106 protein-coding genes, 2 tRNA genes and 1 pseudogene (1 of these 109 running past the window's edge) are annotated in these 115,343 nt (G+C 61.6%); 70 read left to right on the top strand and 39 right to left on the bottom strand.

Annotation, left to right across the window (positions count from 1 at the left end; translation table 11 throughout):
- A tRNA-Pro gene (locus WH87_RS00530) sits at positions 1-54 on the bottom strand (it extends 23 nt beyond the left edge of the window).
- 171 nt (positions 55-225) lie between these two features.
- On the opposite strand from WH87_RS00530, the gene WH87_RS00525 reads away from it, so the two are divergent.
- Positions 226-300: transfer RNA gene (locus tag WH87_RS00525), tRNA-Gln, on the top strand.
- Positions 301-379: 79 nt separating this feature from the next.
- On the opposite strand, the gene WH87_RS00520 is transcribed toward WH87_RS00525, so the two are convergent.
- The 4 genes from WH87_RS00520 to WH87_RS00505 form a co-directional block, all read right to left on the bottom strand.
- Positions 380-1,750 (bottom strand): NtaA/DmoA family FMN-dependent monooxygenase, encoded by a 1,371-nt coding sequence (locus WH87_RS00520; protein WP_046137763.1) that lies wholly within the window; start codon positions 1,748-1,750, stop codon positions 380-382.
- A gap of 78 nt (positions 1,751-1,828) precedes the next feature.
- Positions 1,829-2,746, bottom strand: a complete 918-nt coding sequence (locus tag WH87_RS00515) for a transporter substrate-binding domain-containing protein (RefSeq protein ID WP_046137764.1) — start codon at positions 2,744-2,746, stop codon at positions 1,829-1,831.
- Between the two features lie 59 nt (positions 2,747-2,805).
- Positions 2,806-3,621, bottom strand: a complete 816-nt coding sequence (locus WH87_RS00510) for an amino acid ABC transporter ATP-binding protein (RefSeq protein WP_082092420.1) — start codon at positions 3,619-3,621, stop codon at positions 2,806-2,808.
- On the bottom strand, positions 3,618-4,505 hold the full coding sequence (locus WH87_RS00505) for an amino acid ABC transporter permease (RefSeq protein WP_052726224.1): 888 nt from the start codon (positions 4,503-4,505) through the stop codon (positions 3,618-3,620). The genes WH87_RS00510 and WH87_RS00505 overlap by 4 nt, the downstream gene beginning before the upstream one ends.
- Before the next feature lie 286 nt (positions 4,506-4,791).
- On the opposite strand from WH87_RS00505, the gene WH87_RS00500 reads away from it, so the two are divergent.
- Positions 4,792-5,280, top strand: a complete 489-nt coding sequence (locus WH87_RS00500; protein ID WP_046137765.1) for a DMT family transporter — start codon at positions 4,792-4,794, stop codon at positions 5,278-5,280.
- A complete protein-coding gene (locus WH87_RS00495; protein ID WP_046137766.1) occupies positions 5,277-5,696 on the top strand; it encodes a DMT family transporter in 420 nt (139 codons plus the stop codon). The genes WH87_RS00500 and WH87_RS00495 overlap by 4 nt, the downstream gene beginning before the upstream one ends.
- A 45-nt stretch (positions 5,697-5,741) precedes the next feature.
- Here WH87_RS00495 and WH87_RS00490 read toward each other — a convergent pair whose 3' ends face one another.
- From WH87_RS00490 to WH87_RS00480, 3 genes are all read right to left on the bottom strand, one after another.
- Entirely contained in the window at positions 5,742-8,288 is a 2,547-nt protein-coding gene (locus WH87_RS00490) for an ABC transporter permease (RefSeq protein WP_046137767.1), read from the bottom strand.
- Positions 8,288-9,010: an ABC transporter ATP-binding protein gene (locus WH87_RS00485; RefSeq protein WP_046137768.1), complete on the bottom strand. Its 723-nt coding sequence runs from the start codon at positions 9,008-9,010 to the stop codon at positions 8,288-8,290. Before WH87_RS00485 ends, WH87_RS00490 begins: the two co-directional genes overlap by 1 nt.
- A 103-nt stretch (positions 9,011-9,113) precedes the next feature.
- Entirely contained in the window at positions 9,114-9,635 is a 522-nt protein-coding gene (locus tag WH87_RS00480; protein WP_046137769.1) for a heme-binding beta-barrel domain-containing protein, read from the bottom strand.
- Between the two features lie 157 nt (positions 9,636-9,792).
- Between WH87_RS00480 and WH87_RS00475 the strand changes: the two genes are divergently transcribed.
- Together WH87_RS00475 and WH87_RS00470 are read left to right on the top strand one after the other, a co-directional pair.
- On the top strand, positions 9,793-10,299 hold the full coding sequence (locus WH87_RS00475) for a pyridoxamine 5'-phosphate oxidase family protein (protein WP_046137770.1): 507 nt from the start codon (positions 9,793-9,795) through the stop codon (positions 10,297-10,299).
- A gap of 155 nt (positions 10,300-10,454) precedes the next feature.
- A complete protein-coding gene (locus tag WH87_RS00470) occupies positions 10,455-10,763 on the top strand; it encodes a TM2 domain-containing protein (protein ID WP_046137771.1) in 309 nt (102 codons plus the stop codon).
- Between the two features lie 5 nt (positions 10,764-10,768).
- Here the strand turns inward: WH87_RS00470 and WH87_RS00465 are convergent, their stop codons facing one another.
- Positions 10,769-12,409, bottom strand: coding sequence for a Na/Pi cotransporter family protein (locus tag WH87_RS00465; RefSeq protein WP_046137772.1), 1,641 nt, complete (start codon positions 12,407-12,409; stop codon positions 10,769-10,771).
- 477 nt (positions 12,410-12,886) lie between these two features.
- Between WH87_RS00465 and WH87_RS00460 the strand changes: the two genes are divergently transcribed.
- Genes WH87_RS00460 through WH87_RS00450 form a run of 3 tightly spaced genes read left to right on the top strand, consistent with a single transcriptional unit; the run spans position 12,887 to position 17,706 of the window.
- Positions 12,887-13,354 (top strand): GbsR/MarR family transcriptional regulator, encoded by a 468-nt coding sequence (locus tag WH87_RS00460; RefSeq protein WP_046137773.1) that lies wholly within the window; start codon positions 12,887-12,889, stop codon positions 13,352-13,354.
- Entirely contained in the window at positions 13,351-14,547 is a 1,197-nt protein-coding gene (locus tag WH87_RS00455; RefSeq protein ID WP_046137774.1) for an efflux RND transporter periplasmic adaptor subunit, read from the top strand. Before WH87_RS00460 ends, WH87_RS00455 begins: the two co-directional genes overlap by 4 nt.
- Before the next feature lie 3 nt (positions 14,548-14,550).
- Positions 14,551-17,706, top strand: coding sequence for an efflux RND transporter permease subunit (locus tag WH87_RS00450; RefSeq protein WP_046137775.1), 3,156 nt, complete (start codon positions 14,551-14,553; stop codon positions 17,704-17,706).
- Between the two features lie 44 nt (positions 17,707-17,750).
- On the opposite strand, the gene WH87_RS00445 is transcribed toward WH87_RS00450, so the two are convergent.
- Positions 17,751-18,515: an SDR family NAD(P)-dependent oxidoreductase gene (locus WH87_RS00445; protein WP_046137776.1), complete on the bottom strand. Its 765-nt coding sequence runs from the start codon at positions 18,513-18,515 to the stop codon at positions 17,751-17,753.
- Positions 18,516-18,526: 11 nt separating this feature from the next.
- A complete protein-coding gene (locus WH87_RS00440) occupies positions 18,527-19,417 on the bottom strand; it encodes an aldose 1-epimerase (RefSeq protein WP_046137777.1) in 891 nt (296 codons plus the stop codon).
- A gap of 133 nt (positions 19,418-19,550) precedes the next feature.
- Here WH87_RS00440 and WH87_RS00435 point away from each other — a divergent pair, with 133 nt between their 5' ends.
- The 13 genes from WH87_RS00435 (at position 19,551) to WH87_RS00375 (ending at position 34,684) form a co-directional block, all read left to right on the top strand.
- The gene (locus WH87_RS00435; RefSeq protein WP_052726226.1) at positions 19,551-21,641 is read left to right on the top strand and encodes an alpha-galactosidase; all 2,091 of its coding nucleotides are present in this window, start codon (positions 19,551-19,553) and stop codon (positions 21,639-21,641) included.
- A 111-nt stretch (positions 21,642-21,752) separates the two neighbouring features.
- Positions 21,753-23,663: an ABC transporter substrate-binding protein gene (locus WH87_RS00430; protein WP_082092418.1), complete on the top strand. Its 1,911-nt coding sequence runs from the start codon at positions 21,753-21,755 to the stop codon at positions 23,661-23,663.
- Positions 23,664-23,723: 60 nt separating this feature from the next.
- Positions 23,724-24,707, top strand: coding sequence for an ABC transporter permease (locus tag WH87_RS00425; protein ID WP_046137858.1), 984 nt, complete (start codon positions 23,724-23,726; stop codon positions 24,705-24,707).
- Positions 24,700-25,836 carry an ABC transporter permease gene (locus WH87_RS00420; protein WP_046137779.1) on the top strand — a complete coding sequence of 379 codons (1,137 nt, stop codon included), beginning with the start codon at positions 24,700-24,702 and terminating at the stop codon, positions 25,834-25,836. Before WH87_RS00425 ends, WH87_RS00420 begins: the two co-directional genes overlap by 8 nt.
- Positions 25,837-25,847: 11 nt before the next feature.
- A complete protein-coding gene (locus WH87_RS00415) occupies positions 25,848-26,864 on the top strand; it encodes an ABC transporter ATP-binding protein (protein WP_245622275.1) in 1,017 nt (338 codons plus the stop codon).
- Positions 26,861-27,916 carry an ABC transporter ATP-binding protein gene (locus WH87_RS00410; RefSeq protein ID WP_046137781.1) on the top strand — a complete coding sequence of 352 codons (1,056 nt, stop codon included), beginning with the start codon at positions 26,861-26,863 and terminating at the stop codon, positions 27,914-27,916. The genes WH87_RS00415 and WH87_RS00410 overlap by 4 nt, the downstream gene beginning before the upstream one ends.
- A complete protein-coding gene (locus tag WH87_RS00405) occupies positions 27,913-29,085 on the top strand; it encodes an enolase C-terminal domain-like protein (protein WP_046137782.1) in 1,173 nt (390 codons plus the stop codon). The genes WH87_RS00410 and WH87_RS00405 overlap by 4 nt, the downstream gene beginning before the upstream one ends.
- Positions 29,086-29,089: 4 nt before the next feature.
- Positions 29,090-29,866: an SDR family oxidoreductase gene (locus tag WH87_RS00400; protein ID WP_046137783.1), complete on the top strand. Its 777-nt coding sequence runs from the start codon at positions 29,090-29,092 to the stop codon at positions 29,864-29,866.
- A 65-nt stretch (positions 29,867-29,931) separates the two neighbouring features.
- Complete coding sequence (locus WH87_RS00395) at positions 29,932-30,687, top strand: FadR/GntR family transcriptional regulator (protein ID WP_046137784.1); 756 nt, start codon at positions 29,932-29,934, stop codon at positions 30,685-30,687.
- 59 nt (positions 30,688-30,746) lie between these two features.
- Positions 30,747-32,201 (top strand): NAD-dependent succinate-semialdehyde dehydrogenase, encoded by a 1,455-nt coding sequence (locus WH87_RS00390; RefSeq protein WP_046137785.1) that lies wholly within the window; start codon positions 30,747-30,749, stop codon positions 32,199-32,201.
- A 209-nt stretch (positions 32,202-32,410) separates the two neighbouring features.
- Positions 32,411-33,781, top strand: a complete 1,371-nt coding sequence (locus WH87_RS00385; RefSeq protein WP_046137786.1) for an MATE family efflux transporter — start codon at positions 32,411-32,413, stop codon at positions 33,779-33,781.
- Between the two features lie 141 nt (positions 33,782-33,922).
- On the top strand, positions 33,923-34,177 hold the full coding sequence (locus WH87_RS00380; RefSeq protein WP_046137787.1) for a GlsB/YeaQ/YmgE family stress response membrane protein: 255 nt from the start codon (positions 33,923-33,925) through the stop codon (positions 34,175-34,177).
- Positions 34,178-34,198: 21 nt separating this feature from the next.
- Positions 34,199-34,684, top strand: coding sequence for a YidB family protein (locus tag WH87_RS00375; RefSeq protein ID WP_046137788.1), 486 nt, complete (start codon positions 34,199-34,201; stop codon positions 34,682-34,684).
- 62 nt (positions 34,685-34,746) lie between these two features.
- Here the strand turns inward: WH87_RS00375 and WH87_RS00370 are convergent, their stop codons facing one another.
- From WH87_RS00370 to WH87_RS00355, 4 genes and pseudogenes are all read right to left on the bottom strand, one after another.
- Complete coding sequence (locus tag WH87_RS00370; protein WP_046137789.1) at positions 34,747-35,934, bottom strand: enolase C-terminal domain-like protein; 1,188 nt, start codon at positions 35,932-35,934, stop codon at positions 34,747-34,749.
- Positions 35,935-35,951: 17 nt separating this feature from the next.
- Positions 35,952-37,226 (bottom strand): annotated as a pseudogene (locus WH87_RS19920) (TRAP transporter large permease).
- Entirely contained in the window at positions 37,226-37,702 is a 477-nt protein-coding gene (locus tag WH87_RS00360) for a TRAP transporter small permease (protein ID WP_082092415.1), read from the bottom strand. Before WH87_RS00360 ends, WH87_RS19920 begins: the two are co-directional and overlap by 1 nt.
- Positions 37,703-37,756: 54 nt before the next feature.
- Positions 37,757-38,764, bottom strand: coding sequence for a TRAP transporter substrate-binding protein (locus tag WH87_RS00355; protein ID WP_046137791.1), 1,008 nt, complete (start codon positions 38,762-38,764; stop codon positions 37,757-37,759).
- 144 nt (positions 38,765-38,908) lie between these two features.
- On the opposite strand from WH87_RS00355, the gene WH87_RS00350 reads away from it, so the two are divergent.
- Positions 38,909-39,655: an IclR family transcriptional regulator gene (locus WH87_RS00350; protein WP_046137792.1), complete on the top strand. Its 747-nt coding sequence runs from the start codon at positions 38,909-38,911 to the stop codon at positions 39,653-39,655.
- 12 nt (positions 39,656-39,667) lie between these two features.
- On the opposite strand, the gene WH87_RS00345 is transcribed toward WH87_RS00350, so the two are convergent.
- Positions 39,668-40,486, bottom strand: a complete 819-nt coding sequence (locus WH87_RS00345) for an AraC family transcriptional regulator (RefSeq protein ID WP_046137859.1) — start codon at positions 40,484-40,486, stop codon at positions 39,668-39,670.
- Between the two features lie 93 nt (positions 40,487-40,579).
- On the opposite strand from WH87_RS00345, the gene WH87_RS00340 reads away from it, so the two are divergent.
- The 3 genes from WH87_RS00340 (at position 40,580) to phnN (ending at position 43,643) form a co-directional block, all read left to right on the top strand.
- Positions 40,580-41,803: an MFS transporter gene (locus WH87_RS00340; protein ID WP_281175148.1), complete on the top strand. Its 1,224-nt coding sequence runs from the start codon at positions 40,580-40,582 to the stop codon at positions 41,801-41,803.
- A 131-nt stretch (positions 41,804-41,934) separates the two neighbouring features.
- Entirely contained in the window at positions 41,935-43,083 is a 1,149-nt protein-coding gene (locus WH87_RS00335; RefSeq protein ID WP_046137793.1) for an alpha-D-ribose 1-methylphosphonate 5-triphosphate diphosphatase, read from the top strand.
- Positions 43,080-43,643: a phosphonate metabolism protein/1,5-bisphosphokinase (PRPP-forming) PhnN gene (gene phnN, locus WH87_RS00330; RefSeq protein ID WP_245622274.1), complete on the top strand. Its 564-nt coding sequence runs from the start codon at positions 43,080-43,082 to the stop codon at positions 43,641-43,643. The genes WH87_RS00335 and phnN overlap by 4 nt, the downstream gene beginning before the upstream one ends.
- Before the next feature lie 136 nt (positions 43,644-43,779).
- On the opposite strand, the gene phnF is transcribed toward phnN, so the two are convergent.
- The gene (gene phnF, locus WH87_RS00325; protein WP_046137795.1) at positions 43,780-44,505 is read right to left on the bottom strand and encodes a phosphonate metabolism transcriptional regulator PhnF; all 726 of its coding nucleotides are present in this window, start codon (positions 44,503-44,505) and stop codon (positions 43,780-43,782) included.
- A gap of 76 nt (positions 44,506-44,581) precedes the next feature.
- On the opposite strand from phnF, the gene phnG reads away from it, so the two are divergent.
- From phnG to WH87_RS18665, 13 genes are all read left to right on the top strand, one after another.
- On the top strand, positions 44,582-45,037 hold the full coding sequence (phnG, locus tag WH87_RS00320; protein ID WP_046137796.1) for a phosphonate C-P lyase system protein PhnG: 456 nt from the start codon (positions 44,582-44,584) through the stop codon (positions 45,035-45,037).
- 2 nt (positions 45,038-45,039) lie between these two features.
- Positions 45,040-45,636 (top strand): phosphonate C-P lyase system protein PhnH, encoded by a 597-nt coding sequence (phnH, locus tag WH87_RS00315; protein WP_046137797.1) that lies wholly within the window; start codon positions 45,040-45,042, stop codon positions 45,634-45,636.
- A 1-nt stretch (position 45,637) separates the two neighbouring features.
- Positions 45,638-46,735: a carbon-phosphorus lyase complex subunit PhnI gene (locus WH87_RS00310; protein WP_046137798.1), complete on the top strand. Its 1,098-nt coding sequence runs from the start codon at positions 45,638-45,640 to the stop codon at positions 46,733-46,735.
- Between the two features lie 277 nt (positions 46,736-47,012).
- The gene (locus WH87_RS00305; protein WP_046137799.1) at positions 47,013-47,891 is read left to right on the top strand and encodes an alpha-D-ribose 1-methylphosphonate 5-phosphate C-P-lyase PhnJ; all 879 of its coding nucleotides are present in this window, start codon (positions 47,013-47,015) and stop codon (positions 47,889-47,891) included.
- Positions 47,892-48,019: 128 nt separating this feature from the next.
- Positions 48,020-48,157 carry a hypothetical protein gene (locus tag WH87_RS19460; RefSeq protein ID WP_156167848.1) on the top strand — a complete coding sequence of 46 codons (138 nt, stop codon included), beginning with the start codon at positions 48,020-48,022 and terminating at the stop codon, positions 48,155-48,157.
- Positions 48,150-48,923: a phosphonate C-P lyase system protein PhnK gene (gene phnK / locus WH87_RS00295; protein WP_046137800.1), complete on the top strand. Its 774-nt coding sequence runs from the start codon at positions 48,150-48,152 to the stop codon at positions 48,921-48,923. The genes WH87_RS19460 and phnK overlap by 8 nt, the downstream gene beginning before the upstream one ends.
- Entirely contained in the window at positions 48,923-49,627 is a 705-nt protein-coding gene (gene phnL, locus WH87_RS00290) for a phosphonate C-P lyase system protein PhnL (RefSeq protein ID WP_046137861.1), read from the top strand. The genes phnK and phnL overlap by 1 nt, the downstream gene beginning before the upstream one ends.
- The gene (locus WH87_RS00285) at positions 49,624-50,238 is read left to right on the top strand and encodes a DapH/DapD/GlmU-related protein (RefSeq protein WP_046137801.1); all 615 of its coding nucleotides are present in this window, start codon (positions 49,624-49,626) and stop codon (positions 50,236-50,238) included. The genes phnL and WH87_RS00285 overlap by 4 nt, the downstream gene beginning before the upstream one ends.
- 259 nt (positions 50,239-50,497) lie before the next feature.
- A complete protein-coding gene (gene phnC / locus WH87_RS00280) occupies positions 50,498-51,316 on the top strand; it encodes a phosphonate ABC transporter ATP-binding protein (protein ID WP_046137802.1) in 819 nt (272 codons plus the stop codon).
- Between the two features lie 61 nt (positions 51,317-51,377).
- Positions 51,378-52,286, top strand: a complete 909-nt coding sequence (gene phnD, locus WH87_RS00275; RefSeq protein ID WP_046137803.1) for a phosphonate ABC transporter substrate-binding protein — start codon at positions 51,378-51,380, stop codon at positions 52,284-52,286.
- Positions 52,287-52,619: 333 nt separating this feature from the next.
- Positions 52,620-53,594: a phosphonate ABC transporter, permease protein PhnE gene (phnE, locus tag WH87_RS00270; protein ID WP_046137804.1), complete on the top strand. Its 975-nt coding sequence runs from the start codon at positions 52,620-52,622 to the stop codon at positions 53,592-53,594.
- A complete protein-coding gene (gene phnE / locus WH87_RS00265; protein ID WP_046137805.1) occupies positions 53,594-54,925 on the top strand; it encodes a phosphonate ABC transporter, permease protein PhnE in 1,332 nt (443 codons plus the stop codon). Before phnE (WH87_RS00270) ends, phnE (WH87_RS00265) begins: the two co-directional genes overlap by 1 nt.
- A gap of 203 nt (positions 54,926-55,128) precedes the next feature.
- Positions 55,129-57,366 (top strand): methyl-accepting chemotaxis protein, encoded by a 2,238-nt coding sequence (locus tag WH87_RS18665; RefSeq protein WP_052726230.1) that lies wholly within the window; start codon positions 55,129-55,131, stop codon positions 57,364-57,366.
- Here WH87_RS18665 and rsgA read toward each other — a convergent pair.
- Positions 57,363-58,370, bottom strand: coding sequence for a ribosome small subunit-dependent GTPase A (gene rsgA, locus WH87_RS00255; protein WP_046137863.1), 1,008 nt, complete (start codon positions 58,368-58,370; stop codon positions 57,363-57,365). The two genes, WH87_RS18665 and rsgA, sit on opposite strands and share 4 nt — an antisense overlap.
- A 352-nt stretch (positions 58,371-58,722) precedes the next feature.
- On the opposite strand from rsgA, the gene WH87_RS18660 reads away from it, so the two are divergent.
- The 4 genes from WH87_RS18660 to WH87_RS00235 all read left to right on the top strand — a co-directional run bounded on the left by WH87_RS18660 (position 58,723) and on the right by WH87_RS00235 (position 63,661).
- A complete protein-coding gene (locus tag WH87_RS18660; RefSeq protein ID WP_082092412.1) occupies positions 58,723-59,676 on the top strand; it encodes an ABC transporter substrate-binding protein in 954 nt (317 codons plus the stop codon).
- Between the two features lie 8 nt (positions 59,677-59,684).
- Positions 59,685-61,445 (top strand): siderophore-interacting protein, encoded by a 1,761-nt coding sequence (locus WH87_RS00245; RefSeq protein ID WP_046137806.1) that lies wholly within the window; start codon positions 59,685-59,687, stop codon positions 61,443-61,445.
- A 17-nt stretch (positions 61,446-61,462) separates the two neighbouring features.
- Positions 61,463-62,440, top strand: coding sequence for an iron-siderophore ABC transporter substrate-binding protein (locus tag WH87_RS00240; protein ID WP_082092411.1), 978 nt, complete (start codon positions 61,463-61,465; stop codon positions 62,438-62,440).
- 132 nt (positions 62,441-62,572) lie between these two features.
- Positions 62,573-63,661, top strand: a complete 1,089-nt coding sequence (locus WH87_RS00235; protein ID WP_046137807.1) for a hypothetical protein — start codon at positions 62,573-62,575, stop codon at positions 63,659-63,661.
- A 23-nt stretch (positions 63,662-63,684) separates the two neighbouring features.
- Here the strand turns inward: WH87_RS00235 and WH87_RS00230 are convergent, their stop codons facing one another.
- On the bottom strand, positions 63,685-64,713 hold the full coding sequence (locus WH87_RS00230; RefSeq protein WP_046137808.1) for a hypothetical protein: 1,029 nt from the start codon (positions 64,711-64,713) through the stop codon (positions 63,685-63,687).
- A 9-nt stretch (positions 64,714-64,722) separates the two neighbouring features.
- Complete coding sequence (locus WH87_RS00225; protein WP_197410693.1) at positions 64,723-65,958, bottom strand: HlyD family secretion protein; 1,236 nt, start codon at positions 65,956-65,958, stop codon at positions 64,723-64,725.
- Between the two features lie 137 nt (positions 65,959-66,095).
- Between WH87_RS00225 and WH87_RS18655 the strand changes: the two genes are divergently transcribed.
- From WH87_RS18655 to WH87_RS00185, 9 genes are all read left to right on the top strand, one after another.
- On the top strand, positions 66,096-66,527 hold the full coding sequence (locus tag WH87_RS18655) for a MarR family winged helix-turn-helix transcriptional regulator (RefSeq protein ID WP_082092410.1): 432 nt from the start codon (positions 66,096-66,098) through the stop codon (positions 66,525-66,527).
- 146 nt (positions 66,528-66,673) lie between these two features.
- The gene (locus WH87_RS00215; protein WP_046137809.1) at positions 66,674-68,296 is read left to right on the top strand and encodes an ABC-F family ATP-binding cassette domain-containing protein; all 1,623 of its coding nucleotides are present in this window, start codon (positions 66,674-66,676) and stop codon (positions 68,294-68,296) included.
- A gap of 242 nt (positions 68,297-68,538) precedes the next feature.
- Entirely contained in the window at positions 68,539-69,810 is a 1,272-nt protein-coding gene (locus WH87_RS00210; RefSeq protein WP_046137810.1) for a porin, read from the top strand.
- A gap of 64 nt (positions 69,811-69,874) precedes the next feature.
- On the top strand, positions 69,875-70,192 hold the full coding sequence (locus WH87_RS00205; RefSeq protein ID WP_046137811.1) for a hypothetical protein: 318 nt from the start codon (positions 69,875-69,877) through the stop codon (positions 70,190-70,192).
- A 33-nt stretch (positions 70,193-70,225) separates the two neighbouring features.
- The gene (locus WH87_RS00200; RefSeq protein WP_046137812.1) at positions 70,226-71,953 is read left to right on the top strand and encodes an ABC transporter ATP-binding protein; all 1,728 of its coding nucleotides are present in this window, start codon (positions 70,226-70,228) and stop codon (positions 71,951-71,953) included.
- 226 nt (positions 71,954-72,179) lie between these two features.
- Positions 72,180-73,778: a glucan biosynthesis protein gene (locus WH87_RS00195; RefSeq protein ID WP_046137868.1), complete on the top strand. Its 1,599-nt coding sequence runs from the start codon at positions 72,180-72,182 to the stop codon at positions 73,776-73,778.
- Entirely contained in the window at positions 73,775-73,915 is a 141-nt protein-coding gene (locus tag WH87_RS19455) for a hypothetical protein (RefSeq protein WP_156167845.1), read from the top strand. Before WH87_RS00195 ends, WH87_RS19455 begins: the two co-directional genes overlap by 4 nt.
- 21 nt (positions 73,916-73,936) lie before the next feature.
- The gene (gene mdoH / locus WH87_RS00190; protein WP_046137813.1) at positions 73,937-75,694 is read left to right on the top strand and encodes a glucans biosynthesis glucosyltransferase MdoH; all 1,758 of its coding nucleotides are present in this window, start codon (positions 73,937-73,939) and stop codon (positions 75,692-75,694) included.
- Positions 75,681-76,898, top strand: a complete 1,218-nt coding sequence (locus WH87_RS00185; protein WP_197410692.1) for an OpgC family protein — start codon at positions 75,681-75,683, stop codon at positions 76,896-76,898. Before mdoH ends, WH87_RS00185 begins: the two co-directional genes overlap by 14 nt.
- On the opposite strand, the gene cobM is transcribed toward WH87_RS00185, so the two are convergent.
- The 8 genes from cobM to WH87_RS00145 are packed head-to-tail and all read right to left on the bottom strand — an operon-like array spanning position 76,895 to position 83,300.
- A complete protein-coding gene (gene cobM, locus WH87_RS00180; RefSeq protein WP_046137870.1) occupies positions 76,895-77,653 on the bottom strand; it encodes a precorrin-4 C(11)-methyltransferase in 759 nt (252 codons plus the stop codon). The two genes, WH87_RS00185 and cobM, sit on opposite strands and share 4 nt — an antisense overlap.
- Positions 77,650-78,855 (bottom strand): bifunctional cobalt-precorrin-7 (C(5))-methyltransferase/cobalt-precorrin-6B (C(15))-methyltransferase, encoded by a 1,206-nt coding sequence (locus WH87_RS00175; protein ID WP_046137814.1) that lies wholly within the window; start codon positions 78,853-78,855, stop codon positions 77,650-77,652. Before WH87_RS00175 ends, cobM begins: the two co-directional genes overlap by 4 nt.
- On the bottom strand, positions 78,852-79,613 hold the full coding sequence (locus WH87_RS00170; protein ID WP_046137815.1) for a precorrin-3B C(17)-methyltransferase: 762 nt from the start codon (positions 79,611-79,613) through the stop codon (positions 78,852-78,854). The genes WH87_RS00175 and WH87_RS00170 overlap by 4 nt, the downstream gene beginning before the upstream one ends.
- Complete coding sequence (locus WH87_RS00165) at positions 79,610-80,332, bottom strand: precorrin-2 C(20)-methyltransferase (RefSeq protein ID WP_046137816.1); 723 nt, start codon at positions 80,330-80,332, stop codon at positions 79,610-79,612. Before WH87_RS00165 ends, WH87_RS00170 begins: the two co-directional genes overlap by 4 nt.
- Positions 80,329-80,961 carry a precorrin-8X methylmutase gene (locus tag WH87_RS00160; RefSeq protein WP_046137871.1) on the bottom strand — a complete coding sequence of 211 codons (633 nt, stop codon included), beginning with the start codon at positions 80,959-80,961 and terminating at the stop codon, positions 80,329-80,331. The genes WH87_RS00165 and WH87_RS00160 overlap by 4 nt, the downstream gene beginning before the upstream one ends.
- 2 nt (positions 80,962-80,963) lie before the next feature.
- Positions 80,964-82,118, bottom strand: a complete 1,155-nt coding sequence (locus tag WH87_RS00155; RefSeq protein WP_052726234.1) for a hypothetical protein — start codon at positions 82,116-82,118, stop codon at positions 80,964-80,966.
- 43 nt (positions 82,119-82,161) lie between these two features.
- Positions 82,162-82,902: a precorrin-6A synthase (deacetylating) gene (gene cobF / locus WH87_RS00150; RefSeq protein ID WP_046137817.1), complete on the bottom strand. Its 741-nt coding sequence runs from the start codon at positions 82,900-82,902 to the stop codon at positions 82,162-82,164.
- Positions 82,903-82,916: 14 nt separating this feature from the next.
- Positions 82,917-83,300 carry an ArsR/SmtB family transcription factor gene (locus WH87_RS00145; protein ID WP_342667158.1) on the bottom strand — a complete coding sequence of 128 codons (384 nt, stop codon included), beginning with the start codon at positions 83,298-83,300 and terminating at the stop codon, positions 82,917-82,919.
- Between the two features lie 2 nt (positions 83,301-83,302).
- On the opposite strand from WH87_RS00145, the gene copM reads away from it, so the two are divergent.
- Positions 83,303-83,653 (top strand): CopM family metallochaperone, encoded by a 351-nt coding sequence (gene copM / locus WH87_RS00140; protein ID WP_046137818.1) that lies wholly within the window; start codon positions 83,303-83,305, stop codon positions 83,651-83,653.
- On the opposite strand, the gene WH87_RS00135 is transcribed toward copM, so the two are convergent.
- Positions 83,650-84,675, bottom strand: coding sequence for a LacI family DNA-binding transcriptional regulator (locus WH87_RS00135; protein WP_046137819.1), 1,026 nt, complete (start codon positions 84,673-84,675; stop codon positions 83,650-83,652). The genes copM and WH87_RS00135 overlap by 4 nt on opposite strands.
- 196 nt (positions 84,676-84,871) lie before the next feature.
- On the opposite strand from WH87_RS00135, the gene WH87_RS00130 reads away from it, so the two are divergent.
- The 4 genes from WH87_RS00130 to WH87_RS00115 all read left to right on the top strand — a co-directional run bounded on the left by WH87_RS00130 (position 84,872) and on the right by WH87_RS00115 (position 89,277).
- Entirely contained in the window at positions 84,872-86,413 is a 1,542-nt protein-coding gene (locus WH87_RS00130; RefSeq protein ID WP_046137820.1) for a sugar ABC transporter ATP-binding protein, read from the top strand.
- Positions 86,394-87,398, top strand: coding sequence for an ABC transporter permease (locus WH87_RS00125; RefSeq protein WP_046137821.1), 1,005 nt, complete (start codon positions 86,394-86,396; stop codon positions 87,396-87,398). The genes WH87_RS00130 and WH87_RS00125 overlap by 20 nt, the downstream gene beginning before the upstream one ends.
- 49 nt (positions 87,399-87,447) lie before the next feature.
- Positions 87,448-88,398, top strand: a complete 951-nt coding sequence (locus WH87_RS00120; protein ID WP_046137822.1) for a substrate-binding domain-containing protein — start codon at positions 87,448-87,450, stop codon at positions 88,396-88,398.
- Positions 88,399-88,563: 165 nt separating this feature from the next.
- On the top strand, positions 88,564-89,277 hold the full coding sequence (locus WH87_RS00115) for a DUF1428 domain-containing protein (protein WP_046137823.1): 714 nt from the start codon (positions 88,564-88,566) through the stop codon (positions 89,275-89,277).
- 136 nt (positions 89,278-89,413) lie between these two features.
- On the opposite strand, the gene WH87_RS00110 is transcribed toward WH87_RS00115, so the two are convergent.
- Genes WH87_RS00110 through WH87_RS00100 form a run of 3 tightly spaced genes read right to left on the bottom strand, consistent with a single transcriptional unit; the run spans position 89,414 to position 92,279 of the window.
- Positions 89,414-89,614, bottom strand: coding sequence for a heavy-metal-associated domain-containing protein (locus WH87_RS00110; RefSeq protein ID WP_046137824.1), 201 nt, complete (start codon positions 89,612-89,614; stop codon positions 89,414-89,416).
- 2 nt (positions 89,615-89,616) lie between these two features.
- Positions 89,617-90,024: a Cu(I)-responsive transcriptional regulator gene (gene cueR, locus WH87_RS00105; RefSeq protein ID WP_046137825.1), complete on the bottom strand. Its 408-nt coding sequence runs from the start codon at positions 90,022-90,024 to the stop codon at positions 89,617-89,619.
- Positions 90,021-92,279, bottom strand: coding sequence for a heavy metal translocating P-type ATPase (locus WH87_RS00100; protein WP_052726235.1), 2,259 nt, complete (start codon positions 92,277-92,279; stop codon positions 90,021-90,023). Before WH87_RS00100 ends, cueR begins: the two co-directional genes overlap by 4 nt.
- A 165-nt stretch (positions 92,280-92,444) precedes the next feature.
- Here WH87_RS00100 and WH87_RS00095 point away from each other — a divergent pair, with 165 nt between their 5' ends.
- On the top strand, positions 92,445-93,164 hold the full coding sequence (locus WH87_RS00095; protein ID WP_046137826.1) for a Crp/Fnr family transcriptional regulator: 720 nt from the start codon (positions 92,445-92,447) through the stop codon (positions 93,162-93,164).
- On the opposite strand, the gene cydC is transcribed toward WH87_RS00095, so the two are convergent.
- Positions 93,161-94,813 carry a thiol reductant ABC exporter subunit CydC gene (gene cydC, locus WH87_RS00090; RefSeq protein ID WP_046137827.1) on the bottom strand — a complete coding sequence of 551 codons (1,653 nt, stop codon included), beginning with the start codon at positions 94,811-94,813 and terminating at the stop codon, positions 93,161-93,163. The two genes, WH87_RS00095 and cydC, sit on opposite strands and share 4 nt — an antisense overlap.
- A complete protein-coding gene (gene cydD / locus WH87_RS00085) occupies positions 94,810-96,549 on the bottom strand; it encodes a thiol reductant ABC exporter subunit CydD (RefSeq protein WP_046137828.1) in 1,740 nt (579 codons plus the stop codon). Before cydD ends, cydC begins: the two co-directional genes overlap by 4 nt.
- 158 nt (positions 96,550-96,707) lie before the next feature.
- On the opposite strand from cydD, the gene WH87_RS00080 reads away from it, so the two are divergent.
- The 4 genes from WH87_RS00080 (at position 96,708) to WH87_RS19225 (ending at position 100,003) form a co-directional block, all read left to right on the top strand.
- A complete protein-coding gene (locus WH87_RS00080) occupies positions 96,708-98,309 on the top strand; it encodes a cytochrome ubiquinol oxidase subunit I (protein ID WP_197410695.1) in 1,602 nt (533 codons plus the stop codon).
- Positions 98,306-99,454, top strand: a complete 1,149-nt coding sequence (cydB, locus tag WH87_RS00075; protein WP_046137829.1) for a cytochrome d ubiquinol oxidase subunit II — start codon at positions 98,306-98,308, stop codon at positions 99,452-99,454. Before WH87_RS00080 ends, cydB begins: the two co-directional genes overlap by 4 nt.
- A gap of 10 nt (positions 99,455-99,464) precedes the next feature.
- On the top strand, positions 99,465-99,596 hold the full coding sequence (gene cydX, locus WH87_RS19230) for a cytochrome bd-I oxidase subunit CydX (protein ID WP_082092408.1): 132 nt from the start codon (positions 99,465-99,467) through the stop codon (positions 99,594-99,596).
- Positions 99,597-99,859: 263 nt separating this feature from the next.
- Positions 99,860-100,003, top strand: coding sequence for a DUF1127 domain-containing protein (locus WH87_RS19225; protein ID WP_082092407.1), 144 nt, complete (start codon positions 99,860-99,862; stop codon positions 100,001-100,003).
- Positions 100,004-100,076: 73 nt separating this feature from the next.
- On the opposite strand, the gene ybaK is transcribed toward WH87_RS19225, so the two are convergent.
- On the bottom strand, positions 100,077-100,550 hold the full coding sequence (ybaK, locus tag WH87_RS00070; RefSeq protein WP_046137830.1) for a Cys-tRNA(Pro) deacylase: 474 nt from the start codon (positions 100,548-100,550) through the stop codon (positions 100,077-100,079).
- Positions 100,551-101,090: 540 nt separating this feature from the next.
- On the bottom strand, positions 101,091-101,270 hold the full coding sequence (locus tag WH87_RS00065; protein WP_156167842.1) for a hypothetical protein: 180 nt from the start codon (positions 101,268-101,270) through the stop codon (positions 101,091-101,093).
- 118 nt (positions 101,271-101,388) lie between these two features.
- On the opposite strand from WH87_RS00065, the gene WH87_RS00060 reads away from it, so the two are divergent.
- The gene (locus WH87_RS00060; protein ID WP_046137832.1) at positions 101,389-102,288 is read left to right on the top strand and encodes a LysR substrate-binding domain-containing protein; all 900 of its coding nucleotides are present in this window, start codon (positions 101,389-101,391) and stop codon (positions 102,286-102,288) included.
- On the opposite strand, the gene WH87_RS00055 is transcribed toward WH87_RS00060, so the two are convergent.
- A complete protein-coding gene (locus WH87_RS00055) occupies positions 102,285-103,160 on the bottom strand; it encodes a LysR family transcriptional regulator (RefSeq protein WP_046137833.1) in 876 nt (291 codons plus the stop codon). The two genes, WH87_RS00060 and WH87_RS00055, sit on opposite strands and share 4 nt — an antisense overlap.
- Before the next feature lie 242 nt (positions 103,161-103,402).
- On the opposite strand from WH87_RS00055, the gene WH87_RS00050 reads away from it, so the two are divergent.
- A complete protein-coding gene (locus WH87_RS00050) occupies positions 103,403-104,899 on the top strand; it encodes a CoA-acylating methylmalonate-semialdehyde dehydrogenase (protein WP_046137834.1) in 1,497 nt (498 codons plus the stop codon).
- Positions 104,900-105,174: 275 nt separating this feature from the next.
- Here the strand turns inward: WH87_RS00050 and rhaI are convergent, their stop codons facing one another.
- Positions 105,175-106,464: an L-rhamnose catabolism isomerase gene (rhaI, locus tag WH87_RS00045; protein WP_046137835.1), complete on the bottom strand. Its 1,290-nt coding sequence runs from the start codon at positions 106,462-106,464 to the stop codon at positions 105,175-105,177.
- Positions 106,465-106,609: 145 nt separating this feature from the next.
- Positions 106,610-108,709, bottom strand: a complete 2,100-nt coding sequence (locus WH87_RS00040; RefSeq protein WP_046137836.1) for a bifunctional rhamnulose-1-phosphate aldolase/short-chain dehydrogenase — start codon at positions 108,707-108,709, stop codon at positions 106,610-106,612.
- Between the two features lie 185 nt (positions 108,710-108,894).
- Between WH87_RS00040 and WH87_RS00035 the strand changes: the two genes are divergently transcribed.
- The 7 genes from WH87_RS00035 (at position 108,895) to rhaM (ending at position 115,250) form a co-directional block, all read left to right on the top strand.
- Positions 108,895-109,701 (top strand): DeoR/GlpR family DNA-binding transcription regulator, encoded by an 807-nt coding sequence (locus WH87_RS00035; protein ID WP_046137837.1) that lies wholly within the window; start codon positions 108,895-108,897, stop codon positions 109,699-109,701.
- A 41-nt stretch (positions 109,702-109,742) separates the two neighbouring features.
- Positions 109,743-110,726 carry a rhamnose ABC transporter substrate-binding protein gene (gene rhaS / locus WH87_RS00030; RefSeq protein ID WP_046137838.1) on the top strand — a complete coding sequence of 328 codons (984 nt, stop codon included), beginning with the start codon at positions 109,743-109,745 and terminating at the stop codon, positions 110,724-110,726.
- Positions 110,727-110,881: 155 nt separating this feature from the next.
- Complete coding sequence (locus WH87_RS00025; RefSeq protein WP_046137839.1) at positions 110,882-112,387, top strand: sugar ABC transporter ATP-binding protein; 1,506 nt, start codon at positions 110,882-110,884, stop codon at positions 112,385-112,387.
- Positions 112,384-113,361, top strand: a complete 978-nt coding sequence (locus WH87_RS00020; RefSeq protein ID WP_046137840.1) for an ABC transporter permease — start codon at positions 112,384-112,386, stop codon at positions 113,359-113,361. Before WH87_RS00025 ends, WH87_RS00020 begins: the two co-directional genes overlap by 4 nt.
- A gap of 170 nt (positions 113,362-113,531) precedes the next feature.
- Complete coding sequence (locus WH87_RS19220) at positions 113,532-113,933, top strand: endonuclease domain-containing protein (RefSeq protein ID WP_197410691.1); 402 nt, start codon at positions 113,532-113,534, stop codon at positions 113,931-113,933.
- Positions 113,926-114,921 (top strand): ABC transporter permease, encoded by a 996-nt coding sequence (locus WH87_RS00010; RefSeq protein ID WP_046137841.1) that lies wholly within the window; start codon positions 113,926-113,928, stop codon positions 114,919-114,921. Before WH87_RS19220 ends, WH87_RS00010 begins: the two co-directional genes overlap by 8 nt.
- Positions 114,918-115,250, top strand: a complete 333-nt coding sequence (gene rhaM, locus WH87_RS00005; protein WP_046137842.1) for an L-rhamnose mutarotase — start codon at positions 114,918-114,920, stop codon at positions 115,248-115,250. The genes WH87_RS00010 and rhaM overlap by 4 nt, the downstream gene beginning before the upstream one ends.
- The last annotated feature ends 93 nt before the right edge of the window (positions 115,251-115,343 follow it).

Here is a 115,343-nt window from a genome sequence, read left to right as displayed (position 1 = left end):
CACTCGACCCCCTGCTCCCGAAGCAGGTGCGCTACCAGGCTGCGCTATACTCCGTCAGGATCGCGATGCTGATTTTGTCCTAGCAAAGGCAGCGTAGGCCGCCAATCGCGTCTCGACGCGTTATATCGGCCAGCGGGACCTCGTTCAAGCAGTGCGATATGGGTTTTTGTTCGTCGTACAGCGTGTTGCGAAGCAGTATTAAACCGTGTAGGAACCGGCTCCAGTTGGGGTATCGCCAAGCGGTAAGGCACCGGTTTTTGGTACCGGCATTCCTAGGTTCGAATCCTAGTACCCCAGCCATTTCCTTTATTTGTGACGCCTGATCGGAAGTCGTAAGATTACGGCTGGGTTTGATTTTGCCACGGGTGTCAGCGGCGCATTACTGCGCCGCTCGTACTTCGGTTTGGCTCCATGTGCCGCGGGCGGGGATATCGAGGCCGAGGTGGGAGCGTAGGGTGGTGCCTTCGTAGTCTTTGCGGAAGAGGCCGCGGTCCTGAAGGATTGGAACGACTTCGGAAAAGAACAGGCCTGAGCCTTCGGGGTGGAAGGTGGGCATGACAACGAAGCCGTCGCAGGCGTCGGCAAGGAAGCGGTCGGCCATCTGGTCGGCGATCTGCTCGGGGCTGCCGGTGACGGTCCAGTGCCCATCCGAGCGGCCAGTGAGCTTGATGAGCTCGCGCAGCGTCCAACCATCGTTGAGGGTGAGGTCCGCGAAGATCTTGTAACGGCTCTGGCGCCCCTGAACAGCGGAAACATCCGGCAGGATGTCGCGTGGAATGGGCTTGTCGAGATCGAGCGGCGTCAGATCGACGCCGGGCATGTAACTGTTGAGCTTGCGGCGCGAGGCCGCGATGTCGATGAACTCGCCAAGCTCGCGTTCGACGGCCTTGGCCTCGGCTTCGGTGGCGCCGATGATAGGCGTGATGCCGAGAAGGATTTTGACGCGGCGAGCGTCGCGCCCGGCTGCGGCGACGCGAGCGCGCATGTCGTGGGCGAAATCGAGACTGTCTTCGAGCGTCTGCTGCGCCGTGAAAATGCCTTCGGCGGTTTCAGCGGCAAAGGCGCGACCGATCGGCGAAGCGCCGGCCTGGAACAGCACCGGCCATCCCTGCGGTGGGCGCTGGATGTTGAGAGGGCCAGCCACGTCGAAGAACTTACCGTGGAAGTCGGTGGCGCGGACGTCATTATTGTTGGCAAATTCACCGGTAGCGCGGTTGATGCGCAGGGTCTGCTCATCCCAGCTATCCCAGAGCCGCTTGGTGATTTCGACGAACTCGGCCGCTTGCGCGTAGCGCACATCCTGATCGGGCAGCGGGGCGCTGCCATAGTTCTTTTCGCCTGTGGCGGAGGTCACGATGTTCCAGCCAGCACGGCCTCCGGAGGCGCGGTCGAGCGAGGCGAACTGGCGGGCAATGGTGTAGGGCTCGGAAAAGCTGGTCGAGACGCTTGAGACAAGGCCGATATGGCTGGTGAGGGCCGCAAGGTAGGAGGTCAGCACCAGTGGCTCGAAGGCATTGAGCACGGGGCCGCTCGCCAGCGCCTTGGGCGCCAGGCTCGGAATATCGGCAAAAAAGATTGCGTCGATCTTGGCGGCCTCAGCAGCCTTGACGAAATCGACGTAGAACCCCGGCGTGTTGGCGGCTTCGATATTGCTGCCCGCGCGGCGCCAGGCGCCCTGGTGATTGCCACCACCCGAAACGAGGACGGCGATGTTCATCTTGTCGAGGTCGGCGGGGCGGGCGTTTGGCATGGTCTTGGTACCGATTGAAATGTCAGCGGGCGCCGGCCGAAGCCGACGCCCTGTTGTCGTGGTCGCGAAGCTGAGCGCTTAGCTCTTTGGCTTTGGCTGAACCCAATTGGAGGCGTTCTGGCCAATGTTCACACCGGGCGCGTCGAGGTTGAGATCCGAGATGTTGTAAGTGGCCAGGATTTCCGCGTAGCGACCGTTTTCGAACAGGATCTTGAGGGCCGCTTCAATGGCGTTGGCCAGCTCGGTGTTGCCCTTGTCGACGATGAAGCCGATGTAGAGATCGCCCAGTTCTGGCGCTGGGATCAGGATCTGGCCGGGGTTGAGGCCCGCGGCTTCGCGGTAGCGGCCGACGGCGGTGGCCGAAATGTCGGCGCGCGGCAGGCGGCCGGACTGGATGGCCTGATCTTTCGCGGTTGCATCGGGGAATTCGATGAAGTTGGCTGGCTTCAGGCCCTTGGTTTCACACTGCGCCAGTGCCTTGAAGATGATGTTGGTGGTGCCCTGAACGATACCGAGGTCGCGACCGCACAGGTCGAACACGGTTTTGATATTGTCCTTCTCGGCATCATCGATCAGCAGCTGGAAGGTCAGGCGGGTGTGGTCGATGAAATCGACTTCCTGGCGGCGCAGGTCGTTGTCACCAAGGTCGCCCAATGAGACGTCCGAACGGCCCGACTTCACGCCAGCGATCAGCTGCTGGAACGGCGCTTCGGTGTAGTTTGGCTTAAGGCCGAGGATGGCGCTGACTTCGTTGAACAGGTCGATTTCGTAGCCGGTGAAATCGGTGGTGCCTTCTTTGAAGAAGGAGTGCGGCGCGTAAACCGTCGAGGCGCCAACATTGAGCGCGCCCGCATCGCGGATCTTTGCAGGGAGCAGGGCGCGGGCAGCGTCGCTTGCCGCGTCAGCAAAAGCTGGGGCAGCAAACAGAGCAGTGCCCAGGGCGAGCGTCAGGCCGGCAGCGCGCAGGGTGTTGGTGATAAGCGAGAACTTGGTCACGTCAGGGGCTTTCTTGGCAAGATGGGGACAATTCCCCATGCAGGTGCTGGTATTGCCGGCTAGGCGGTGCGGAAGCCGGAATGGTCTTTGAGGAAATCCACGGTGCGCTGGTGGCGCGGGCGCGAGAACACGTCGCTGGCGGTGCCGTCTTCGATGATCCGACCGGCCTCCATCACCGCCACGGTGTCGCCCACCTCTTCGGCAAAGCGCATTTCGTGGGTGACGACGACCATGGTCATGCCGTCGCTGGCCAAAGCCTGCATGACGCCGAGGACTTCTGCGACAAGCTCGGGGTCGAGCGCGCTGGTGGCCTCGTCGAACAGCATGACCTTTGGGTCCATGGCGAGCGCGCGGGCGATCGCCGCGCGCTGCTGCTGGCCGCCCGAAAGCTGGCTCGGATAGCTGTCGTGTTTGTCGGCAAGGCCGACGCGGGCAAGCAGATCGCTGGCGGCGCGCACCGCTACGGCGCGCGACGTGCCGAGAACCTGAACCGGACCTTCGATGACGTTTTCGAGCACGGTGCGATGCGAAAACAGGTTCACGTGTTGCGAGACGAGCCCGACCCGACGGCGGAAATTGGCGGCCTCGCGCCCGGTCCATGGCTTGAGCACCGAACCGCGCTCAGTGTAGCCGATGCGGGTATCATCGAGGACGATGGCGCCGCTGTCGAAATCGGTCAGCGCATTGAGGCAGCGGAGCAGGGTGCTTTTGCCGGAACCGGATGGCCCGATGATGCAGCGTACCTCGCCCTTGCGGATGTCCAGGCTCACATCGTCCAACACGCGGTTTGTCCCAAAGGACTTCGACACGTTTCGGACGCGGATCAGGGCGGGCACGGCGGAAGCGTTGCGGAATTCGGGTGTTGCAAAGTTCATCGTGCCACTCCTGCAGCAAAGCGGCGTTCGAGCAGGCCTTGCGCCAGCGTGATGACGATGGTCAGTAGCAGATACCAAATGCTCGCCACGATCAGCAGCGGGATGACCTGGTAATTGCTGGCGTAGATGCCCTGCGCGCGGGTCATCAGATCGCCAACGCCGACGACCGACACCAGAGAAGTGGCCTTGAGCAGATTGATCAGATCATTGCCGAGCGGGGGAATGATGGACTTGGCGGCTTGTGGAGCAACGACACGGCGGAAGGCCTTGGCGCGGGTCATGCCCAAAGCAATCGCTGCCTCGATCTGGCCCTGCTGCACGGAAAGCAGGCCGCCACGAATGATCTCGCCCATATAGGCTGCCTGATTGAGCGCGAGCGCAACGAGGCAGGCGACAAAGGGGCTAAGGATAACGTTGGTATCGCCGTAAAGCCCAATTCCGGTGAATGGAATGCCAATGCCCAGCTGCGGGAGGAACGTTCCCAAATTGTACCAAATCAGAATTTGCACCAGCAGCGGCACGGCGCGGAACAGGCCGAGATAGCCGATGGCCAGTGTGCGGATCAGCGGATTGGACGACATGCGCATCAGTGCAATGACAAGGCCACCCGCCAGCCCAACGACTGCGGCGGCCGCGGCGATCACGATGGTGGTGAGCAAGCCCTGCAGAATGATCGGCGCTGTCAGAAAGCGCGCGATGGAATCCCAGCGCATGGCGGAATTGGTGGCGATGCCCCAGACGGCATAGGCCGCCAACAGGCCCGCGAGCAGCCACACGCTGCCCTCGCGAAGCACGCGCTGGAGACCCGCAGCGGGGCGCTCGACCGGGCGATCCTCCAGCGGAAGAGCCTGAAAATCAACGATATTGGAGGAGGCTTCGGCCAAAACTTGATCCACGCAGAAGGGGCGCGGATCACACGGTGCAATACGCGTCGTTAAGTCGATCAAATTAGTAGGGTATGGGGCCGTCGGGAGTCGAGAAACCGCCATATTGTCCGATACGCGCGCCGCAAAAAATCATGCTCCAAAACGCTGGCTTGGGAGTTTGGTGCTCACGGAACGCTGCCGGATGGCTGCTTGTTGTCGGACCGATCTGTGGCTTTCTGGCGCTCGCCGCGTGGTGGTGGGAGCGTCTAGTTTGAGCGCCTTCTCCCGATTCGGATCGATCGACATGTCCAACACCGAAACGCAGCGCCCCAACCCGCTGCATCTGCTCGCGGCCTTTGGCACGGGCGGCTTGCTGACCCTCATGGTCTTTTTCAATGGCGAACTGGGCCGCTATGCCAGCCCGCTGTTTTCGTCGTGGGCTGCACATGGCACCGGCACTGTTGCCGCCGCTGTGCTGCTGGCCGTGCTGTGGCGCCGTCGGCCCAAGGCGAGCGACACCAAACCGAGAGCGCCGCTCTGGGCCTATCTCGGCGGTCTGTCGGGTGCGATCACGGTGATGCTGACCTCAACTACGGTCAACACCCCGCTCGGTCTGGCCGGTACGTTGGCGCTCGGTCTTGCCGGGCAGGTGGTGTTCAGCCTTGCAGCCGATCTCTGGGGGCTGTTCGGCCTGCCCAAGCGCAAGCTGTTGCCCAAGGATTTTGGAGCGTTGGGGCTGGTGGTCGCGGGTAGCGCGCTGATCATTCTCGTTGGCATGGGAGCTGGAGCATGATCGCCCCAATTCTGTTTGCACTCCTCGCCGGTCTTCTCGTTGGCCTTAGCCGGCAGCTCAATGGCCGTTTAGCGATTTCGACGTCGCCGCTGATCGCCTCATTCTGGAACCACATTGTTGGCTTTGCGCTGCTGACTGTGCTTGGCTTGATCATCGGCGGGTTGATCCCGGCCGGAGCAGGGGACGCGCCCTGGCACGCCTATATTGGCGGCCCGATTGGCGTCGTTTTTGTCGCCGCCGGGAGTTGGCTCATTGCCCGCATTGGCGCGGTCAATACTGCCATGCTGGTCATTGGCGGTCAGATGGTGTCGGGCGTGGCTCTCGATCTGCTCCGGTCCGTGCCCACGACACTCTGGGCGAGCGCGCTGGGCGTGTTGTTGATTCTTGGCGGCATGGCCTTGGCGCAGCGCCGTTGATGCAAACAAGTATGCCCGCTCCAGTTGGAGCGGGCATAAGTCTTTTTAGAGGTCGCGGAGTAGGCGTGCCGGACGAGCCGAAGCGGCGCGCAGAATGGTCGTCGCGCCGAGCAGGGCAGTCATGATGGTTGCAGTCACCAAAACCACGACCAGCGCATCGACATCGAGGCTGAAGCCTACGTCGAGCATTGCCTGACCGACCAGCCAGGCAACGCCAACCCCGAGCGCTGCCGCCGGAATGGCGGCCAGAATGGCCAGGATGAAATACTGCACAAATGATGTGGCGAGCAGCTCAAACCGCGTCGTGCCCAGCACCTTGCCGATGACGGTATCAGCTTCGCGCTGACGACGCCCGGTCGCCAGGCTGCCCACCAGCACCAGAAGGCCATTACCGACGGCGAGGCCGCCGACCAGCGTTGCCGCAAAGGAGAGTTGGTGCAGCGCATCGGTGATCTGCTTGAGCGTGTCGCCAATGGCGATGAAGCGAATGTCGGGCAGGGCGACCGCAAGCTCGCGCTCGACGGTCTTTTCAGCGCCGGGCGCGGCGGTGACTGCTGCGAACAGCGTCGTTGGATACTGCTCAAGCACGGCTGGCGAGAAGGTGGCGAGGAAATCAATACCGCCTTGCCACGAATAATCGCGGAAGCTGGCGATCTCTACGGTGACGGTATCGCCGAAGATCGAAAAGCTCAGCGTATCGCCGAGATTGACGCCGAGGCCGTAGCGCAGGCTCTGGTGCAAAGAGACAAGTCCGGGGCCGTCGTAGTCCGCTGGCCACCATTTGCCCGAGACCAACTTGGACGATGCGGGCATCACTTGACGATAGGTGAGGGGGACTTCGCCCGACAACAGGAACGTTGCTTCGGGACCGTGCGTGCGCACATCGGCCACGGGCACGCCGTTGATCTCGGTCAGCGCGCCGCGCAGCATCGGTGTCGCGATGAATTGGGTGATGTTGGTGCCGGGGCCTGACATGCTGGCGAGCGTGTCGACTTCGTCCGGGAACAGGTCCGACGCCACAAGTGTGGGTACGTCAAATGATGATGCTCCGAGGAATTCCTGCCGCAGATTGCCCTGCAACACGAGCACGACAATCAGCATAGCAAGGGCCATACCGGCGGCAACGACCACAGACGTGGCATTGGAGCCTGTGCTGGAAATCGAGCGCAAGGCATGGCGCAGGATGCGGTTTGGTGGTTCCGGCAAGTGGCGCAGGGCCCACTGGGCTACGCCGATAAAGCCGCGGAACACCAGCACAGCCAGAGCGCTAGCACCAGCAAAGGCCAGCACCAGCAACCAATCTCCGGTCATCGCATAAGCAAGCAACAGGAACGCTGCCAAAGCGAGAAGAAGCGGGAGCACCTGCCACGAGGTGAGGAGGCTCTTCCAGTCCATCGGCGGGGCTGACAGGCCCTTGGAGCGGAAAAGGTGAACGGGGCGAATGGTCTGCGCCTGCTGCAGCGGTAGATAGGCAAAGCCAAAGGCAGTGACGAAGCCCGCAGCGGCCGCGATCAGCAGCGGCTGCAAGTGCACGGCGGGCGCGAGGCCAATACCAACGGCTTTGCCCACCAGTGGCAGGATGAGGTAGGCGACGCTGCCGCCCACCACGAGCCCGATGCCGACGCCAATCGCGGCCAGCATGGCCACCTGCGAGAAGAAGTGCAGCATGACGCGCCCGCGATCCGAGCCCATGCTGCGCAGCACGGCGATCACATTGGCCCGCTCGGTGATGTAGGCCTGCATGCTGGCCCAGACGCTGACGCCGCCAATGAGCAGCGAACCGAGGCCCACAATGACCAGGAAGCGCATAAAGAGATCGTAATAGCGCACCATCGGCCCGAGGCCATCGCGGGCGGAGCGGATGGTCCAGCCCATCGCGCCATAGGTTTCCTCAAGCTGAGCTTTGACGCTATCGGCGTCGCCGTCATCGAGCAGGATCTTGTAGCGGAACCAGCTGCCAAGGCCGGGCAGTGGCGAGGTTCGGTCGGAAATGCCCGAAAAGCCCTCGACGGAAATCAGTGTCGTAAGGCCAAGACGGAAGCCACGCACAGCTGCGTCCGGCAGCCTCACCAGCGTGCCCCGCGCCTCAAAAGTCGTGCCGCCAAGCTGGAAGGTGTCGCCAACGCCGATACCCAATTGGTCGAGCATGAGCGCGTCAACGAGCGCGCCGGGAACGTCGTCCTTTACGGCGAGGAAATCATTGATCTTTTCGCCCGGCGGAACGCCTGTGCTTTGCACGGCACCCACCAGTGGATAGGTGTCTCCGGCCACCGCCAGATCGACGAAAGCGTCGGCGGTGTCGGATTGGGCGCGCAGGTTGGTGTCGAACACTGATGCAACGGTACCAAGCGCCGCCATGTCTTTGAGCTCGTCCGCGGTCGCGGGACGGTCCGCGCGGGAGAGTTCAAGGTCGCCGCCCATCAATTCCGCTGCGCTGGCATCAATTGCCCTGGCGACGCTGGCGCCGACCGAGCTGACGCCCGCAATCAGCGCCGTGCCGACGGCGAGGCATACAACAAGCAGTACGAAGCGGCGAATGTCGCCGCGCAGATCCAGAAGGCCAATGCGGATCGTCGCCCAGGCGGCGCGCATCAGCCTACCGCCACGGTTTCAGTCAATTCACCCTGGGTCATGGTCAAAACCCGGTCGGCGCGGGCGGCAAGGCCCGGATCATGGGTGATCAGAACCACGGCAGTGCCACGCTGACGGGCCAGGTCAAACATCAGATCGACCACCAGAGCGCCGGTTTCCTGATCGAGATTGCCTGTCGGCTCATCGGCCAGAAGCAGGGGCGGATTGGTCACCATAGCGCGGGCAAGGCCCACGCGCTGCTGCTCGCCACCCGACAAAGCGGTGGGGCGATGGTCAAGGCGCTGGCCCAAACCCACGGAAATCAAGGCTTCTGTGGCCGCAGCGCGTGTTTCTTTCATGGACAGTTCAGGCGACGCGATCTCCAACGCCAGCGCTACATTATCAAGCGCGGTGAGGGAGGGGATAAGATGGAAGCTTTGGAAGACGATACCGAGCGATTTGCGCCGGAAACGGGCCAGATCGTCTTCGCCGAGATGGGACAGGTTCTGTCCACGCACGATGATTTGACCGGTCGTGGCGCGTTCAAGGCCTGCCAGAAGCATCAGCAGCGAGGTCTTCCCGCTGCCTGAAGGGCCAACGATTGCAACGACTTGCGCAGGTTCAACGCGGAGCGATACGCCCTTGAGAATATGCAGGGGCCGCGAACCCACTTCCAGACTGTACGTCACGTCCACGGCGTCGACGATAGTGTCGCCGTCATAGTCCTGGGGAAGCAAATCCATGTGACCTCATGCCATCATACGTCGTGCAATGGTTGTCATTGCGTTAGCCGGAACGGCGCCAACCGCTACGATTATGCGACTGGCGCCAGCGTATTATGGATGGCTACCGGGCAAATGGAACCGAAGCGTGAAGGACATCCCCCGAATTGTTGAATTCGACTTCAAAGTTCACGGTGATCTTGCCGTCCACGAGCAGAATCTGGGAGCCGATACGCACATCGCTGCCGGAGCGGTCGCGCTGCTGTTCGCGCAGGTCGAAGGTAATCTTCTGACCCTGTAGCTTGCCGATGGCGAGGCCGGTAAATCCGGCGTTCGAACTCATGGCTGCTTCGTACTGCTTGGCATTGTCGTTGAACGCGATGGTGCCGCTGATCGACAGGTTTGCGCTGACGAGACTGCACCGGCCGGTATAGGTGACTTTGGTCTGGTTGCCCTTGGCAACGGCCAGACGGCAGCGGAAGGGCTCATTCTTGTCGCCACCGACCAGAGCGCCCTGGCCCTGCCAGTTGCCGATGTAAGAGCTCAGCAAAGCCAGCTCGGCTTCACCGGCAGACGCCGGGGATGCACCAAGCGCAGCGGCCTGAAACATCAGACCTGCTCCGAGCACCTTGAGAAAAGCATTCATACTTATTCGCCTCGTCTAACGATTGGTGCCAATCCCGTTTCAGGCAAGGCAACACTTATCCAAGAATCCCCAGCGTGAATGGTACACGCCACTTCTCGCCATTGGCAACTTATGCTGCCGTGGCCCGTTCTGTTCATGCAACCAACAATGGTGTGTCATGAAAGAACGTTCCGACGATAATCCAGCCCCACGCGCCGAAGTCGTTGATCGGATCTGGGAACTGGCCAAGAAGATCGACATCTGCATGTTCACGACCTGGGACGGTCATCAGCAGCGGAGTCGCCCGCTTTCCGCCCGTGTGCGGCGCGATGAGGGAGTAATATACTTCCTCGTTGACGTGTCTGGCGCAAAGAACGGTCAGCTCGAAGAATTCCCCACTGTGTCCCTCGCGTGGGTCGATAGTGGCGGTCATAAATATGCTGTGATCGCTGGTGAAGCGGCGCTGTCCAATGACCGAGCCAAGATCGCCGAGCTTTGGTCCGACTGGGACAAAGTGTGGTGGGAAGACGCCAACGATCCAACGATCCGTTTGATCACCGTGACCCCCGAGGACGGTGAACTCTGGGATAGCCCCAACGCAGTCGTTGCCGGCGCGAAAATGCTGGTGGCAGCTGTTACCGGGGCAGCCCCTGAAATGGGGGACAATGCCAAGGTAAAGCTCTAGGGCAGCCTCGGCGTGTCGAGCGGGACGGCCATCCCTCGCAATCCTCCATCGGGTCGTCCGCTCGTTTCGACTTCCTCCAATGCCGACATCTTGCGGCAAGGTCTTGAACGGGGGACATTTATTCCCATTTTGTGGCCATGAACGAGGGACAATCCATGACCTATGATCGCGTATCTGCCCAGTATGACATCGAAAAGAAGTCGCTGGTTGTGGCCTATGTGCTCTGGTTTTTCCTGGGCTATGTCGGTGCGCACCGGTTTTATCTTGGCCGCCCGCTGAGTGGCTTCCTGATGTTTGCCTTCTCAGCTGTGGTGCTGCTGCTGACGTTCGTCTCTTTTGGTGTGCTTGGCTTCCTGTGGTTCGTGGTGGGCCTGTGGTGGCTCATTGATGCGCTGCTGATCCCCGGCATGGCCGCTGGGCGCAACACTGCCATTGCGGACCGCGTGTTCTCGCGCCGCCGCTAAGCGGCTCAGGTTTTCCTGAGCCGGCTCTCCCGCAGCATCCCGGCCTCTTCCAGAATAGGATAGGCGACCGAGACCAGATGGGCGTTGATCCGTTTGAGATCACGCAGGATATCGAGGTGGATTTCGGTCGTCTGAAGCGTTGCAATCTGGCCATCCTGCAGGCGCGCCATGTGGCTGCTGGATGAGATTTTCTCCTTGTGCCGGATCGACACCTTGCTCTCCATCAGTCGCCGCGCCATGCGCTTGTCGCGGCTGAGGAACACGCCCTGGGCGAGCTGAAGATTGTCGATGGAGTCGAGATAGAGCTCCTCCAACTCCTGCATGCCTTCCTCGGAGAACAGCAATTGCTTCTCGATTTTCTTGAGGGTCATGCGCGAAAGGCTGCGCTCGATGATGTCGCCGACATGCTCGAGGTTGATCGCATAGTCTAGGATGGCATTTGCCTGCAGTGTCTCGGCGTCGTCCATTTTGGTGCGATCGATGCGAGCGAGGTAAAGCTTCACCGCGCCCTCGAGGGCATCGACCTTGTCATCGAGCGGGAAGATGCTCTGGCATAGCATTTCGTCATTGGTCTTGAGTGCGCCGAGGCTGACCTCGAGCATGTTCTCCACCACGTCACCAATGCGGAGCGTTTCCCGCGTCGCGGCGGCCAGCGCGGCCGGTGGATCGGCGAGTGCGGCTTCATCGAGATGGCGTGGCCCATATTCGCCCTCAATGGCCTTGTCGGGCAGAACGCGCGCCAGTGTGCGGGTCAGCGGGCCGATGAGCGGCAGGAAGATCGCCGCCAGCGCGATGTTGAAGCCCACATGGGCGTCGACCACGAGGCGGCCGAGATTGGTATAGCCACTGGTGAGCGGCACGATCCAGCCGATGGCGAACATCAGGATGACCGCCCCGAGCCCGCGCACCACGAGGTTGGTGACGGCAACGCGCCGCGCCGCTGGGCCTTCGGCGCTGGCCGCCAGTACCGGAGGCAGAGCGCCACCCAGATTGGCACCGGCAACAAGCAGCAGGCACAATTGCGCATCAATGCCACCGGCGGCGGCGAGCGACATCACCAGCAGAACAACCGCCAGGCTGGAGGCCGAAGCAGCCGCCAGTGCCGCAGACAATAGAATAGCAATGATGGGGGCATCGCCGAGGAGAGCGAAGAAGGCGGCGAGGGCCTCTGAATCGCGCATTGGCAATGTGGCTTCGGACATCAGCTTGAGTGACAAAAGCATGAGGCCGGCACCCAATACGGCTTCGCCAATGCCGCGGGTGCGCCGGTGTTGGCGGCCGGAGGCAATGACACCGACGAGAATGGCGGCAGGCGCAAGCCAGCCGAGGTCGAAGGCCAGAACCTGCGTCACGACACTGGTGCCGACATTGGCACCCAACATAACCGCCTGCGCCATCACCGGCGTGACCATGCCCTGCGCCACGAACGAGCTGACCATAATTGCCATGGCCGTGCTGCTCTGCAGGCCCAATGTGGTGACGAACCCAGTGCCAAAGGCCGCGAAGCGATTGCGGGTGCCCAACGACAGGAACCTCCGCAATTGCGGGCCAAAGGCGTGATTGATCCCGGCTTTGAGCATGCGTAGGCCCCAAAGCAACAGCGCAGCAGCGCCTAATAGGTCAATCAATAGGATGGTCGAGGACATGGAGCCGCTTTTCTGGACTTGAGGTGAGGAACAGCGCTGGCTGCTCGTCATATCGGCGGCGCAGAGCGGTCTTTAGGGAGGGAGCTTCGGCCTGCTGATATTTGTTTGCAAGTCTCGCAGTGCAATGAGCCTGATGGGCATTATTGCGCGAAGCAAATGAGACCATAATCCGCAATCATGGCCAAAGCGTGGGCCTGCAGCGAAAATGTTCACATTATCATCGTCTTGGCAGTAAGTTCGTTGGTGCTTTTTGGTGGGGGCGGTGGTGGCAAACCCTAGTCTCTGCGTAGGCGGGGATTTGCGGTTTGTCTGGCCATTTATTTGCGAGTGTTTCAATGCGGTCTTGGCTGATGGTCGGACGAGCTTGGCCCAATACCGAGCCTTGCGTCAGGCGCAGACGTACCCGGCGTCGCGTCTGGTTTACTTTATAATGAGCGTTCAGTATGGACTGATCGATCTGAATAGGGCTGATGTCGGATGACGGCTATCGAGCGTTTTATCGAACAGATGGGCTTGCTCTCCCAAGAGGGGGGCGGCGCACGCATTGCCGGGCGCATTTTTGGCCTGTTGCTGGTCGAAGGGCGCGAGATGAGCCTGCACGAGATCAGTGAACGGCTACAGGTGAGCCGCGCCAGCGTCAGCACCAATGCCCGTGAACTTGCCAAGCGTAGTATTTTGCGGCTGACTAGCCATGCGGGAGACCGGCAGGATTACTACGAATTATCTGAATCTCCGTACTTTACCATGTTGGAGCAGATGGCTGAGCAGTTTCACCGTCATGCTCGCGTAATCGCCGAGTGCATTGTGCCGATGGAGGGAGTCGCCCCGGAGGCACTCCAACGCATTGGTGACCTATCTAATTTTTATGAGAAATCTGCCGAGATACTTCAGAATTGGGCTGTAGCCCTGCGCGAAGACAAGGCGCCCCACAAGGACGTAGAATGACCGAAGCACACGAAAAACCGGATTGGGCGCAAAGCAAGCGCGAGAAGGACAACGCACGCCGCGTTGCGGAGGGGTTGAAGCCTCGCCGCAGGATCATGCCATGGGTGGTGCTGGGCGTTGTCGTCTTCGGCATTGCAGCCTTCGTGCTGACCCGTCCCCCAGCGGAAGAACCCACTGAGGAAGCGGCGAACACGGAAGTCGTCCGCCAGCTGCTCAAGACCGAAATCTCGGAAATCGCGCCAGCGACCTTGCGTCAAACCGCAAAGGTTACGGGTACGCTCGTTCCTGCGCGTCAGTCGGCTGTTGCTTCGCAGGCATCTGGTCGTGTGCTCAGCGTCGCCGTTCGTCCCGGCGATACCGTTGCGGCAGGCTCCGTGCTGGCCGAAATCGATCGTGCCAATCTCGAATTCCAGGTGAACCAGCAGCGCGCAACCGCTGACGGCACTCGCGCCCAGCTCCTGTCCGCGCAGCAGGCACTTGAGCGCACGCAGGAACTGGCTCGCCAGGGTCTTGCAAGCCCCTCAACGCTTGAACAGGCCCGTTCGTCCACGGCCGCACTCGAAGCCAATCTGGCGGCGCTTGAAAGCGGCGTTCAGGCCGCCGAACTGGCGCTGAGCAACGCCACTGTGGTGTCGCCCCTCGATGGTACTGTGTCCGAGCGCTCCGTTGAACCCGGCCAGACCATCAATGCCGGTACGCCACTGTTCACCATCGTCAATCTCTTCGAGATGGAGTTCCAGGCTTCGGCTTCGGTCAACTCCAGCGCGCTTGTCACCCCTGGTCAGTCCGTGGCTGTGACGGTCAATGGCCTCGATAATCAGACCTTCACCGGCAGCGTCACCCGCGTGAACCCTGTTGCCCTTTCGGGTACTCGCACCGTGCCGATCTATATTGCTCTCGAAAACGGGCAGGGTCGTCTGCGTGGCGGTATGTTCGCTACGGGTGAAATCACCGTTGCCGAACAGGCTGACGCGATTGCCGTGCCCCTGGCCGCGATCCGTGAAGATGCTGATGGCAACTATGTGCTCAAGCTCTCGAACGGCACTCTGATCCGTCAGGCCGTGGAAGTTGGCGATGCCTGGGATCGCGGCCGTCTGGTCGAAGTCACCGGCCTCACCATTGGCGACAGTGTTGTCACCGCCCCGCTCACCGAGCTGTCCGTTGGTCAAGCCTACGAAATCGTTGAGGGCTGATCGATGTTTCTAACCCGTATCAGCGTCAATCACCCGGTTTTCGCCACCATGATCATGGTGGCGATCATGGTGTTTGGCGTTTACTCCTATCAGCGTCTGCCGATTGAGCAGATGCCGGCCGTCGACTTCCCCGTCGTGGCGGTGGTCGTCAGCTATCCGGGCGCATCGCCCGAGGCCGTTGAGGCCGACATCGTCAAACCCATCGAAGATGCCGTCAACACCATCGCCGGCCTCGACACCATCCAGTCCACCGCCCAGGCCGGCCAGGCGCTGATCATCATGATCTTCGACCTGGAAGCCAATTCGCAGGAAAAGGCGCAGGACGTTCGCGACAAGATCGACCCGGTCAAGGCTCGCTTGCCAAGCGGCGCCAACGATCCGCAGGTGCTGCGGTTTGACCCGAGCGCCTTGCCGATCCTCTCGCTCGCTGTGAGCTCCGATACGCTGTCGGATCGCGATCTGACTGCACTGACGCAGGACATCATCGTCAAGCGCCTCTCCAACATCACCGGTGTTGGTAGCGCCTCCGTCGTTGGTGGCGTGCCGCGCCAGCTCAACATTCTGATCGACCCTGACCGCCTGACCGCCTTCAACATCAGCCCCAATGCCGTCATCTCGGCGCTGCAGGCTGCCAACAAGGATCTCGCCGCCGGTTCGATCACCCAGGGCAGCATCGTTCAGTCCATCCAGGTTCTGGGTCGTCTCGTCGACGAACAGGCCTTCTATGACGTCATCGTCGGCAATCAGGGCGGCCAGCCGGTCACCCTGCGCGACGTGGCGACGATCGAAGACGGTACCGGCGAAGCGTCCAGCCTTGCCATTCTCAATGGCGAGCGCGCGCTGGCCGTCGATATCCTCAAGACGCAGGGCGCCAATACCGTTGGCGTCGCTGAATCCATCCGCAAGACCATCAACGACCTGCTGACCAAGGAACTCCCGGAAGGCACCGTCAAAATCGAGGTCGTGGTGGACAATGCCAAGCCGGTGGAGGACTCGTTCCACGCCGTGCAGAACATGCTGATCGAAGGCGCCGCCCTGGCGGTGATCATCGTCTTCCTGTTCCTCAACTCCTGGCGCTCGACCATCATTACCGGTCTGACCCTGCCCATCTCCATCATCGGTACGATGGTGGCGCTGAGCGTGCTTGGATTTACCCTCAACATGATGACGCTGCTGGCACTGTCGCTGGCGGTGGGTATCCTGATCGACGACGCCATCGTGGTGCGTGAAAACATCACGCGACACCTGCATATGGGCAAGTCCCACCGGCAGGCGGCGTTTGACGGCACTAATGAAATCGGCCTCGCCGTGATGGCGACGACGCTTTCCATCGTAGCCGTGTTCCTCCCCGTTGCCTTCATGGACGGCATTATGGGGCGGTTCTTCCTGCAGTTCGGCGTGACCGTTTCGGTGGCAGTGCTGATCTCGTTGTTCGTTGCCTTCACTCTCGATCCGATGATGTCGAGCGTGTGGTACGATCCGGCATCGCATCCAAACGCCAAGCGCGGCCCAATCGGGCGGCTCGTGGCGCAGTTTGACCGCCTGTTTGAGTGGATCAGTGAAGGCTATCGCCATCTGATCCGCTGGGGCCTGAAGTATCGCAAGTCGGTGCTGCTGATCGCGGTCATGTCCTTTGTCGGCGCAATCATGCTGTTCCCGCGTGTTGGTGTGGAATTCATTCCATCCACCGACAATGGCAACTTCACCGTTTCGGTGGAAACCCCAGCTGGTTCGAGCAAGGAATATACCGGCGCGAAGCTCCGTCAGGCCGAAGCCATCATCCGCAAGCTGCCAGTGGTTGAAACCACCTACTCGACAGTTGGCGGCAGCATCTCCTCAGCCGGTGCCAATACGGGCTCGATGACGGTGACGCTGGTGGACAAGGAACATCGTGACATCACGCCAGTTCAACTGATGCCGCAGATCCGCCAGGCTCTGGTTGCCGTCCCCGGCGCCAAGTTCGTGGTGTCGTCTGCATCGGGTATCGGTGGTTCCAGCGCGCCTGTTTCGATCACCATCTATGGCGATAGCTTCACCGTGCTGGATACCCTCGCGGACCAGCTGGTGGGCGAGCTCAAGCAGATCAACGGCCTGATCGACATCAAGTCGAGCCTCGACGAGGCTCAGCCTGTGGTTGGCATTACGGTCAATCGCGACCTTGCCGACAATCTCGGCGTGTCCCTTGGGCAGGTCGCGGCAACACTTGGGCCATTGATCGCCGGCGACGAAGTGGCCGACTGGACTGCGCCAAATGGCCAGATCTACAAGGTCGTGGTGCGTCTGCCAGCTGAGCTGCGCAATGACATCGACGCCATCGGCAACCTGCCGATCGCCCAGTCGGGCGCCAGCGGGTCCAATGGCATGGTGACGCTGTCGCAGGTGGCTGACGTGATCCAGAGCACGGGTCCGGCAACCATCAACCGCAAGGATCTGCAGCGCGGCGTGACCGTCGAGGCCTATCTCGAAGGCATCGAGCTTGGCTCGGTGACGGCCCAGCTACAACAGGCGGTCGACAAGCTCGACCTGCCAATCGGCTACCGCACCTCGTTTGGCGGTGAAGTCGAGCAGATTGCTGACACGATGGGTGCCATCGGTTCGGCTCTGCTGCTCGCCGTCATCTTCATCTACCTCGTGCTGGCAAGCCAGTTCGGCAGCTTCCTGCAGCCAATCGCCATCATGGGCTCGCTCCCGCTCGCCCTGATCGGCGTGATGGTGGGGCTGTTGGTTGGTGGCTCCACGCTGAATATGTTCTCGGCAATCGGCTTCATCATGCTGATGGGTCTGGTGGTGAAGAACGCCATTCTGCTCGTGGACAATGCCAACCAGCACGTACGTGCCGGCATGAACCTCTACGAGGCTCTGGTTGAAGCGGGTGTGACCCGTTTCCGCCCGATCATCATGACCACCCTGGCCATGATTTTCGGCATGCTGCCGCTGGCGCTCAGCCTGCATGAAGGTAGCGGCCAGAACGCTCCGATGGCCCACGCGGTGATCGGCGGTCTGATCAGCTCGACGGCACTGACCCTGTTGGTGGTGCCGGTGTTGCTGACCTACCTCGATACGTTCAGTGCCTTCACCCGCCGGTTCATGCCCAAGAGCCCCGACGCGGTGGAACACGCCCACGAAGACGAACTGGAAAACAAGGTTCCAGCGCAATAATCCCCACGGGCGCCAGTCAATCTGGCGCCCGTTTTGTTTTGGGCTTAGCCGATGTGGGATGAACGCCCGTTCGATGAGCCTTCGCGCATGATTTCGCCGGTCATATTAGTGTTGGCGAATGAGCCGAGGAACAGGATCAGTCCGGCGACGTCCTCCGGCTGCGAAAGCTTCCCGCTTGGAATCTTAGCCGCGAGGGCGTCACGTTTCAGCTGGCCGTCACCGACAGCGGGATGTGTGAGGGTGACACCGGGCGCGACGGTGTTGACCAGCAGGCCGTCCTTGCCGACTTCCCATGCCAAAGAGCGGGCAAAGCCTTCCAGCGCAGTCTTTGCCGTTAGATACGCGGTGCCATTGGGCAGGCCTTCACTTGCGCTACCGCTGGAAATGATCACCAGGCGGCCCGCATTGGCACGAAGATCGGGCAGGGCGACGGCTATGGTGCGAATGGTGCCCTCGAGGTTGATGGTGACGTCGTTTAGCCACTCATCAAGCGGGGTGTCCGTAAAGCTGCGCCACTCTGGCTGGGCGACTGCGTTGGCAATGAGCACGTCGATGGGGCCGAGGCGGGTGCGGGCCTCTGCGAACGCGCTGTCGATAGTTTTGGCGTCAGCCAGATCAAGGTGGACAGCGAGGGCCTCGCCACCTGCCGCAGCGATGGTCTCGACTACGGCATCGGCACGATCTTTCGATCCACTATAGGTGATCGCGACGCGCGCGCCCTCTGCGGCGAAGGTGAGGGCGGTCGCGCGGCCGATCCCCGAGGACGCGCCGGTGACCACAACGGTTTTGCCTTTGAGCCCGAGGTCCATTTTCTTGTCTCTCAGATTGGTTGGGGCGTGATGGTGGCAGAGGCAGTCAAGGTCTGCCCGGGCGCGAGCACTTGCGGTGGGGCGGTGCCGGGCTCGGTGCGATTGTGGGCGTCTACGCTATGGCTCACCGGCTCGATGCAGACCGCGCTGCTCTCATTTGATGGGGAGTAGACCATGAGCGTGGAGAGGGGCGTGCAGGCGGTGAGCGTGACGCCAAGGGCGTGCTCTGGCCAGTCGAGGCGGGCTGCTTGGTCCCAGCCCGTGAAAGCCATGTTGATCCATCTCTCGGGGAGGGCGCTTGTCTGGCGGAAGTCGAAAGCGGCCGGGCCGTCGAGTGGCAGGAAACTGTCGGGGAGGTGGTCTCTGTGCTCAGTCCAGCAGCCATCGGCTGAGAAGGTGAGGGTGGCCCTCGGCGTGCGAGTGAACCAGGGGTGGAAACCGACGCCATAGGGCAGGCTGATATCGGCGCGGTTGGTGACGATGAGGCGCATGGACAGTGCACCAGCCCTGAGCGTGTAGGTAAGCTGGGCGTCGTATCGGAACGGGCCGGGCCCCTCGGACTTGAGGGCGAGGGTTGCGCTGCCTGGCGTGTGCTCTTCCACGACCCAGGCGGACTGAAAGCCGTTTCCGTGATTGGGGTATTGATCACTGGGATTGTTGGGCGCGAGGGGGTGGAATTGCCCATCGTGCCAGAAGCCGCCGCCAGAAATGCGGTTGGCGAAAGGTATCATGACTTGGCAGCCCAACGCAAAGGCGTCGGTGCGCCCGGCATTGGGCGACACATCGAAAACTGGGATCACCGCGCCATGCGAGACGTAGTCGTAACGGCCCACGGAGCCGCCCATGCTCGGGTGGATTTCCACGCGCGCGATGCCGTCATCGAGCACCAGTAACTCATCCATCGCGGAACTCCCCGTCTTCCACAGCGTGGCAAAGTGCCCGTTGACTATACGATAATAGAAATCTAATTGTCATACATATTTTGACACCGCAAGCCACTGGCGGCGGTGCGAATTGGCCACCATGGAGGATGGAATGGGCATTCAGGCAAGCGGCAATTATTGGGTACTCGAAAGCGGTGATGCTGCTTATGCGATGGGCGTCGAGGCGGGTGGCGTGCTGGTGCACACCTATTGGGGGCGCAAGCTTCCACGTCTCTCGGACTATCCTGCGGCCGAGCGAGCCAAACATTTTTCCGCTGACCATGTGCTGCAGCTGACGGCACAGGAAGTGACGACCGGCGAGGCCAGCGCCTCGGATGAGCGCACGCTCGACGCGACCATTGCGGGTGGTCATCTGCGCGGCCTGGTACTGCGATTTGAGTCGGCGGAGGTCGGCGACAACACGCTGGCGATTACGCTGCGCGATGCTGATCTGAACCTGCGCGTGGTGTTGACTTATGGCACGCTGGACCAGCGTGGCCTGTTCACCCGCGCCTTGTCGGTGATCAACGATGGCGAGCGCGAGGTGAAACTGACCCGCGTGTTCACCGGTGCGTTCAACCTGCCTGTTGGTGGCGAATTTGCCATCAATCACCTCAGCGGCCGCTGGGGCGACGAGTTCCGCATGAACCGCGACCCGATGGGCTTTGGCACCATTCAGCGCGATAGCCGTCGCGTCATCACCTCGCATGGTGGCGTGCCGTACTTCGCCGTCGATCGCAATGAGCCGGGGCTGGCAGCGAGCGAAGAGGCGGGTGAAGTCTGGTTCGGTACGCTGCAGTGGAGCGGCAACTGGCGGTTGATCGCTGAGCGCACGCGCGATGATCGCGGTATCATTCACCTCGGTCTGAACGATCATGATTTCGCCTGGGACCTGCAGTCTGGCGAGGCGTTTGATGCGCCGCGCGTGGTCTATGGCTATTCGGCAAATGGCTTTGGTGCGATGAGCCGCGCCTATCACGATCTGATCCGTCAGGACCTGTCGCCACGGCCGAATTTTGTGGCGCCGATTGTCTATAACTCCTGGTACGCGACGCTGTTTGACGTGGACCAGGAAGGCCAGACGGCGCTGGCCGACAAGGCCGCCAAGATGGGCGTTGAGCTTTTTGTCATGGATGACGGCTGGTTCCATGGCCGCAACACCGACAAGGCGGGCCTTGGCGACTGGTGGCCCGACGAGGTTAAGTTCCCCAAGGGCCTGACGCCGCTGATCGATGCGGTGAAGGAACGTGGCATGCAGTTCGGTCTCTGGATCGAGCCAGAAATGGTCAATCCGGACTCCGATCTCTATCGCGCGCATCCCGACTGGGTGCTGCATTATGAGGGGCGCGAGCGCTCGCTGATGCGCAATCAGTCGATCCTCAATATGGGTCGCGTCGATGTGCAGGATTATCTGATCGACATCTTCGATCGCCTGCTGACCGAGAACCCGATCGACTTCATCAAATGGGACATGAATCGATCGGCCAGCGAGGCTGGCTGGCCAACCCACGAGCGCGATGCGCGTGAAATCTGGGTGCGTTATGTCGAGGGGCTCTATCGCGTCTGGGGCGAGCTGCGTGCGCGCCATCCGAACGTGATCTGGGAAAACTGCTGTAGCGGTGGCGGCCGTGTCGATCTCGGCATGATGGCGCTGACCGAACAGAGCTGGACCAGCGACAATACCGTTCCGGCGGCGCGCCTGCTGATCCAGGAAGGCTACAGCCAGCTGTTCCCGGCCAACACCATGGCCGGCTGGGCGACTGACGAAGAGCGCCACGAATATCCGCTCGATTTCCGTTTCCATGTCAGCATGGCCGGTGCCCTCGGTGTCGGTGGCAATCTGCTCGATTGGAGCGATGAGGAGTGTTCGGTGGCTGCTGGCCATCTGGCGCGCTTCAAGGAAATCCGCCATCTGGTGGCGGGTGGCGACCTCTATCGCCTGCGTTCGGCGCATCACCATGCCGTCAGCGCATTTGCTTATGTCGCGCGCGACAAAGCCGAAGCTGTGCTCTTTGTGTTCCGCGTTCACAGCGCGCGACTGGGTGCCAATCCGGCGATCCGCATTGCCGGACTCGATCCTGAAGCGCTCTACGCGGTTGAAGGCTCGGACGTGGTGCGGACTGGGCGTGCCTGGGCCGAAATTGGCCTGATCCCAACCATCAAGAACCTTCAGAGCCAGATTCTGCGTTTCACACGCGTGTGAATATGTAGGATATATCTGGCTTTCATGTAGACATTATATCCTACATATTTTAGCAATCATCTATTCGCGGACGCCTGAGGAGGGGTCCGCGATCTCAAAAGGGAGGAAACTATGACCGCAAGGTTGGGGCGCAATCGCGCTTTCACGGCTCTTATGTTTACTGCTGCGCTGCTGACGTCGACGGCAGCGTTTGCCCAGAATTACAGCCAGGCGCCTGTGCTGGATGGCGTGGCTGGTCTGCCACCTATCGCCGAGCGCCTGCCGCTTGATCCACTGGTGGTGCCACCTGTGGAAAGCATCGGCCAGTATGGCGGCACGCTGCACAATATCTCGCGCGACGAACTCGACTGGCTGCGCCAGCTGATCATGGTCGAGCCATTTGCCCGCTATGAACGCGACGTGTCGGGCGTGCGCCCGAACGTGTTGGAAAGCTGGACCTGGAACGACGCCTACACCGAAATCACCATGAACTTCCGCGAGGGCATGAAGTGGTCGGACGGCGAGACGTTCAGCGCCGATGATTTCATGTTCTTCTGGAACGACATGGTGCTCGATGAATCCATCCCGGTTGGCCTGCCATCGGGCACCGTGGTCGCCGACAAGCCGATGTCGGTCGAAAAGCTCGACGACTATGCCGTCAAGCTGACCTTCGCAGCGCCAAACCCGCTGTTCATGGAGCTCGCGTCGCGCGGTCACTACAACAGCGCGCAGTGGCTGGTGCCAGCGCACTACCTCAAGCAGTTCCACCCCAAGTATTCCGAGGTCAAGGATACGACCGAGCTCATGGCTCGCTACAACGCGACCTCGCGTCTGCAGCAGGTTGGCATGCCGACCCTGGCGGGCTGGGTTGTGACCGAATACACCGCTGGTCAGCGTATCGTCGCGCAGCGTAACCCCTACTACTGGAAGGTCGATCCCGAAGGGCATCAGCTGCCGTACATCGACACTATCGACACCTCGATTGCGACCGCTGACAGCGCGCGCCAGTCGGTTCTGCTCAACGGCATGGCTGGCAAGATCGACTTCCAGGCGCGCGAGTTCAACCTCTCCGACGTTTCGCTGCTGATGCAAAATCAGGAAGCGGGCGACTACACCATCAAGATGTGGAGCCGCGGCGACTTCGCCTGGCCATGGCTGATGATCACGTATGATCACAAGGACGCGGGTATCGTTGATCTGTTCTACGAACAGAACTTCCGTATCGCCCTGTCGCAGGCCATGGATCGCAACAAGTACAATGATGTTGTGACTTTTGGTCTGGCCAAGCCGCGCCAGTTCTCGATGAGCCCGGAAAGCCCGGAATTCCGCTCGGCTGAAGGTCAGGAAGTCTATCAGCAGTGGTCGAACCAATACATCGACTACGATCCTGAACTGGCCAAGAGCCTGCTCGATGAGCTGGGCGTGGTCGACAAGGATGGTGACGGCTGGCGTGATCGTCCCGATGGGACCAAGCTGCAGCTGATCGTGGACATGACTGCCTCCGATCCCCAGACCATCGCCGTGATGGATCTGGTCAAGGAAGACTGGGATGCCATCGGCATCGACACCATCCTCAACCCGATCGACAACAGCGCACTGACGACCCGCGCTGAAAGCGGCGACATGATGATGCGTGCCTGGCCAAGCGCGGCAGGGTGGGGCTTGATGTCCGCACCAACCGTGTGGGCGCCAGTGGAAGCTCGCGAATGGTCGATGGGCGGTATCAGCATCTCCCGCTACTTCCAGAGCGGTGGCACCGAGGGCACGGCCCCACGTCCAGGCTCGATGCTGGAAAAGCTGCAGAACGCCTATGAGTTCGCCACCGAGCAGGTCGATCCTGCGGCGCGCGACGCGGCACTGCTCGATGCTTACCGCATCTATCTCGAAGACGGCCCGATCACTCTCGGGACCATCGGCGAGCATCCAAGCCCGGTACTGGTGTCCAACAAGCTGCACAACGTGCCTGATACCGGCATGATCGGCAGCCACGACTTCGGCTTCCCGGCAACTGCAGACCCAGAGCAGTTCTACTTCACCAAGTAAAACTCTCCCGCCGGTGCCTGCGCGTCAGCAGGCACCGGCACTTAATCAGGGATGGCTGCGATGCCCATATACATTGCCAAGCGCCTGCTGATCATGGTGCCGACCTTGCTGATGATCATGGTCGTTGGCTTCATCATCATGAAACTTCCGGCGAGCGACTTCGTCAGCCAGTATGTTTTGCGCCAGGCTGCGCAGGGCAATACCGGCATCGTGGCGCAACAGGACATGCTGCGCGAGCAGTTCGGCCTCAATCGGCCGCTCTACGAGCAGTTCTTCACCTGGGTGGTCAATTTCTTCCGGGGCGATCTGGGCATTTCGTTCTCAGACCTTCGTCCGGTCAGCACCATCATCATGGAACGCCTGCCAGCAACGCTGGTCGTGTCGGCCATGGCGTTCATCGTGTCCTGGGGCATTGGCATTCCACTGGGTGTCTATTCGGCCACCCACCAGTATTCGCCTGGCGATATCGGGCTGACGGCCTTCGCCTTCATCGGTATCGGGCTGCCCGACTTCCTTCTGGCGCTGATCTTCCTCGTCTTCGCTTTCCTTGCGACCGGCGACGTGCTGCTGGGGCTGAACTCCATGCAATATGTCAACCAGCCGTTCTCACTGGCCAAGGCATTGGATTTCCTGTCCCACGCATGGCTCAGCGTGACAGCCGTGGCGTTCACCGGCACCGCCTTCATTATGCGCGTGACCCGCAACAACATGCTCGAAGAGCTGGGCAAGCCCTATGTGATGACGCTGCGCGCCAAGGGCCTGCCTGAAAAGGTGGTGATCTGGAAGCATGTGTTTCGCAATGCGCTGCATCCGCTGGTGACCCTATTTGGGCAGGTGCTGAGCTTCCTGATCAATGGCTTTGCCATCACCTCGATCGTGCTCAACCTGCCGACCATCCAGACCACCTATCTGCAGGCCACCATCCAGCAAGACATGTACCTCGCCGGCGCCATTCTGGTGCTGATCGCCGTCACCGTGATGGTGGGTAACCTCATCTCCGACGTGATGCTGGCCTGGCTCGACCCAAGGGTGCGCTATGACTGATATTGCAGCAGACGCCATTTCCGCCGCGCCCGCGGCCAAGGCCGAGCGCACCACGGTGTTGTCGGTTCGCCAGCTGACCTGGCGCAAATTCCTGCGCAACAAGCTGGCCGTTGTCGGGCTGATCATTCTGGTCATCATGTATCTGTCGGCTCTGCTGGCTGGTTTCATCGCGCCCTATGGGGATCGCGAAACCCATGGCCAGTTTGCCCGGCAGGCGCCGCACGGCCTCAACTTCTTCGATGAAACCGGTGCCTTCCATCCGGTGCCGTTCGTCTATGGCCTCAAGCGCACGCTGGACCCCAAGACATTCCAGCAGGTCACGACCATCGTGCCCGAGCAGAAGTATCCGTTGCAGCTATTCGTGAAGGGCCAGCCGTACTCGATCCTGGGGCTCATCAAGTCCGACATCCGCCTGTTTGGTGTCGAAGCGCCCGGTAAGCTGTTCATCTTCGGCACCGATACCAAGGGCCGCGATGTGTTCAGCCGCATTCTCTATGGCGCGCAGGTGTCGCTGACTGTCGGCCTGGTAGGCGTGGCGCTGTCGCTGCTGATTGGCGTCAGCATGGGCCTGATTACTGGCTATTTCGGTGGCTGGTTCGACAATGTGGTGCAGCGCGTCATCGAGATGACCATGGCGTTCCCGCAGATCCCGCTCTGGCTGGCTCTGGCGGCGCTGATCCCGCCAACGTGGAGCTCAGCACAGGTCTATTTTGCCATCTCTATCGTGCTGTCGGTGCTGACCTGGGGCAGTCTGGCTCGCCAGGTGCGCGCCATGGTGCTTTCGCTTAAAACATCGGACTTCGTTCGGGCCGCCAAGTACTCCAACGCCTCCACGGCCCGCGTCATGGTCAAGCATCTGCTGCCATCCACGATGAGCCACGTGCTGGTGATCGCAACGCTGACCATCCCCTCGATGATTTTGGGCGAGACAGCACTGAGCTTCCTCGGGCTCGGCATCAAGCCGCCGATGACCAGCTGGGGCCTGCTGCTCAATGAAGCTCAGAGCGTTCAGGTGATTATCGAGCTGCCATGGCTGCTGATCCCGGCAATCTTTGTGGTGCTCACCATCATCTCCTTCAACTTCGTTGGCGACGGCATGCGCGATGCAGCCGATCCCTTCTCCAGATGACGGGGCGAAACATGTCTGAACCGCTGATCGAAATCGAAGGCCTCGTCACCGAATTCCGCACCGAAGGTGGTGTGGTGCGGGCCGTCAACGGCATCGACTTCTCCATCCCCAAGGGCGGCACTGTTGCCGTGCTGGGGGAGAGTGGGTGCGGCAAGTCCGTGACCGGGCAGTGCCTGCTCAATCTCGTGCGCAAGCCGGGCTATATCGCCTCGGGTAGCATTCGCTATCACGGGGGCGACAAGCCGGTTGATATCACCAAGCTCAAGCCGACCTCGGAAGCCATGCGCAAGCTGCGTGGCCCCGAGATCGCGATGATCTTTCAGGAGCCGATGACCTCGTTTGACCCGCTGTTTACGGTGGGCGAGCAGATCATCGAAATGTTGATGGCGCATCAGCGCTTCCCCAATCGGCGCGAAGCGCGCGAGCACGCCATTGAAATGCTGCGAAAGGTTCGCCTGCCAAGCCCCGAGATCATCGTTGATCGCTATCCCCACCAGCTCTCGGGCGGGATGCGGCAGCGCGTGATGATTGCGCTGGCGCTGAGCTGCGGGCCAAAGCTGTTGATCGCCGACGAGCCGACGACGGCGCTCGACGTGACCACGGAAAGCCAGATTCTCGATCTGCTGCGCCAGCTGCAGGGGGAGATGGATATGGCGATGATGTTCATCACCCACGATCTCGCGGTGGCCTCTGAAATCGCCGACGAAGTGGTGGTGATGTATCTCGGCTATATCGTCGAGCGCGGTCCGGTGGCGGAAGTGCTCAGCGCGCCGCAGCACCCCTATACCCAGGCCCTGTTGGACTCGATCCCCAAGCTGACGGACAGCGCGTCGACCCGGCTCAATGCCATTCAGGGCATGGTGCCGACGCCTGACCAGATGCCGTCCGGTTGCCCCTTCCATACCCGCTGCACCAAGTTCATGGCCGGCCTGTGCGATCAGAAGCTGCCCGGGCTCTATGAAAGCAGCGCGGGTCATGTGGCGCGGTGCTTCCTTGCTGATCCTCAATTTGCAGGAGCTGCAGCATGACCGCACTTCTCGAAGTTCGTGGCGTCAAAAAGAGCTTCTCGCTGTCCAGCGGCATTTTCGGCAAGACGACCGGCGAGGTCCGGGCACTCGACGATGTGTCGTTCACCGTGCCTGCCGGATCGACTGTAGGGCTGGTGGGCGAGAGCGGTTGCGGCAAATCCACCATGGGCCACACCATTATGGGTGGTCTGCAGGCTGATGCCGGCGAGATCATCTTCAATGATCCCGAACTGGGGCAGGTTGATCTCGTCAAAGCCGACAAGTATGTGCGCCACAAGACGCGGCTCAACATGCAGATGATCTTTCAGGACCCGAACTCATCGCTGAACCCGCGTATGACACTGCTCGATCTGATCGGCGAACCGCTGCTGATCAATCGCGTGCTCAAAGGCAAGGCGCTGGAAGATCGTGTGGCGCAATTGCTTGAGCAGGTGGGCCTGTCGACGCGCTATATGCGGCGCTATCCCCATGCTTTGTCGGGTGGCCAGCGCCAGCGCGTCGTCATTGCCCGGGCATTGGCGCTCAATCCACGCCTCGTGGTGGCGGACGAGCCCATCTCGGCGCTCGACGTGTCCATTCAGGCCCAGACGCTTAACCTAATGAAGGACCTGCAGGCCGAACGGCAGCTGACCTACTTGTTTGTTGCCCACGACCTGGGCGTGGTGAACCATTTCACCGACACGACGGTGGTAATGTATCTCGGTCGCGTGGTGGAGACGGGTCCGACCAAGGCCATGTTCCAGCGCCCCCTGCATCCCTATTCAGAGGCGCTGATCGCCAGCGTCCCACGCATTGGCGCGCACAAGAGCGGCACCAAGCGCGCGGCGGTCGGCGAAGTGCCAAGCGCGGCTAACCCTCCGTCAGGGTGTCATTTTCATCCACGCTGCCCCTATGCGCAGGACATTTGCCGCGCCACAGTGCCGGACCTGCGCACTGTGGGTGACCGCAGCGTGCGCTGCCATTTCGCCGACGAACTCAATCTGGCCGGCATAGATAGCCCGGCCGTTCCCCCCATTCCATCAGTTGCCAGTATCTCGGAGAGCGGCCTGTGAAGATTACCTCGATCACCGCGCGCGTGTGTAACGCCGAGATGCGAAACTGGGTTTTCGTGCGTGTTGAAACGGACGTGCCCGGCCTCGTCGGCTGGGGCGAAGCCACGCTTGAGTTCAAGACCCGCGCCGTTATCGGTGCGTTGCAGGATCTGGAGCCGATGCTGATCGGGCAGGACCCGCGCAATATTGAGCAGTGCTTCCAGATCATGACCAAGCATGGCTTCTGGCGCATGGGTGTGATCGGCATGTCGGCGATCAGCGGCATCGAAATGGCGCTGTGGGATATTCTGGGCAAGGATCTGGGCGTGCCGGTCTGGCGCCTGCTGGGCGGCAATGTGCGCGAGTATCTACGCACCTACACCCATCTGGGCCTCGGTGACATGCGTGCCGTGTACGAGTCCGAGACGACGACGTCGCTGGTCGATCATGGTCGTCATGTCGTTGGCCTTGGCTATGACGCGATCAAGGTCGTTTGCATTCCCTATACCCACTATCTGACCCCGGCGCGTGACGCCGAACGGGTTGGTCGCATGTTGGGCGATCTGCGCAGCGCGGTTGGGCCCGATATCGACATCATGGTCGATTTCCATGGTCGCCCGGCCTCGGTTGCAGCCGCCATTCCTTACATCGAGGCGATGGTCGACGCTGATATCATGTTCGTTGAAGAACCCGTGCCGCCCGAGGATCTGGCGGGCCATATCGCCATCACGCAGGTGTCGCCCATCCCCGTGGCGTCTGGCGAGCGGCTGATCGGTCGCCGTGAGTTCGAGCCCGCCTTGCGCCAGCGCGCCTTCCACATTGCCCAGCCCGATATCTGCCATACGGGCGGTTTGGGCGAGGCCAAGAAAATCGCGGCTATGGCCGAGACGGCTGGCATTGGACTGGCGCCGCACAACCCGCTCGGCCCGATTGCTGGCGTTGCGGCGCTGCACTTCGGTCTGTCGACGCCCAATGTTATCATTCAGGAAGAAATGTCCGGCGCGGTGGCCTGGTATGGCGATGTCGTGCAGTGGCCGATCGACCGCAAGCCGGGCCGCTGGGACCTGCCGACAGCACCGGGCCTTGGCATCGAAGTGGATGAAAAGGTGATCGAGGCGCACCCGTTCAAGCCTGATATTCTTCATCCGCGCAACGCAGTGATGCCCGACGGCACGATAGTGGATTGGTAGAGCAATGACGGACCGCCTCAAGGGCAAACGCGCGATTGTAACCGGCGCAGGGCAGGGGATCGGCGAAGCCATCGCCCGCGCCTTTGCCCGCGAGGGCGCTGCGGTGATCGTGGCTGAAAAGAACGCGGTGACGGGCGATAAGGTCGCTGCCGATATCCGTGCCAATGGCGGCGTGGCCCATAGCGTGCCGACCGACGTGACGGACAAGGCGGCGGTCGAGCAGCTGCACGCCAAGACCATTGAGCTGCTAGGTGGCATCGACATTCTCGTCAACAATGCCGGTGCCAATGTTTTCCATGAACCTCTGGCCATGCCGGAGGAGGAATGGGAGCGCTGCTTCAAGCTTGATCTGGAGGCCGCCTGGAGCTGTGCGCGGGCTGTGCTGCCGCATATGCTGGAACAGGGCGGTGGCAGCATCGTCAACATCGCCTCGACCCACTCGTTCAAGATCATTCCGCACACCTTCCCCTATCCGGTGGCAAAGCATGCCTTGATCGGGCTGACGCGGGCGCTGGCGATTGAATATGCTGCGCAGGGCGTGCGCGTGAATGCGATTGCGCCGGGCTATATCATGACCCCGATTGCCGAAGCGTACTGGAACACGTTCCCCGATCCTGCAGCCGAAAAGCTGCGCGCGGAGACGCTCCATCCACCCCGTCGCATCGGTCGCCCCGAGGAGGTCGCCAACACCGCCATTTTCCTTGCTTCCGACGAGGCACCATTCATCAACGCAGAAACCATCATGATCGATGGTGGTCGCTCTGCGCTCTACCACGACTGAATCTGAGGCCGGTGCTTTAGCGTCATAAGTGTGCTAGCAAACAAGTCCTCAACCTGGATAAATTCATGTCCGTGAATACTGCCGTGCCTGATAGCAAGTCTACCACTGGACCTGCTTCCTTTGTTCGAGAACGCGTATTGGGCGTTCTGGGGCGGCGGATTTTGTCGGGTCACTACAAGCAGAATGTCGTTCTGCCGACCGAAGCCCAGCTCTGCGAAGAGTTTGGCGTTAGCCGCACTGCGATGCGTGAAGCTATCAAGATGCTGGCCGCCAAGGGCATGATCGTGTCGCGCCAACGCGCCGGCACCCGCGTTCAGGAGGCCTCTAACTGGAACCGGCTCGACCCCGACGTTCTCGAATGGATGAATGGCATCGACTTTGATCCAGACTTTGTGCGTGGCCTGATCGAAGCCCGCCAAGCCATCGAGCCTGCCGCCGCCAGGCTTGCCGCCATGCGCGCTACGGCCAAGGACCTCGCTTTGATCGAGGAGGCCTATGATGCCATGTGCGCAGCGCCAACCACCGATCTCGCCGCCTGCGCCGAGGCCGACGTAGCGTTCCACGCCTCGATCCTGCGGGCGAGTCACAACCCGATCTTCGCCGGGCTCGTCAGCCTGATCGGCCAATCGCTGGCCAATTCGTTCCGGCTGACCACTTCGGTTTCCCAGAGCTATGTGACCACCCTCGATGCTCACGGGGATGTGCTCGAGGCCATCCGCCTGCGCCAGCCCGAAATCGCCAGCGAACGCATGCGTGCGCTGATCGAAATCGCCTCGTCTGATCTGCTGCGGCACACTGCGGAGTTGCGCAAGACGGCCTGATCCGCTGATGGTAGAGATGCGTTTTCACGCACCTGCGCCATCAAGCAGAAAGGCTGGCTATGACCTCTCGTTTCAATCGTGATGCCCTGTTCATCGGTGGAGCCTGGGTCAAGGCGGACAGCGGAGCAGTTCGAGCCGTGTTTAATCCGGCAACGGGCGAGCAGGTTGGCGCGGTGCCAGAAGGCGGAACCGCTGAGACGCGGCGCGCTATAGAGGCGGCGCAGAAGGCGTTTCTGAGTTATCGCAAAACGACGGCCGCTGAGCGCGCGACGATGATGCGGCGTCTACACGATCTTTTGTTGGAAAACCGCGAAGAACTGGCCGTGTTGCTGACCAGCGAGCAGGGTAAGCCACTGGCTGAAGCGCGGGCCGAGATTGGCGCCAGCGCAGCTTACATCCTGTGGTTCGCTGAGGAAGCGCGTCGGGTTTACGGCGACACCATCCCATCGCCATGGCGCGACCGCCGGATCGCGGTTCAGCATCAGCCCGTGGGCGTGGTGGGCGCGATTACACCGTGGAACTTTCCGTCGTCTATGTTGGCGCGCAAGCTCGGACCAGCGCTGGCTGCTGGCTGCACGGTGGTCGCCAAGCCCGCACCACAAACGCCCCTATCCGGGCTCGCTTGGGGCGTGCTCTGTCAGGAGGCCGGGTTTCCCGATGGCGTGGTCAACGTCATCACGGGCGATGCGATTGCGGTGGGTCAGGAACTGACCTCCAACCCCTTGGTGCGCAAGATTACCTTTACCGGCTCGACCGGTGTCGGTCGCAAGCTGGTGGCGCAATGCGCGCCCACGCTCAAGCGCGTGTCGATGGAACTGGGCGGCAATGCGCCCTTTATCGTCTTCGACGATGCAGATCTGGATCGGGCAGTGCAGGGCGCGATGGAAGGCAAGTTCCGCAATAGCGGGCAAACCTGCGTCTGCGTGAACCGCTTCTATGTGCAGGACGGCGTCTATGATCGGTTCCTCGAAAAGCTGACCGCAGCCGTCAACGGCCTCGTCGTTGGCAACGGTCAGACAGAAGGCGTGACGCAGGGGCCATTGATTGACGCTGGCGCCATCAAGAAGGTCGGCGCCATGGTCGACGATGCGGTGAGCAAAGGCGGACGCGTCGTCGTCGGCGGCAAGCTGCATGAACTGGGCCGCACCTTTTATGCGCCAACCATTATCGGCGACGCCAATGCCAAGATGGACCTGGCGCGCGAGGAAATCTTCGGGCCGGTCGCCGCGTTGTTCCGCTTCTCGACTGAGGCGGAGGCCATCGCGCTGGCCAATGATACGGACTATGGCCTTGCCGCCTATTTCTACACGGCCGATCTCGGCCGGTCGGTGCGCGTCTCGGAGGCCTTGGACTATGGCATTGTCGGGATCAATGAGGGGCTCGTGACAACCGAAGTCGCGCCGTTCGGCGGCGTCAAACAATCCGGCATGGGGCGTGAAGGCTCGAAGTACGGCATCGAGGACTATCTCGACAGCAAGTATGTCTGCGTCGGCGGAGTTGGAGCCAATCAGTAAAATGCGGACCGCCATATCTTGACAGTAACCGCATGAGAGCAATATGACCGCGCTCCGGTAGCAGGAGCCGGCCGCTCGCATGACGGTAACGTCAGTGGTGAAGTCCTGCCTGAGAGAGTGAGCTGATCGCCATCCCCCTTGCGGCAGTTGGAGCGATGGCAATGCGAGCCCCATCAAAATATCCAGCTTGCCCGTGACGGGAGATTTTGATGAGTGCCCATTCCGGGTCGGATTCTGTGCCGACCAATCCCTTTTTGCGCGGATCGATCCGATCCGTTTTTATCCGAACCAGTCTGCCCATCATCATGGTGACCATGGTCAATGGCATGCTGACCGTGGCCGATGCCATGTTGCTTGGGGCCTTCGTTGGTCCTGATGCGCTGAGCGCGGTGACGCTGGTGTTTCCCATCTCTATGCTGCTGATTGCCGCCTCGACCATGGTGGGCATTGGCATGGCCAGCATTCTCGGCCGTCGCCTGGGCGCACGAGACATGGCTGGTGCCAAGTCTATCTTTGCCGCCGGGCAGGGCCTTGCATTGGCCGCCTCCGCGATCGCCATGCTGCTGTTCTTTCTAGGCGGCAGCGCGGCGATAAACTGGGTCGCGGGCGGCAATGAGCACCTAGCCGGTATGGGCTGGACCTTTCTCGCCATTTCGTTCGTGACGGCACCGGTCAGTTTCCTTTTGAGCGTGCAGTCTGATGCCTTGCGCACCGAAGGTCGTGTGGCTTTCATGGCCATCGCCGGCGTGCTCGTGACCTTGGCCAATATCGCGCTCAACGCGCTGTTGATTGGCGCGATGGGCTTCGGTGTTGCGGGTTCTGCCTGGGGCACGGCTTTGGCGCAGGTGATCGCGCTCGGCGCCATCTTTGCCTATCGGTTGGCCGGGAAATCCGTTCTGCCTATGGTCGGCGTACAAGCCTTCCACGGTTGGGGCGAAATGCTGTCCTTGGGCGTGCCCCGGAGCCTGAACTTCATCGGTATCTCGTTGGGTTCTGCCGCGGTGCTGTTCGCCTTGCAGCAACTGCATCTGCCGCAGCACGACGTGACCATTGCCGCGTATGGCGTGGTGACCCGCTTGATGACCTTCGCCTTCCTGCCCTTAATGGGCATGAGTCTGGCGCTGCAGGCCATTGTCGGTAACACAATGGGTGCGGGCCAGTCCGAGCGCGCCACCAAGACGCTGCATCTGGCGCTGGGTGTCAGTGCAGCCTATGGCGTGCTGGTGCAAGTGCTGATGATCGGGTTCCGCGATGGCCTCGGTGGCATGTTCGTCTCTGATGCTCTAGTCGGGGCCGAAGTAGCGCGGATCGTTCCACTCTACGTGGCGGCGTATTTTGCCTTTGGCCCGGTCATGATGGCTGCCAGTTATGTGCAGGCTGTCGGCCGCGTGGGGCAGGCGGCGGTATTGTCATTGGGGCGGACCTATCTCTTCGCCATTCCGATGACGCTGCTCTTGCCGCTGGCGTGGGGGGAAACCGGCATCTGGATTGCGGCACCGATCGCCGATCTCCTGATGCTGGCGCTGACCATCCTTCTGTGGTTGCGTATGCGCCCTGCGCTGGCGACCCCTCGGGCCTAAATCATGGTGCGCCCCGCCAACGGGTGGGGCGCATCGTCCTCCTCTCCAGTTGTCCCTAAGTCTCCGTCAGAACTTTATCTTTGGGTGCGCAACTAATCGCTTCGGTCTCGCGTTTAATGCCCACAAACCTAGGAGGGCATTGTGGGAATTATCTGGACAATCATTATCGGTTTCGTCGCTGGCGTCGTGGCAAAGTTCATCGTGCCCGGTCGCAATGAGCCATCTGGCTTCATCATGACGACGATCCTGGGCATCGTCGGCGCGTTCGTCGCGTCCTACCTTGGTCAGGCTTTGGGTTGGTATCAGGCAGGCGAAGGCGCAGGGTTTATCGGCGCAATCGTCGGCGCCATCATCATCCTGATCGTCTGGGGCTTCATCAGCCGCCGCCGCGCTTAATCGTTCGCGAGGAGATCTAAAATGGCTAATCGTGGAATGCCATCCCTGCTGGCTCTGCTCGGTCTTGTCGCCGTAGCCGGCTATCAGAACCGTGACAAGATCAGCCAGGCGCTGGGCTCGGCTGGCGGGTCCAACCCAGCCGGAAATGCCGGCAATGCGCTCGGTGAGGCAGGCAATATTGTTGGCCGAACCGCCGGGAGTATCGGTGAGTCGCTGACCGGTGGTCTCAATGATCTGCTGGCGACTTTCCGGGACACTGGCCACAAGGAACAGGCTGACTCCTGGATTACCCCGGGCGTCCCAACGCAAGGCCTGTCCCGGTCTCAGGTCGAGAACGCCATTGGCCGCGACACCCTTCTAGACGTCGCCCAGAAAAGCGGTCTGCAATATGACGACCTTCTGGAACGTCTCTCCGTCTCTATCCCCAACGCCGTCGACCGTTTGACGCCGGATGGGCGGTTTCCGGAGAGTGACGAGGATGTACAAAAGCGGATGGTCGGGCAGTAAGCTCACCAGACACGCCTAAAGACAACGGCCGCCATCTCACGATGGCGGCCGTTTTGTTTGGCTTAGGTCAGGCGGAATTCATGGATCGACAACTTGTTGCCGAGGACGTAGTCCCAGTCATAATCCACGCCAAGGCCGGGGCCCGTTGGCACGGGAACGGTGCCGTTGGCATCAAGGCCCGTGAGCTGGTCGTCGTAGCCGCACTTGTAGACGGGCGGCACGAGGTTTGGCATGCCGGGGCCGATCAGCGCCATTTCATAGAAATGGGTGTTGCGCATCGCCGAGACGCAGGCGCGGTGTGCGGGACCGCAGGCGTGGACCTGCAGATCCATGCCAATGGCTTCGGCGAAGTGCGCGATCTTCATCGTGCCGGTAATGCCAAGATCATATTCGGGATCGGTGTGGATCATGTCGCAACCACCAGCCAGCGCAAAGGCGGCCTTCTGCTCGGGACCACGAATATGCTCGGACACCAGCAGTGGCGTTTTGAGGTTTTCGCGCAGCATCTTCTGGCCGATCACCGACACGCTTGAATCGCGGTAGGGGTCTTCATACCAGAGGCATTCATTGTCATCGCAGGCGCGGCCGACATAAAGGGCGTCGGCATAAGTGCGCAGCTCGCAACCCGGATCGACCATGATTTCCATGTCCGCGCCGACGGCCTTGCGCACCGCGCCGATCACGGCCGCTTCACGCTTTTTGTTGCCATCGTGCCAGCCGTGGATCTTGAACCCGGGCATGCCACGTTCCTGGCACTCAACAGCAAAGTCCGCAAACGCTTCGATGGTGTCGAGGCCGCCAGGGACGTCCTGACCATGGTGGGTGCTCGCGTAGGTCGGCAGGCGCGTGCGGTAGCCGCCGAGCATGCTGGAAATGGACGCATCATATTTACGGCCATAGAGATCCCACAGGGCGATATCGAGCGGGCCGTGACCCATATGGTCATAGGCACGGGCTTCGCGCTTGAGATCATCATAGATGGACTCGCGGTGTTCCGGATCGCGGCCCAACAGGGTTGGCGCCAACATAATGGACTGGCCCAGTGCGGACTGTGTGCCGACCCAATGGGTGACATAGCGACCCTCTAGACCATCATCGGTCCGGATGGCGATGGCGTAACGCATGACGCGGAACTTGCTGCCCTTTTCGTAGACCATGTTGGAGACGCCCATGGCCTTGCTGTTGCCGAGCGACAGGTCGTCGACTTCGAAGGTGAAGGGGATGACATCGACTTCGGTAATCTTGCTCATAATCTATTCTCTTGGGCTTAGCCGCCGAACATCATCGGGAAAGCGAGGGAAATGAATGGCACATAGGCCATGACGAACAGCACGGCGACGAGAACGCCGAACATGGGGATGAGGGGGCCATTGGCGCGGTTAACCGGCACATTGGCGATCTTGCAGGTGATGAGCACCAGGACCGCAACGGGTGGGGTCAGCGAGCCAAGCAACAGGCCGAAGGTTACGACCATGGCGAAGTGATAAGGCTCGAAACCGTAGGCATTGGCGATGGGCTGCAGCACCGGCACGAGCATGATCATGGCCGGGATCGGCTCGATGAAGATACCCACGATCAAAAGCACGACTAGGATCAGCGTGAGGGCAATCAGCGGCTCACCCGTAACCGACTGTAGCCATGCCGCAATCATCACCGGAATGCCCTCGCGTGCGACGATCCAGCCGAACAGGGCCGCACCGCCAAGGATCACCAGAATGCTGGAAGAGACCGTGGCTGCCTACGATACGTTCGAGACGATCAGCGAAAGCGGTGCGCGCTTGACGATCATCGCGTAGACAGCCGCATAGGCGACGGCGATCACGCCTGCTTCGGTAGTGGTGAAAATGCCCGAGATGATGCCGCCGACAATAATGGCGGGCATAATCAGTGCCGGGATGGCCTTGATGAGCGCCTGGAAGATTTCGACAAGCTTGGCGCGCGGATAGGTGCGGATGCCTGCACGGGAGCCCAGAATGTAGACGCCAACCATCAGGATGGCAGCAATCAGCAGGCCGGGGCCGACACCGGCCAGAAACAGGGTGCCGATCGACAGTCCCGTCATCGAGCCATAAATGACCATGACGACGCTTGGGGGAATGACCGGCCCCAGAATTGCCGACGCTGCGGTGATCACAGCGGCGTCTTCGGCGCGATATCCGTCTTCTTTCATCTGTGGGATCATCATCGATCCTACGGCAGCAGCCGAAGCGGCCGCCGAACCCGAGATGGTGGAGAACAGCACGCTGGTCAGCACGGTCACCTGACCGAGGCCGCCGCGCATGTGGCCGACCAAAGAGCGCGACAGCAGCACCAGCTTGTCTGTGATGCCGCTAATGTTCATCAGCGAGCCCGCCAGAATGAACAATGGGATCGCCAACAGCGGAAAGCTATCCAGCGATGAATACATCTTCTGCGGCAGCACCATCAGGGGTACTGAGCCGTCGAAGGCTAGGGCGATAACCGCTGCCAGCCCCATCGAGAACGCGATGGGCATGCCAAGGCAGATCAGGAGGATCAGCGCCACAACGAGAGTGATAACCATCAGTCAAAACCTCCGGCGCTCGGAGCTTTGTCGCGAAGGGCGAGGGCCAGGATCGACAAGGCGGCGCATAGGGAAATCGGCAGGAAAAACCAGAACCGAGAGATCGAAAGCGTGGGCGAAATAACTGCCCAGCCGCGTATGGCGAACTGCCAACCGGTCCAGGCCAGCACCGCGCAAAACACAATGGAGGCGATGGTCGCGGACCACTGCTTGACCTTTTCGAGGGTCTCGTTGGGCAGGTTCAGAAAATCAACGACGATGTCCTGATGCTCCCAGAGCTGCACCGGCAGCCCCAGCATGGCCGACCAGACCAACAGGAAAACAATCAGTTCTTCAGTCCAGAATATGGGCAGGCCAAACCAGTATCGGTTGACCACCTGAAACAGGGTCAGCACCATCATGGCGACGAATGCTGCGAACATGGTGACCTTGCAGACGGCCATAAGGGCGCCTGTCAGGCTTTTTAGCATTTGCATGAAGTTTCTCCGCTGGGAGGCGGCCGGCACACAAGCGCGCCGGCCGCCAGCGCCTTAGGCGGCGCGGATCTGTGCCAGAACGTCGGTGGCATTGGCCTCTGCGGCAAAGCTGTCCTGCAGGGAGGAGAGCTTTTCCATGAACGGGGCCAGATCGGGTTCGTTCACCTCAACGCCGCCTTCTTCAACGAGGCGCTTCAACCACATATCAGTGCGGGCGAAGTGCGCGGCGCGCTGCTCGGTGGCGCTGTCGATGCCAGCGCGCGTAATCGCGTCCTGCTCATCAGCGCTGAGGCTGGCGAAGAAATCAGTGTTGATGACGAACGAGCCGTCATTGAGGATGTGGCGCGTCAACGAGAGGTGCTTGCACACTTCGTAGATCTTGTAGGTGAAGCCGGTTTCGAGCGAGCCTTCCATGGCGTCAACCACACCAGTCTGCAGCGCGGAATACATTTCCGGTGCCGGAATTGGGGTTGGGGTCGCGCCAAGAGCTGCGAAGGTCTTCACAAAGGCCGGTGCCTCAGGCAGGCGGATTTTGACGCCGTGGAAGTCATCCGGAGCGTTGATCGCCTTTGTGCGCAGGAATGTGCTGCGGTAGCCGCCCATCAGCATATTGACGACGCGCACATTGGCCGCGGCTTCAAGCCGGGCGCCGAGGTCCTGGCCGACAGGGCCGTCAACGACGCGCTGCCACTGGTCAAAGTCCTTGTACATGTAGGGCAGGGCCAGAATGCCAAACTGGCTCACATAACTGGAATAGATGCCGGATTCACCAAAGCCCATTTCGAGCACGCCGATCGAGACAGACTCGATGATCTCGCGCTGACCACCCATCTGGGCTGCGGGCAGAACCTGAACATCGAGGGTGCCCTTAGAGTAGTCCTTCACCTTTTCGGCGAAGGCCATGGCGGCAATGTTCTGCTCGGAATCGATCTGCGTATGCAGAGCGAGGCGAAGGGCCTTCGTGCTCTGGGCGCGGGCAATGCTCGGCATAAACACGCCGGTGGCAAGGCCGGCAGCTGCGATAGCGCCGAACTGGCGCCGATTGAATTTAGACTGCGTCACTACGCTCTCCCTCTCACTCAAATGCAGCGCCTATCCGTGTCCTCACTGGCGCCCCATTGCCCGATCGATAGCAGCAGCTCCCGACCGTTGTAAATAGAAGTTGCTGGTAGTGATACTAGTTGCTATATATGGAACATGTCATCATTGAGTAACGCCCTCGCCATTCTGTCCACTTTCGAACAGTCCCAGCCCGAGCTGGGCGTGACCGAACTGGCGCAGAAATTGTCCCTGCCAAAGAGCAGTGTTTCCCGCCTCATGAGTGAGTTAGAGCAATCTGGCTACCTTGAGCGGACCACGGATCGGCGCTACCGGCCTGGCCCGGAAATGCTGCGCATCGGGTCGCTGTACAAGTTCGGTGTGTTGCCGGTGGACCGGATCGATGCGGCCATCAAGGCGCTCGTCGCGCGCTTTCCGGCGAGTGCCTACATCGCCATCAATCGTGGAATTGACACGGTGATTCTGCGGTTGCGCGAAGGAACGAGCCCCATCCGGTTCATCGTGCCGGAGGGTTCCGCGGTGCCCGCCTACTCCGTGGCAATCGGCAAAGCCATCCTCGCTCGCCTGACCGATCACGAACTGGCGGAGCTTTTGCCCGAGCGCGCGACATGCGCCGACCCGTTCTACGATATGCCAAAGGAGAGTTTGATCGCTGAGTTGGTCGAGGCGCGTCAGAGACGGTTTGCAGACCTGCGCGATATGGCTCAGCGCGGTGTCGATGCTATCGGCATCGCTATCAAGCCTGCCGGCGGAGACACGATCGGGCTGGCGCTCAGTTTTATGATTTCGACGCCAGCTGGAATGCGGAATGAGATCATTGAGGCGCTGATGGAAGTTGGCACCACGCTTGGTACCGCGCTGGGAGATCCATACTGGCGCGCGCCTGCAAAGTAGCGCCTGAATGGACTATCCAGCAGTCCGCTGGAAGTACTGTTTCGGCGGGGTTCCGAGCATGCGCTTGAACATCGTGGTGAAGGCGGCGACGCTGTCGTAACCGAGGTCCAGGGCGACACTGGTGACCTGTTCGCCTGCTGCCAGACGAGGCATGGCGTTAAGCAGACACGCTTGCTGGCGCCAAAGCGATAAGCTTACACCGGTTTCACGGCGGAAGGCGCGGGTGAAGGCGCGGCGGCTCATGGCGAGGCTCTCCGCCCAGTCGTCGATGACCAGATGCGGCGACGGGCTTTCGATAAAGCGGCGGCACAGCGATGACAGGCGCGGATCGGACGGGAAGGGCAGGCCGAGCGGCAGCTCGGGTAGGGTCGCCACTTCGTCGAGCAGCAGATGCATGACGAGACCTGCGCGGCCTTCGCTGGCGCTGTTTTGCGGCAGGGCAACGGCCTCGACCATGAGTGCGCGCGTCAAATCCGTCAGGGCAACGACACGTACCGTTTCGGCCATGTTGGGCAGGGCATCGGGCAAGACGTAGATCGAGAGCATGTGCACCTCGCCCAGCATTTCGACCGAATGGTCGATCTGTGGCGGGATCCAGAGCGCGTGCTCGGCGGGCACCATCCACCGACCCAAAGTCGAGGTGACCAGCACCACGCCGGTGCGGGGATAAAGCAATTGCGCGCGCGAATGGCAGTGCGTGTCGATGAAGTGCCCAGGCGGGTAATCGGATGGCAGCGCATAGACAAGCCCGGACGAGGACTCGATCAGCCCCAGCCGCGATAGATGCAGCCGGGTTTCCGGCGACTGATCGTTTCTTGACCCTGTTGGCAAGGTTTGGCCCACTTGCGAAAGAAATGGACCAGAGCACGAATGCGGGGCGTCGGCAATTGGTCTATCGAGAATGCGCCAAAATGGAGCGTTATCGTGACGAACAGTGCAGTGGCCGAAGAACGGCAATCAGCGGAACAAACGGCCTTTGCCGTGATCATGGCGGTAAGTTTCTGCCATCTTCTCAACGACACCATGCAGTCGCTTATTCCCGCGCTCTATCCGATGATCAAGGAAGGTTATGGGCTGGACTTCACCCAGATCGGTTTTCTTGGATTAGTCTTTCAGGTCACCGCATCGCTGCTGCAGCCGCTGATCGGCATCTATACCGACAAGCGCCCGCTGCCCTATTCGCTGTCTGTGGGCATGGGCTGCACGCTGATCGGCCTCCTCATCCTGGCCTATGCGCATTCCTACTGGATGTTGCTGGTTGGCGCTGGTGTGGTGGGGCTGGGCTCGGCGGTGTTCCATCCGGAATCCTCGCGCGTGGCGCGGTTGGCGTCGGGCGGACGACATGGTCTGGCGCAGTCGCTGTTTCAGGTGGGCGGCAATTTCGGCTCAGCCATTGGTCCGCTGCTGGCCGCGTTCATCGTGTTGCCGCGCGGTCAGGAAAGCGTTGCCTGGTTCTCGGCGGCGGCGCTGCTGGGCATGGTCATTCTTTGGCAGGTCGGCAACTGGTATAATCGTCACCGCGTCGCCAATGCGTCCCGCATAGCTGCGGCCGCCGCAGTGACCTTCCCGCGTGCCACGGTCATCAAGGCCATCACGGTTCTCGCACTGCTGGTGTTCTCGAAATATATCTATATGTCGAGCCTTTCGAGCTACTACACATTCTACATGATCGACCGGTTCGACGTGTCGGTGCAGGACGCTCAAATTCTGCTATTCGTGTTCCTGGGGGCGGTGGCCATCGGTACGGTCGCTGGCGGTCCGGTGGTGGACTGGTTTGGCACCAAGTTCGTGATCTGGCTGTCGATCCTCGGCGCGCTGCCCTTCACGCTGGCGCTGCCTTATGCCGATTACACCTGGACCATTGTGCTGACCTTCATCATTGGCGTGATCCTGGCCTCGGCTTTCTCGGCGATCGTGGTGTTTGCGCAGGAACTGGTGCCGGGTCGCGTTGGCATGATTGCCGGGCTGTTCTTTGGTTTCGCCTTCGGTATCGGCGGCATTGGCGCGGCAGTGCTGGGCATTGTCGCCGACCATACGAGCATCGAGTTCGTCTACCAGATCTGCTCCTACCTGCCGCTGCTGGGCCTGTTGACGATCTTCCTGCCTGATATCGGCAAGGGGCGCCGCCAGAAGCTCAAGGCAGCCTGATTTGAACTGCGACCCGCGATCATTTCGCGGGTCGTTTTCGTTCGGGCTCGACTCGTCGCCAGAATGTCACGAAACTGGTCTAGCGCAGGGCAAACAGTTTCAGCCCACACTTTGCTAGATCGGCCTCTCTCATGAACACCGTTGCCCTCGGAGACCTCGTCCTCACCAATGCCAAGATTGTTTTGGCCAATGAGGTGCTGGAGGGCTCGGTTCGCGTCGATGGCGGCATGATCACCGATATCGGCACGCCTAGCCGCACGGGTGTTGATCTGGATGGCGATTACCTGATCCCCGGCCTTGTCGAGCTGCACACAGATCACCTCGAAACCCACTATGCCCCGCGCCCCAAGGTTCGCTGGAACCCGGTTGCGGCCGTTCAGGCCCATGACGCGCAGATCGCGGCGTCGGGCATCACCACGGTGCTGGACGCCATCCGCGTCGGGCTCGACGAACATGCCGATATGGGCGCGACCGAAATGCGCATTCTGGCCGACGCGATTGCGGCGGGCAGCAAGGCCGGTCGCCTGCGTGCCGAGCACCACATACACCTGCGCTGTGAAGTGTCTGCGCCCGATTGCCTTGAATCCTTCATGGCCATCAAGAACGATCCTCAGGTGCGGCTTGCCTCGCTGATGGACCACGCCCCCGGCCAGCGTCAGTTCGCCAACATGGACGCCTACAAGATCTACTATCAGGGCAAGCTCAAGATGAGCGATGCCGCACTGGAGGAGTTCTCGCAGCGCCGTAACGCCGAGTCTCAGGCCTATGCGGGCCCCTATCGCCGGGCGATTGCTGATGCCTGCAAGGATCTCGGCATTGTGCTCGCCAGCCACGACGACGCGACGCGCGCACATGTGGAAGAGGCGGAAGCCCTGGGCATTGACGTCGCAGAGTTCCCCACGACCGTTGAGGCGGCCAAGGCATCGCGCCAGGCCGGTATGGCCATTTTGATGGGCGGGCCGAACGTTGTGCGCGGTGGGTCGCATTCGGGCAATGTGTCGGCGCGGGCGCTGGCCGAGGCCGATCTGCTCGATATTCTGTCGTCCGACTATATCCCGTTCTCGATGCTGCAATCGGCGTTTTCGCTGACCGAAACGGTCGATGGCTACAGCCTCGCCAAGGCGATCCAGCTGGTCACCAAGCGCCCGGCAGAAGCTGGTGGTTTCAACGACCGTGGCGAGATCGCCATCGGCAAGCGCGCGGACTTTGTGCATGTGCGCGTCGAAGACGGTATCCCAATCGTGCTGACCGTATGGCGTCAGGGCCGCCGCGTCATATGAGCGGAACATTCGTCGCCGTTGTCGGCCCTAGCGGGGCCGGCAAGGACAGTTTGATCGGCTTTGCTCGGGACCGGCTCGAAGCTTCTGGCCGCGTCGTCTTCGTGCGCCGCGTGGTGACCCGCGCCGCCGATGGCGGCAGCGAAGATCATGATAGCATGGACACAATTGCCTTCGCGGCGGCAGAGCGTGACGGCGCTTTTGCGCTGAGTTGGGATGCCCATGGCTTGCGCTATGGTCTGCCGATCGGGCTGGAAAATGATCTGGCGGCGGGCAGGGTGGTGGTGGCCAATTTGTCGCGCGCCCAAATCCCGGGGCTGCTGCAGCGATATCCCAATGCAGTGGTCGTGGCGGTGACGGCCGACATCGAAGTCATCGCCAAGCGGCTGGCCAATCGCGGGCGGGAGACGGCAGATTCGATCCAGTTGCGCCTGTCGCGCAGTGTGGTGGATCGGCTGCCGACGAGCACGGTACGGATCGATAATTCCGGGTCGCTTGAAGTGGCCGGGACGCAGTTTGTGCGGTTGTTGCAGGATGCGGCTGGGCTGGTCGAGCGGGTTTGATTGTGGGATCGGAGTACCCCCTCCTAGCCTCCCCCTGATAGGGGGAGGGACAGACTCAGTTTTGGGGGAGATCTCGTCAAACTCACCAGCCAGATTCCTCCCCCTATCAGGGGGAGGCTAGGTGGGGGTATCCTCTTTAAACCACCAGCTCCATCCGCTCAGCCGGAAAGCGGCTCAGCGCGTAAGATATTGGTTCGCCTGCGCTATCGACGTCGACCGACTCCGACACCAAAAGGATTGCTCCCGGCGACAGGCCCAGCAGTTTGGTCTCTTCCACATCGGCGTGGCGGGCGGAAATGCGGGTTGAGGCGCGGGCGTAGTCGGCGATGCCATAGCTGGCGAACACCGCCGTCATGCGGTGCAATTGCGCGATGCGATCAACAAAATCGGGGAAGCGGCGATAGGGCAACCAGGTGGTCGCTCGCGACAGCGGCACGCCGTCGGCCAGTGAGACGCTGTCGTTGCGGATCACCTTGGAACCCGTCTTGAGGCCCAGCGCCTTGGCGACAACCGCGCTGGCGTTTTCGAGTCGGCTGCTAAGCGTTCGGCTTGAAATTGTATTGGCTTGCCCGGCGAGGCCCTCGGTGAATCTCGTGCGTTTGCCAATGGGGTAACTCAGCCGTTTGGCGCTGCGCACAAAGGTGCCGCGACCTTGTTCGGCGCCCACCACGCCTTCATCCGACAACACGGCGAGAGCGCGGCGCACGGTGTGGCGATTGGCAGAAAAGCGTTCTGCCAGAACGGCTTCGGTGGGCAGGCGATCACCCGTGGCGAGCTTGCCGCCGACAATGTCGAGGCGGATGGCATCAGCAATCCGGCGCCAGAGCGCGACGCCACCCAGATCATCTTTTGCGACTGTCATTGCATTTTCACACAGGGAGCGTAGGACCGGATTCAGGACAGTAGTTGTCTAGTGTATTAGACAAATTGAGGCAAGCATGCAAACAGCATCGTCCATCGATAATTCGGCCAGAAAGGCGGCGCTCGACGCTCTGGCCGCTGCGCCCACGCTGGCGCTGGCCGCTCTGTGGGACGCCTGGGCCGACAAGCCCGAGCATACCAAGGTGCGTGGCCCCGAAGTGGGGCTGGTCATGGTGCGCGGTCGCGCCGGTGGCGGCGGGGCGGCGTTCAATCTGGGTGAAGCCAGTGTCAGCCGCGCCAGCGTGCGCATTGTAACCGGGGAAGTGGGGCACGGGTATTGCCTGGGCCGCGATCTGGGCAAGGCCGAGATCATCGCCGTGATCGATGCCTTGTGGCAGCGCGATGCGGCATCGGTCGAAGCCGAAATTATCCAACCATTGCGGACACTTGCGGTCAAGGCAGACCAGAAACTGCGCGACGAGGCAGCGGCCACCAAGGTCGACTTCTTCACCATGGTCCGGGGAGACAACTGAACATGGATATCGGTCTTGAAGGCGGTTTTGCCGACCCCGTGCTGCAATCGCAGGCGGGTTTCCGCACCATCATGGACGCTCTGGCCAATCCCGGAACCGTCCAGAATTTCACCAAATCGGCGTTAGCACATGGTGCCCTGACCGCCGAGTTGGTTAGCACACTGTTAACGTTGTGCGATCAGGACAGCCCGATTTGGCTGTCGGACTCTCTGCGCCATAGTGATGTCGAAGCCTTTGTGGCCTTCCACACCGGCGCGCCGATTGTGCGTGAACCCGCACGGGCCATGTTGGCTTTTGCGACCAGTGCTGCCGAACTGCCTGAGCTGGGCCAGTTCAATCTGGGCACGCAGGAATATCCCGATCGTTCCACCACCATCGTGCTGGCCGTGCCCGCGTTGAGCGGCGGTGATGAGCTGATCACGCGTGGTCCGGGGATCAGGGATCACGGCCATATTAGCCCTCTGGGTCTGCCCGAGGATTTCATCGGGCAATGGGCCGACAATCGCGAGCTGTTCCCGCGTGGGATCGATCTGCTGCTGGTTGCCGATGGCGCAGTGCTCGGCCTGCCGCGCACGACGCGGATTGCGGAAGGACACTGAGATGTATGTAGCTGTAAAGGGCGGTGAAGCCGCCATTGCCAATGCCCATGCCTTGCTCGCCGATCGTCGCCGTGGCGATCGCTCGGTGCCGGCGCTGCGCATCGACCAGATCGTCGAGCAGCTCGGCCTGGCGGTTGATCGCGCCATGGGCGAAGGCTCGCTCTATGACAAGGAACTGGCCGCGCTGGCGCTGGTGCAGGCGCGGGGCGACTTGATCGAGGCGATCTTTCTCGTCCGCGCCTATCGCACGACGCTGCCGCGCTTTGGCTATTCGCACCCGGTTGAAACGGGCGAAATGCTGATCGAGCGTCGCATTTCGGCGACGTTCAAGGACCTGCCCGGCGGGCAGATGCTGGGGCCAACCTTCGACTATACGCACCGCCTGCTCGATCCCTCGATTGTGTCGGGCGACGTGCCCGAGCCGATCACGCGGAGTGAAGAGCCAAGCCGTTCTCCACGCGTCACCGATCTGCTGGCGCATGAAGGGCTGATCGAGCCTGATTTCGGCACGGCCGATCCAACGGAAGACCGCGAAGTCGGAGATTTGACGCGTGAGCCGCTGGACTTCCCGCTCGACCGCGACCTACGCCTGCAGGCGCTGGCGCGTGGCGATGAAGGGTTCCTGTTGGCGCTGGGCTATTCGACCCAGCGCGGCTATGGCCGCAGCCACCCCTTCGTTGGCGAAATTCGTATCGGTGAAGTCGCGGTGGAGTTCGACGTGCCCGAGCTGGGCTTTGCCGTGAACCTGGGCCGCATTCGCGTCACCGAATGCCAGATGGTCAACCAGTTCAAGGGATCGGCCAAGGTGCCACCGCAGTTTACCCGCGGCTACGGATTGGTGTTCGGTCAGGCCGAGCGCAAGGCAATGGCCATGTCACTGGTCGATCGGGCGCTGCGCGCCAAGGAGTTCGGTGAAGACATCACCGCCCCGGCGCAGGACGAGGAATTCGTCATTTCCCACTCCGACAACGTGCAGGCGACGGGCTTCGTCGAGCACCTCAAGCTGCCGCACTATGTGGACTTCCAGGCCGAGCTGGACCTGATCCGGCGCATGCGGGCGGAACATGAAGCGGTGGCAGTGAAGGAGGCGGCGGAGTGAGGGCAAGTTTTTCTCACAGTAGACCTCATCCTGAGCTCGTCGAAGGACGAGGGCGTGGCACGCCACCCTCCACTCACCCGACCTCGTGGTTCGACAGGCTCACCATGAGGTCTTTGGGGAACACCACTCCACCTCTCCCTTTGGGGGAGAGGCCGGCTGCAGGCCGGGTGAGGGGGCCTTCCCCTCGCACCGCATCCAGAAAAGGCCCCCTCACCCGCCCGAAGACGGTCGACCTCTCCCCCAAAGGGAGAGGTGAAGAAAGCAAGGAGTGCGCAGAATGAACGCCGTCGCCCAATATAACTTTGCCTATCTTGATGAGCAGACCAAGCGGATGATCCGGCGGGCTATTCTCAAGGCCATCGCCATCCCCGGATATCAGGTGCCGTTTTCGTCCCGCGAAATGCCGATGCCTTACGGCTGGGGCACGGGCGGGGTGCAGGTGACGGCGTCGATTATCGGGCCGCAGGACGTGCTCAAAGTGATCGATCAGGGCGCTGACGACACGACCAATGCGGTCAGCATCCGGGCGTTCTTCGCCAAGGTCGCGCAGGTGGAAACCACCACGCACACGGCGGACGCGACGATCATCCAGACCCGCCACCGCATTCCGGAAAAGCCGCTGGGGCGGGGGCAGATCCTTGTCTATCAGGTGCCGATCCCCGAGCCGCTGCGTTTCCTCGAGCCGCGCGAAACCGAGACGCGCAAAATGCATGCGCTCGAGGAATATGGGCTGATGCACGTCAAGCTCTATGAGGACATTGCGCGCCATGGCCGCATCGCCACGACCTATGCCTATCCGGTCAAGGTCGAGGGTCGTTATGTGATGGACCCTAGCCCGACGCCAAAGTTCGACAATCCCAAAATGCATATGAGCGAAGCGCTGCAACTGTTCGGAGCAGGGCGTGAGCACCGCATCTATGCCGTGCCTCCGCATACCGAAGTGGTGAGCCTGGATTTCGAGGATCATCCCTTCGAGATCCAGCACTTCGAGGAGCCCTGCGCGCTCTGTGGCGCCGAACAGGTCTATCTCGACGAGGTCATTTTGGATGACCGGGGCGGGCATATGTATGTCTGCTCGGACACCGACAATTGCGAAGAACGGCGTGAAGCCGGGCATGTTGGGGTGTTGGGTACACCTCAGGAGGCGGCGGAATGATGAGCCGTTTTCAAACACACAATACGCGCCGCTCTTTCGTCACCACCGGGCCGGTCCCGGTGGTCCATGGGAGGCCGGGAGATCGCATGGATTGCCGGGACGGTGTGACTGGGTTTGGAGGCGGCGGAATGACCGCTCGCTTCTCAGTAGACCTCATCCTGAGCCCGTCGAAGGACGAGGGCGTGGCAGGATCGGCGTTCCCGACCTCGTGGTTCGACAAGCTCACCATGAGGTCTCTCAAGGCCCAGGAGATCACCAATGACTGAACCCCTTCTCCGCGTTGAGAACCTGACCAAATATTACGGCAGCCGACTTGGCTGTGCGGATGTGAATTTCGAGCTTTGGCCCGGCGAAGTGCTGGCCATTGTGGGGGAATCCGGTTCGGGCAAGACGACGTTGCTGAACTCCCTGTCAGCCACGCTGGAACCCAGCTCGGGCCGGACGCTCTACCGCATGCGCGACGAACAATGGCGCAATATCTATGAGCTGAGCGAAGCCGAACGACGCTTTCTCGTGCGGACGGACTGGGGCTTTGTGCACCAGAACCCGGCGGACGGGCTGCGCATGACGGTGTCGGCCGGCGCCAATGTCGGCGAGCGACTGATGGCGGTGGGCGATCGAAATTACGGCCATATTCGCGAAACTGCGCTCGACTGGCTCGGTCGGGTGGAGATTGCGGCGGACCGCGTCGACGATCAGCCGCGCTCGTTCTCGGGCGGCATGCGCCAGCGCCTGCAGATTGCGCGCAATCTCGTGACTGGCCCACGGCTGGTGTTCATGGATGAGCCAACCGGCGGTCTCGACGTGTCGGTGCAGGCGCGTCTGCTCGATCTGTTGCGCGGGCTGGTGGGTGAGTTGGGGCTGGCGGCCATCGTCGTGACGCACGATCTCGCCGTGGCCCGTCTGCTCAGCCACCGCATGATGGTGATGAAGGACGGCCGCGTCATCGAGGCAGGCCTCACCGACCGCGTGCTCGACGATCCGCGCGAACCCTATACGCAGCTGCTGGTCAGCTCGATTTTGCAGGTGTGATTATGACCGCTCTTTCCGTCAAAAATCTCTCCAAGACCTTCACCATGCATCTGCGCGATGGGGTGATCCTGCCGGTGGTGGACAATGTCAATTTCGACGTCGCGCCGGGCGAATGCGTTGTGCTGGGTGGACCATCGGGGGCGGGCAAGAGCTCGATCCTCAAGATGGTCTACGGCAATTACGGCGTTGATGCCGGGGCCATCGAGCTGTTGCATCATGGCGCGATTGTCGACCTCGCCACGGCTGATCCGCGCACGGTGCTGACACTGCGGCGGGACAGCATTGGCTATGTCAGCCAGTTCCTGCGCACGGTGCCACGCGTGTCGGCGCTCGATGTGGTGGCTGAGCCGCTGGTAATCCGGGGTGTCGACAAGACTGAGGCGCAGGGGATCGCACGCGATCTGCTGGCGCGGCTCAATCTGCCGGAGCGGCTGTGGAGCCTGCCGCCAGCGACGTTTTCGGGCGGTGAGCAGCAGCGCGTGAACATCGCGCGCGGGTTCATCACCCATCATCCGGTGTTGTTGCTGGACGAGCCGACGGCATCGCTCGACGCGACCAATCGGGCGGTTGTGGTGGCGATGATCGCCGAGAAGAAGGCGGCGGGCGTGGCGCTGCTGGGTATTTTCCATGATGAGGATGTGCGCAATCAGGTGGCCGACCGCATCGTCGACGTCACCGCATTTGCACCCAAGGTGGCAGCATGACCAGACTGAGCGATACGCCCTATATCCACCCGACAGCGCAGGTCTCTGACTCGGTGCTGGGGCGCTATACCGAAGTGGGGGCGGGCAGCCATGTGGCCCGCTCAAGCATGGGTGACTACTCTTATTGCGTCGAGAACACCCAGATCGCCTATGCTGAGATCGGCAAGTTCGCCAATATCGCCAGCCATGTGCGGATCTACGCCTCGATGCATCCGATGGAGCGGGCGTCGCTGCATCATTTCACCTATCGCTCGGCCTGGTATTTCGAGGGCGAAGAGGATGACGAAGAGTTCTTCGACTGGCGTGCATCGCAGGGCATCACCATTGGGCATGACACCTGGATCGGGCATGGCGCGGTGGTGATGCCGGGGGTGAAAATCGGCAATGGGGCGATCATCGGCTCCAATGCGGTGGTGACCAAGGATGTGGCGGATTTTGCCATCGCCGTCGGTGTGCCGGCGCGGACGATCAAGCAGCGGTTCAGCGATGATGTGGCGTCAAGGCTCGATGCTATGGCGTGGTGGGACTGGGATCACCAGCGGCTGCACAAGGCGCTGCCGGATTTCAAGGCGCTCGGGATTGAGGCGTTTTTGGAGAAGTATGAGGGCTGACCACCTCTCCCCTGAGGGGAGAGGTCGCCGCATAGCGGCGGGTGAGGGGTTCAGTGGTGCGGCTGATCTGGATAAGCTCCCACGTCTGAACCCCTCACCCTAGCCCTCTCCCCTCAGGGGAGAGGGGATCTGTTCGGTGTGTGCCGCGACATCCGACCACACTCGCGCGGTGCATAGTCATGCAACCGTCACCAAACTTACATGCTGACGTTATGTCCCCGCCCTAGGTCTGCCGCAGTTCAACGGCGAGGGCGGCTTGATGCTCAAGATTTCTCATGTTTCGCGACGCTTCGGTGACAAGACTGCCGTCAGCGACGTGAACCTTGAAATTCCGCAGGGCCAGATGGTCGGTATTATCGGTCGCTCGGGCGCCGGAAAATCCACCCTGCTGCGCATGATCAACCGCCTGGCCGACGTCTCATCCGGCCATATCGAATATAACGGCGTCAAGACGTCGGAATTGCGCGGCAAGAACCTGCGCAGCTGGCAGCGCGATTGCGCCATGATCTTCCAGCAATTCAATCTCGTGCCGCGCCTCGATGTTCTGACGAATGTGATGCTGGGTCGCCTCAATGGTCGCAACCCAGTTCTCAATCTGCTTCAGGTGTTTTCGCCCGCCGAGCAACTCGAAGCCCTCAAGGCGCTGGAGCGCCTCGATATCGCGGCAACCGCGATGCAGTGGGCGCAGACCCTTTCGGGTGGTCAGCAGCAGCGCGTTGCCATCGCCCGCGCCCTGATGCAGGGGCCCAAAGTTATCCTCGCCGATGAGCCGATCGCCAGCCTTGACCCGCGCAATGCGCAGATCGTCATGGACAGCCTGCGCGACATCAACGCCGAAGGCATTACCGTCATCACCAATCTGCACACGCTCGATACCGCGCGCGCTTACTGTGAGCGCATCGTGGGCATGGCGGCGGGCAAGGTGGTGTTTGACGGTACCCCCGACGAGCTGACCACCGATGTGGCCCGCACGATTTATGGCGCCGACGGGCTCAAGGAAGCCTTCTCGGAAGCGATGACATCAACCTCCATCGCGCCGCTCGCCATCAAGACCTCAAGCGCAACCGCTGCGCCGTAACGAAGTTCCGCTGCCGGGCAGCCGGTATGCCGACACACCGCGTCACCAAAGGAAGATATCCATGTCCGCGATCCGTAAAATCCTGCTGGCCTCTGTGGCCCTGACTATGTCGACCGCTGCTTTTGCTCAGGACGCCAATGTCCTGCGTATCGGCCTTGATGGCGGTGAAAACGAAGCCGACCAGATCCGTCGTTCCGAATGCGTTGCCGAGCCTCTGAAGGCCGCAACAGGCGTGTCCGAAGTCCAGTTCTTCCCATCGCCAGACTATAACGGCATCATCCAGGGTCTGCTCGGCGGCACCATCGACATCGCCATCATGGGCGCATCGTCCTATGCCAAGATTTACATTGCCGACCCCAATGCAGTTGATCCAGTGCTGACCACCAAGCAGGCTGACGGCTCGACCGGCTACCACACCATCATGGTTGCACGCGCTGACTCGGGCATCACCGATCTGGCTTCGACCAAGGGCAAGAAGCTCGGCTTTGCCGATCCTGACTCCACCTCGGGCTACCTCGTTCCAAACGTGGCGCTGCCAACCGATATCGGCGCGCCAATCGCTGAATTCTACAGCGAAACCGGTTTCGGCGGTGGCCACGAAAACCTCGTTCTGGGCGTCCTCGACGGCACCTGGGACGTCGGCACCACGTTCGGTTCGGGCCAGGGTGAATTCTCGGAAGGCTACACCTCCGGCAACCTGCGCATCATGGTCGACAAGGGCCTGCTCGACATGGACGATCTGGTTGAAGTCTGGCAGTCGCCAATCATCCCGAACGGCCCGCTGATGGTTTCCAACAAGCTCTCGCCAGAACTCAAGGCCAAGGTCACCGAGTTCTTCGTCGGCCTGCCAAAGGCTGATTTCGAGTGCTTCGACAGCTTCACCGCTGGCGGCTATGTCGATTTCGTTCCAGCCGGTCAGGCCCTGTACCAGACCATCATCGACGCTCGTAAGTCGATCATCGGCGGCTAAGCCGGATCCGTCCACAATCACAGAGCGGCACCTCCCCCTTGACGGGGGAGGTTGGGAGGGGGCGAGAGCCCCGATGTTCGGGCCAACCGCCCCCCTCCCTGACTTTGCTGCTTGGAAGAACTGTTTGGATTTGGCGCATTCGTAGCCTGCCACCGTCATTACCCGGCTTGTCCGGGTAATCCATGTCACCGCCGCTGGTGAAGAATGGATTGCCCGGACAAGCCGGGCAATGACGAAGGAACGGATGAGTTTGCAACTTACTCGCTCAAGCACCTCAGGATGGGCCCCGGCTCAAGGCCGGGGTGACACCGAGCGTATGGAAAGCCCTTGCCCATGGCTGATATTGCCCATTCGCCCAATAGTCTCTCCCCAGCCAACCAGACTCTGCTGCGGCACTATCGCAGTCAGGTGATGACACGGCGGGTCTATTCGCTGATCAGCGTGGCGCTGGTGCTGATCGCGCTTCTTGCGGCGATGAATTATGCCAATGCGGCGAACTCGGGAAAGTTCTTCGAGCGCATCCCGTATATGTTCGATTTCCTCAAGAACTTCGTGCCGCGTGATCCGCTCGAGATCTTCCGCGCCATGTTCGATATCGAGTCGCCCTATTATGATGGCTCGCTGAAATTCGACTACACATCTGATCGGCACTACATCACCGACAGCCTCTACATCCCCAATTTCATCTATCAGCTGGCCGTAACGGTCAACATCGCCATCGTCTCGACCATTATCGGCGGTGGCCTGGCGTTCCTGCTGTGCTTCTTTGCGGCGACCAATCTGGTGGGCGCCGGTGCCGTGCGCTGGTTCATGCGCCGCGCCATGGAAGTGATGCGCGCCTTCCCCGAAATCGTCGTGGCGGGTCTGTTGACCGCCGTTTTGTCCATCGGACCCATTGCAGCCATTGCCGCCATTTCGCTCCACACCATTGGCGCTCTCGGCAAGCTGTTCTTTGAAGTGGTCGAGAATGCCGACATGAAGCCCGAAGAGGGGCTGCGGTCGGTGGGAGCCAACTGGTTGGAGCGCGTGCGCTACGCCATCGTGCCTCAGGTGATGCCGAACTTCGTCAGCTACACGCTGCTGCGCACCGAGATCAATGTGCGCGCCTCCACCATCATCGGTGCTGTTGGCGGTGGCGGTATCGGCGAAGTGTTCCGCCTGTCGATTGGCCGTGACCATGCTGCCAAGACCTACGCCATCGTCATCCTGTTGCTGGTGACGATCGTGGCCATCGACCAGTTCTCCGGCTGGCTGCGCCGTCGACTTGTCGGCAACCAATCGTTCCAAATGGGCGGGGGAGCCGCGTGATGAGCATCAGCCTTGCCGAGAAAACCCGCCTCGAGAAGAAGTATCCTGAAGTCTTCAAACTGAACTTCATGCGCCGCTGGGGCCTGCTGGTCGGGCTGGGCGTGACGCTGCTCTACGTTATCTTCTGCTGGTTCTTCTTCAATGTCGGACCGGCGCTGCAGAACGGCAAATGGGATCGCGCAGCGATCTATGTGCAGGATTGGTACTCCTGGCGCGCCCAACCGCGCCTGCGCTTTGCCGACGGTAAGGTGACAGCCGAATGGTCGAGCCGTGGCCAATACGCCAAGGGCGCAGAGATCGACTGGCTGACGTCCCATGCCGACGGCACGATGACGGCGACCTTCGACAGCGATGATCGTCTCGACGTGTCGACCCGACAGGTGGATGTCTATCTCGATGGCGTGGCTTATCCGGTTGCCATTACGGCCGATGGCGCAGTGGCGCCGGCGGATGCGCCTTCGGCCATCCGTCAGGATCGTCAGAAGGTCTTGGTCGACTTCGGCTTTGCCGGGCAGGCGGAAATTCGCGGCAATCAGGTGACTGTGCAGCGCCGTTTCCTCGGCTGGGCCAATTTCCTCTACGATCCACGCTCGCCGCTTTGGGGCAATGACCTGTTCAGCACGGTTGGGCTGGTTTTTAGCGGCGACCGCATCAACCCGGCCAAGTCCAACGCTCAGCTGGTGCTGGACGAATGGCTCGGCAACCGCGTCTGGCAGCATGGCGATATCCTGACCAAGCTGATGCAGACCCTCGTGATGGCGTTTGTCGGTACACTGTTTGCGACCTTGGTGGCATTCCCGTTCGCCTTCATCGCGGCGCGCAACATCACCGCGAACAAACCCGCCAACTGGCTGATGAAGCGCGCCTTCGACTTCCTGCGCTCCATCGACATGCTGATCTGGGCACTGTTCTTCACCCGCGGCTTCGGCCCCGGCCCAATCCCCGGCATTGCGGCGATTTTCTTCACCGACACCGGCGCGCTGGGCAAGGTCTATGCTGAAGCGCTGGAGAACGTGGACGACAAGCAGCGCGAAGGCATGAAATCGGTCGGTGCAAGCCCGGCAGCGGTCAATCGCTTTGGTGTCGTGCCGCAAGTTCTACCGGTTTTCGTGTCGCAGTCGCTCTACTTTTGGGAGAGCAATACACGCTCGGCCACCATCATTGGCGCGGTGGGCGCAGGCGGCATCGGCCTCAAGCTGCTCGAGGCCATGGGCACCAATTCGGACTGGGACAAGGTGGCCTATATGGTGCTGCTGATCCTGATGGTGGTGTTCCTGTTCGACAATATCTCGAACGCAATCCGCTCCCGCCTGATTGGGCCAACGCACTGAAACAAAACGGGGCAGGTTCGTTCCTGCCCCGCTTTTTTGCTGCCAAGGCACACGCAGGCCGCCGACATCAAAAATTCATTTTCTCGCCGAAGCCCGGCCTTACTGGGCTCTGGGCGGTTTGTGACGGTCGTGTGACGATCGCATTGACCCAGTCTTTACGAAGCCAACCTATCCGCGTGCTGACTTTACCTGGGGGGTAAGCCATGACTTTTGCGCGCCTGTCGATCGCCGGCCGCATTTATGCGTCTTTCGCCGTCATCATCGTGCTGCTCGTGCTGGTGACGGGGCTGGCTGTGTCGGGGGTGCAAACCCTGTCTGGCACGCTCGATGGCTTCAGGGCCTCAACCCAGGACGCGATGCGCGTGCGCAGCCTGACATCGGCGCTGACCAGCGCACGACTGGCCCTCAGCACCTATTCGGCGCACCCGCAGGACAGTGCCGTCGCGGCCCTGGTGCAGGGCCTGTCCAATCTCGAAGGCACGGCTGCTGCTGCCGATGTGGGGACGGGGATGGATGGCATGATCAGTTCCTATCGTCAGCGCGCCGAAGCGATCATTGCCCTTGATCATGAAGTGGCGCTGCAACTGGCCGGGCTCGATGGTGCGGGGCTGGCGGCGACGGCAACGCTCAGCGCCATGATCGATCACGCATCGCAATCGGCTAATCTCAATGCCAAGGCGGCCGCGCTTGCGGGCTTGGCTATGCAGAACCTGCTGCAATTGCGGCTGATGGTAGCCCAACTGGTGGACAATCCGGTTGAGACAGCCCTGACGAGCGCCGTGGGCATGGCGGATGCTACGCGCACGGCGCTGGGCGACTTGCGCGGCACATTCTATCGTCCAGATGACCTGGCGGGCGTGGACTCCGTTCTTTTGGCGCTGGACGCCTATGAGGTCAGCGCGCGCGGCGTGTTTGGCAAGCTGCAGGAGCGCGTGTCGATCGGGCAGGACATTGTCGCGCTGGAACAGGCCATGGTCGAGGCCTTTGGCGCCGAGCTGGACAGCAATCAGCTGGCGCAGATGGCCAGTGAAGCGAGCGCTACGGCAAATGCACGGGCCGTACAGGCCTGGGTTCTGGTGACGGGCGTGGTCTCGCTGGCCATCGGGTTGGCACTGGCAATTGCCGTGGCCGGCTGGCTGTCGCGCACCATCCGCATGCTGGCAACGGCAACCGATCAGCTGGCTGCTGGTGATTTCTCGGTCGCGCTGCCGCAGGCGGGGGCGAGCAATGAGCTGGGACGCATTGCGCGGGCGCTGGAAGTGTTCGGTGCCAACGGCATTGCCTTGCAGGCCGAGCAGGAAGCCAAGGCCATCGAAGTGGCCGCCGAACGCACCCGTCAGGCCGAGCTGGATCGGTTTCAGATTGCGCTGGCCCACCTTGCCGAAAGCGCGGCCAATGGCGATTTCAGCGTGCGTCTGACGGGCGAGTTCGTCATGGACGATCTCGTGCAGGTCGCGGGGAGCATCAACCGGCTGATCGAAACCATGGAACGCGGTCTGGCCGAGACCTCATCCGTGCTGGCGGCGCTGGCCGCAGCCGATCTGACCCATCGGGTCAATGGCGACTATGAGGGAGCCTTTGCCGACCTCAAGCAGAGCACCAATGGCGTCGCCAGCCGTCTGTCCGAAATCATGCAGGACCTGCGGGGGACCTCTCACTCGCTCAAGAGCGCGACCGAGGAAATCCTCTCCGGCGCCAATGATCTGGCTGAACGCACCACGCGGCAGGCGCTGGCGGTGGATGAAACCGCAACCGCCATGCAGCAGGTGGCGCGCAGCGTCGAAGAGAACGCCGCCAAGGCCCATGATGCCAATATCAATGCCAGCGCCGTGGCCCAGACCGCGTCTGCCGGTCGCTCGGTGATGGTTGAGGCCAATGCCGCCATGCAGGCCATCACCGATGCCTCGTCGCAGATTTCCAGCATTATCCGGATGATCGACGACATCGCCTTCCAGACCAACCTGCTGGCGCTCAATGCCTCAGTGGAGGCGGCGCGGGCTGGCGAGGCGGGTAGGGGCTTTGCGGTGGTGGCGGTGGAAGTGCGTCGCCTGGCGCAATCGGCCGCCAGCGCCTCGGGCGATGTGAAGGCCCTGATCGAGGCCAGCGCGCGAGAAGTGAAAAACGGCAGCCGCCTCGTCGCCGCTGCCACGGAAAGTCTGGGCAATGTTCATGCTGCTGTGAGCGAGAATAGCGCGTTGCTGACCCAGATTGCTACCGCGAGCAGTTTGCAGGCCGATGAAATCCAGTTGGCTGGCCGCTCCATCAGTGCGCTCGATGAAATGACCCAGCGAAATGCCGCGCTGGTCGAGGAACTCAATGCGGCCATCGAGCAGACCGAACGTCAGGCGGCCGAGCTCGATGACGTGGTCAAGGTGTTCAACGTGCAGCGGGCGACGCCGGTTGGCGAATTGCGCAAACTGATGGGCGGCCGCGCGGCCTAGCGCCCGCGTCTGCCGGGGCGGCCGGAGCCATTCTCCCGGGACTGGCTGGCCGCCGCATTTTCTTCCTGCAGTTTGCGCCAGCGCGCCAGTCGCTCTGGATCGAGCGAGCCATCGGCAATCGCCGCGCGCACGGCGCAGCCCGGCTCGTGTTCGTGCGTGCAGTCGCGGAACTTGCAGGTGAGACCGGAAATCTCGCTGAACACCTCGTCGAGGCCCTCGGCCATCTCGCTGATGTGCAGTGTGCGGATGCCGGGCGTATCCATGACCCAGCCGCCATTGGCGATGGGATGGAGCGAGCGGGCTGTGGTGGTGTGCCGCCCTTTGGCGTCCTGCTCGCGGATGCCGCCGGTCAGCTGCGGTGCGAGGCCGGGGCCAGACAGCGTATTGACCAGCGTTGACTTGCCGACGCCCGAAGAACCCACCAGAGACACGGTTTGGCCGGAGCCGCACCATGGCCGCAAAACCTCCGCTGCATCGTGCTGGCGTGGGTCTGTGATGAGGACGGTCAAGTCGCGCTGCAGCTTGAGGGCGGCATCGCGGAAGGTGTTTGCATCTTCGGCGGTGTCCGCTTTGGTCAGCACCACGACTGGCTGCGTGCCCGCCTGATTGGCAAAAGCCAGATAGCGTTCGAGCCGGGCAATGTTGAAGTCGGCATTGCAGGAGGTGACGATGAACAGGGTGTCGATATTGGAGCCAGAAAGCTGGATGCTGCCATCACCAACCCGGCGCGCCAGCACCGTTTTGCGGTCGAGCAGGCGGCGCAACAGCCACATCTCGGGGTCAGCGAGAACCCAGTCGCCCACGGCGTAGTCGCCGGTGACGGTATGCGGGGGCAGGGTGAGTTCAACCGGGCCCGCAGCGGTCATGCCACTGAGGCGCGCGCGATGCACTGAGGTGATGCGGACGGGGACGAGGTCCGCCTCATCGGCGGCGACCTGATCACTGAAAAAAGCTGACCAGCCGAGGTCGATCAAACGGTCTGCTGCGACCGCGCTCAACGGCAGACGCTCAGGTCGGACGCTGTCCAAGGGGCCTCGGAGCCCCGCACCAGTTTATCGATTGCCATGTCCTGCCGTTTCAGCTGCGCGGGTTGGGGGATGGTGCAACGCTTCTGGTCGCGGAAGCGCCGGAATGCAAGCCAATTGCGCATCTCTGGCCCCTTGCACGGCGCAATTCGTGGTGGTTGCGCCATAATTATTATGACTTGAACTATCATATTAAAAGTGCAACACGGGTTGGACACAAGGATTGGCCTGCCCGGTGGCGGGGACCGGCCAGATTTCGCGACCGTGGGGCGGTCGATCCGTCTCCGGACGAGCCACACTTTCCTGAACTCGTACACATCCTGGAGCCACCATGCCCGTCATCTGTCGCCGAATGTTCGCTGCCTTCACCATGATCTGTCTGGCCTCTGTGGCGCTGCCTGCCATGGCCGAGACGCGGGTGCTCTCAACCAGCTTCGGTGACGTGGAAATCCCCGCTAACCCAGAGCGCATCATCACCACCCACAATATCGCGACGCAGCCATTGCTGGATCTGGGCGTGGTGCCGGTCGGGCGCGGCACGGTGGCGTCAACCAATGTGCTGCCTGAGGTGTGGAGCCAGATTGCCGACATTCCGACCATCGATGTCGGTGGCGGTGAGCTGAACTACGAGCAGATCGTGGAACTTGCCCCGGACCTGATCTTTGAGATCAACACGGCCGACGAAGCCCGCATCGAGCGGCTGCGCCAGATTGCACCCGTCGTGCTGGTCGGCATTGGCGGCGCCGATCGCGCGCAGTGGCAGAACCGTGTGCGCCAGATCGCCGACGCCGTCGATAAGGTCGAGATCTACGAGGGGCTGGAGGCTGAGTTCGCCAAGCGCCAGGCGAATATCGCCGAGCAATACGGCGCCATCGCCAAAGCCAATCCGCTCGCCGTCTGGGCGGTTTGGGAGTTTGGCTATGTCAGCGTCTATCCGTCCAACACCATGACCGGCAATATTCTGGTGCCCGCCGGGGCGCTCTATGCGCCCGGGATCGAGGCTATGGCCAGCGATGATGGTGAAGAGGTCGAGATCAGCAATGAGGACATCGGCACGGTTTTGGGGGATGCGGGGCTCGTGCTCTACGCGACCAATCTCGATCTTTCGCCCATCGGGGACACGCAGCAGACGCGCGAGCTCCCCAACTACACCGCTCTGAAAGCCGTTGCGGGTGGCACGGAATTCCCGCTTGGCAAGCTGACTATTGCCAGTTTCGGCGATGCCAACGCTACGCTTGATAATTATGTGGCCGCGCTGACCCAGCTCGACCAAGCCGCGAACTGAGCCGGATCATGGTCAGCAAGCGTTTTCCCATTTCACTGCGCGAGCTTGAAGTGGTTGCCATTCGGGACGTGTCGCCCCGCCTGCGCCGGATTACCTTTGGTGGTCAGCAAATGGCGGCATTTCACGCCAATGGATACGATATTCCGCCTTTCGCCAGCGAAGGTCCGGATGATCATGTCAAAATGTTCTTTCCCCATCCGGAAACCGGCGTTCTGACCCTGCCGACGCAGGCTGATGGTCACCTCAACTGGCCCAGCGATCCGCGCCCGACATCGCGGGAATACACTCCCCGCAGCTTTGACCCGGCGGCAGGGACTTGCGACTTCGAGTTCGTGTTGCATGGGCATGGCGTAGCGGGCACCTGGGCAGCCTCCGCCAAGGTGGGCGACACGCTGTTCTTTGCTGGCCCCAAGGCCTCGATGATCCTGCCCCATGCCGACTGGTATCTGGTGGTTGGCGACGAGACTGCCCTGCCGGCCATTGGCAACTGGCTGGAGATGCTGCCGGACGGCGTGCAGGTGCGGGCGATCATCCTTTATGAAGAGGCGGCGGCGCGTATCGAGCTGCCCACACAGACGCGCGCCGAAGTGAGCTGGCATCATCACGACCCCGCACGGCCCGAAACGCTGCGTAATCTTGTTGCCGCAGAGACTTTGCCGGAGGGGCTGGGTTTCGTATGGGGCGCTGGCGAGCGTGAGGCGATCAGACTGTTGCGTGCTCATCTGGTGGAAGAGCGTGGGTTTGCGAAGTCGCAGGTCGATCTGGCCGCCTATTGGCACCATGGTGTCGATGAAGCCATGGAAATGCGGGCCTATGCGCGGCTCGATGCGTTGGCCGATCTGGCCGGGCCGTTCGCATTGCGGGCGGCGGCGACCTATAGACTCGCCGAGCATGTGTCAGCGGGTGCGACTACGGTACCGGCGCTGGCCGAGGCCAGTGGTTGCGACATGACCTATCTTGCGCCGCTGGTGCCCATTCTGATCGACAAGGCCGTTCTAGCCGGGCGGCCAGAGGCAATCGAGCTCGGTCCTCTGGGACTGATCTTGCGCGAGGACGACCATACCCGCGAGCATCTCGACGTCAACGCGGCGCCGGGACGTGTCGATCTCGCCTGGTTCGGTTTGATCGAGGCGTTGGCAGGCGGGGATGGCTATGCCCGCGCGCATGGCCGCAGCTACGGCGACGACGCCGTCTCCGATGCGCTGGCGGCGACGTTCGCGGATGAGCACGGCCATATGCTTGAGGATGCCGCCGAAGACGCAGCCAAACAGATGTCGTTCGGGCCGGGTGCACATGTTGTGGACGTGCGCGGTGGGGAGGGGGCCTTCCTCAATGAAGTGCTGGAGCGGTACAAGGATGTGGTGGGCACGCTTGTCGATCTGCCAAACGTTAGCGATCTGGCGCGCGAAGCATTCGCCGAAGCCGGCAAGACCGAGCGCGTAACAGTTCTGGGGCAGGGCAAGGAAACGCCGCTCCCCGTGGGCGCCGACGCATATTTGCTCGGCGGCGTTCTGGGGCGGTTGTCGGACGAAGATGTCATTGCAGAACTCTCTGCGGTTCAGGTGGCGATGGGTGCCGACAGCAGGCTCTTTGTACTTGAGCCTGAGGTTCCAGGCGATCCGCAGTGGTTGCTGACTCTGCAGCTCTCCTTCGGGCAGCTGCGCCCGCATGACGCGATCCTGCCGCTGGCGGGACAGGCGGGCCTTGCGCTCGTGCGCCGCGTCGCCCTTCCGGATGGCTATGGGCTGTTCGAGTTCGCCAAAATCTAAATCGACAAGGACTGAAAATGGCACAGTTTACAATGCACCGCCGCGCCGTGGTGGCGAGCCTGCTCGCCGGTATGGCCCTGCCGGGCCTGGCTTTTGCGCAGGAATTTCCCCGTACCCTCGAGCATGCCTTCGGCACGACGGAAATTCCGGCGATGCCCAAGCGGATCGTCGCTCTCAGCGATATCGATTTTGATATCGCGCTTGCGCTGGGGCTTGAGCCGATCGCTTCGGCCAATGCCGGTTACGATGGCGCGACAACCTCGCCCTATCATGAAAGTTACATTGCCAATTGGCAGGGCGAACCTGTCGAGTTCTTCTCGCTGATGTCGGGCGTGCCTTTCGAGACCATTTTGGCGGTGGACCCCGATCTGATCCTGGCGACGGGCGCGTGGTCGCTCGATACCGACTATGATCGCCTGTCCGCGATTGCCCCGGTCGTAGCCTATGAAGGGGCGAACGAGGACGCGCCGACCTGGCAGGACAAGACCCGCACCGCCGCCAAGGCATTGGGACTGGAAGCCAAGGGCGAAGCGGTGATCGCCGAGATCGAAAGCAAGTTTGCGACTGCTTCCGCCGCCAACCCCGCCTTTGCCGGCAAGACCATCACCTACGGCGTCGTGCACCCTGATCAGCTGACCTACATGTCGGTGGCGGGCGACACCTCGACCACTTTCTTCAATCTGCTTGGCTTCGTGTTGCCCGAAACGGCGTCGCAGTTCTCGGCAGAGAGCTCGGCGGTCAGCCACGAGCGGATGGACCTGTTTGATGCCGATGTGTTGCTGTTTGCGTTCCCGTTCGAAGGCGATGCAGCGATCAGCCAGGCTGAGCTTGAAGCCGATCCGCTTTTCGTGCGGTTGCAGGCTGTGAAGGCCGGTCATTATGCCGTGGTTCCGGCCAATGTGGCATCGGCGGTGGGCTATCCGTCGCCGCTCAGCACAGCATGGGCGCTCGACGTCATGCTGCCATTGTTGCAAAAGGCCACCACTGGCGAATAAACCGCCAAATTACTGATAGTAGGGGCTTTCTGGGGAGGGAGTGTTGCTCTCCCCACATTTCCAAATCCACGATCCGCTGCTAGATGGGCAAAATTCTTAGAAGTAATTTCTCTTTCGTTCGTCGAGCTAAGCATGACATTTCAAGATATTAGGCTGCCATCGCGTCCGCTGGCCGTGACCCAGGACACGTTGGCGCAGGGATGGTGGAACATCGCCATGTCCGTGATCCTCGCGGCGCTGGCGACCTGGCTATTCGTCTGGCAGGCGCCCGGCATCTGGCGCGACTACGAAATCAGCCAGAACCCCGTGATCATCGAAGACGCCACCACCATCGACGGCGAGTGCAAGACCCGCCGCGGACTGACCGATTGCGAGGTCCATCTGGTCTACAATTATGAGGGCGAGGGTTACGACAGCAACGTGTCATTCGCTTTTGTCGACTTCCATTCGGGCGACTATCTGGTGGATGTGGTGGTCTCCGGCGACAAGCCAGAGCTGGCCACGCTGAGCCTGGGCCTCGAAATGCTGTGGAACCGCATGGCGGTGTTCGGCGTGTTCTTCCTGCTGGTCGGCGGCGGTGCTGTCCTGTTGCTGTTCAAGGGTATTCAGATCAACCTCAGCAATGGCGGCGCCCGTCGTCCCGGCGCGCTGACGCTGGTGCCGGTTGAGCTCGTCAGCCATAACAAGACGCGTTTTGGCAAGCTGATGCTGGGCTATGCCGATACGCTCAAGGGCCCGAAATCCCGGCGCGTGAACCATACGCACCTCTCGCGCGATGAGGAGCCACTGGTCGTCAGCAATGCCGACGGCGCCCCGGTTGGCGTTGCCGTCAAGCATGAACATGCAGCTCTGCCGATCCTGCTCGACGCGGGGCTGGAGCGGCTGGACATGGCGACCGAAGAGCGTCGCGCCATGCTGGAAACGATTGGCGCGCCCTTTGCGGGCGAAGTTATCGCCGAGGCCCCAAAAAAGCAGATCCGTCCACTGCGCGGGCTGCTCGCGTTTGTCGCGATCATCGCCTTGGTGGTGATCGGCGTGCTCGGTTACTGGGTCTGGTATGTCACGAGCGCGGGCAGCCAGTTCGACTCCATCGGCATGGAGATCAACAACCTCCTGCCTGCCGGGATGAACGAATGGGGCTGCGATCAGCTGCAGCAGCGCTTCGGTGACGACCGCGCGCCATTCGGCTGCACCGCCCCGGACTATGTGAGCTGGAAATAATCTCGACGTCCGCCCGCGCTCGATCAGAGCGCGGGCAATTCCCGACTGGGCCGCTTGACGAGAATATGGTCGAGCACCGAAACGGCTAGCCCCGCCACAATCGTGCCGATGATGGTCAGGCCCGCGCGCTGAATGAAGGCGAAGCTCGGCTCCGACGTTGCAAGCGCGCTCCCCGTCAGCGAGATCATGACCGAGGCCGCGTCCTGATAGGCCGGGGCGACCAGCTTGCCATTCATCATCATGTGGCCCAGCCAGAGCGTGGCCAGGAAGATCAGGCACAGCAGCACGATCAGATGACCGGAGATGGTCAGCATGGTCAGGATGCACATGGCCAGCCCGCCGCCGAGCAGCACTGAAAACTGGCGCCGACCGACTTCCGCCCACATCGTCTCCCGGGTCGAAAACACCATGACGAACATGGCCGCGACGGCCAGGAACATGTTGGAGAAGTCGAGGATCGTATAAAGATAGAGCGAGAAGACGAAGAGCACGCCAGCACGGATCAGCGCGCGCGTGGCGCGACCATCCGGGTCGGATGGCACATAGGCATCGACATTGAGCTCGCTCGTTTTGGGCGGCAACAGCGCATAGAGCAGGGGAATCACCACCGCGGACAGGATCGCGGCCTTCGACATCTCGGTGCGCAGAAAATCCATCGCCTGGTAGGAGCCAAGCCCCATGACCGAGGTGAGCACCCCGGCCACGGCGATGAGCATGCCGAACGGATTGCCGGTCTTCTGAATCATGAAGAACGCGCCGAAATAGATCAGAAACATCACCACCATCAGCACCAGTGGCACGCCTTGCAGCGCCACGACGATGCCTGAGACAATCCAGAGCGTCGCGCTGAACACAATGGGTGCGGCAAAGACCTTGCGCGGATCGAAGGCCTTTCTGTTGCCGGCCAGCAGCGAAAACATCAGCGTCGGATAGATCATCGCCATCGGCGAGCGCAGCGCCATGCCCAGCACGAAGCCGATGATCGGCATCAGGGCAATGCGGATCGGGAACAGCGGATCGTCGTCATATTGCGGTTTTGCGGCGATGAACATGGTCCCGCCCTAGTAGAGATACGAGAGGTAGGACTGGATGGTCTGCAGAAAGCTCGCGACGGCCGACACCGGGTTACCACCGCCATTGGCGAACACAACCGCGCTGGCCTTGGAGCCGACGCGGACATTGCGTGGCCATTCCTGCGCGTCGGTCAGCTCGATATGGACGGGGATGGTGCGAGCGGGCTCGAACCAGCGGGCCATGGCCTGATTTTGCGGCAGACCATTGGCGGCGGTGCGGCCGGTGTCGATGCCCCAGGCGACGCTGCGCACGCGGCCTTCATAGGAACGGCCGGGCAGGGCGTCGAACAGCACGCTGGCCGGATCACCGACCTGGATATTTGCCAGCTGGTTCTCCCGCATATCGACCACAACCCATGGGCTGTCGCTTTCGATGAAGGTGAGGGCCGGCGAGCCCGCATTGACGTATTGGCCGACGGCCAGTTTGAGATTGGTGATGACGCCATCGGTTGGGGCCGTGACGGTGGCGAAGGAGCGGTTGAGCTGGGCCTGCTCGAGCTGCACCTGTGACGCCAGGACCTGCGGGTTGACTGTTTCGCTGGTGCCAGCGCGGACGCGGGCGCTGTCGAGGTCGGCCTGTACGGCGCTGAGGGCAGAGCGGGCATTGGCGAGCTGGGCGTTTGCCGTGTCGACCTGCGCCTGCGAAGTCAGGCCACGATCAAACAGATCCAGCGTGCGTTGTGTGGTGATCTGTGTGCTTTCCAGCGTCGCCTTTGCCTGCTCGACCTTGGCTTCGGTGGAAACCAGCGAGACAACGGAGGCGTCAACGGTCTGCAAGACCTGCGCGAGGTTTGCCTCGGCCTGACGCACGGCCAGATCAAACGGGGCCAGATCAAGCTGGAACAGCTGGTCGCCGGCTTTGACGAACTGGTTGTCTGCGACCAGTACGGCGCTGACCTGGCCGGCTGTGCGTGGCGCCACCATGGCGGTGAAGGCCGTCACCGAGCCGGTGGCGCTGCCGGGGGCGAGCAGATCGCTCGCGACATGCCAGCCCAGCCCGCCAAACAGGATGCCGAGCACGGCAATAGCCACCTTGCGCGCAGGATTGGGGCGGCGGGCCGGTTTGGTTTCAGGCTCAGCTTCGGCCTCGACGACTGGCGGCATTGCGGCCGCTTCAGTTGTCTCAGGCGGGGATTCGACTGTCGGATCGACGCGCGCGGGCAGGGTGTCATTGGCATGGGCCGGTGACTCCGGACTTGCGGCTTTTGCATTGGCGGGCGACATCGTTGGCTCCGTGGGTTGAGCTATCCCGAAATCCGGTATAGCTCTACTATCTGGTATCTTGATGGTGGAGATATATAGTGGACGAGGTATCGTCAAGTGGTGTGGACAGCCGCGAGGTTGTGACCAGGAGAGTGGGCATGGCTCTACAGGGCATGATCCGCGCCATTGAATCGGCGCGTGAGCGAGCTGCGCGCGAACAGCGCCTGCACCCCACCGATTTCAGCTGCATCTCATTTCTCTACCGGACCAATGGCCCGGTCAGCCCGACACAGGTGATTTCCTATCTGGGGCTGTCGTCTGGCTCGGGTACTGCGCTGCTGGATCGGCTGGAGCGGGCGGGCTACATTCGCCGCCTCCCCAACCCGGAGGATCGCCGCAGTGTGCTGATCGAGCTGGACATAGAGAAAGCGGCTGAGCCGATTGCGCGCTATCGCGAGATCGAGCAGGTCTATTCGGCCATTACAGAGGAATTGTCCGAGGACAATCTGAAGGTTGTCGCGAGTTTTCTTGAGCAGATGATCGGGCTGACCACAAAGGTGTCCGACGGCTTTGACACTAAGACGGTCTGACTGGCTTGGTGCTTTGAGCGCGCTGGGCAGCTGAAATGCGCCCGCGCGGCTTGCGCGATTGGGTCTTGAGTGATTTACGGACACCTTCTCATGCGCCCGCGACATTCGTGGCGCGGCGCTCAGTCCGATTTCAGGTTCCCAAAAGCATGATTCGTCTCGAAAGCATCGGCAAGCAAAACGGTAAACAGATCGTGTTTATCGACGCCTCGGCAGCCCTTCAGAAGGGCGAGAAGATCGGCCTTGTGGGCCCGAACGGGGCCGGCAAGACGACATTGTTCCGCATGATCACCGGGCAGGAGCAGCCCGATGAAGGCCAGGTTGCAGTCGATCGCGGGGTCACCATCGGATATTTCAGCCAGGAAGTTGGCGAAATGTCGGGTCGCAGTGTCGTAACTGAGGTGATGGACGGGGCCGGGCCGGTCAGCGCGCTGATTACGGAAATGCGCGCCCTCGAAGCCGATATGGGCGACCCCGACAAGGCCGACGAGATGGACACCATCATTGAGCGCTATGGCGAGGTCCAGCATCAGTTTGAAGAGCTGGATGGCTATTCGCTGGACGGCCGCGCCCGCGAAGTGCTCGATGGCCTCGGCTTCAGCCAGGAAATGATGGACGGTGACGTTGGCAAGCTGTCAGGCGGATGGAAAATGCGCGTGGCGCTGGCCCGCATCCTGCTGATGCGCCCTGATGCGCTGCTGCTCGACGAACCAAGCAACCACTTGGATATCGAAAGCCTGATCTGGCTTGAAGATTTCCTGCAGAACTATTCCGGCGCCCTGTTCATGACCTCGCACGACCGCGAATTCATGAACCGCATCTGCACCAAGATCGTCGAGATCGACGCCGGCTCGCTGACCACCTATTCTGGCAACTACGAATTTTACCAGCAGCAGCGGGCCATCGCGGAAAAGAACCAGCAGGCCCAGTTTGAGCGCCAGCAGGCCATGCTCGCCAAGGAACTGGATTTCATCGCCCGCTTCAAGGCGCGCGCTTCGCACGCGGCGCAGGTGCAGAGCCGGGTGAAAAAGCTCGACAAGATCGATCGCGTCGAGCCGCCAAAGCGCCGCCAGGTGGTGGACTTCGAATTCCGTCCCGCGCCCCGTTCAGGTGAAGACGTGGCCCAGCTCAAGGGCGTCAGCAAAAGCTATGGCAGCCGCACGATCTATGACGGGCTGGACTTCCATGTCCGCCGCAAGGAGCGCTGGTGCATCATGGGCGTCAACGGCGCGGGCAAATCCACGCTGCTCAAGCTGATCACCGGAACGACGGATCCTGATGCAGGCACGGTGTCACGTGGCCCAAGCGTGAAAGTGGGCTACTTCGCCCAGCACGCCATGGACATTCTCGATGGTGATCGCACCGTGTTCGAGCAGTTGCAGGATACCTTCCCGCAGTCGGGCCAGGCGCCACTGCGGGCGCTTGCCGGGTGCTTTGGCTTCTCGGGCGACGAGATGGACAAGAAGTGCCGCGTGCTCTCGGGTGGCGAAAAGGCGCGACTGGTCATGGCCATCATGCTGTTCGATCCCCCGAACTTCCTGGTGCTCGACGAGCCGACCAACCACCTTGATATCGCCACCAAGGAAATGCTGATCACTGCGCTCAGCGCCTATGAAGGCACCATGCTGTTCGTCAGCCACGACCGCCATTTCCTCGCTGCGCTGTCAAATCGCGTGCTGGAACTGACCAGCGAGGGCGTTCGCACCTATGGCGGTGGCTACACCGAATATGTGCAGAGCACCGGACAGGAAGCGCCGGGCCTCCGCAGCTAAAAAACAGACACCGAATCTCCACGCCGGATAGTCGCGCCCCCTCCCGAACAGGGAGGGGGCGCTTTGCTATGCGTACGATTTTCCGTGCAGTCGTCCAATATCATGATTATAAAGGTCATATATGTTGCCCTGCTGCAACGCTTCCAGCCCAAGCTGCGCATAAAGATGAGAATCAGACTCCACTTTGATGCGAAAGTGGGGCATGGGTCTCCAGCGTCACTACGGACGTTTGGGGCACTTATATGAAACTACACACTATTTTCCTGGCCACCGCACTTGTGGCTACCCCGTCTTACGCAGCCGATCTCGGCGTGCTGACCTCGCTCGATGTCTGCGACACCCTTGGTCTGAGCGGGCTGACCATTTCCTCGGACACCAACTGCCTGCAGATCAGCGGCAACGTGTACTACGAGTTCTACTTCGGTAAGTTCAAAGGCTCCCGCGACCTCATCGGCAGCAAGAAGCTCGCTTACGGCGACGGCTTTGTGGACATCGATGAGCCGCTGGCGAACAACGACTGGGATTCCTACGTCGAGTCCTTCCTGACCGCGACGGGCGTTTCGTCCACCGATTTCGGCCCCGCCAAGGCCGTTATCGAACTCAAAGGCTTCAACGAAGCTTACTACGAAAACGGCGTGCTCGATGATTCCGGCAAGGGCTTCAAGATCAACTATGCCTACGTGTCGGTTGGCGACACTACGGTGGTCTCGGCCGGTCTGCAGGACTCGATCGCCAACCTCGATGACGACTCTGCGTTCGGTTGGCTTTCGCCCTGGATTGCTGACGACATTGGTGGCGTTGCATTCGACAATGACGCATTCGGCGAGTTCAGCGACAAGAACCACTCCATCCAGATCCTCTCCGATCTCGGAAACGGCTTCAAAGTCGGTGCTGGTCTTGAAGCTCTCGACGAGCGTGGCAACCTGGTCGGCGTCGTGAGTTATTCGAGCGATGCGCTCTCCGGTCACGTGACCCTGGCTGCGATCGATATCCTCGACGGCAAGGTTGAGAAGTTCGGCGTTCACACCGGCCTGACCGCAACCTTCGACATCTTCAAGGCACGCGCTGCATTCGCTGCCAACAATGAAGGTTGGTGGAATGGTCTGCTGAGCGGCGAAGCAACCTTCGATCTGTTCTCGCTGGCCGCCGCAGTCGATGCAACGTCCGAGCGTGAGTGGGGCGCTGTGGTTTCCGGTTCGGCGAACCTGAACGACGCCACCAAGCTTCAGCTGGCCCTGCGCTACCTCGACACTGACACCTCCGTCTCCAACGACGAAGGCATCGAGCTGCGCGGCCGCGTTGAATACAAGGCCACCGAGGCGATCAAGCTTGCCGCTGAAGTTGGCAATGTCTGGGTCGGTGCAGGCGCCGTCAATGGCGAGCAGTCCATCTTCGACGCTCTGATCGAAACCACCTGGACCCCAGGCGGCGGTTTTGAAGCGACGGCTGGCCTCGCTGCCAACACCCTTGGTGCCTACAAGGCCTCCTTCACGGCCTCCAAGTCTTTCGACTAATACCCCATGCATGAACCGAAGGGTGCCGCACGCGGCGCCCTTCATTGCCATTTGGAGACCCAAAATGTCCCGGCACATATTTGATCGCGATGCAGCATTCACGGCCGTTCGGGCCGCTTTGCTGGCATCTTATTCCGGCGCCCTGGCGTCATCGCGCATGTCGCCCATCGAGGCGCTCGAGTGTATCGCTGCGGCGATGGGGTCGATTTACCGCGAGGTCGCGGACGCCCATCTCGATCCGCACGGCTGCCAATGTGGCTGGGCGCCGCATGAATTGACCGATATCATTGCCTTGCAGCAGGCAATTGCGGCAAATGCAGCGTGTGAAGAGAGTGACGAGTTGTATGACCTGCTCTCAGTGCTGCCTGTTGGCCATGGCTGACGCTCCCACCTCTATTCGAGTTTGTGACTTTCTATGCTGAAGCGGTTCTTCTCTTACTACGCCCCCTACAAGGGTCTGTTCTTCCTCGACTTCGGGTGTGCGGTCCTTGCGGGTCTGCTTGAACTCGTTTTCCCGCTGGCGGTCGCATACTTCATCGACACCCTGCTGCCGCGCTCCGAGTTCGGGTTTATCCTGATTGCCGGTGCGGCGCTGCTGGGCATCTATGCGGTCAACGCTGTGCTGCATGCCGTGGTCAACTATTTCGGCCACGTCCTGGGCGTCTCCATCGAGACCGATATGCGCCGTCAGGTGTTCGACCACCTGCAAAAGCTCAGCTTCCGCTTCTTTGACAATCATAAGACCGGTCACCTGATCACCCACGTGACCAAGGACCTGGAAGACGTGGGCGAAGTGGCCCATCACGGTCCCGAAGATATCTTCCTCGCCGTGATGACGTTCTTCGGCGCGTTTTTCCTGATGTTCGTCACCAACTGGAAATTGGCGCTGATCACCACCATCGTGGTGCCGATCGTCACCTGGCTGGTCAGCAAATACGGTTCGCAGTTGACGCTGAACTGGCAGGAGCTGTTTGGCCGCGTCGGTGAGTTCAACACCCGCGTTGAAGACTCCATCGGCGGCATTCGCGTCGTGAAGGCCTTCGCCAACGAAGGGCACGAAGCCAAGCTCTTTGCCGGCAACAACAATGCCTACAAGACCACCAAGGTGCGCGCCTACGCCATCATGACGGCAAGCATCACCATCACCTATCTCAGCACACGCCTCGTGCAGCTGATGGTTCTGCTGGCTGGTTCGTGGCTGGTTGTGCAGGGCGAGATGACCTATGGCGGCTTTGTCAGCTTCCTCTTGCTGGTCGAAGTCTTCCTGCGCCCGATCGACAAGATCACCGGTGTGCTGGAAAGCTATCCAAAGGGCATTGCCGGTTTCCGCCGCTTCACCAACCTGATCGACACCGATCCTGACATTGCCGACCGCAAGGACGCCAAGGTCGTGTCCAGCTTCAAGGGTGACATCGTCTTCAAGGACGCTGCCTTCTCTTATGAAACCGGACGCAAGGTGCTGGAGAACCTCAATCTGGTTGTCCATGCCGGCGAAACTGTCGCCATCGTTGGACCATCCGGGGCGGGCAAGACGACGCTGTGCTCGCTGCTGCCACGGTTCTACGAACTCGATAGCGGTTCGATCTCGATTGATGGCATCGACATTCGCGATGTGACGCAGTCTTCGCTGCGCAGCCAGATCGGCATTGTGCAGCAGGACGTGTTCCTGTTCGGCGGCACCATTCGCGAGAACATCGCCTATGGTCAGCTGGGCGCCAGCGACGAAGCCATCATGGAAGCGGCACGCCGCGCCCGTTTTGACACCGTTATCGCGCGTCTGCCCGAAGGTCTGGACACCATGGTCGGCGAGCGTGGCGTGAAACTGTCGGGTGGCCAGAAGCAGCGCGTGGCGATTGCCCGCATCTTCCTCAAGAACCCGCCGATCCTGATCCTCGATGAGGCGACCTCGGCACTGGATACCGCTACGGAAGTGGCCATCCAGCGTTCGCTGGCCGAACTGTCGGAAGGCCGTACCACGCTGGTCATTGCCCACCGCCTGGCGACGATCCAGCATGCTGATCGAATCGTCGTTATCGATGAGACCGGTATTGTGGAAGAGGGAACCCACGACGCCCTGCTAGCCAAAGACGCGGCTTACGCCCGTCTGCACAAAGCCCAGTTTGGCTACCTGGCCAATCACTAGTCCGTCAACGCGTAGCGGCGGCGCGGGGAAGGTCCTAAAAGGCCTTTCTCTTCGCGCTGCCGCGAATCTCTGTGCAATGCCCCGGTTTCTGTGTGCCTTAGCGCTTAATGTGGCGAGACTGCGCCATACACAGACTGCATGACACCTATGCGACAACTTTTGTGGCTATCCCGCGTTTCGATTTTGCCGAAAGACCAAGGCTCAATCTTAGTTCGGGTAGTGTTTGTTGCAGCGTCCATCCCACAGCCAGCCTAATCGTCGCACTGTGCTTTTCGCGGGCGCAGCCCTTGTCCTTCTCTCCGCAACATCGCTAAGCACCCGCGCCTGGGCCCAGCAGGACTTGCCGGTCGAGTTTACCTTCGATTTCGACAGCTTCAGCCAGCGCATGAAGGCTATGGCCGCGACGCCTTACAGCCCGCTTACGGCGAGCATGCCCGAGAGCTTCAAAGGGCTGGATTATGACAGCTATCGGCTGATCCAGTTCAAACCCGAGATGAGCAAGTGGCTGGCCGATGACAATGGCTACCGCATTCAGGGCTTTCACCTCGGCTGGCTCTATGCTGAGCCGGTGAAGGTCTACGAGATTGTCGAGGGTAATGCCCATTCGATCGGCTTCTCCGCCGATGATTTCGAATATCACGACGACGCCATTAGTGCTGCCGCTCATGCGCAGGACTTCCCGGGCGTTGCCGGTTTCCGCATCAACCATCCGCTCAATCGCACCGGTGCCTATGACGAGCTCATCTCGTTTCTGGGCGCGAGCTATTACCGCGCGTTGGGGCGCGACAATATCTACGGGCTGAGCGCGCGCGGCGTGGTGATCAATTCCTGGATCGATCTGCCGGAAGAATTTCCGCGCTTCTCTGAATTCTTCATCGAGAAGCCGACCGGGCAGGGCCCGCTGACGGTTTACGCTGCACTCGACAGCCAGAGCGTGACCGGCGCCTATCGCTTCGTCATCAACCCAGCCAGCGAGACTGTGCAGGAAACGGTCATCGACGTGACCGCGCGGCTCTACTTCCGCAGCGACGTCAAGGAACTGGGTGTAGCCCCGCTGACCTCGATGTTCCTTTATGGCGATGCCAATCGTGGCGGCTTTGACGACTATCGCCCTCAGGTGCACGACAGCAATGGTCTGTTGGTTGAACGCGCCAGCGGCGAAGTGCTGTGGCGCGCGCTGAACAATACGCCAACGCTCGGCAACTCGTATCTCTGGGAGAACAACCCCAAGGCGTTTGGGCTGTACCAGCGTGGCCGCGATTTCGAGAACTATCAGGACGCCGGTGCGCACTATGAGCGCCGTCCATCGGTGCGTGTCGAGCCGCAGGGCGAATGGGGGCAGGGCACTATCCGCCTCATTGAAATTCCGGCGCGTCTGGAAGCGGACGACAATATGGTCGCCTTCTGGGTTCCGTCCGAGCCAGCGGTGGCCGGGCAGGAGCGCGAATACAACTACCGCCAGATCTGGGGCAATCTTGACCCCGTGGCCGATGGCCCGACCGCTTATGTAGCCGAGACCCGCGCCGGTGTTGGTGGCGTATCGGGCGTGGCAAGCGCAGCCAACCTGCGCAAATTCGTTGTCGACTTCAAAGGCGGCCAGATCGATGCCCTGCCGAAGGGCACACAGATCGACGTGCTGAGCACGGTCAGTGGCGGCGTGCTGCGCAATTTCACGCTGTCTCGAGTTGATGCCAATGGCGCTTGGCGCCTGGTGCTCGATGTCGAGATCGATGGCACGACGCCCCTCGAACTCAAGGCCTATCTCGTCGCCATGGGTCGCGCGGTGACTGAGACCTGGCTCTATCAGTGGAGGCCGATGGTATGAAGTACGACCGCCAATTCGCCCACGCCAACGTTTTGCCCGACGCCCCCCTCGCCATGCCAAAGCAGCAGCTAGAGCCCTCGCGCCGCTCGCTGTTCGGCGCGCTCAGGGACGTGTTCCTGGTGTTTTCAAGCCGCTAAATAGACTGGCCTTTATATTCAATGACCCGGTCGATACTGACCCGCACCACCGCGCTGCTCGCCGCTCTGTGCCTGAGCGGAGCAGGCGGCTATCTGTTTTTGCGTTTTACCGGTGAAGGTGGACTGACGGCGCTCGATGTGGCGCGGGCCGTCTTAATGACCTTCAGTGCCTTCTGGCTGGTGTGGGGCGGTGCAGCGGCCGTCCTCGGCGTGTTCGTGCCGTCGCGTCGGGCGGTTCTCTCCAACGACACGCCGCAGGGCATGACGGCCATCCTCGTGCCGATCTACAATGAAAACCCGGTCGAGACTTTCGCCCGTATTGCCGCGATGAACCGCAGCCTGATCGAGCTTGGCGTCGCCGAGCGCTTTCACATCGCCGTGCTCTCTGACACCCAGCAGCCCGAGAACGCGCGCGCCGAAATGGTCTGGTTTCAGCAATTGCTGGCTGAGCCGATGAGCGATGGCCGCATTTTCTATCGCCGCCGCGAACGCAATATCGGGCGCAAGGCCGGCAATATCGAAGACTTCATCGAGCGTTCGGGGGCGGCCTATGATTATGCGCTGATCCTGGATGCGGACAGCCTGATGGAAGGCGCGACGATTGCCGAGCTGGCGCGGCGCATGGATGGTGATGCCTCGCTTGGTCTGTTGCAGACCCTGCCGCAGATCATCCATGCGCAGACCCTGTTTGGGCGCTCCATGCAGTTTTCCGCCGGCTATCTGTCGCCCGCCTTTGCGCGCGGCGCGGCCGTGATGCAGGGCAATGAAGGGCCGTATTGGGGCCACAACGCCATTGTGCGCGTCAAAGCTTTCGCCGCAAGTTGTGGGCTGCCCGAGCTGTCGGGCAAGCCACCGTTTGGCGGGCATATCCTCAGCCATGACTATGTTGAGGCCGCACTGCTGTCGCGGGCGGGATGGAAGGTACAGGTTGATCCGAACCTTGGCGGGTCCTTTGAAGAGGGCCCGGAAAATCTCATTGAATATGCCAAGCGCGATCGCCGCTGGTGTCAGGGCAATCTGCAACATCGCCGACTGATCGGTGCGCCAGGGCTGAAATTCTGGAGTCGGTTCACCTTCGTTCAGGGCATCATGGCCTATCTGGCGTCGCCGCTGTGGCTGGCCCTGTTGGCGACCAGCATCGCGGCCGCCATTTTCCCCAATCCTCAGCCGATGTTTGCGGGGTTCGATCCCACGCCGATCAGCATGTGGGTTCTGGGCGCTGCGGTCGCGGCTGTGCTGGTGATCCCGAAGTTCATGATCTTTCTGCGTGGCGCGGTCGATGGCCGTAATCGCCGATTTGGCGGCAATGTGCGCGTACTTGGCTCCATCGTGGGCGAGATCGTTTTCTCGACCATTCTGGCCCCGGTGATGTTGCTGCTGCAAAGCCGCGCCGTGGCACAGGTGCTGCTCGGCATTGATGGCGGCTGGCCCGCCACAAAACGCGGTCAAAACTGGCTGAGCCTGCGGGATTCTTTCTCTGCGAGCTGGTGGATCGTGCTGCTGGGCGTGGCGACGCTGGGCAGCACCATTCTGTTCGCGCCAACCATCGCCATTTGGGTCGCTCCGGCGATGTTGCCGGCCATCATTGCGCCGCTGCTGATTGCCTTTAGTTCACACCCACCCAGAAAGCCCAAAGTGCCCAGCCTGTTTCGCACCGATCTCGAGATTGTGCCGTCGCCCGTGATCGTCCAGCAGCGCGTCATTCTGGCCGCCTGGCTGGAGCAGGGCGAGCCAGCCGGGACGACACTTGCGGAGGGGATTGGCCATGTCCATGCCTGACGCTCAAACCCATCGTGCTGCTGGCTTGCTCGGATCAAACTGGATCCGCTCGATCTGGACACCGGCGGCGGAAACAGTGACCCAGCCCGTAGGCCGGGATGCGCGGCTCGACATGTTCCGGGGCATCGCTCTGGTGATGATCTTCATCAACCACGTGCCCGGCACCATCTACGAGACGTTTACCAGCCGCAATTTCGGCTTCTCTGACGCGGCGGAAGCCTTTGTTTTCATGTCGGGCCTTGCAGCAGGGCTAGCCTATTCCAACCGTTTCCGGACCGGCAATCTGTGGGCCGCAATCGCCAAGGTATGGGCGCGCGCACGCCAGCTCTATTTCGTGCACATCGCCATCACCATGCTGTCGCTGGCCATCTTTGCGGCGGCGGCGAAGTGGTTCGATATTCCGCGCATGCTGACCGTCAATAATGCCGCGCCGCTGTTCAAGGAACCGCTGAGTGCCCTGGTTGGCATCCCCTTGCTGACCCATCAGCTTGGCTATCTCAATATCCTGCCGCTCTACATGATGCTGTTGCTCGTCGCACCTCTGGTGCTGATCATCGGATTGCGCAAGCCTTGGCTGATGCTTGCACTGTCGATTGTCATCTGGGCGCTTGCTGGACAGTTCCGCATCAACCTGCCCAACTATCCCAATTCAGGCGGCTGGTTCTTCAATCCGTTTTCCTGGCAGATCCTTTTTGTGATCGGACTGTTGTCGGGCGCGGCCATGAAAGTCGGCAAGCGCTTCATTCCTTACCATCCGGTGCTGTTTGCTCTCGCGCTTGGATTTTTGCTGTTGGTGCTGGCGTGGGTCAAAGTGCCGGTGATCGGCCGGGCGGGGCTCGATAGCATGCGCTTCCTCGCCGATGCCGGCCTGCCGTTCTACGTGACCTGGTTCGACAAGACCTTCCTCGCGCTGCCGCGTTTGCTGCATGCGCTGGCACTGTTCTACGTGCTGGGCCATTTGCCGATTATGCGTAGGGTGGCGAGTTCGGCCATTGCTGCACCCCTGCGCCTGCTGGGGCGTCAGGGCTTGCCGGTGTTTGCGGTGGGCACGGTGATCAGCATGGTCCTGCAGACCGTCAAATCGCCCCGCCAACCCGATCCGCTGTTCGACGGGATGATCCTGGGCGGGGGCCTCCTCGCGCTCTGGCTACTGGCCTGGGCCCTGACCAAAACGCAGGACGTCTCGCGCGCCGCCAAGCCCTAGAGGCGGTCGCGGAAGCGCCGCTGGTAATCGGGATCGTAAAGCGAGCTTTCGCGGAAATCCTCGGCACCTAAGCCCCGCCCGACAAACACAATGGCGGTGCGCTCGACGGGATCGGCTGCGAAGCGGGCTTCGATATCGGCCAGCGTGCCTTTGACGATCTTCTGGTTGGGCCAGGACGCGTGTGCGACGATGGCCACCGGGCAATCAGCGCCATAGTGCGGCATCAGTTCGGCGACGATGCGATCCAGTGCGTGGATGGCAAGGTGGATCGCCAGCGTCGCGCCGGTCGCGCCAAAGGCTGCGAGATTCTCGCGCTCCGGCATTGGCGAAGCGCGGCCTGACACGCGTGTCAGGACGAGGCTTTGGGCTTCGGCAGGAATGGTCAACTCGCGACCAAGCGCTGCGGCCGCTGCCGCAAAAGCGGGTACCCCCGGCGTTAAGGTGTAGGCGATGCCCAAGCGGTCGAGGCGGCGCATCTGTTCTGCGATGGCGCTCCAGACCGACAGGTCGCCCGAGTGCAGGCGGGCGACGTCCTCGCCAGCCGCTGCGGCCTTGGCATATTCGGCCTCGATCTCGTTAAGCGAAAGCGGGGCGGTGTCGACGAGGCGTGTATTGGGTCCGCACCACGCCAACATCTCGGGCGGCACGATGGAGCCGGCATAAAGGCACACCGGGCAGGCGGCGAGCAGGTCACGACCGCGCACGGTGATGAGGTCGGCAGCGCCGGGACCGGCACCGATGAAATGTACCTTCATGACCGCGTCCAAACCCATTGTGTGATCGGCATGGCAGGCCGCCAGCCAGTCATTGATCCGATGGCGCCAGCGCGCGATACCTCGATGCGGGTGAGGTTGCCGCCTATTTCTGCGTGACGGGCGAGGAGAATGGCTTCCATCTCCAGCGTCACCGCATTGGCCACAAGGCGCCCACCGGGGCGGAGGGCCGCAAGCGCATTGTCGATCACGCCGGGATCGGAACCACCGCCGCCGACGAAAATGGCATGAGGTGGCTCTAGACCTGTAAGCGCATCGGGGGCAGTTCCCGTTATCACCTTGAGGTCGGGTACGCCGAAGGCGTTGGCATTGCGGCCAATGCGGGCGGCTCGTTCTGGGTCGGCTTCGATGGCGATGGCGCGCAGGTTGGTATCCGCCAGCATCCATTCAATGGCGATCGAGCCGGACCCGGCGCCAATATCCCACAGGGTCTCGCCACGGCGGGGCGCGAGTGCGGACAATGTGAGCGCGCGGACGTCGCGCTTGGTGATCTGACCGTCATGTTCGAACAAGGAGTCGTCGAGCCCCGGCGTCAGTGGCAGGACGCGCGCGCCAGGCAGGGCGACGACGCTGATGGCGCACACGTTGAGCGGGTCGATGTCTTTGATGTCAAAAGCCATAGCGACGTGGCTGCGCATCTTTTCGCTGGGACCGCCAAGCGCCTCAAGCACCGTGACGATGGAAATGCCAAAGCCTGCCTCGGTGAGCAGGGCGGCGATGGCCGCTGGGCCTTTTTCGTCTGATGTCAGCGCCAGAATGCGCGTACCGGTGTGCAGATGCGGGCGGAGCAGATCGAGCGGACGACCATGCAGCGAGAGCGTGAGCACATCCTGCAGCGGCCAGCCGACGCGGGCAGCGGCAAGGCTGAAAGAAGAGGGGTGGGGATAAACCACCATCTGGGACGCATCGATATGCCGGGCGAGCGTTGCGCCGACGCCGAAGTTGAACGGATCGCCGGAGGCGAGCACGCAGACCTTGCGGCCGCGCTCGGCAATCACGGCCTCGATGGACGCCGAGAAGGGCGAGAGCCATAGGCGCTGCTCGCCGGTTATGGCTGCAGCAGCAAGCTCGAGATGCCGCGCGCCGCCGAAGACAATCTCGGCGTTGGCAATCGCATCCGTGGCGGCTTGGCCAATTCCGGCGAGCCCATCCTCACCAATGCCAACAATGCTGAGCCAGCTCATTTTGCGCCACCTGTCGAGCGGGGCGAATAGACCAGTGGTGCCATGCCCTCGCGCTCGATGATGCGGGTTTCGGGCGAGCCGATAATGACGCAGGTCGCCATGTCGGCAGTCGCCGCATCGGCATCGGCCAACGACACGACGGTGATGGCCTCGTCGGGGCGTCCGGCGGCGCGGCCAAAGATGACCGGCGTGCCCCAAGGCAGCACTTCGCGCAGAATGGCGAAGGCCGTGCCCAACTGCCAGGGACGGGCCTTGCTGATGGGATTGTAGAGCGCAATCACCAGCCCAGCCGACGCGACGGCGCGTAGACGCTGCTCGATCACTGTCCATGGCTTGAGATTGTCCGAAAGCGAGATGGCGCAGAAGTCGTGCCCCAGCGGCGCACCGGCACGGGCAGCGACGGCCAGCATGGCGGTGACGCCAGGCACGATTTCGACATCGAGCGCACGCCATGCCGGCGGGCCAGCCTCGATGGCTTCGCAGACGGCCGCGGCCATGGCAAAGACGCCGGGATCGCCACCTGAGACGACGCAGACCTTTTCGCCCGAAGCGGCGGTGTGCAACGCATCTTTGGCGCGGGCCAGTTCCTCGCGATTGTCGGAGGCAACGCGGCGCTGATCATCGCGCAGCGTCAGCCGGTCCAGATAGGGACCATAGCCGAAGAACACCGACGAGGCTTCTATGGCCGCGATGGCTTGCGGCGTTGTTTGATCGGGATTGCCGGGGCCCGTGCCAACGATGATCAACTTGCCGCTCATGGACGGTTGCTCCATCCGGGCACAAGGATGAGCGCGAAATAGGGCGCGACGTCATCGGGCTTGTCAGCGAGGCGCATCGAGAGGCCATTGGCCATCGTGCCACGCTCGACATAGACCGCATCGTCGAGCCGTCCGGCGGCCTCAATGGCGCGGCGGATCTTGGGCAGATTGCGCCCCACCTTCATAATTACGGCACCATCGGTGTTGTCGAGGCGGCTGCGCAGATCGACTTCGTCGAGTGTGCCGGGCAGGACCGATAGGATATCGTCGCCTTGAACCAGCGGCAGGCCAGCGGTCGACCAGCAGCCCGACATTGCGGTGATCCCCGGAATGACCTCGGTGGGGTAGCGATGGGCAAGGCGAACATGCAGATGCATGTAGCTCCCGTAAAACAACGGATCGCCTTCGCTCAGCACAGCGACATTGCGGCCGGCGTCGAGATGGGCAGCAACGCGCTCTGCGGCTTCTGCGTAAAATCCCGATGTGGCGGACTTGTAGTCCTCGTGGCGGCGGTCGATCTCGGTCGTGACCGGATACCCGAGTTGTTCCTCGATCTGCCCGGTGATCAGCTCTGCCACGATGGCGCGGGCATTGCTCGCATTGCCCTGCTTGGCGAAATAGGCGACCACGTCAGCAGTGCTGATGGCCTTTGCCGCCTTGAGGGTGAGCAGCTCTGGATCGCCCGGACCGGTGCCGACACCGAACAGTTTGCCGGTCATATGCCAGGCCTCGCCAATGCATTGAGCGCTGCGGCCGTCATGGCCGAACCGCCCAGGCGACCGCGCACGATGGCATAGGGCACGCCATAGGAATTCTCGGCCAGGGCCGCCTTTGACTCCGCCGCGCCGACGAAACCCACGGGCATGCCAACGATGGCCGCCGGCTTGGGGGCGCCATCGCGCAGGAGTTCAAGAAGGAAGAATAGCGCGGTGGGCGCATTGCCGATCGCCACGACCGAACCAGCCAGCCGTGGGAGCCAGAGGCGGAGCGCGGCAGCAGAGCGCGTGTTGCCAATCTCGGCGGCGAGTGCAGGCGTTTGCGGATCGCGCAACGTGCAGATTACGTCGTTATTGGCGGGGAGGCGGGCGGCAGTCACGCCGCGCGCCACCATTTCGGCGTCGCAGAAAATAGGGGCGCCAGCAGCGAGCGCAGCGCGCGCCGACGCGACGAAGCCGGGACCAAACTCAAAGTGATCTGCTGCCTCGACAGAACCGGCGGCGTGGATCATGCGGATCGCCAATTCGGCTTCAACCGGCGCAAAAGCGCTGAGATCGGCTTCGGCCCTGATGATGGCGAAGGACTGCGCGTAAATCGCGTCACCGTCCTTGATGTAGTCATATGTGGTCATCGTCATCCTAGCGGGGCCGTCAGCGCGGCTTCGAGTTGATCCGCACCCAGCAGCGCCTGTGGCGTATCGCCTGCCAGCCCGTCGATGACAAGGCCATAGCCATCGACCTGACCCACCAGCGTCACATTGGCCCGGCGCGGATGGGCACAGCCCTTGGCACAGCCCGAAACATGCAAAGTCTGGCCGGGCGGCAGCACAGGCGCCAGGCGCGCGGCAATGATCCGGGCGGGAATGTAGCCAGATGCGCAGCCTTGGTTGCCGATACAGGCGCTGATGCGACAGCGGGGATCGGCAGCGTCGGTGATGAAGCCCAATGCGGCCGCGTCGCTGGCAAAGTCTGCCGGAGCGCCGATGGCCAGCAGGGCGTGGTGGGGCGCAAGGCGGAATTCAGTGATGCCATGTGACATTGCAACGTCCGCCAACGCGGCGAGCGTAGCCTGATCGCTGCTGCCAAAGGGCAGAGCGATGCCGATTGCATTGCCCCGGCGCAGGGCAAAGGCGCCAATCGGTGAGATGTTCTTGGTCCGGCGCGGCAAGACAGCCCTGCCCGGAAGATCGGTGGCGCGCGCCCCAAGGCCGATATCGGCAATTTCGCGCAGCGCGCGCAAGGTCACCATCAGCGCCTCATTGCGCAGGATGACATCGCTGCGCGTGCCCACAGCGCAGGCCCACTGGTCCGAGCCAATGGCGGTCAGGCGAATGTCGGCCTTGAGCTGGGAGCGATTCAACCGGCCATTGCCATCGACCACAACCGTCACCTTTGGACCCAAACGGGCTGCCAGCAAAACCGAGGCAGCGCGGATGGAGGCGGCGAGGGGGCGCGGGTCGGCAATTTCCGTAGGGTCGTCGCCGGCCAATGGCGGTGTTTCGACGACGAGGCCGCGCTCGATTGCGATGAGAGCCTCGACGGCGCGGGCGAACGGCGCTGCTGACGCTGGCGTCAGGCCGCGCACCTGAAGATTGCCACGCGCGGTGATTTCCACCAGCCCATTGCCATGTTCTGCGGCGAGGGCGGCGATGGCGGAGAGCTGGGCCGGGCTCATCCGCCCGCCAGCGATGCGCAGCCGCGAGAGCAGTCCATCGCCGGTCTGCATCGGCGCGTCGAGCGACGGACAGGCGCCGCGGCGGTAGGCGGCGATGGGAAGAACGATGGACATGGAACAGCTTTAGCGGATTGGCGCGATGGGGGAAACTGCGTCTCTAGTCGCGATGACGCAGCAGATAGGTGTCCATGATCCAGCCATGTTGCTGGCGGGCGAGGCGGCGGGCCTCAACGATCCGCTCGGCCACGTCGCCCACGCGCCCGGAAATGGTCATTTCATGCTCAGTTCCGAGATAAGCGCCCCAGAATATATTGAGGTCGGGATCGACACCGGTAAACGCGGTCTGGCCGTCGAGCATGACAATGGTGTCGCTCGGCAGGTCGCCTTCGGAGAGGCGGCGGCCGGTGGTGATATGAACGGGTTCGCCAATGCGATTGAGGGCGATGCCGTGGGCGGCGGTCAGTGCCTGAATGCTGGTGATGCCGGGAATGATCTCGACCGCGAAATCATGCTGGGAACGGAGCCGGTCGACGATGCGGATTGTGCTGTCGTAAAGGCCGGGATCGCCCCAGACGAGGAAGGCGCAGTGGCCGTCTTTGGGGACTTCTTCCAACAGCGTTGCAAAGCGCGTTGCCAGCGCTGCGTGCCAATCATCGACGCCATTGCCGTAATCCGGATTGGCGGCATCGCGTTTGGGCACTGCGTAATCGACGGTGCGGCTGTTGGGATTGGTCACATAGCGCGCGATGATCTCGCGACGCAGATCGGCCAGATCGGCTTTGCTCTCGCCCTTGTCGGGGATAAACAGCACATCGGCGCGGTTGAGCGCGTTGATGGCCTGCACCGTCAGATGCTCAGAGTTTCCGGTGCCAATGCCGACGATTAGAATGGTCTTCATGCCCGTTCCTTGCCTCAACGCTGAGACGCTGACAAGCGGCGCGCTTTGATCCAGTGCTCGACGCCTTCAAGGGCCTCGGGCTGAAGGGTGCAGGTGCGGACGCGGCCAAGCTTCTCCGAGCGGACGAGGCCGCTTGCCTCCAGCGCTGCCAAATGCTGCACCACGGCGGGCAAGGACATGTCTAAGGGCTTTGCCAGCTCGCTCACAGAGGCGGGGGCGAGGCTCAAACGCTCGATCATGGCGCGCCGGGTTGGGTCGGCGAGCACCTGAAATAATTGATCGATGGTCGGTTGGTTAAGCATGGGGTTAAGTAACAAATTCGCGCCCGTGGGGTCAATCGCTTGACCTTCCCATTGGGGAAAGCCGCAAAGCTGTCGCTCAAACACGAGGAGCGTCATTTATGAAATCTGCTATCATCGCACTGGCCGTCACCCTGGCCCTTGCCGCGCCGTCTATGGCTCAAGACCATTCCGGGCACGGTGCCGCAACTGCCCCATCGGAAGCCGCCGCAGCTTACGAGGCTGCGAACGCCGCGATGCATGCCGACATGGCAGTGGAGCTGACCGGGGATGCTGATGTGGATTTCATCCGCAGCATGATCCCGCACCATCAGGGCGCGGTCGAAATGGCCAAGATCGTGCTGAAATATGGCACGGACCCAGAGGTCAAGGCGCTGGCTGAAGCGGTGATCGCGGCGCAGGACGCCGAGATCGAGTGGATGGAAAAGTGGTTGGCCTCTAAAGGCTATTAGTCCCGCGAAGCGCGCGCCACCGAATTGCGCACGATCAGCTCGGCCCTGAGCAGGACTTCGTTCTGCTTGGGCTTTTCGCCTGCCAGCAGGGCTAGCAGCAAGTCCATCGCCTCTTCGCCGATCTTGAGGCGCGGCTGTTTCATCGTTGTCAGTGAGGGCGTAACGAAGCTGGCGAACGAAATATCGTCGAATCCCATCACCGAAAATTCGCGCGGCAGGTCATAGCGGCGCGCGTTGAGCGAGATGATCACGCCCAGCGCGGTGGCGTCGTTGACACAAAAGAATGCTGTCGGCAGCACGTCGCGCACGAACATATGCTCGGTGGCGGCGCGGCCGCTTTCAGTTGTGCCATCACCATCAAGAATCAGACGAGGGTCGACGGTAATGCCGTGGCCTTCAAGCGCTGCGCGATAGCCTTTCTCGCGCAATATGTTGACGGCCTTGCTGGTCGAATGACCGATAAAGGCGATGCGACGATGGCCCTGCGAAATCAGGTGTTCGGTCGCGACGCGCGAGCCTTCGAAGTTGTCGACACCAACAAACGGCACATCACTGTTCGATACGGGTTCATTGACCGCCACCATTGGGGGCAGGCGGGCCTCGGCACCTTCTTGGCCAAAGCCATAAGGCAGGTGGCCGGTAAAGAGGATCAGCCCATCGGCCTGGTTTGAACTGATGAAGCGGAGATAGTCTGTCTCGCGCGTAGCGTCGTTCTGCGTATTGCCGATCAGCACGCCGTAGCCGCGTTTGCTGGCTTCGGTTTCGAGCCCGACAAGGATGTTGGAAAAGTTCGGATCGCCCACGTCAGGCGCCAGAATCAGAATCATGTTGGAGCGCCGCATGCGCAGCGAACGGGCCATGGCGTTGGTTGTGTAACCAGTGCGCGCAATAGCTTCGGTCACGCGGCGACGGGTTTCGTCGGCAACCTTGGTCGGTTCGTTGATGGCTCGACTGACCGTGGCGATGGACACGCCGGCTATCGCCGCAACGTCCTCGATAGTGGCCAATTTGTGGTGCTGCAATTGGTGCCCCGCACGCCCAATGGCGTCCGCTCTCGCTGCCTTTAACAGATGGCGCGGGCAGCGCCACACATTCTCGATAGGCTTATACGCTTTTCCATTTGTGTAAACCTTTACATCATTCATGAAAACCTTTACATCATCAAACATGGACGAGGAGATCGGGTCAACCCGGCGCGTCCGTGGAGGGGTTTCGAACATGTCCAGCGCCGAAGGCACGTCTGCGTCCGCCATTCTGTCTGCGAGCAGGATCAGCAAGTCGTTCGGCGAAATCCCGGTCTTGTTCAGCATTGATTTTGATATCAAGCCCGGCGAAGTGCACGCCATCATTGGCGAAAACGGCGCGGGCAAATCGACCCTCATCAAGATTTTGTCCGGCTTCGAACAGCCGACCTCTGGCAGCATCAGCTATGATGGCAAGGTCGTCACGCTTCCGCCCAATGGCGGGGCAGAGGCCATGGGCATCGTGCTGATCCACCAGGAACTCAACCTGGCTGAGCACCTGACGGTCGCCGACTCCATCTTCCTTGGTCGCGAGCTCAAGAAGTTCGGTTTTCTCGACGTCGCCGAGATGCGCCGCCGGGCCGCCGAGGTGATGCAGACCCTGCACGTCAATGTCGATCCGGATGCGCGCATCAACACGCTGTCCGTGGCCGACAAGCAGATGGTGGAAATCGCCAAGGCCATCAGCCGCGACGCGCGTGTGCTCGTCATGGATGAGCCAACGGCAGTGCTGTCTGTAGGCGAAACCCAGACCTTGTTCGAACAAATCCGCCGCCTGACGGCACGCGGCGTGGCGGTGATTTTCATCTCCCACAAGCTCGACGAAATCATGGAACTGGCCCGCCGCGTCACCGTGCTGCGTGATGGCCAGCTGATCGCAACGGTAGGCACGGAAGCGCTGACCCCAGACTCGATCGCCCAGATGATGGTGGGCCGCGAGCTTTCCAATCTTTATCCGCCCAAGCACGAGCCAGATGTCGACGCGCCTTTGGTGCTGTCGGTACACAATCTGGTCGCCAAGGGCGTCAAGGATGTGTCGTTCGATCTGCGCAAGGGCGAGATACTCGGCTTTGCCGGCCTGATCGGCTCAGGCCGCACGGCGGTCGCCGAAGCCATTGTTGGTCTGTCGCATCGTGACTCGGGCGCGATTGAAGTTGAGGGGCAGCCCGCCAACTTCACCCAGGTTGCTCAGTCGGTCGATGCAGGCCTGGCCTATATGACCAAGGACCGTAAGGGTAAGGGGCTGCTGCTCAATATGGGCCTGCGCCCAAATCTGACGCTGCTGACGCTCAAGAAACACCTCAAGGGTGGCTTCCTTGATCCGAGCAGCGAGGAGAAGGCGCTGGAACGTGCCGTGCGCCGCTTCGATATCCGGGCGCGTGATGCAACGGTGGCCGTTGGCCGTCTGTCGGGCGGCAATCAGCAGAAGCTGATGCTGGGCAAGACCATGGAGACCGAGCCGGACATCATCATCATGGATGAGCCGACGCGCGGCATCGATGTGGGCACCAAGCAGCAAATTTATCACATCATTGCGGCGCTGGCCGCAGAGGGAAAATCGATCATCGTCATCTCCTCGGAGATGCAGGAAGTGATCGGGCTAAGCCACCGCGTGGTGGTGATGCGCGAGGGGCGGTTGGCCGGCGTTCTGGAAGGCGCTGAGATCACCGAGGGAGAAATCATGCGGTACGCCGCTGGCATTAAACAGAGTGGACATAATGACCGCATCAGCGCCTGAGACCGCAGGGAAACCCGCGCGTGGCTTTCGCATCGACCTGAAAACTGCAGGCCCTTTGCTGGCGCTGGCGCTTCTGGTTCTGCTGGGCATTACGCTCAACGAGAATTTCTTTACCTACAATAACCTGACCAACGTTCTGGCGCGTTCGTCGTTCATCGGCATCATCGCCATTGGCGCGACATTCGTCATCACGGCCGGTGGACTGGACCTGTCCGTCGGCTCGATGGCCGCCGTGATTGCCGGCGTTATGATCATGGTCATGAACTGGCTGATCCCTTCGCTGGGCATTGGCTGGAGCGTGGTTCTTGCTGGCATGCTCGCGGGTATCCTGCTGGGCGGCGTGGCGGGCGTTTTTAACGGCATGATGATTACGCGTGGGCGCATCGAAGCGTTCATCGTGACGCTCGGCACCATGGGCATCTTCCGCTCGCTGGTGACGTTCCTCGCCAATGGTGGAACGCTGTCGCTGAATTTCCAAGTCGCCGACGTCTATCGTCCGGTCTACTACGATGGCCTGCTGGGCGTTCCCTATCCGATCATCGTCTTCGCCGTTGTCGCGATTGCTGGTGAAATTGTCATGCGCCGCACCACGTTTGGTCGCCATTGTGCCGCCATCGGCTCCAATGAGCAGGTTGCCCGCTATTCCTCGATCAACGTCGATAACGTCCGCCTGCTGACCTACATCCTGCAGGGCGTGCTGGTTGGTGTTGCCGTGCTGCTTTATGTGCCGCGTCTTGGCTCGGCATCGAGCACGACGGGCGTGCTGTGGGAACTGGAAGCCATCGCTGGCGTGATCATCGGTGGCACGATGCTCAAGGGCGGCCACGGCCGGGTTTGGGGCACCGTTGTGGGCGTCGTGATCCTCGGTCTCATCGGCAACATTCTCAATCTTCAGAGCCTGATCAGCCCGTATCTCAACGGGGCATTCCAGGGCGTCATCATCATCCTTGCCGTGCTGCTGCAACGGGGTCGTCGCAACGGCTAGGTATCCACGAGTTTACATCGCCCAAAACGGGCACTTAGGGAGGACTACAATGAAGCTGACTAAATCTATCCTGGCCGCGGCAGTGATCGCGGGCAGCCTGGGTGGCGCCGCTGTGGCGCAGGACAAGGTCACCATCGGTGTGTCGGTTCCGGCTGCTACCCATGGTTGGACTGGTGGCGTGAACTACTTCGCCCAGCAGGCTATCGATCGCCTCAGCACCACCTATCCAAATGTCGACTTCGTATTCGCTTCGGCACCAGATTCGCCAAAGCAGATCGCTGACATCGAAGACATGGTTGCGACCCGCAACATCGACGCACTGGTCATTCTGCCAGGCGATCCAGACGCGATGACTTCGGCTATCAAGCAGGTCAAAGACGGCGGCAAGTTCGTCACCGTGGTTGATCGTCAGCTCTCGATCAACGGCGTCGAAAACCTTTACGTCGCTGGTGACAACCCAGGTCTGGGCGCCAACGCTGCCGCTTACTTCAAGGAAGTTCTGCCAGAAGGCGGCAACATCGTCATCCTGCGCGGCCTGCCGATCCCGATCGACCAGCAGCGTTTTGACGGCTTCATGGGCGGCATCGAAGGCACCAAGCTCAACGTGCTCGCTCACGAATTCGCCAACTGGAACCGCGATGACGGCTTCAAGGTGATGCAGGACTTCCTGACCCGCTTCCCAGACATCAAGGGCGTGTGGACCCAGGACGACGACATCTCCCTCGGCGCCATCGAAGCCATCCGTCAGGCTGGTCGTGAGAATGACATGTTCGTGGTTGGTGGCGCTGGCATGCAGCAGATCCTGCAGCGCGTTGCTGCCGGCGACAAGCTGACCCCAGTGGATGTGAGCTACAGCCCAGCCATGATCGCAACCGCGATCGAGCTGACCACTGCTCACCTCGTCAGCAATGTTCAGGTTTCTGGTCGCTACATCCTCGACTCGACCCTGATCACCAAGGACAACGCTGCTCGTTTCCTCGACGCAGACAGCCCATTCTGATCGGCTGATCAACGAGTTCGAAGGGGCGCCCTCCGGGCGCCCCTTTTTTGTTTCCAGCTTCGTATCGCGCCGCCTTTCGGCTGACGTGTTTTGCTGTCAGGCTTCCGTCTGGAGCTCTTCCGGGGCCGGGCTGGTTCGGTCACGGACGAAACAAGGGAGACTGTCATGACATATTTTGCTGGTTTCGTAGCGGCGGTTCCGACCGCCAACAAGCAGGCCTACAAGGATTTCGGCAGCGCCTCGGTGGAGATGTTCAAGTCCTTCGGTGCGACCAGGCTGGTAGATGCCTGGGAGGATGACGTCATGGGCGGCGAGGTGACCGACTTCCGTCGCGCCGTGCAGGCCAAGCCGGACGAAGTCATCGTCTTTTCCTGGCAGGAATTCCCCAGCAGAGCGGTTGCTGATGCGGCCAGCGCCAGGATGATGGACGATCCGCGTATGGCGGAGATGGGTAGCACGATGCCGTTCGACGGTGCGCGTATGATCTATGGCGGCTTCGAGGCGCTATACGATCATGGTGCTGGTGGAAAGACGGGATATTTCGACGGCTCCCTGCTGCCGGTCAAGACCGCCCGAAAGGACGATTATCTCGCCCAATTGAAGCGGCAGGCCGTCATTTTCGAGGAATTGGGCGCGCTGCGGTTCGTCGATGCGTGGGGTGATAATGTGCCCGATGGCACGTTGACCGATTTCAAGAAGGCGGTGAACGCGACGGCCGATGAAACGGTGGTATTCTCGTTTCTGGAGTGGCCATCTAAGGCCGCACGCGATGCGGCCTGGGAAAAGGTGATGAACGACCCGCGCATGATGGAGGATAACTCGCCGGGCGATGAGCATCGTCGGGTGTTTGGTGGGTTTACGCCGTTGCTGGATGTGTGAGGGGAAGGGGGAGAGTACCCCAACCTAGCCTCCCCCTGAAAAGGGGGAGGAATCCGGGCAGAGTATTTGGCGGGATCGAAGGCAATCACAAAGCTAGCTCCTCCCCCTTTCAGGGGGAGGTTGGGAGGGGGTATCCTTACGCCGCTTCTGGCGTGTAGCCGGCTTCCTTGATGGCTTCTTCACCCACCGAACGGTCGCCCGTGAAGCTAACCTTGTGGCTTGCCAGGTCGACCGAGATTTCGGCGCCAGGCAAGGCTTCTTCGAGCGCCTTTCGCACGGTGCCGACGCAGTGGCCGCAGGTCATGTCATTGACGGTGAAGGTGGTCTTGTCGCTCATTTTTAGTGTCCTTTCGGTGTGGGTTCGCCAGCCAGATCATCAAGGATCGGGCAGTCGGGTCGGTTGTCGCCGCCGCAGCAATGGGCGAGGTGCTTGAGGGTTTTGACCATGCCCTGCAGCTCGGCGATTTTGGTTTCGAGGGCCGTGATATGTCCGGTTGCGATATCCTTGACCTCGGCGCTGGCGCGGGACTTGTCCTGCCAGAGCCCGAGGAGGGTGGAGGTTTCCTCCACCGAGAAGCCCAGGGTCCGGGCGCGTTTGACGAAGCGCAGCACATGCACCTCGTCATCCCCGTAAACGCGGTAGTTGCTGTCGGTGCGCAGGGGCGGGCGGATCAGGCCGATGGATTCGTAGTAGCGGATCATCTTGGCCGAAACGCCCGAGACGTTGGAGGCTTCACCAATGTTCACAGCTGCACTCCTTTGACTGCGCGCAGACGCTGCGCATTGCCGACGACGAAGACGCTCGACAGGGCCATCGCGCCCGCCCCGATCATGGGCGAGAGCAGGATGCCGAAGGCAGGATAGAGCACGCCAGCGGCCACCGGGATCAGCAGGACGTTGTAGCCAAACGCCCAGAACAGGTTTTCCCAGATGTTCTTCATCGTGGCGCGGCTGATGGTGAAGGCGTTGAGCACGCCCTTGAGATCACCACCCAGCAACACGACGTCGGCGCTTTCGATGGCCGCATCGGTGCCGGTGCCCACCGCGATGCCAACATCGGCTTCAGCCAGGGCAGGAGCGTCGTTGATGCCGTCGCCGACATAGGCGACCTTGCCGAGGGCACGGAGCGACTTAAGCGCGGCCACCTTGTCGGCCGGCAGCACCTCGGCGCGGACTTCATCGATCCCCAGTTCACGGGCAATCGCTGCGGCGGTACGCTTGTTGTCCCCTGAGATCATTGCTGTCTTCAGCCCCATCGCGTGCAGCGCGGCGATGACGGCCTTGCTGGTCGGCTTGATGGTATCGGCAACCACGATGGCGGCGGCGAGCTTGTCGTCGATGGCGGCAAAGACCGGGGTCTTGCCCTCATCGGCGAGCTTGTCGATGGCGGCGTTGAAATCAGAGAAATCGAGGTGCGACAGATGACGCTGTGAGCCGATCGACACCAGCCGTCCATCCACCCGAGCCCGCACGCCATTGCCGGCGACTGACTCAAAGTCCGTCACGGTGCCAAGCTTCAGTCCGCCCTTTTCGGCAGCAGCAACAATGGCTTCGGCTATCGGGTGCTCCGACTTGGCCTCGACGGCGGCCACGAGGGCCAGCACGTCATCGTGCTCGAAATCATCATCGAGGATGAGATCGGTCAGCGAAGGCTTGCCCGATGTCAGGGTGCCGGTCTTGTCGAAGGCCACAACCTTGGCGTCGCGCAACTGCTGCAGTGCTTCGCTCTTGCGGAACAGCACGCCCAACTCCGCAGCCCGGCCGGTGCCGACCATGATCGAGGTTGGCGTGGCAAGGCCCATGGCACATGGGCAGGCGATGATCAGCACGGCAACGGCATTGACCAGACCGAAGACATAGGCGGGCGTTGGGCCCCAGATGGTCCAGATGGCAAAGGTCAGGATGGCCAGCGCAATCACGGCAGGGACGAACCATAGGGTGATCTTGTCGACGACCTGCTGGATCGGCAGTTTGCCGCCCTGGGCCTCTTCGACCATGCGGATGATCTGCGCCAGCATGGTGTCGCCGCCCACCTTGGTGGCGCGAAAGTTGAAGCTGCCCGAGGTGTTGAGGGTGCCGCCGATGACGGTAGCGCCAACGGTCTTGGAGACGGGGAGGGGCTCGCCCGAGATCATGGACTCGTTGACGTGGCTGGAGCCTTCGACAACTTCACCATCGACCGCGATCTTTTCGCCGGGGCGGACGACGATGATGTCGCCCTCACGAACCTCGGTGATGGCCACTTCCACAATAGCGCCATTGCGCTGCACACGGGCAGTCTTGGCCTGTTCGCGCACGAGACGCTGAATGGCTTCGCCAGTGCGGCCCTTGGCAAGGGCTTCGAGCCAACGGCCAACCAGGATCAGCGTGACGATGACCGCCGCCGCTTCATAATAGACGTATTGCGTCTGGGCGGGCAGAACCTGCGGGGCGAAGGTGACGACGACTGAATAGAGATAGGCCGCGCCCGCGCCGAGGGCGACCAGCGAGTTCATCTCTGGCGCGCCGCGCAGCAGGGCCGGAATGCCGATCTTGAAGAAGCGCCAGCCGGGCACGAACAGCACGATGCTGGTGAGGATGAAATAGGCGATATAGAGCGTCTGCTGCGGCACGATGCTGATCAGCCACATATGCATGGGCATATAAAGGTGGCTGCCCATTTCGAGCACGAAGAGGGGAAGCGTGAGGATGCCCGCGATTAGTACGTCGCGGCGCAGGATCGCTGCGTCCTCATCGTGGTGATGGTGCGAATGATCGTGCGCGTCGTGGCTTTCGGGCGTCTTGCTGCCCTTGTAACCGGCTTTTTCGATGGCGCCGAGCACGGCAGCCATCTCGCTGTGATCATGTAAATGCACGGTCGCGCGTTCCGTCGCCAGATTGACCGACGCCGCTGTGACCGATGGCACCTTGAGCAGAGCCCGCTCGACCCGCGACACGCAGGAGGCGCAGGTCATGCCTTCAATATCGATGGAAACTGGCTTGGTGTGGACGTGTTCGTTCATGGTTTTTTACCTCGTCCAACAGCATATAGACCTTCCAATGATGGGAAGGTCAAGGGCTCAATTCAAGGTTGCCCATTGACTGCGGCAGGTTGGCACTGCGACAGTTGCGCAGCTTAAAGTGCTGATCAGTTGGCACTATATCGAGGCGGTCAGGAGGCGCCACCCATGCAGCCCGTCCGCAACGACATTCACAATTCTGATCTGCCGATCCTCTGCCAAAGTTGCGAGTCCCGCCATCAGGGGATTTGCGGCGCCCTTTCTCCCGAACAATTGACGCAGCTCGCGCGCCAGACCCGTCGTGTGCATCATGCCGCCGGGGAAGAACTATTGGGCGATGCCATGCCAATTACCGGCTATGGCAATGTGCTGCGCGGGGTGATCAAGCTGTCCAAGGTTCTGGAAGATGGTCGCCAGCAGGTTGTTGGGCTGCAATTTGCGCCTGATTTGCTGGGGCGGCTGTTTGCCAAGGAAAGCCGTGTGGCGGCGGAAGCGGCCTCCGATGTCGATCTCTGCATGGTGCCCAAGGCTGCTATGGAGAACCTGGTGCGGGAGAACCCGGCGCTGGAACATCGCATCATGCTGCAGACGCTGCGCGAGCTTGACGAGGCGCGTGACTGGATGGTGACGCTGGGCCGCAAGACCGCCGCCGAGAAGGTCGCGAGCTTCCTCTATCTCATCGCCAGCCACATCGACCCCGCCCAAGGCGAAGTCACGACGTTTGACCTGCCGCTGAGCCGCGCCGACATTGGCGACTTCCTTGGGCTGACCATCGAAACGGTCAGTCGCCAGGTGAGCAAGCTCAAGGCCGACGGCGTGATAGAGATCGAGAATTATCGTCATGTCTCGGTTCCCGACATCGCGCGTCTGCGCGTACGCTGCGGCTAAACCAGCCGACCGTTTCCCATCGTCACCACGCGATCCACGCTGCCATCTGGAATGGCGGCGTGTGTCACCACGATAACCGTGCGACCGCGTGCGGCCGTGCGGAGCGTTTCAAAGAACCCGACCTCTGCAACCCGGTCGAGCGCTGAAGTGGGCTCATCCAGCAGCAGGATCGGCGCGTCCGAGAGCAGGGCGCGGGCGAGGCAGAGGCGACGAGCCTGTCCAACCGAGACCGTGCGACCGCCTTCACCGACCACAGTATGCAGCCCATTGGGCAGGGCGCGGATAAAGTCAGCAATCCCGGCGCTGGAAAGGCTATCCCACAGCGCGTCATCGTCCGCATTCTCGTTGGCGATCAGCAGGTTGGCGCGGATAGAGTCGTTGAACAGCGGGCTGTCCTGGCTGAGGAGAGCCATGCTCCTGTGCACGTCGGCCTGGTTGAGTGCCATCAGGTCCGTGCCGCCCAGGGTGATCTGGCCAGCCTGTGGATCGGCGAGTCGCAGCAAGAGGCTGAGAAGACTGGACTTTCCGGCGCCGCTCGGGCCGACAATGGCGACATGTTCGCCGGGGGCGACAGTGAGGCTAGTCTCGCTGAGCACGGGCGCGCCACCATCATAGGCGAAGCTGACGCCGTTGACGGCGATGGTGGTGTCGGCGGGCAGGGCGGCGGGCGAAACTGGATCGCTGACGAGGATAGGGCCTTCGGCGATGGCGGTGAGACGTTCGGCAGCGGCCATGGCGGTGGTGAGCTTGCCGACCGAGCGGACGATGGCGCTGGTGGCCTCGAAACTACCGAGGATAGCCAGGAGCAGACCCGCCAGAACGGCACCGTCGATCTGATCGGCAGAGAGCGCCTGTAGACCGAGCCAAAGCGAGCCGATAAGGGCGATGGCGGCGAGAGCCTGCACGGCAAAACCGGCAGCTGCGGTGAGGGTCGAGAGCTGCCCCTTGGCGTCGCTAAGGCGCTGCGCCGTCGCGGTAAAGCCCGACTGGGCGGTGCCGAGAACGCCGAAAATGGTGAGATCGGCATGGCCTTCAATGCCGTCGAGAACGGCAGCGCGGGCATCGGCAGCGCGGGCAACATTGAGTTTGCCAGCGGTGCGGCTGGCGATGACCAAAGCGACGGGGACAACGATGACCGCGAGGGCAAAGCTGAGGCCATAGACAATGGCGGCCAGTGGCAGCAGGAAACCCAGAACGGTGGTCAGTGTCAGCCCGATAATAACAGCTGCGACGATGGGGCCGATGGCCACGAGAAAGGCGGTGTCGAGGGCGTCGACATCGGCGGTGAGGCGGCTGACGAGGTCGCCATGACGCAGGCTGCGGTCGCGCAGCGGCAGGCGGGGGAAGAGGCGCGCGAACAGCCAGCCACGAATGTCAGACAGTAGCTTCAGGGTAGCATTATGCCCCGACAGCCGTTCACCATATCGGGCCAAAATGCGGATAAATGAAAAGCCCCGCACCATCGAGGATGGCACGAAGAGATTGAAGGCCAAACCGGCTGTGGTGAGGGCTGCTGCGGTAATGAACCAACCAGAGGTGCCCAGAAGGGCGACGCCCGAGGCCACCGCAATCAGCGACAGCAGCAAAGCGAGGGCCAAACCGCGAGCCTGCTGTGCAAACAGCTTGCGGAAGGTGAGGAGCGCTTTCATGCGATACTCCTTTTAGCATTGGCCGGCATGGGGGTGGATAACAAGGACTCACCCGCTATGCGCCAGGCCTTGCCCATGCGGCTGGCGACAGCCTCGGAATGGGTGGCGATGATCAGGGTGCGTCCGCGCGCGAAACGCTGCAGGTCATCGAGCACGGCGGCTTCGAGAGCAGCATCGAGATGGGCGGTCGGCTCATCGAGAAGGATCAGCCCCGCGTCGCGCAGATAGATGCGGGCGAGGGCAATGCGCTGAACCTGGCCACCGGAAAGGCCAAGGCCACCATCCCCCAAGAGGGTATCGAGACCCTCGGGCAGTGCGTCGGCAAACGCGGCGACATGGGCCAGCTCGGCGGCGCGGCGGATTTCGGCAGCGGTCGCATTGGGGCGGGCGAGGGCGATATTGTCGGCCATGCTGCCAGCGAAAATGCGCGGCTTTTGACCCAGCATGGTGATCCCATCGCGCAGGTCGTTTTCGGCCCAGTCGGTGAGGGGGCGCTGACCGATATCGATCTGACCATCGTAATCGCGCAGGCGGGCAATGGCTTCGAGCAGGGTCGACTTGCCAATGCCGCTGGGGCCGAGCAAAGCAACGTGTTCGCCAGGAGCGACGGTGAGCTTGGCATCAGAGAGGATAACCCGAGCACGATCTGGCGTGCGCAGGGTCAACCCAGCGAGAGTGAGGCCAAGGGCCGACGTCTGGTGCGAGTGCGGCGCGTCGGCGAGAGGGACGATCTCGGTCGGGAGCTTGCCAAGCTGAGCTTCGATTTCGCCAATGGCGGCCTTGGCCGAGGCGCGGTCATGATAGTGCGCGGCGAGCAGGCGCAGCGGGTTGTAAACCTCGGGCGCCATCAGCAGCAGGAAGAGGCCAAGCTGCAGCGTCATCGGGCTCGAGCGCAGGTGGAGGAACTCGATGAAGGTGAGCCCTATATAAAGAGCGACACCCGCCACCCCGAGCGCCGCGAAGAACTCGAGCACGGCCGAGGACAGAAAGGCGATGCGCAGCACCTTGAGGGTGCGCTTGCGCAGCTCGTCACTGGCCGAAACGATGCCAGCGGTTTCAGCCTGATCGCGGCCAAACAGCTTGAGAGTCAGCAGACCGCGCAGGCGATCGGCAAACCGTCCGGTGAGAATGGACAGGGCGCGGGCCTGACGGTCGGTGGCGATCTGAGCGCCCCAGCCCACCAGCGCCATGAAGATTGGAATGAGCGGCGCGGTGATGAGGAACAGCAACCCGGCCAGCCAATCGAGCGGCAGGATGATCGCGCCAAAGGCGATGGGGAGCAGCCCGGCCTGGATCATGGCGGGGAGGTATTTGGCGAAGAACCCGTCGAGGGCTTCGACCTGATCGATGATGGCGGCAGCGGCGGCGCCCGATTGCGGCTGATCGGCAGCGCGGGGCGACCGTGACAACAGGTTTGAGAACAGCAGGCTCCGCACGGTGCGCTTAATGGCCTCGGAGCCAGCGGTGCCCGCACGGTCACCAATGGCCGAGAGCGCGGCGCGCACCAGCAGCAGGGCGAGAATGGTGATGACGCCCGGCGCCAGCACATCGAGCGAGGCCCCATCCTGAATGGCATCGCCGACAACGCTGGACAGAATCCACGCCTGCCAGACCAGAAGGGCGCCGCCGAGCAGGGGCGCGCCAATGGCCACATAGAGCCAGCCACCGCCGAAACGGCGCAGGCCTGACAGGGTTTTGCCGTCTAGCCTGCTTTGGTCGGGAGCTTTAGTCGTCATATTACCTGTCGCAATCCTATGCCCCACCCACCCCTAGACCAATCGCCGCAACGTGGCTTGATCTGAATCAATGCATGCGCAAGTCTCTGGGGGCAAAGAGTGCGCAGTGACGGCCGCGACTCAGGCGTGCCGCCAACCATAGGGGCAGTAGCGCCATGATCGACATGACTGTTGTCGAACTGTCGCGGTGGCAGTTCGCAGCCACTGCGATGTATCATTTTCTCTTCGTTCCGCTCACCATCGGTCTGGCTATCCTGATAGCCATCATGGAAAGCGTCTACGTCATGACCGGACGCGAGGTCTGGCGCAAGGCAACCCTGTTCTGGGGCACACTTTTTGGTGTGAATTTCGCCATGGGCGTCGCCACCGGCATCGTGATGGAATTCCAGTTCGGCATGAACTGGAGCTATTACAGCCATTATGTGGGTGACGTGTTCGGCGCGCCGCTGGCCATCGAAGGCCTGATGGCGTTCTTCCTCGAAGCCACATTTATCGGTCTGTTCTTCTTCGGCTGGGATCGCCTCAGCAAGATCGGCCACCTGGTCGTGACCTGGCTGATGGCACTGGGCGCCAACTTCTCGGCGCTCTGGATCCTTGTAGCCAATGGCTGGATGCAGAACCCGGTCGGGGCGAAGTTCAATCCCGACACGATGCGCATGGAAGTCACCGACTTCATCGCCGTCATTTTCAACCAGGTGGCGCAGGCCAAGTTCGTGCACACCGTCAGCGCCGGCTATCTGCTGGGCGCGGTGTTCATCTTCGCCATTTCGTGCCTGTTCCTGCTGCAGGGCAAGCATATCGAAATCGCCAAGCGCTCGATGGTCGTGGCCGCCAGCTTCGGTCTGGCTTCGGCCCTGTCGGTCGTCGTGCTGGGTGACGAAAGCGGCTATGTCGCGACGGAAAACCAGAAGATGAAAATCGCGGCGATGGAAGCCAGCTTCCACACCGAGCCGGCGCCGGCGCCCTGGACGATCTTCGCTCTGCCCGGACCTGATGGCGGCGCGCCAGAATTTTCGATCAGCATTCCATGGCTGGGCGGCATCATTACGACCCGTTCGCTGGACAAGGAACTGCCCGGCATCGAGGAACTGGTTCACAATGCTGAAGCGCGCATTCGCACCGGCATGATCGCCTATGACGCCCTGCAGGAAATTCGCGCCGATGGCACGAACGCCGCAGCGCGGGCCACGTTTGACGAACATTGGGCAGACCTGGGCTATGGCCTGCTGCTCAAGAAGTATCGCGAGGACGTCGGCAACGCGACCGAGGCCGAGATCAAGATGGCCGCCGCCGACACCGTGCCAGACGTCTGGCCGCTGTTCTGGACCTTCCGCATCATGATGGGTCTGGGCTTCTTCTTCATCGCGTTCTTTGCCGTTTGGTTCTACCGCGCCTCGCGCGGCTGGCTAGACACCAACCGCCCCATGCTGTGGATCGGCCTGCTTGTGCTGCCGCTACCATGGGTGGCCATCGAGTCGGGCTGGTTCATCGCCGAGTTCGGTCGGCAGCCCTGGGTGGTGGAGGGCGTGTTGCCCACCTTCTATGCCGCCTCTGGGCTCCACTTCTGGGACCTCGTCATCTCGCTGAGCTTCTTTGTGGCCCTGTACTCGACGCTTCTGGTCATCATGGTCATCCTGATGATCAAGGTGATCAAAGCCGGCCCCAAGGACACGCTGTTCGACGCGCCTGACTCTGACGATATCGACCATGTCATGGTCGCCGTCGCCGCAACGCCCGCCACCAAGGAAATCGGATCATGAGCTCCATTCCGCTCGACTACGAAACCCTGCGCCTCATCTGGTGGGCTCTGCTCGGCATTCTTCTGATGGGCTTTGCCATCATGGGTGGGCGCGATCTGGGGGTGGGCACGCTGCTCCCCTTCGCCGCGCGCACCGACGCCGAACGCCGCGTGCTGATCAACCTGATGGGCCCGACCTGGGAAGGTAACCAGGTTTGGCTGATCCTGGGCGGTGGCGCCATTTTCGCCGCCTTCCCACCACTCTATGCGGTCAGCTTCTCGGGCTTCTATCTGGCGATGATCGTGATCCTCCTGGCGCTGATCCTGCGTCCGGTCGGGTTCAAGTTCCGCGGCAAGATCAAGGACGACCGCTGGCGCGCCGTGTGGGATTGGGCCCTGTTCATCGGTGGCTTTGTGCCATCGCTGATCTTCGGCGTGGCGGTGGGCAATGTGTTGCTCGGCGCGCCATTCCACCTCGATGACACGATGCGCAACTTCTACACGGGCAACTTCTTCCAGCTGCTCATGCCGTTTGCGCTGCTGTGCGGGCTGGTGAGCCTGGGGATGATCGTGACGCAGGGCGCCGCCGTTATCGCGGGCAAGACCATCGGCCCCGTGGCCGACCGGGCCCGCACCTTCGGCAGCCTCGCGGCCATCGTGACGCTGGTGCTGTTTGCGCTGGGTGGGCTGTGGATCGCCTATGGTATTCAGGGCTACGCCGTGACCAGCGTGATCGACCCCAATGCGCCGATCAATCCGCTGGCCAAGACAGTGGCCCTGTCCACGGGCGGGTGGCTGAACAATTACAGCCTCTATCCCTGGATGATCACTGCGCCAGTGCTGGGCTTTGTCGGTCTGGTGGGTGCGCTGATCGGGTTGCAGCTGCGGCTGCGCCTGCCAACGCTGCTGGCATCGAGCCTGGCTATCTTCGGCATCATCAGCACCGCCGGCCTGTCGCTGTTCCCGTTCGTGCTGCCATCCTCCACAGTGCCGAACTCGAGCCTGACCCTGTGGGATGCCTCCTCGAGCCACCTGACCCTGTTCATCATGCTTCTGGTGACGGTCTTCTTCCTGCCCATCATCGTGCTCTATACCGGCTGGGTCTTCCGCGTCATGCGCGGGCCTGTGTCCACCCAGAGCATCGACAAGAACCCCAACGCCTATTAGGAGGCCCGCAATGTGGTACTTTTCCTGGATACTCGGCCTGGGGCTGGCCTGCAGCTTCGGCATCCTGAATGCGATGTGGTTTGAGCTGCGCGAAGACCGCCGGCATGCAGAAGAGGCAGGACAGGAACCAATCCAGCGCTAGCTGCATGGCTCTTGTCCAGATGGTCAAAAATCTATTAATGCAGGCGCCGCGCAAGTGGCGCCTGTTTTCGTTAGGTATATCAGTGTGTTGGCTGTGTCTTTGTGGGTGAAGTAGAGGGGCTGCGACCTCTGCGTGGATGAAGCGAATATGAATGGCCTGCCTATTTCGCGTGCACCCACTGCATAACGGATGTGCACAGAGTCTACCTTCTAATCACGACACAGTGGATCTACATAGAGGTCATCAAACGAAGGGGAACCGAAATGAACATCCGCCAGAAAATCGCACAGTTTGCTCAGTATCAGCGCACCATGCGCGAGCTCAATGCTCTCGACGCACGCCAGCTCAACGACCTGGGCATCACCCGCGGTGACATCCGCAACATCGCACGCGGCAAGACCATCTAAGATTTCTTGAAATCGCTGCTATGTAGATGAAGGCATCCTCTTGGGTGCCTTTTGTCTTTTCTGAATACTGTATTCAGCGAATGAGATCTGCAGCATTGCCGCCCAGCGCGGTAACCAGATCGTCGGGCTTCATCCGGATCTGTAATCCGCGCTGCCCGCCGTTGAGAAAGACTTCGTCTTCCAGCGTTGCCAGTTCCTCGACTGCGGTCGGAACGGCCTTCTTCTGCCCAAATGGGCTGATCCCGCCCACTTTATAGCCAGTCAGGCGCTCCGCGTCGGCTGGCTTCATCATATGGGCCGATTTGCCTCCAAAAGCGGCAGCCAGCTTTTTCATGTTCACTTCTTCATCCGACGGCACCACGACGCAAACGGGCTTGCCATCGACTTCGGCCATCAGCGTCTTGAGCACGATGGAGGGCGAAACCCCCATGGCCTCTGCCGCCTGCAACCCAACGCGATCGGCGTCCGGATTGTACTCATAGGTCGCAGTTTCGAAGGGAAGGCCGAGCTTACTCAGCGCGAGGGTGGCGGGGGTGGTTTTCGACATGGGACGGGCTTGGAGACTGTGTTTGGGATCGGCGGCGATGGTAGCACAGGGTTGCGGCGCTGGTGAACCACACCAAAGGCCAAGCGCCGAGCTTAGTACATCCCCACCGCTCGTCACCCTCGGGCTCGACCCGAGGGGGAGGCTGCCATCGCAGGAAGTATAGGGCCCTCGGGTCAAGCCCGAGGGTGACGGGCTGGTGGGTGTGGTGGCATTCGGGGTATCTCAAACTCCATCCCGCCACCACCACGATGTCATTCCCGCGAAAGCGGGAATCCCCCTTCAACATCGCAAGGGAGATTCCCGCTTTCGCGGGAATGACGCGGTGGGATTAGGGTGCGGCGGTGGGGGGCGGGAGCGGTCTCTAGGGCACTTCTTAGTGGCGGTGCGAGCCCTCAATTCACCCCGCCCTCCGTTCGTCACCCTCGGGCTCGACCCGAGGGTTCTTGCTGTAACCACCGCGAAGTGCAGGCCCCTCGGGTCAAGCCCGAGGGTGACGGCTCAGTGAGTAGTTGGAGCACATCGCCACCAGCGCCACCCTCACTATCGTCCGCGTTCGCCGCGGTAGTCGGAGTCGAAGCCGATGTCGCGGCGGAGGTGGGGGGAGGCGTGGATCAGGTCGATGGTGGCCTGCTTGCGCTTGCGGTCGGTTTTGTCGAGCCGTGGCCAGACGAATGTGGGGAGGCGGAAGGGGGCGGTGAGGGGCTTTGCGAGGGCGGTCATGGCTGCGACCATCCTTATGGGGATGGCTCCTGCGTCAATTCTGATATCTGCAAAATGACTGGAGATTGGGGCGATTTCCAACTAAAGCTGGAAGGGTATGCATAAGGAGAACTGATGCATGAGCGCGCTTCCGCCCCTGACCGCCGTGCGCGCCTTTGAGGCCGTGGCGCGGCATCTGAGCTTTACCAAGGCGGCCGAGGAATTGGGGATGACCCAGGCGGCGGTGAGCTATCAGATCAAGCTGCTGGAGGAGCGCGTCGGCACGCCGCTGTTCTTGCGCAAGCCGCGCCAGATCGCGCTCAGCGAGGTGGGCGCCAAGCTCGCTCCGCAGGTGGAGCAGGCGTTTGAATTGATGCGGACCGCCTTTGACGACACCAGCGGCGAGGTGAACAACCTGCTGTCGATTACCTCGGTGCCGACCTTTGCCAGTCAGTGGCTGGCGCAGAATTTGGGGCTGTTTCAGATTGCCCACCCTGACATTGCCGTGCGGCTGGATAGCTCCAGTGGGCTGGTGGATCTGGTGCGCGATCAGTTCGATATCGGCATCCGCACTCTACCGGCGCCGCAGGCCAGCGGTGTGGTCTCGCACCTATTGCTGAAAGCCGATTTTTCGCCGCTGCTCAGCCCCAAATTGGCCGAGACAATTGGCGGCATCAAACGGCCCGAGGACCTGTTGAAACTGCCGGTGCTCGACCCGGAAGACGAATGGCTCGATCTGTGGTTCGCGACGGCGGGGGTGCCTGGCTATACGACCGAAGGGCGGCCCTTGAGTATGCTGGGGCTACAGAGCCTGTTGGGTTCGGCGGCCATGGCGGGGCGCGGCGTGGCCATGCTGACGCCAGCCTTTTTCCGCGACGAGATAGCCTCTGGGCGGCTGATCCAGCCGTTTCCGCTGCTGGCGTCGGCGGGGTGGGGCTATTACCTCGTTTATCCCGAAAGCCGCCGCAACGCGCCCAAGGTGAAGCGGTTTCGCGACTGGATGCTGGAGGCGACCAAGCCGCTGCGTGGCGAAAGCTAAAAGATCGCTCGGTCCCGCGTGACGATTTCCGAGAGGAACTCGGACACCAGCGCGACGCGGCGCAGGTTGCGCAAATCTTCGTGCATCACCGTCCAGTAATTGCGGGTGAGGGTGTGTTGCGGCAGCACCGGCACCAGATCGCGATCGCGCTGCGCCATGAAGGCATGAAGAATGCCAATGCCTGCGCCGGCGCGCACCGCCTCGGTCTGGCCCATGGCTGATGAAATGGCGAGCGATGATCGCCAGAGGCGGGTGAACTCGCCGGTGTAATCGAGCGAGGCGGTGAACAGCAGGTCTTCGACATAACCCACAAGGCGATGAGCGGGCAGGGCATCGAGACTGTCCGGCGTGCCGTTGCGCTCGAGATAGGCGCGGGAGGCATAGAGCCCCAGCCGATAATCGGTGAGCTTGCGGGCGACAAGGCGCCCCTCGCGCGGCCGCTCCAGCGTCACGGCAATATCGGCCTCGCGGCGCGACAGCGAAAAGGCGCGGGGCACGGGGACCAGTTCGATGCGCAGGCCCTTGTGACGCTCCGTCAACTCGCCCAGGCGCGGCGCGAGGAAGGCAACGCCGAACCCGTCGGGGGCGCCGACGCGGACCGTGCCCTCAATGGCGCTATCGGCGCCCGCCGCTTCGGTCGCGGCGAGCATGGCGCTCTCCATCCGCTCCGCATGGATGAGGAAGCGCTCACCCTCGCCGGAAAGCTCGGAGCCATTGGTTTTGCGGGTGAACAGCTTGCTGCCCAGCGCCTCTTCCAGCGCAGTGAGGCGGCGAGCGACGGTGGCGTGATTGAGATTGAGCGCCTTGGCCGCGCCCAGGATCTGCCCGCTGCGGGCGACGGCGAGGAAGATGCGGGTGTCGTCCCAGTTCATTCGAGTTTCCTTTGAAGGATCGGAGTACCCCCACCTAGCCTCCCCCTGATGAGGGGGAGGAATCTGGGCGGTGGGTTTGGCAACATCGCGCCTCAACCTCGATCTGTTCCTCCCCCTTCAGGGGGAGGCTAGGTGGGGGTATCCGCCTCGCACTATAATTTACGCACAACAGGTGCAAAATCTATCGCGTTGCGCATGATCCAATGTAGCGCCGATGATGCCGCTAAACAAGGAGAGAGCGCATGCGGACCATTGGTCACTTCATCGACGGCGTCGAAACCACAGGCAACAGCGCCGAGTTTCAGGACGTGTTCAATCCGGCGACCGGCGAGGTGCAGGCGCGGCTGGCGCTGGCGACCGAGGCAGACCTGGAAGCCGCTGTCGCTTCTGCTGCGGCCGCGCAGCCCAAGTGGGCGGCGACCAATCCGCAGCGCCGGGCACGCGTGTTCTTCAACTTCGTGGCCCTGATCAACCGCGACATGCAGGAATTGGCGGAGCTGCTCAGCATCGAGCATGGCAAGACGGTTGACGACTCCAAGGGCGATATCGTGCGCGGGCTGGAAGTGGCCGAGTTTGTTGCCGGTGCGCCGCACCTGCTCAAGGGCGAGTTCACCGACGGGGCGGGCCCCAGCATCGACATGTATTCCATGCGCCAGCCCGTGGGGATTGGCGCGGGGATAACGCCGTTCAACTTCCCCGCGATGATCCCGCTGTGGATGCTGTCGCCGGCGATTGCGGCGGGCAACGCGTTTATCCTCAAGCCATCGGAGCGCGATCCATCTGTGCCGGTGAAGCTGGCGCAGCTGGCGATTGAGGCCGGTCTGCCCAAAGGCATTCTCAACGTCGTTCATGGCGGCAAGGCGGTGGTGGATGGCATTCTGCACCACCCCAAGATCGAGGCGATCAGCTTTGTCGGTTCGACCCCGATTGCCCGGTATGTCTATGCAACGGCGGCAGGCGAGGGCAAGCGCGTGCAGGCCTTTGGCGGGGCCAAGAACCACATGATCATCATGCCCGACGCGGACATGGACAAGGCCGCCGACGCACTGATGGGCGCAGGGTTCGGCTCGGCTGGCGAGCGCTGTATGGCGGTTTCGGTGGCTGTGCCGGTGGGTGCGGAAACGGCGGATCGGATCGTCGCGGCGCTCAAGCCTCGCATCGACGCGCTCAAGGTTGGTCCGGCCAGCGACAAGGCCAGCGAAATGGGCCCGGTGATCACCAAGGCGGCCAAGGAGCGGATCAATGGCCTCGTGGAAAAGGGCGTGGCGCAGGGGGCAACGCTGGCTGTCGATGGGCGCGGGTTCAGCCTGCAGGGCTATGAGAACGGTTATTTCGTTGGGCCGACGCTGTTCGACCATGTCACCGCCGACATGGACATTTATCAGGAAGAGATTTTCGGACCGGTGCTGAGCGTGGTGCGGACCAATAGCTATGAAGAAGCGCTGAAGCTGACCATGGACAACCCCTATGGCAATGGCACGGCGATCTTCACCCGCGACGGCGACGCGGCGCGCGACTTTGCAGCGCGGGTCAATGTCGGCATGGTGGGCATCAACGTGCCAGTGCCGGTGCCGCTGGCCTATCACAGCTTCGGCGGCTGGAAGGCGAGCTCGTTCGGCGATCTGAACCAGCACGGCACGGATGGCATCAAGTTCTGGACCAAGACCAAGACGGTGACGGCGCGCTGGCCAAGCGGGATCAAGGACGGCGCAGAGTTCCAGATGCCGACGATGAAGTAAGGAGATTGAGGGATCGGTGGTCCCAACTGCTTTTGCCTCCACAGATCGTCACCCTCGGGCTTGACCCGAGGGTTCTTTTTGGGCCCGGCAAGTGAAGAGCCCTCGGGTCGAGCCCGAGGGTGACGATCCAGGGTGGGGACAGATACCCCCAACCCGGCTCGATCACGGACTTAGCTAAAGCCAAGTCCTATCTCGCTTCCCTCCCCACAAGGGGGAGGGAAGTCGACTGCGGGGGCGGTGGGCGTACTTAGTCCATTTTCCCAGACGGCCGGTGATCACACGATGCCGCTGGAGCCAACCGCCACTTCGGGCCGGATTTGGGCGACTTGGGCGCGGTAGGCGGAGGCGCGGTAGGTGGCGAGCAGGTCGATGGCGCCGCCTTTTTCGAAGCGTGACATGGCCAGGATCGGTTCGACATCGGTGCGATAGGCCACGCGCAAGTGCTGTGCTGCGGTTAGCACATCGTTAGCATCCTGCGCCGCCGACAGCTCATTTCGGTTCACCAACAGGGCCTGCGCGTAGGAGCGCTGCACGTCGGAGGCCGAGAGCATCAGCGACTCGATCGGGTCGGTGACGTTGTGGCTTTGGTCGAGCATGTGGGCGGGCCGGAAATCGGCGTCGCGGCTTTCCACGTCGACCAGTTCGTTGAACACGAGGAACAGGCGGAACGGATCGATGGAGCCGGCGTCGAGATCGTCGTCGCCATATTTGCTGTCATTGAAATGGAAACCGCCGAGCTTGCCGAACTGGGCGAGACGGGAGACGATCATCTCGATGTTCACATTCGGCGCGTGGTGGCCGAGATCGACGAGGCAATAGGCCTTGTCGCCCAGTTCCTTGGCGATGAGGTAGTTGGTGCCCCAATCCTGTACGACCGTCGAATAGAAGGCCGGCTCGTACATCTTGTGCTCGGTGAAGATGCGCCAGTCATCGGGTAGGGCGGAGTAAACGGTCTTCATCGAGTCGAGGTAATGCTCGAACTGGCGGGCGAAATTGACCTGGCCGGGGAAGTTCGAGCCGTCACCGATCCAGACCGTCAGGGCCTTGGAGCCGATGGTCTTGCCGATGTCGATGCATTCCAGATTGTGCTCGATGGCCTGCTGGCGGGTTGCCGCGTCGGCAGCCGAGAGCGAGCCATACTTGTAGGACTGCAGCTTGCCCTTTTCGTCGGCGAAGGTGTTTGAGTTGATCGCATCAAAGCCGAGGCCAAAGCGCGATGCGGCCTGCTTGAGGCGATTGGGATCGGCCCGATCCCATGGAATATGCAGGGACACCGTGTTGGTGGCCTGGGTCAGCTGGGAGATGACGGCGCAGTCTTCGATCTTGTCGAAGATATCGCGTGGTTCGCCCTTGCCGGGGAAGCGGGCAAACCGGGTGCCGCCGGTGCCGACGCCCCAGGACGGTACGGCGATGTTAAACGCGGCGACCTTGTTTTTGATGGCGTCGATGGAAATGCCGCGACGGTCGAGGCGTTCGCCCAGGCTATCATAGTCATTGCGCAGATCGGTCGAAAGCTTGGCGTTTTCGGCTTCGACGACGGATGGATCGATGATGTGATCGGTCATAAGGGCTCCTCCCCAAATTCGTGGCTCCCACCTTCACCCCGACCCTGCCCGCAAGGGGGAGGGAGGTTGCCAGTTCGGCGCTGGCGGTTCCTGCGTCCCTACCGTGTGGGAGGAACTGAGGGTGAAGGCGGGATAGGCGATGTTCCTAACGCGTGAACGACTGGGCGTTGCCTGCGTCGACATTGATGATGTTGCCCGTGGACTTGGATGAGGCATCGGACGCGAAGAAGTAGATGGCTTCGGCGATATCTTCGGGGAACACGGAGCGCTTGAGCATGGAGCGCTCGCGATACATTTCCTCAAGGCCATCCTTGTCAGTCTTGTAGGTTGAGGCGCGCTGTTCGAGCCATTCGCCGGCCCAGATCTTGGAACCACGCAGCACGGCGTCCGGGTTGACGGTGTTGACGCGGATTTGCTCAGCGGCACCCTCCAGCGCAAGGCAGCGGGCCAGGTGGATTTCAGCGGCCTTGGCCGTGCAATAGGCCGAGGCGTTGGGGGAAGCCGCAAGGCCGTTCTTGGACGCGACGAAGACGACATTGCCGCCGATCTTCTGGGCGCGGAACAGGCGGAAGGCTTCGCGGGAGACGAGGAAATAGCCCGTGGACAGGATGTCCATGTTCTTGTTCCAGAGTTCGAGCGTGGTCTCCTCAATGGGAGCCGAGGAGGCGAGGCCCGCGTTGGAGACGAGAATATCAAGGCCACCAAATTCGACCACGGCATGGGCAAAACCGGAAATGACGGCCTCTTCCTTGGTCACGTTGATGATGACCGGACGCACGACGTCGGCGCCGAACGCTTTCGAGAGTTCGTCATTGGCAGTGGTCAGCGCAGTCTCGTCGATATCGGCGAGGACGACGCAGGCGCCTTCGCGCAGCAGACGAACGGCTGTGGCTTTGCCGATGCCGCCAGCGCCGCCGGTGACGAGAGCGATCTTGCCGACGAGGGATTTTGGCTTGGGCATGCGGGCCAGCTTGGCCTCTTCAAGCAGCCAATATTCGATGTCGAAGGCTTCCTGCTCGGGCAGCCCCTGATATTCGGACACGGTCGAAGAGCCGCGCATCACGTTGATGGCGTTGACATAGAATTCGCCCGAGATGCGGGCGGTGGCTTTGTCCTTGGCGAAGGTGAACATGCCGACGCCGGGCATCAGATAGACGACAGCATTGGGATCGCGCACGGGCGGCGAGTTGTCGTGTTTGCAGCGGTCGTAATAGGCCTGGTAGTCGACGCGGTAGGCGGCGATCTGGTCGGCAAGGCCGGCGATGACGGCGTCCACATCGGGATTGGCCGGGTTGAAATCGATCACCAGCGGGCGGATCTTGGTGCGCAGGAAATGGTCGGGGCACGAGGTGCCCAGCGCTGCCAGCGGGCGCAGGTTCTTGGAATTGACGAATTCGAGGACGGCGGCGCTGTCGTCGAAATGGCCCAGCTTGTGGCTGTCTTCCGAGATCAGGCCGCGGATTTTTGGCATCAGGCGCGCGGCAATGGCGCGGCGGGCATCGGCGTCGAGCGATTGGACGGCTTGCCCACCGAAAATGGTCTTGCCCTCTGTCTGCCCCTCAAACCACTCGATGGCCTGATTGATGATGCCGATGGTGGTTTCGTAGCATTCCTTGGGGGTGTCGCCCCAGGTGAAGAGGCCATGGGACTCAAGGATCAGGCCCTTGGCATTGGGGTTTTCTTCGCAATACTTGCCCAACCACAGGCCCAGCTCAAAGCCCGGCTTTTTCCATGGCAGCCAGCCAATGGTGTCGCCGAAGATCTGCTTGGTCAGCTCTTTGGAGTTCTTCGAGGCAGCGATGGCGATGATCGCGTCGGGATGCATGTGGTCCACATAGGGGTGGTTCACGTAGGCATGCAGCGGGGTGTCGATCGAGGCGGCGCGGGGATTGAGATTGAAGGTGGCGTGGGGAAGGTAGCCCACCATCTCGTCTTCAAACTCGACGCCGCGATAGAGGCCCTTGAGCGCGCGCAGCTTGTCCATATAGAGCGTCGAAAAACCATCGAGCTTGATCGAGGCGCTGTCGCCGCCCGAGCCCTTGACCCAGAGAACCTCGACCTCCTGGCCGGTCAGCGGGTCTTTTTGCATGATCTTGGAAGACGTATTGCCGCCACCGTAATTGGTCACGCGCTTGTCTGAGCCGAGCAGGTTTGAACGATAGACGAGGCGTTCAGGCTCGCTCATGGCGGCGGCCTTGGCGTCGTCCCAAAGGTTCGCAAGGCGCTTGGGCGCGGTGGTGGACATGGTATGGCTCCTCCCAGAGGATCGATTGGTCTTAGTTGTGCCGGAGATGGCCACGATCGATCAATGGTGTCAATCAGAAACGATCATAAACAAGCATATCCACCCAACATCATTCGTTCATGATCGTTTCGTGATTGACAGTGATTGAATTCGGTGTGAAGGAATGCGTCAGGGAGATAGCTGCATTGCACGAAACAGAGCGCCACAGAGTCATCATTGCCACCGTGCAGACGCGTCCCGTGGTGACCGTTGCCGAGTTGTGCGAGATCACGGGCTCGTCGGAAGCCACCATTCGCCGCGATATTGCGGCCCTGCATGTGCGGGGCGAGCTGCGCCGGGTGCGCGGCGGGGCAGAGGCGGTGAACCCGCCCGAACAGTCCGCGCTGATGGGGCGGCCCTTTTCGGTCAACGAAACGCTCAATATCGCGCAGAAACGCGCAATCGCCCGCTCAGCGGCGGAGCTCTGCCGCGATGGCGAGCCGATCATCATCAATGGCGGCACCACGACCTACCAGATGGTGCATCATCTGACGGCGCGGCGCATGAGCGTGTTCACCAACAGCTTCGCCATCGCTGAGTATCTCATCCACAACTCGCGCAACTCGGTGATCATTCCGGGCGGCACGGTCTATCGCGAGCAGAACGTCATCCTGTCGCCGTTTGGCGGCGTGGTGGCCTCGCACTTTTACGCCAAGCGCATGTTTATCGGTTGCCAGGGGATCGGGCAGCTCGGGCTGATGGAGGCCGATCCGATGATCGTGCAATCCGAACTGGGTCTGATCGGGCAGGCTGAAGAGCTGATCGTGCTTGCGGATTCATCCAAGTTTTCGGGGAGATCGAGCCTCATCCTGTGTGGGCTCGACCGGATAACCGCTGTCATCACCGATAGCGGAATACGCGACGAGGACCGCCAGATGCTGGAAACGGCAGGGGTGCGGCTCATCGTGGCGGAAACCAATGGCCTCAGTGACCGTCAAGCGACGGTGGCGTGAACCAGAGGTTGAAGACGTGAACGTTCCAGGGAGGAAACGAAATGAAACTTCTGAAGATTCTGGCCGCGACGACTGCCGTCGCGGTTCTGCTTGCCACCCCAGCCTTCGCTCAGACCCGCATCGCGCTGGTGGTGAAGTCGCTCGGTAACGGCTTTTTCGACGCGGCCAACAAGGGCGCCCAGGAAGCGGCCAAGGAACTTGGCGTCGAAGTCATCTATACCGGTCCAACCGCCGCGACCGCCGAAGCTCAGATCGAAGTCATCAACTCGCTGATCGCTCAGCAGGTCGACGCCATCGCCATCTCGGCCAATGATCCGGACGCACTGGTGCCAGCCCTGCAGAAGGCAATGGAACGCGGCATCAAGGTTGTCAGCTGGGACTCGGGTGTTGCTGAAGCCGGCCGCCAGGTTCACCTCAATCCATCTGACGTCGGCCTGATCGGCGAAACCATCATCAAGCTGGCTGCTGACTATCTGCCAGATGGCGGCGATGTTGCCATTCTGTCGGCTGCATCCACCGCAACCAACCAGAACGCCTGGATCGAAGCCGCCAAGGCAGCCATCCCAGCCAAGTTCCCCAAGATCAACCTCGTCTCGGTTGTCTATGGCGACGATGACTCGGTGAAGTCGACCGACGAAGCCAAGGGCCTGATCGCATCCTACCCAGACCTCAAGGCCATCATCGCTCCAACCACGGTTGGTGTTGTGGCGGCGGCTCAGGTGGTGACCGACCAGAACCTGATCGGCAAGATCAACGTGACCGGCCTGGCGCTGCCATCCGAGTTCAAGCAGTTCATCGACAATGGTGCATCGCAGGCCGTGGCCCTGTGGAACCCGATCGATCTCGGGTACTCGGCTGTGTATCTCGCCAATGACCTGATCAAGGGCGAAGAAGCCAAGCCAGGCGCCAAGCTGTCGATCGGCCGCGTCGGTGAAGTGACCCTGGACGATACCAACTCGGCAGCCATGGCTGCACCATTCGAGTTCAACAAGTCCAACATCGACGAATTCTCCAAGATCTATTGATCTCTATCGCGGCCCGGCGTTTTGGCGTCGGGCCCGTCCTATCGACCAATTGTCGTCACCACCCGGCTTGTCCGGGTGGTCCACCTTTCGCGGACGCATCGCCTGGATTGCCCGGACAAGCCGGGCAATGACGGTGCGGAGAGACCAAGTCACCAATGACCGATCCTATCCTGACCCTCTCCGGCATAACCAAGAGCTTTCCCGGTGTGCGGGCGCTCAATGGTGTTTCGCTGGAACTGTTTGCCGGACAGGTGACGGCGCTGATCGGCGAAAATGGCGCGGGCAAGTCGACGCTGGTCAAGGTGATGACCGGGATTTACCAGCCAGACGCGGGCGACATCCATGTGGCGGGCAGGCAAGTGCATCTGCCGACGGCGCATTCGGCCTCGGCGGCGGGGATTACCGCCATCCATCAGGAAACCGTGCTGTTCGACGAACTGACGGTCGCCGAAAACATCTATCTCGGCCATGCGCCCATCAATCGTTTCGGGATGATCGATTGGAAGACGATGCGCGCCGAAGCCCAGGAAACCCTCGATTCCATGGCCGCCGGCATTGATGCCGATATCAAGCTTAAGGAGCTGGGCATCGCCAAAAAGCATCTGGTGGCGGTGGCGCGGGCGCTGTCGATTGACGCGCAGATCGTCATCATGGACGAGCCGACCGCCGCGCTGAGCCAGAAGGAAATCGAAGACCTCTATGTGCTGATCGAGCTGCTCAAAGAGGATGGCAAGGCGATCCTCTTTATCTCGCACAAGTTCGATGAAATTTATCGCATTGCCGACCGCTACACCGTGTTTCGCGATGGCGAAATGGTGGGCAAGGGCATGATTGCCGAAACCAGCCAAAGCCAGATCGTGCAGATGATGGTGGGGCGCGCCGTCGATCAGATATTCCCCGCGCGCAACGCGGCGTTGGGAGACGTGGTGCTGGAAGCCAAGGGGCTGAGCCACCCGACTGAATTCGACGACATCAGCTTTGCCGTGCGCAAGGGCGAAATTCTGGGCTTTTACGGGCTGGTGGGGGCAGGACGCTCCGAGGTGATGCAGGCGGTGTTCGGCATGACGGCGCTGTCGAGTGGCAGCATGGTGCTGGACGGGCAGGCGATTGCGCCGAAATCGGCGGCCGACGCGGTGGATGCGGGCATTGTTTATGTGCCCGAAGAGCGCGGCAAGCAGGGTGTGATCACCAGCCAGCCGATTTTCCAGAACGTGTCGCTGCCCTCGCTGAAAAAGACCTCCAAGTCCGGCTTTTTGCGCATGGCCGAGGAATTCAAGCTGGCGCGGACCTATACCGAACGGCTGGACCTGCGCGCCTCCTCGCTGAGCCAGGACGTGTCGACCCTGTCGGGCGGTAATCAGCAAAAGGTGGTGATCGCCAAATGGCTGGCGACGCTCCCCAAGGTGATCATTCTGGACGAGCCCACCAAGGGCATCGATATCGGCTCGAAGGCTGCGGTGCATGAATTCATGGGCGAGCTGGTGAGCCAGGGGCTGTCGGTCATCATGGTGTCGTCCGAGCTGCCCGAAGTGCTGGGAATGAGCGACCGCATCGTCGTGATGCGCGAGGGACGGCTCGTCGACACGCTCGACAACAAAGGGCTGAAGCCCGAAACGCTGGTGCGCCTAGCAGCCGGTATCGCAGAGGAAGCGGCAGCATGAAGGCGCTGACCAAGCATCGTGAACTCTGGCTGGCACTGGCCATTGTCGTGGTCGTCATTGCGGTGACGCTGCGCTTTCCACGCTTTTCCCAGCCGAGCAATCTGCTGACCATTTTCAACGACACGTCGATCCTGATGATGCTGGCGCTGGGGCAGATGGTGGTGATCCTGACGCGGTCGATCGACCTCTCCATGGCTGCCAATCTGGCGCTGACCGGCATGATCGTCGCCATGGTCAACGCTGCTTTTCCCGGCGTGCCAATCCCGGTTTTGATCGCGGGCTGCATTGTGGTTGGCGGTGCGCTTGGCGCGTTCAACGGCATTCTGGTGTGGAAGCTCAACATTCCGGCCATCGTCGTAACGCTGGGCACGCTGACGATTTTCCGCGGGTTGGTGTTTGTGATCTCGGGCGGCGCCTGGGTCAACGCGGCGCAGATGAGCCCCGACTTCATTCAGCTGCAGCGCGGCGCCTTCCTTGGCCTGCCGATACTAAGCTGGTTCGCCATCGTGGTCGCGGCATTGTTCTATGTGCTGATGACACGCACGGCGCTGGGCCGCTCGCTCTACGCCATCGGCGTCAATCCCACGGCGTCGGTCTATACCGGCATCAATGTGGGGCGGACCAAGTTTTTGGCCTTCACCATTGCCGGGGCGGTGTCGGGGCTGGCGGGTTATCTCTGGATTTCGCGCTATGTGATCGCCTCGACTGAAGTGGCCAGCGGCTATGAGCTGACCATCATCGCGGCCTGCGTTATCGGCGGCGTGTCGATTGCCGGTGGCATCGGAACCGTTGGCGGCGCGCTGCTCGGCGCCCTGTTCCTCGGCGTCATCAACAACGCGCTCCCCGTCATCAACATCTCGCCCTTCTGGCAGATGGCGATTTCCGGCTCGGCGATCCTGCTGGCGGTGGTGCTGAACGCCCGTGGCGAACGCAACAAGGGCCGCGTGATTTTGAAGAAGGCGGAGGGGGTGTGATGGGGCCGCGATCAGTTCGCCCCCACCCTCATTCCCTCGCCACAAGGGGGAGGGAGGCCTGCTCCTTGGCTTCCAACGTCCTGAGCAAACGCTATCGTGCTGTGAGAAGTGGGCGGAGTAGCCTGCGTCTCCCTCCCCCTTGTGGGGAGGGATCAAGGGTGGGGGTGGGGTTGAGCATTGAGCGTGCACGACAACTGCGCAAGCGCATGGGCGCCCCGGAAGCCCGGCTGTGGAATGCTCTTCGAGCGCTCCCAGATGTTCATTTTCGTCGGCAGGTGCCGCTGGGCAAATACTACGCGGACTTCGCCTGCCACGCGCATCGCCTGGTGATCGAGGTCGACGGCGACACACATGGTTCCGAGAGCGCCTTTGCCCATGACGCCACCCGCGATGCGTTCATCGACAGTCAGGGATATCGCATCATGCGCGTCAGCAATCGCGACGTGATGCGCAATCTGGAGGGCGTGATGACCAAGGTCATTCTGGCGCTCGAACTACCCCCACCCTCACTCCCTCCCCACAAGGGGGAGGGAAGCCTGTCCAGTGCTCGATCGGAACATAGCGATGACTGACACTTCTCTTCACCGCCAGCTGCCTGATCGGCTGGATAATCCGTTGCGGTCGGCGCTGTTGGGTTGGCAGACGCTGTTGGTGCTGGTGGCTGTGGTGATTTTCACGGTCAATTCGTTTGCGTCACCGTATTTCCTCAATGCGTGGAGCCTGAGCGATCTGACGTTCAACTTTACCGAAAAGGCGCTGATTGCCCTGGCGATGGCGCTGTTGATCATCTCGGGGGAGATCGATCTGTCGGTGGCGGCGATCATTGCGCTGGCGTCAACGCTGATGGGGCTGGCGCTGCAGTTTGGGGCCGATACGCCGGTGCTGGTGTTGATCGGCGTGGGCACGGGGATTGCCTGTGGGGCGTTCAACGGTTTTCTGGTCACCGGGCTGAAACTACCGTCGATTGTGGTGACTATCGGCACGATGAGCCTGTTCCGGGGCATCGCCTTTATCGTTCTGGGCGATCAGAGTTTTAAGGGCTATCCGGCCAGCTTTTCCTGGTTTGGGCAGGGCTATGTCTGGTGGGTGATCTCGTTCGAGCTGGTGCTGTTCCTCGTCGCGGCGGTGATTTTCTATGTGCTGCTGCACCGGACCAATTTCGGGCGGCGCGTGTTTGCCATCGGCAATAATGATGTGGCGGCGAAGTTCTCCGGCGTGCGTGTCGAGCGCATCAAGTTCATCCTGTTTTGCCTGACGGGCCTGATGAGCGGCATCGCGGCGGTCTTGCTGACAGCGCGGCTGGGCTCCACCCGCCCGTCGATTGCGCAGGGCTTTGAGCTTGAGGCGATCACCATGGTGGTGCTGGGCGGGGTGTCAATCCTGGGCGGCGCGGGCTCGATCATCGGGGTGGTGCTGGCCGCACTGATCGTCGGGCTGGTAACGTTCGGGCTGGGTCTGCTCAATGTGCCGGGGATCGTCATGACCATCTTCACCGGCTCGCTGCTGATCGTGGTGATCGCGCTGCCGATCCTGTTCAAGATGTGGAGGCAGCGGGCATGATTGTGGACGGCGACTACGAAAAGCACGCCTTCAAGATGCGGCTTAATCCCGGCATGGCGGCTGAATACAAAAAGCGCCATGACGAGATTTTCTCCGAACTCGTCGACTTGCTGCACGAGGCGGGCGTGAAGGACTATTCGATCCACCTCGACGAAGAGACCGGGATACTGTTCGGCGTGCTGTGGCGGCGGCGCGATCACGGCATGGACGGCCTGCCCGCAACGGCGGTGATGCAGCGCTGGTGGGCGCATATGGCCGACGTGATGGCAACCAACGAGAAGAATGAGCCGGTGTCGGTGGATTTGACGCCGATGTTCTGGATGAAGTGAGGGGGTTGCGAGGCGTGGGGATGGGTGGATTGCCCGGACGGGCCGGGCAATGACGATGGGGAGGGATTGGGGTTGTGCGGGGGCGCTGAGGGG

Source organism: Devosia epidermidihirudinis (assembly GCF_000971295.1).
In the GTDB taxonomy this organism is placed as follows: Bacteria; Pseudomonadota; Alphaproteobacteria; order Rhizobiales; family Devosiaceae; genus Devosia; species Devosia epidermidihirudinis.
This window is presented reverse-complemented; position numbering and strand designations above follow the sequence as displayed.

Coding starts and splice junctions, on each gene's coding strand:
- WH87_RS00475 (WP_046137770.1), top strand. CDS start 9,793: ATGAAAGAACGTTCCGACGATAATCCAGCCCCACGCGCCGAAGTCGTT.
- rhaM (WP_046137842.1), top strand. CDS start 114,918: ATGATTGTGGACGGCGACTACGAAAAGCACGCCTTCAAGATGCGGCTT.
- WH87_RS00455 (WP_046137774.1), top strand. CDS start 13,351: ATGACCGAAGCACACGAAAAACCGGATTGGGCGCAAAGCAAGCGCGAG.
- phnK (WP_046137800.1), top strand. CDS start 48,150: ATGACTGAACCCCTTCTCCGCGTTGAGAACCTGACCAAATATTACGGC.
- WH87_RS00430 (WP_082092418.1), top strand. CDS start 21,753: ATGACCGCAAGGTTGGGGCGCAATCGCGCTTTCACGGCTCTTATGTTT.
- WH87_RS00110 (WP_046137824.1), bottom strand. CDS start 89,614: ATGAGCGACAAGACCACCTTCACCGTCAATGACATGACCTGCGGCCAC.
- WH87_RS00100 (WP_052726235.1), bottom strand. CDS start 92,279: ATGAACGAACACGTCCACACCAAGCCAGTTTCCATCGATATTGAAGGC.
- WH87_RS00040 (WP_046137836.1), bottom strand. CDS start 108,709: ATGTCCACCACCGCGCCCAAGCGCCTTGCGAACCTTTGGGACGACGCC.
- WH87_RS00440 (WP_046137777.1), bottom strand. CDS start 19,417: ATGGATGAGTTACTGGTGCTCGATGACGGCATCGCGCGCGTGGAAATC.
- WH87_RS19460 (WP_156167848.1), top strand. CDS start 48,020: ATGACCGCTCGCTTCTCAGTAGACCTCATCCTGAGCCCGTCGAAGGAC.
- WH87_RS19225 (WP_082092407.1), top strand. CDS start 99,860: ATGAACATCCGCCAGAAAATCGCACAGTTTGCTCAGTATCAGCGCACC.
- phnE (WP_046137804.1), top strand. CDS start 52,620: ATGGCTGATATTGCCCATTCGCCCAATAGTCTCTCCCCAGCCAACCAG.
- phnC (WP_046137802.1), top strand. CDS start 50,498: ATGCTCAAGATTTCTCATGTTTCGCGACGCTTCGGTGACAAGACTGCC.
- WH87_RS00065 (WP_156167842.1), bottom strand. CDS start 101,270: ATGACCGCCCTCGCAAAGCCCCTCACCGCCCCCTTCCGCCTCCCCACA.
- WH87_RS00450 (WP_046137775.1), top strand. CDS start 14,551: ATGTTTCTAACCCGTATCAGCGTCAATCACCCGGTTTTCGCCACCATG.
- WH87_RS00410 (WP_046137781.1), top strand. CDS start 26,861: ATGACCGCACTTCTCGAAGTTCGTGGCGTCAAAAAGAGCTTCTCGCTG.
- WH87_RS00115 (WP_046137823.1), top strand. CDS start 88,564: ATGACATATTTTGCTGGTTTCGTAGCGGCGGTTCCGACCGCCAACAAG.
- WH87_RS00400 (WP_046137783.1), top strand. CDS start 29,090: ATGACGGACCGCCTCAAGGGCAAACGCGCGATTGTAACCGGCGCAGGG.
- cydB (WP_046137829.1), top strand. CDS start 98,306: ATGAGCTCCATTCCGCTCGACTACGAAACCCTGCGCCTCATCTGGTGG.
- WH87_RS00310 (WP_046137798.1), top strand. CDS start 45,638: ATGTATGTAGCTGTAAAGGGCGGTGAAGCCGCCATTGCCAATGCCCAT.
- WH87_RS00230 (WP_046137808.1), bottom strand. CDS start 64,713: ATGTTCATCGCCGCAAAACCGCAATATGACGACGATCCGCTGTTCCCG.
- cobM (WP_046137870.1), bottom strand. CDS start 77,653: ATGAAGGTACATTTCATCGGTGCCGGTCCCGGCGCTGCCGACCTCATC.
- WH87_RS00145 (WP_342667158.1), bottom strand. CDS start 83,300: ATGACGCTCCTCGTGTTTGAGCGACAGCTTTGCGGCTTTCCCCAATGG.
- WH87_RS00435 (WP_052726226.1), top strand. CDS start 19,551: ATGGGCATTCAGGCAAGCGGCAATTATTGGGTACTCGAAAGCGGTGAT.
- WH87_RS00420 (WP_046137779.1), top strand. CDS start 24,700: ATGACTGATATTGCAGCAGACGCCATTTCCGCCGCGCCCGCGGCCAAG.
- mdoH (WP_046137813.1), top strand. CDS start 73,937: ATGACCCGGTCGATACTGACCCGCACCACCGCGCTGCTCGCCGCTCTG.
- WH87_RS00160 (WP_046137871.1), bottom strand. CDS start 80,961: ATGACCACATATGACTACATCAAGGACGGTGACGCGATTTACGCGCAG.
- WH87_RS00520 (WP_046137763.1), bottom strand. CDS start 1,750: ATGCCAAACGCCCGCCCCGCCGACCTCGACAAGATGAACATCGCCGTC.
- WH87_RS00095 (WP_046137826.1), top strand. CDS start 92,445: ATGCAGCCCGTCCGCAACGACATTCACAATTCTGATCTGCCGATCCTC.
- WH87_RS00205 (WP_046137811.1), top strand. CDS start 69,875: ATGTCCCGGCACATATTTGATCGCGATGCAGCATTCACGGCCGTTCGG.
- WH87_RS00055 (WP_046137833.1), bottom strand. CDS start 103,160: ATGAACTGGGACGACACCCGCATCTTCCTCGCCGTCGCCCGCAGCGGG.
- WH87_RS00390 (WP_046137785.1), top strand. CDS start 30,747: ATGACCTCTCGTTTCAATCGTGATGCCCTGTTCATCGGTGGAGCCTGG.
- WH87_RS00490 (WP_046137767.1), bottom strand. CDS start 8,288: ATGCGCGCCGCCTGGGCGACGATCCGCATTGGCCTTCTGGATCTGCGC.
- WH87_RS00200 (WP_046137812.1), top strand. CDS start 70,226: ATGCTGAAGCGGTTCTTCTCTTACTACGCCCCCTACAAGGGTCTGTTC.
- ybaK (WP_046137830.1), bottom strand. CDS start 100,550: ATGTCGAAAACCACCCCCGCCACCCTCGCGCTGAGTAAGCTCGGCCTT.
- WH87_RS00175 (WP_046137814.1), bottom strand. CDS start 78,855: ATGAGCTGGCTCAGCATTGTTGGCATTGGTGAGGATGGGCTCGCCGGA.
- WH87_RS00445 (WP_046137776.1), bottom strand. CDS start 18,515: ATGGACCTCGGGCTCAAAGGCAAAACCGTTGTGGTCACCGGCGCGTCC.
- WH87_RS00425 (WP_046137858.1), top strand. CDS start 23,724: ATGCCCATATACATTGCCAAGCGCCTGCTGATCATGGTGCCGACCTTG.
- WH87_RS00470 (WP_046137771.1), top strand. CDS start 10,455: ATGACCTATGATCGCGTATCTGCCCAGTATGACATCGAAAAGAAGTCG.
- WH87_RS00395 (WP_046137784.1), top strand. CDS start 29,932: ATGTCCGTGAATACTGCCGTGCCTGATAGCAAGTCTACCACTGGACCT.
- phnF (WP_046137795.1), bottom strand. CDS start 44,505: ATGACAGTCGCAAAAGATGATCTGGGTGGCGTCGCGCTCTGGCGCCGG.
- WH87_RS00235 (WP_046137807.1), top strand. CDS start 62,573: ATGACATTTCAAGATATTAGGCTGCCATCGCGTCCGCTGGCCGTGACC.
- WH87_RS00010 (WP_046137841.1), top strand. CDS start 113,926: ATGACTGACACTTCTCTTCACCGCCAGCTGCCTGATCGGCTGGATAAT.
- WH87_RS00210 (WP_046137810.1), top strand. CDS start 68,539: ATGAAACTACACACTATTTTCCTGGCCACCGCACTTGTGGCTACCCCG.
- WH87_RS00225 (WP_197410693.1), bottom strand. CDS start 65,958: ATGTCGCCCGCCAATGCAAAAGCCGCAAGTCCGGAGTCACCGGCCCAT.
- WH87_RS00020 (WP_046137840.1), top strand. CDS start 112,384: ATGAAGGCGCTGACCAAGCATCGTGAACTCTGGCTGGCACTGGCCATT.
- WH87_RS18655 (WP_082092410.1), top strand. CDS start 66,096: ATGGCTCTACAGGGCATGATCCGCGCCATTGAATCGGCGCGTGAGCGA.
- WH87_RS00125 (WP_046137821.1), top strand. CDS start 86,394: ATGACCGCATCAGCGCCTGAGACCGCAGGGAAACCCGCGCGTGGCTTT.
- WH87_RS00460 (WP_046137773.1), top strand. CDS start 12,887: ATGACGGCTATCGAGCGTTTTATCGAACAGATGGGCTTGCTCTCCCAA.
- WH87_RS00025 (WP_046137839.1), top strand. CDS start 110,882: ATGACCGATCCTATCCTGACCCTCTCCGGCATAACCAAGAGCTTTCCC.
- WH87_RS00050 (WP_046137834.1), top strand. CDS start 103,403: ATGCGGACCATTGGTCACTTCATCGACGGCGTCGAAACCACAGGCAAC.
- WH87_RS00165 (WP_046137816.1), bottom strand. CDS start 80,332: ATGACCGGCAAACTGTTCGGTGTCGGCACCGGTCCGGGCGATCCAGAG.
- WH87_RS00130 (WP_046137820.1), top strand. CDS start 84,872: ATGTCCAGCGCCGAAGGCACGTCTGCGTCCGCCATTCTGTCTGCGAGC.
- WH87_RS00480 (WP_046137769.1), bottom strand. CDS start 9,635: ATGAATGCTTTTCTCAAGGTGCTCGGAGCAGGTCTGATGTTTCAGGCC.
- WH87_RS00155 (WP_052726234.1), bottom strand. CDS start 82,118: ATGTCCATCGTTCTTCCCATCGCCGCCTACCGCCGCGGCGCCTGTCCG.
- WH87_RS00465 (WP_046137772.1), bottom strand. CDS start 12,409: ATGTCCTCGACCATCCTATTGATTGACCTATTAGGCGCTGCTGCGCTG.
- rhaS (WP_046137838.1), top strand. CDS start 109,743: ATGAAACTTCTGAAGATTCTGGCCGCGACGACTGCCGTCGCGGTTCTG.
- WH87_RS00120 (WP_046137822.1), top strand. CDS start 87,448: ATGAAGCTGACTAAATCTATCCTGGCCGCGGCAGTGATCGCGGGCAGC.
- WH87_RS00240 (WP_082092411.1), top strand. CDS start 61,463: ATGGCACAGTTTACAATGCACCGCCGCGCCGTGGTGGCGAGCCTGCTC.
- phnE (WP_046137805.1), top strand. CDS start 53,594: ATGAGCATCAGCCTTGCCGAGAAAACCCGCCTCGAGAAGAAGTATCCT.
- phnH (WP_046137797.1), top strand. CDS start 45,040: ATGGATATCGGTCTTGAAGGCGGTTTTGCCGACCCCGTGCTGCAATCG.
- WH87_RS00245 (WP_046137806.1), top strand. CDS start 59,685: ATGGTCAGCAAGCGTTTTCCCATTTCACTGCGCGAGCTTGAAGTGGTT.
- WH87_RS00500 (WP_046137765.1), top strand. CDS start 4,792: ATGTCCAACACCGAAACGCAGCGCCCCAACCCGCTGCATCTGCTCGCG.
- copM (WP_046137818.1), top strand. CDS start 83,303: ATGAAATCTGCTATCATCGCACTGGCCGTCACCCTGGCCCTTGCCGCG.
- WH87_RS18665 (WP_052726230.1), top strand. CDS start 55,129: ATGACTTTTGCGCGCCTGTCGATCGCCGGCCGCATTTATGCGTCTTTC.
- WH87_RS00375 (WP_046137788.1), top strand. CDS start 34,199: ATGGCTAATCGTGGAATGCCATCCCTGCTGGCTCTGCTCGGTCTTGTC.
- WH87_RS00170 (WP_046137815.1), bottom strand. CDS start 79,613: ATGAGCGGCAAGTTGATCATCGTTGGCACGGGCCCCGGCAATCCCGAT.
- WH87_RS00485 (WP_046137768.1), bottom strand. CDS start 9,010: ATGGATTTGCTTCCCCAGGACTATGACGGCGACACTATCGTCGACGCC.
- WH87_RS00335 (WP_046137793.1), top strand. CDS start 41,935: ATGAACACCGTTGCCCTCGGAGACCTCGTCCTCACCAATGCCAAGATT.
- WH87_RS00215 (WP_046137809.1), top strand. CDS start 66,674: ATGATTCGTCTCGAAAGCATCGGCAAGCAAAACGGTAAACAGATCGTG.
- WH87_RS00510 (WP_082092420.1), bottom strand. CDS start 3,621: ATGAACTTTGCAACACCCGAATTCCGCAACGCTTCCGCCGTGCCCGCC.
- phnN (WP_245622274.1), top strand. CDS start 43,080: ATGAGCGGAACATTCGTCGCCGTTGTCGGCCCTAGCGGGGCCGGCAAG.
- WH87_RS00385 (WP_046137786.1), top strand. CDS start 32,411: ATGAGTGCCCATTCCGGGTCGGATTCTGTGCCGACCAATCCCTTTTTG.
- WH87_RS00370 (WP_046137789.1), bottom strand. CDS start 35,934: ATGAGCAAGATTACCGAAGTCGATGTCATCCCCTTCACCTTCGAAGTC.
- cobF (WP_046137817.1), bottom strand. CDS start 82,902: ATGAAGACCATTCTAATCGTCGGCATTGGCACCGGAAACTCTGAGCAT.
- WH87_RS18660 (WP_082092412.1), top strand. CDS start 58,723: ATGCCCGTCATCTGTCGCCGAATGTTCGCTGCCTTCACCATGATCTGT.
- WH87_RS00285 (WP_046137801.1), top strand. CDS start 49,624: ATGACCAGACTGAGCGATACGCCCTATATCCACCCGACAGCGCAGGTC.
- WH87_RS00415 (WP_245622275.1), top strand. CDS start 25,848: ATGTCTGAACCGCTGATCGAAATCGAAGGCCTCGTCACCGAATTCCGC.
- WH87_RS00305 (WP_046137799.1), top strand. CDS start 47,013: ATGAACGCCGTCGCCCAATATAACTTTGCCTATCTTGATGAGCAGACC.
- WH87_RS00360 (WP_082092415.1), bottom strand. CDS start 37,702: ATGCAAATGCTAAAAAGCCTGACAGGCGCCCTTATGGCCGTCTGCAAG.
- rhaI (WP_046137835.1), bottom strand. CDS start 106,464: ATGACCGATCACATCATCGATCCATCCGTCGTCGAAGCCGAAAACGCC.
- cydX (WP_082092408.1), top strand. CDS start 99,465: ATGTGGTACTTTTCCTGGATACTCGGCCTGGGGCTGGCCTGCAGCTTC.
- phnD (WP_046137803.1), top strand. CDS start 51,378: ATGTCCGCGATCCGTAAAATCCTGCTGGCCTCTGTGGCCCTGACTATG.
- phnG (WP_046137796.1), top strand. CDS start 44,582: ATGCAAACAGCATCGTCCATCGATAATTCGGCCAGAAAGGCGGCGCTC.
- cydC (WP_046137827.1), bottom strand. CDS start 94,813: ATGAAAGCGCTCCTCACCTTCCGCAAGCTGTTTGCACAGCAGGCTCGC.
- WH87_RS00495 (WP_046137766.1), top strand. CDS start 5,277: ATGATCGCCCCAATTCTGTTTGCACTCCTCGCCGGTCTTCTCGTTGGC.
- cydD (WP_046137828.1), bottom strand. CDS start 96,549: ATGACGACTAAAGCTCCCGACCAAAGCAGGCTAGACGGCAAAACCCTG.
- WH87_RS00185 (WP_197410692.1), top strand. CDS start 75,681: ATGTCCATGCCTGACGCTCAAACCCATCGTGCTGCTGGCTTGCTCGGA.
- WH87_RS19455 (WP_156167845.1), top strand. CDS start 73,775: ATGAAGTACGACCGCCAATTCGCCCACGCCAACGTTTTGCCCGACGCC.
- WH87_RS00060 (WP_046137832.1), top strand. CDS start 101,389: ATGAGCGCGCTTCCGCCCCTGACCGCCGTGCGCGCCTTTGAGGCCGTG.